Annotated in this window: 94 protein-coding genes and 12 pseudogenes (1 of these 106 cut by a window edge); 63 read left to right on the top strand and 43 right to left on the bottom strand. The window is 70.6% G+C overall.

The features are described 5' to 3' along the window. A protein-coding gene (locus ACIRQ9_RS29505; RefSeq protein WP_404179954.1) for a HipA family kinase crosses the window boundary here: on the top strand, positions 1-578 show its 3' portion. The gene continues 328 nt to the left of window position 1, outside the view; only the last 578 of its 906 coding nucleotides appear in the window; the start codon falls outside the window, past its left edge; the stop codon is at positions 576-578. Then, positions 575-850 (top strand): SelT/SelW/SelH family protein, encoded by a 276-nt coding sequence (locus ACIRQ9_RS29500; RefSeq protein ID WP_404179950.1) that lies wholly within the window; start codon positions 575-577, stop codon positions 848-850. Before ACIRQ9_RS29505 ends, ACIRQ9_RS29500 begins: the two co-directional genes overlap by 4 nt. A gap of 11 nt (positions 851-861) precedes the next feature. Here ACIRQ9_RS29500 and aceB read toward each other — a convergent pair whose 3' ends face one another. Then, positions 862-2,484, bottom strand: coding sequence for a malate synthase A (gene aceB, locus ACIRQ9_RS29495; RefSeq protein ID WP_404179947.1), 1,623 nt, complete (start codon positions 2,482-2,484; stop codon positions 862-864). Between the two features lie 184 nt (positions 2,485-2,668). Beyond that, positions 2,669-3,268: an NTP transferase domain-containing protein gene (locus ACIRQ9_RS29490; protein WP_404179944.1), complete on the bottom strand. Its 600-nt coding sequence runs from the start codon at positions 3,266-3,268 to the stop codon at positions 2,669-2,671. Between the two features lie 155 nt (positions 3,269-3,423). Between ACIRQ9_RS29490 and ACIRQ9_RS29485 the strand changes: the two genes are divergently transcribed. Next, on the top strand, positions 3,424-3,744 hold the full coding sequence (locus tag ACIRQ9_RS29485) for a DUF5955 family protein (RefSeq protein WP_404179941.1): 321 nt from the start codon (positions 3,424-3,426) through the stop codon (positions 3,742-3,744). Positions 3,745-3,917: 173 nt separating this feature from the next. Here the strand turns inward: ACIRQ9_RS29485 and ACIRQ9_RS29480 are convergent, their stop codons facing one another. Then, positions 3,918-4,709, bottom strand: coding sequence for an IclR family transcriptional regulator (locus ACIRQ9_RS29480; protein ID WP_404179938.1), 792 nt, complete (start codon positions 4,707-4,709; stop codon positions 3,918-3,920). Between the two features lie 284 nt (positions 4,710-4,993). Here ACIRQ9_RS29480 and allB point away from each other — a divergent pair, with 284 nt between their 5' ends. The 3 genes from allB (at position 4,994) to ACIRQ9_RS29465 (ending at position 8,376) form a co-directional block, all read left to right on the top strand. Further along, positions 4,994-6,334 carry an allantoinase AllB gene (gene allB / locus ACIRQ9_RS29475; RefSeq protein ID WP_404179936.1) on the top strand — a complete coding sequence of 447 codons (1,341 nt, stop codon included), beginning with the start codon at positions 4,994-4,996 and terminating at the stop codon, positions 6,332-6,334. A gap of 46 nt (positions 6,335-6,380) precedes the next feature. Further along, entirely contained in the window at positions 6,381-7,493 is a 1,113-nt protein-coding gene (alc, locus tag ACIRQ9_RS29470) for an allantoicase (RefSeq protein ID WP_404179933.1), read from the top strand. Positions 7,494-7,572: 79 nt separating this feature from the next. Next, the gene (locus ACIRQ9_RS29465) at positions 7,573-8,376 is read left to right on the top strand and encodes an AIM24 family protein (protein ID WP_404179930.1); all 804 of its coding nucleotides are present in this window, start codon (positions 7,573-7,575) and stop codon (positions 8,374-8,376) included. A gap of 320 nt (positions 8,377-8,696) precedes the next feature. Here ACIRQ9_RS29465 and ACIRQ9_RS29460 read toward each other — a convergent pair whose 3' ends face one another. Continuing rightward, complete coding sequence (locus tag ACIRQ9_RS29460) at positions 8,697-8,897, bottom strand: hypothetical protein (protein ID WP_404179927.1); 201 nt, start codon at positions 8,895-8,897, stop codon at positions 8,697-8,699. A 170-nt stretch (positions 8,898-9,067) separates the two neighbouring features. On the opposite strand from ACIRQ9_RS29460, the gene ACIRQ9_RS29455 reads away from it, so the two are divergent. From ACIRQ9_RS29455 to ACIRQ9_RS29445, 3 genes are all read left to right on the top strand, one after another. After that, a complete protein-coding gene (locus ACIRQ9_RS29455) occupies positions 9,068-10,327 on the top strand; it encodes a histidine kinase (protein ID WP_404179924.1) in 1,260 nt (419 codons plus the stop codon). 62 nt (positions 10,328-10,389) lie between these two features. Then, a complete protein-coding gene (locus ACIRQ9_RS29450) occupies positions 10,390-11,052 on the top strand; it encodes a response regulator (protein ID WP_404179921.1) in 663 nt (220 codons plus the stop codon). Between the two features lie 74 nt (positions 11,053-11,126). Beyond that, a complete protein-coding gene (locus tag ACIRQ9_RS29445; RefSeq protein ID WP_404179918.1) occupies positions 11,127-12,308 on the top strand; it encodes a cytochrome P450 in 1,182 nt (393 codons plus the stop codon). 40 nt (positions 12,309-12,348) lie between these two features. On the opposite strand, the gene ACIRQ9_RS29440 is transcribed toward ACIRQ9_RS29445, so the two are convergent. Further along, positions 12,349-12,474 carry a hypothetical protein gene (locus ACIRQ9_RS29440; protein ID WP_404179915.1) on the bottom strand — a complete coding sequence of 42 codons (126 nt, stop codon included), beginning with the start codon at positions 12,472-12,474 and terminating at the stop codon, positions 12,349-12,351. A gap of 222 nt (positions 12,475-12,696) precedes the next feature. Further along, a complete protein-coding gene (locus ACIRQ9_RS29435; protein WP_404179911.1) occupies positions 12,697-13,704 on the bottom strand; it encodes a Gfo/Idh/MocA family oxidoreductase in 1,008 nt (335 codons plus the stop codon). 130 nt (positions 13,705-13,834) lie between these two features. Here ACIRQ9_RS29435 and ACIRQ9_RS29430 point away from each other — a divergent pair, with 130 nt between their 5' ends. The 8 genes from ACIRQ9_RS29430 (at position 13,835) to ACIRQ9_RS29395 (ending at position 24,471) form a co-directional block, all read left to right on the top strand. After that, positions 13,835-14,572 (top strand): GntR family transcriptional regulator, encoded by a 738-nt coding sequence (locus tag ACIRQ9_RS29430; RefSeq protein ID WP_404180059.1) that lies wholly within the window; start codon positions 13,835-13,837, stop codon positions 14,570-14,572. A 200-nt stretch (positions 14,573-14,772) separates the two neighbouring features. After that, positions 14,773-15,777, top strand: coding sequence for a sugar ABC transporter substrate-binding protein (locus tag ACIRQ9_RS29425; RefSeq protein WP_404179908.1), 1,005 nt, complete (start codon positions 14,773-14,775; stop codon positions 15,775-15,777). After that, complete coding sequence (locus tag ACIRQ9_RS29420; RefSeq protein ID WP_404179905.1) at positions 15,774-16,814, top strand: ABC transporter permease; 1,041 nt, start codon at positions 15,774-15,776, stop codon at positions 16,812-16,814. Before ACIRQ9_RS29425 ends, ACIRQ9_RS29420 begins: the two co-directional genes overlap by 4 nt. Further along, entirely contained in the window at positions 16,811-17,599 is a 789-nt protein-coding gene (locus ACIRQ9_RS29415) for an ATP-binding cassette domain-containing protein (protein WP_404179902.1), read from the top strand. The genes ACIRQ9_RS29420 and ACIRQ9_RS29415 overlap by 4 nt, the downstream gene beginning before the upstream one ends. Before the next feature lie 91 nt (positions 17,600-17,690). Beyond that, on the top strand, positions 17,691-18,836 hold the full coding sequence (locus ACIRQ9_RS29410) for an ROK family glucokinase (protein ID WP_351315466.1): 1,146 nt from the start codon (positions 17,691-17,693) through the stop codon (positions 18,834-18,836). After that, positions 18,833-19,414, top strand: coding sequence for a sugar kinase (locus ACIRQ9_RS29405; protein WP_404179898.1), 582 nt, complete (start codon positions 18,833-18,835; stop codon positions 19,412-19,414). Before ACIRQ9_RS29410 ends, ACIRQ9_RS29405 begins: the two co-directional genes overlap by 4 nt. Before the next feature lie 96 nt (positions 19,415-19,510). Further along, a complete protein-coding gene (locus ACIRQ9_RS29400; RefSeq protein WP_404180056.1) occupies positions 19,511-22,318 on the top strand; it encodes an SNF2-related protein in 2,808 nt (935 codons plus the stop codon). Next, complete coding sequence (locus ACIRQ9_RS29395) at positions 22,315-24,471, top strand: SWIM zinc finger family protein (protein ID WP_404179895.1); 2,157 nt, start codon at positions 22,315-22,317, stop codon at positions 24,469-24,471. The genes ACIRQ9_RS29400 and ACIRQ9_RS29395 overlap by 4 nt, the downstream gene beginning before the upstream one ends. A 73-nt stretch (positions 24,472-24,544) precedes the next feature. On the opposite strand, the gene ACIRQ9_RS29390 is transcribed toward ACIRQ9_RS29395, so the two are convergent. From ACIRQ9_RS29390 to ACIRQ9_RS29340, 11 genes are all read right to left on the bottom strand, one after another. Continuing rightward, the gene (locus ACIRQ9_RS29390; RefSeq protein ID WP_404179892.1) at positions 24,545-25,720 is read right to left on the bottom strand and encodes a TfuA-like protein; all 1,176 of its coding nucleotides are present in this window, start codon (positions 25,718-25,720) and stop codon (positions 24,545-24,547) included. A gap of 3 nt (positions 25,721-25,723) precedes the next feature. Continuing rightward, a complete protein-coding gene (locus tag ACIRQ9_RS29385) occupies positions 25,724-26,974 on the bottom strand; it encodes a YcaO-like family protein (RefSeq protein WP_404179889.1) in 1,251 nt (416 codons plus the stop codon). A 78-nt stretch (positions 26,975-27,052) separates the two neighbouring features. Next, on the bottom strand, positions 27,053-28,246 hold the full coding sequence (locus tag ACIRQ9_RS29380; protein WP_404179886.1) for a cytochrome P450: 1,194 nt from the start codon (positions 28,244-28,246) through the stop codon (positions 27,053-27,055). A 60-nt stretch (positions 28,247-28,306) separates the two neighbouring features. Further along, positions 28,307-28,993 carry a phytanoyl-CoA dioxygenase family protein gene (locus ACIRQ9_RS29375; protein WP_404179883.1) on the bottom strand — a complete coding sequence of 229 codons (687 nt, stop codon included), beginning with the start codon at positions 28,991-28,993 and terminating at the stop codon, positions 28,307-28,309. Continuing rightward, a complete protein-coding gene (locus ACIRQ9_RS29370) occupies positions 28,990-29,673 on the bottom strand; it encodes a phytanoyl-CoA dioxygenase family protein (RefSeq protein WP_404179881.1) in 684 nt (227 codons plus the stop codon). The genes ACIRQ9_RS29375 and ACIRQ9_RS29370 overlap by 4 nt, the downstream gene beginning before the upstream one ends. After that, a complete protein-coding gene (locus ACIRQ9_RS29365) occupies positions 29,660-30,469 on the bottom strand; it encodes an aldo/keto reductase family protein (RefSeq protein WP_404179878.1) in 810 nt (269 codons plus the stop codon). The genes ACIRQ9_RS29370 and ACIRQ9_RS29365 overlap by 14 nt, the downstream gene beginning before the upstream one ends. 7 nt (positions 30,470-30,476) lie before the next feature. After that, a complete protein-coding gene (locus ACIRQ9_RS29360; protein WP_404179875.1) occupies positions 30,477-31,337 on the bottom strand; it encodes a radical SAM protein in 861 nt (286 codons plus the stop codon). Beyond that, positions 31,334-32,515 carry a radical SAM protein gene (locus ACIRQ9_RS29355; protein ID WP_404179872.1) on the bottom strand — a complete coding sequence of 394 codons (1,182 nt, stop codon included), beginning with the start codon at positions 32,513-32,515 and terminating at the stop codon, positions 31,334-31,336. The genes ACIRQ9_RS29360 and ACIRQ9_RS29355 overlap by 4 nt, the downstream gene beginning before the upstream one ends. Positions 32,516-32,741: 226 nt before the next feature. Then, entirely contained in the window at positions 32,742-33,092 is a 351-nt protein-coding gene (locus ACIRQ9_RS29350) for a hypothetical protein (RefSeq protein ID WP_404179869.1), read from the bottom strand. Between the two features lie 248 nt (positions 33,093-33,340). After that, a complete protein-coding gene (locus tag ACIRQ9_RS29345; protein WP_404179866.1) occupies positions 33,341-36,328 on the bottom strand; it encodes an AfsR/SARP family transcriptional regulator in 2,988 nt (995 codons plus the stop codon). 379 nt (positions 36,329-36,707) lie between these two features. Then, entirely contained in the window at positions 36,708-39,761 is a 3,054-nt protein-coding gene (locus ACIRQ9_RS29340) for a glycine--tRNA ligase (RefSeq protein WP_404180053.1), read from the bottom strand. 876 nt (positions 39,762-40,637) lie between these two features. On the opposite strand from ACIRQ9_RS29340, the gene ACIRQ9_RS29335 reads away from it, so the two are divergent. The 9 genes from ACIRQ9_RS29335 (at position 40,638) to ACIRQ9_RS29295 (ending at position 50,837) form a co-directional block, all read left to right on the top strand. Then, positions 40,638-42,926 (top strand): peptidase domain-containing ABC transporter, encoded by a 2,289-nt coding sequence (locus tag ACIRQ9_RS29335; protein ID WP_404179863.1) that lies wholly within the window; start codon positions 40,638-40,640, stop codon positions 42,924-42,926. Next, positions 42,914-44,248 (top strand): condensation domain-containing protein, encoded by a 1,335-nt coding sequence (locus ACIRQ9_RS29330; RefSeq protein ID WP_404179860.1) that lies wholly within the window; start codon positions 42,914-42,916, stop codon positions 44,246-44,248. Before ACIRQ9_RS29335 ends, ACIRQ9_RS29330 begins: the two co-directional genes overlap by 13 nt. A gap of 76 nt (positions 44,249-44,324) precedes the next feature. Next, positions 44,325-44,573 (top strand): acyl carrier protein, encoded by a 249-nt coding sequence (locus ACIRQ9_RS29325; protein WP_404179857.1) that lies wholly within the window; start codon positions 44,325-44,327, stop codon positions 44,571-44,573. Between the two features lie 6 nt (positions 44,574-44,579). After that, positions 44,580-45,992 carry a class I adenylate-forming enzyme family protein gene (locus ACIRQ9_RS29320; protein WP_404179854.1) on the top strand — a complete coding sequence of 471 codons (1,413 nt, stop codon included), beginning with the start codon at positions 44,580-44,582 and terminating at the stop codon, positions 45,990-45,992. Further along, on the top strand, positions 45,979-47,715 hold the full coding sequence (locus ACIRQ9_RS29315) for an AMP-binding protein (RefSeq protein ID WP_404179851.1): 1,737 nt from the start codon (positions 45,979-45,981) through the stop codon (positions 47,713-47,715). The genes ACIRQ9_RS29320 and ACIRQ9_RS29315 overlap by 14 nt, the downstream gene beginning before the upstream one ends. Then, the gene (locus tag ACIRQ9_RS29310; RefSeq protein ID WP_404179848.1) at positions 47,712-48,647 is read left to right on the top strand and encodes a JmjC domain-containing protein; all 936 of its coding nucleotides are present in this window, start codon (positions 47,712-47,714) and stop codon (positions 48,645-48,647) included. Before ACIRQ9_RS29315 ends, ACIRQ9_RS29310 begins: the two co-directional genes overlap by 4 nt. An 88-nt stretch (positions 48,648-48,735) precedes the next feature. Beyond that, positions 48,736-49,467, top strand: coding sequence for a LuxR C-terminal-related transcriptional regulator (locus tag ACIRQ9_RS29305; RefSeq protein WP_404179845.1), 732 nt, complete (start codon positions 48,736-48,738; stop codon positions 49,465-49,467). A 114-nt stretch (positions 49,468-49,581) separates the two neighbouring features. Beyond that, positions 49,582-50,439, top strand: coding sequence for a BTAD domain-containing putative transcriptional regulator (locus tag ACIRQ9_RS29300; RefSeq protein WP_404179843.1), 858 nt, complete (start codon positions 49,582-49,584; stop codon positions 50,437-50,439). A gap of 188 nt (positions 50,440-50,627) precedes the next feature. After that, positions 50,628-50,837, top strand: a complete 210-nt coding sequence (locus tag ACIRQ9_RS29295) for a hypothetical protein (RefSeq protein ID WP_404179840.1) — start codon at positions 50,628-50,630, stop codon at positions 50,835-50,837. A 750-nt stretch (positions 50,838-51,587) separates the two neighbouring features. Here the strand turns inward: ACIRQ9_RS29295 and ACIRQ9_RS29290 are convergent. From ACIRQ9_RS29290 to ACIRQ9_RS29270, 5 genes are all read right to left on the bottom strand, one after another. Next, positions 51,588-52,160, bottom strand: a complete 573-nt coding sequence (locus tag ACIRQ9_RS29290; RefSeq protein WP_404179837.1) for a YbhB/YbcL family Raf kinase inhibitor-like protein — start codon at positions 52,158-52,160, stop codon at positions 51,588-51,590. Further along, positions 52,157-52,726 (bottom strand): isochorismatase family cysteine hydrolase, encoded by a 570-nt coding sequence (locus ACIRQ9_RS29285; RefSeq protein WP_404179834.1) that lies wholly within the window; start codon positions 52,724-52,726, stop codon positions 52,157-52,159. Before ACIRQ9_RS29285 ends, ACIRQ9_RS29290 begins: the two co-directional genes overlap by 4 nt. A 164-nt stretch (positions 52,727-52,890) precedes the next feature. Further along, complete coding sequence (locus ACIRQ9_RS29280) at positions 52,891-53,331, bottom strand: MarR family winged helix-turn-helix transcriptional regulator (RefSeq protein ID WP_404179831.1); 441 nt, start codon at positions 53,329-53,331, stop codon at positions 52,891-52,893. Positions 53,332-53,821: 490 nt separating this feature from the next. Next, positions 53,822-54,787, bottom strand: a complete 966-nt coding sequence (locus ACIRQ9_RS29275; RefSeq protein ID WP_404179828.1) for a hypothetical protein — start codon at positions 54,785-54,787, stop codon at positions 53,822-53,824. A 208-nt stretch (positions 54,788-54,995) separates the two neighbouring features. Next, positions 54,996-55,883, bottom strand: coding sequence for a helix-turn-helix domain-containing protein (locus ACIRQ9_RS29270; protein ID WP_404179825.1), 888 nt, complete (start codon positions 55,881-55,883; stop codon positions 54,996-54,998). A gap of 140 nt (positions 55,884-56,023) precedes the next feature. Here ACIRQ9_RS29270 and ACIRQ9_RS29265 point away from each other — a divergent pair, with 140 nt between their 5' ends. Beyond that, positions 56,024-56,530 carry an SRPBCC family protein gene (locus ACIRQ9_RS29265; RefSeq protein WP_404179822.1) on the top strand — a complete coding sequence of 169 codons (507 nt, stop codon included), beginning with the start codon at positions 56,024-56,026 and terminating at the stop codon, positions 56,528-56,530. 193 nt (positions 56,531-56,723) lie between these two features. On the opposite strand, the gene ACIRQ9_RS29260 is transcribed toward ACIRQ9_RS29265, so the two are convergent. Beyond that, entirely contained in the window at positions 56,724-57,011 is a 288-nt protein-coding gene (locus ACIRQ9_RS29260) for a hypothetical protein (protein ID WP_404179819.1), read from the bottom strand. Between the two features lie 504 nt (positions 57,012-57,515). Between ACIRQ9_RS29260 and ACIRQ9_RS29255 the strand changes: the two genes are divergently transcribed. Further along, positions 57,516-57,998 carry a DUF5994 family protein gene (locus tag ACIRQ9_RS29255; RefSeq protein WP_404179816.1) on the top strand — a complete coding sequence of 161 codons (483 nt, stop codon included), beginning with the start codon at positions 57,516-57,518 and terminating at the stop codon, positions 57,996-57,998. Positions 57,999-58,028: 30 nt separating this feature from the next. Here the strand turns inward: ACIRQ9_RS29255 and ACIRQ9_RS29250 are convergent. Further along, positions 58,029-58,607 (bottom strand): annotated as a pseudogene (locus tag ACIRQ9_RS29250) (PP2C family protein-serine/threonine phosphatase); the annotation flags it as partial. Positions 58,608-58,817: 210 nt separating this feature from the next. Here ACIRQ9_RS29250 and ACIRQ9_RS29245 point away from each other — a divergent pair. The 10 genes and pseudogenes from ACIRQ9_RS29245 to ACIRQ9_RS29200 form a co-directional block, all read left to right on the top strand. After that, the gene (locus ACIRQ9_RS29245) at positions 58,818-59,060 is read left to right on the top strand and encodes a DUF5302 domain-containing protein (protein ID WP_381100774.1); all 243 of its coding nucleotides are present in this window, start codon (positions 58,818-58,820) and stop codon (positions 59,058-59,060) included. Between the two features lie 448 nt (positions 59,061-59,508). Further along, positions 59,509-60,684 carry a PP2C family protein-serine/threonine phosphatase gene (locus ACIRQ9_RS29240; RefSeq protein ID WP_404180050.1) on the top strand — a complete coding sequence of 392 codons (1,176 nt, stop codon included), beginning with the start codon at positions 59,509-59,511 and terminating at the stop codon, positions 60,682-60,684. Positions 60,685-61,724: 1,040 nt separating this feature from the next. After that, complete coding sequence (locus ACIRQ9_RS29235) at positions 61,725-61,928, top strand: cold-shock protein (RefSeq protein WP_023586116.1); 204 nt, start codon at positions 61,725-61,727, stop codon at positions 61,926-61,928. Positions 61,929-62,273: 345 nt separating this feature from the next. After that, positions 62,274-63,767 carry a DEAD/DEAH box helicase gene (locus ACIRQ9_RS29230; protein WP_404179813.1) on the top strand — a complete coding sequence of 498 codons (1,494 nt, stop codon included), beginning with the start codon at positions 62,274-62,276 and terminating at the stop codon, positions 63,765-63,767. A 46-nt stretch (positions 63,768-63,813) separates the two neighbouring features. Continuing rightward, positions 63,814-64,218 carry a CBS domain-containing protein gene (locus ACIRQ9_RS29225; protein ID WP_404179810.1) on the top strand — a complete coding sequence of 135 codons (405 nt, stop codon included), beginning with the start codon at positions 63,814-63,816 and terminating at the stop codon, positions 64,216-64,218. Between the two features lie 49 nt (positions 64,219-64,267). Further along, complete coding sequence (locus ACIRQ9_RS29220; RefSeq protein WP_404179807.1) at positions 64,268-64,576, top strand: SCO5918 family protein; 309 nt, start codon at positions 64,268-64,270, stop codon at positions 64,574-64,576. Between the two features lie 1,422 nt (positions 64,577-65,998). After that, positions 65,999-66,337 (top strand): MerR family transcriptional regulator, encoded by a 339-nt coding sequence (locus tag ACIRQ9_RS29215; RefSeq protein WP_404179804.1) that lies wholly within the window; start codon positions 65,999-66,001, stop codon positions 66,335-66,337. 243 nt (positions 66,338-66,580) lie between these two features. Beyond that, complete coding sequence (locus ACIRQ9_RS29210; protein ID WP_123545149.1) at positions 66,581-66,784, top strand: cold-shock protein; 204 nt, start codon at positions 66,581-66,583, stop codon at positions 66,782-66,784. Between the two features lie 700 nt (positions 66,785-67,484). Further along, positions 67,485-68,315 carry an enoyl-CoA hydratase/isomerase family protein gene (locus tag ACIRQ9_RS29205; RefSeq protein WP_404179800.1) on the top strand — a complete coding sequence of 277 codons (831 nt, stop codon included), beginning with the start codon at positions 67,485-67,487 and terminating at the stop codon, positions 68,313-68,315. Between the two features lie 628 nt (positions 68,316-68,943). Beyond that, positions 68,944-69,132 (top strand): annotated as a pseudogene (locus ACIRQ9_RS29200) (transposase family protein); the annotation flags it as partial. 40 nt (positions 69,133-69,172) lie between these two features. Here the strand turns inward: ACIRQ9_RS29200 and ACIRQ9_RS29195 are convergent. Further along, positions 69,173-69,796 carry a DJ-1/PfpI family protein gene (locus tag ACIRQ9_RS29195; protein ID WP_404179797.1) on the bottom strand — a complete coding sequence of 208 codons (624 nt, stop codon included), beginning with the start codon at positions 69,794-69,796 and terminating at the stop codon, positions 69,173-69,175. A gap of 88 nt (positions 69,797-69,884) precedes the next feature. Between ACIRQ9_RS29195 and ACIRQ9_RS29190 the strand changes: the two genes are divergently transcribed. Both ACIRQ9_RS29190 and ACIRQ9_RS29185 read left to right on the top strand, forming a co-directional pair. After that, entirely contained in the window at positions 69,885-71,222 is a 1,338-nt protein-coding gene (locus ACIRQ9_RS29190) for a PLP-dependent aminotransferase family protein (RefSeq protein ID WP_404179794.1), read from the top strand. Between the two features lie 317 nt (positions 71,223-71,539). Then, positions 71,540-72,825: pseudogene (locus tag ACIRQ9_RS29185) on the top strand (MFS transporter). A gap of 197 nt (positions 72,826-73,022) precedes the next feature. Here ACIRQ9_RS29185 and ACIRQ9_RS29180 read toward each other — a convergent pair. Next, complete coding sequence (locus ACIRQ9_RS29180) at positions 73,023-73,517, bottom strand: MarR family winged helix-turn-helix transcriptional regulator (protein WP_404179791.1); 495 nt, start codon at positions 73,515-73,517, stop codon at positions 73,023-73,025. Between the two features lie 140 nt (positions 73,518-73,657). On the opposite strand from ACIRQ9_RS29180, the gene ACIRQ9_RS29175 reads away from it, so the two are divergent. The 3 genes from ACIRQ9_RS29175 to ACIRQ9_RS29165 all read left to right on the top strand — a co-directional run bounded on the left by ACIRQ9_RS29175 (position 73,658) and on the right by ACIRQ9_RS29165 (position 76,402). Then, positions 73,658-74,221: an NADPH-dependent FMN reductase gene (locus ACIRQ9_RS29175; RefSeq protein WP_404179788.1), complete on the top strand. Its 564-nt coding sequence runs from the start codon at positions 73,658-73,660 to the stop codon at positions 74,219-74,221. Positions 74,222-74,667: 446 nt separating this feature from the next. Continuing rightward, complete coding sequence (locus ACIRQ9_RS29170; RefSeq protein WP_404179785.1) at positions 74,668-75,225, top strand: TetR/AcrR family transcriptional regulator; 558 nt, start codon at positions 74,668-74,670, stop codon at positions 75,223-75,225. Between the two features lie 85 nt (positions 75,226-75,310). Beyond that, complete coding sequence (locus ACIRQ9_RS29165; RefSeq protein ID WP_404179782.1) at positions 75,311-76,402, top strand: alkene reductase; 1,092 nt, start codon at positions 75,311-75,313, stop codon at positions 76,400-76,402. Positions 76,403-76,431: 29 nt separating this feature from the next. Here ACIRQ9_RS29165 and ACIRQ9_RS29160 read toward each other — a convergent pair. Next, positions 76,432-76,675: pseudogene (locus ACIRQ9_RS29160) on the bottom strand (IS1380 family transposase); the annotation flags it as partial. A 284-nt stretch (positions 76,676-76,959) separates the two neighbouring features. Next, positions 76,960-77,415, bottom strand: a complete 456-nt coding sequence (locus tag ACIRQ9_RS29155; RefSeq protein WP_404179779.1) for a nuclear transport factor 2 family protein — start codon at positions 77,413-77,415, stop codon at positions 76,960-76,962. Positions 77,416-77,787: 372 nt separating this feature from the next. Here ACIRQ9_RS29155 and mca point away from each other — a divergent pair. The 6 genes and pseudogenes from mca to ACIRQ9_RS29125 form a co-directional block, all read left to right on the top strand. Beyond that, positions 77,788-78,342 (top strand): annotated as a pseudogene (gene mca / locus ACIRQ9_RS29150) (mycothiol conjugate amidase Mca); the annotation flags it as partial. Between the two features lie 358 nt (positions 78,343-78,700). Further along, positions 78,701-79,114, top strand: coding sequence for a DoxX family protein (locus ACIRQ9_RS29145; protein WP_404179776.1), 414 nt, complete (start codon positions 78,701-78,703; stop codon positions 79,112-79,114). Positions 79,115-79,265: 151 nt separating this feature from the next. Beyond that, positions 79,266-79,568 (top strand): annotated as a pseudogene (locus ACIRQ9_RS29140) (GNAT family N-acetyltransferase); the annotation flags it as partial. A 45-nt stretch (positions 79,569-79,613) separates the two neighbouring features. Then, positions 79,614-80,022 (top strand): annotated as a pseudogene (locus tag ACIRQ9_RS29135) ((4Fe-4S)-binding protein). 374 nt (positions 80,023-80,396) lie between these two features. Then, positions 80,397-81,497: a Gfo/Idh/MocA family protein gene (locus tag ACIRQ9_RS29130; RefSeq protein ID WP_404179773.1), complete on the top strand. Its 1,101-nt coding sequence runs from the start codon at positions 80,397-80,399 to the stop codon at positions 81,495-81,497. A gap of 568 nt (positions 81,498-82,065) precedes the next feature. Next, positions 82,066-82,203 (top strand): annotated as a pseudogene (locus tag ACIRQ9_RS29125) (NAD-dependent dehydratase); the annotation flags it as partial. Between the two features lie 232 nt (positions 82,204-82,435). Here the strand turns inward: ACIRQ9_RS29125 and ACIRQ9_RS29120 are convergent. The 4 genes and pseudogenes from ACIRQ9_RS29120 to ACIRQ9_RS29105 form a co-directional block, all read right to left on the bottom strand. Further along, positions 82,436-82,800, bottom strand: a pseudogene (locus ACIRQ9_RS29120) (transposase); the annotation flags it as partial. A 653-nt stretch (positions 82,801-83,453) separates the two neighbouring features. After that, on the bottom strand, positions 83,454-84,257 hold the full coding sequence (locus ACIRQ9_RS29115; RefSeq protein WP_404179771.1) for a maleylpyruvate isomerase N-terminal domain-containing protein: 804 nt from the start codon (positions 84,255-84,257) through the stop codon (positions 83,454-83,456). A 67-nt stretch (positions 84,258-84,324) separates the two neighbouring features. Beyond that, positions 84,325-85,182: an NAD(P)-dependent oxidoreductase gene (locus tag ACIRQ9_RS29110; RefSeq protein ID WP_404179769.1), complete on the bottom strand. Its 858-nt coding sequence runs from the start codon at positions 85,180-85,182 to the stop codon at positions 84,325-84,327. A gap of 2 nt (positions 85,183-85,184) precedes the next feature. After that, positions 85,185-85,547 (bottom strand): annotated as a pseudogene (locus tag ACIRQ9_RS29105) (aldehyde dehydrogenase family protein); the annotation flags it as partial. A gap of 494 nt (positions 85,548-86,041) precedes the next feature. Here ACIRQ9_RS29105 and ACIRQ9_RS29100 point away from each other — a divergent pair. From ACIRQ9_RS29100 to ACIRQ9_RS29085, 4 genes are all read left to right on the top strand, one after another. Then, complete coding sequence (locus ACIRQ9_RS29100; protein WP_404179766.1) at positions 86,042-86,815, top strand: SDR family NAD(P)-dependent oxidoreductase; 774 nt, start codon at positions 86,042-86,044, stop codon at positions 86,813-86,815. A gap of 349 nt (positions 86,816-87,164) precedes the next feature. Beyond that, complete coding sequence (locus tag ACIRQ9_RS29095; protein ID WP_404179763.1) at positions 87,165-88,211, top strand: aldo/keto reductase; 1,047 nt, start codon at positions 87,165-87,167, stop codon at positions 88,209-88,211. Then, positions 88,208-89,911, top strand: a complete 1,704-nt coding sequence (locus ACIRQ9_RS29090; RefSeq protein WP_404179760.1) for an FAD-dependent oxidoreductase — start codon at positions 88,208-88,210, stop codon at positions 89,909-89,911. Before ACIRQ9_RS29095 ends, ACIRQ9_RS29090 begins: the two co-directional genes overlap by 4 nt. Before the next feature lie 128 nt (positions 89,912-90,039). Then, positions 90,040-90,333, top strand: coding sequence for a hypothetical protein (locus ACIRQ9_RS29085; RefSeq protein ID WP_404179757.1), 294 nt, complete (start codon positions 90,040-90,042; stop codon positions 90,331-90,333). A 29-nt stretch (positions 90,334-90,362) separates the two neighbouring features. Here the strand turns inward: ACIRQ9_RS29085 and fumC are convergent, their stop codons facing one another. The 3 genes from fumC to ACIRQ9_RS29070 all read right to left on the bottom strand — a co-directional run bounded on the left by fumC (position 90,363) and on the right by ACIRQ9_RS29070 (position 94,497). Further along, a complete protein-coding gene (gene fumC / locus ACIRQ9_RS29080; RefSeq protein ID WP_404179754.1) occupies positions 90,363-91,820 on the bottom strand; it encodes a class II fumarate hydratase in 1,458 nt (485 codons plus the stop codon). Next, positions 91,817-93,472 (bottom strand): NAD-dependent malic enzyme, encoded by a 1,656-nt coding sequence (locus ACIRQ9_RS29075; RefSeq protein WP_404179752.1) that lies wholly within the window; start codon positions 93,470-93,472, stop codon positions 91,817-91,819. Before ACIRQ9_RS29075 ends, fumC begins: the two co-directional genes overlap by 4 nt. Before the next feature lie 152 nt (positions 93,473-93,624). Beyond that, complete coding sequence (locus ACIRQ9_RS29070) at positions 93,625-94,497, bottom strand: SDR family oxidoreductase (protein WP_404179749.1); 873 nt, start codon at positions 94,495-94,497, stop codon at positions 93,625-93,627. 774 nt (positions 94,498-95,271) lie between these two features. On the opposite strand from ACIRQ9_RS29070, the gene pcaC reads away from it, so the two are divergent. The 8 genes from pcaC to ACIRQ9_RS29030 all read left to right on the top strand — a co-directional run bounded on the left by pcaC (position 95,272) and on the right by ACIRQ9_RS29030 (position 101,822). Continuing rightward, the gene (pcaC, locus tag ACIRQ9_RS29065; RefSeq protein WP_404179747.1) at positions 95,272-96,591 is read left to right on the top strand and encodes a 4-carboxymuconolactone decarboxylase; all 1,320 of its coding nucleotides are present in this window, start codon (positions 95,272-95,274) and stop codon (positions 96,589-96,591) included. Positions 96,592-96,619: 28 nt separating this feature from the next. Further along, positions 96,620-97,255, top strand: a complete 636-nt coding sequence (locus ACIRQ9_RS29060; RefSeq protein WP_404179744.1) for an MBL fold metallo-hydrolase — start codon at positions 96,620-96,622, stop codon at positions 97,253-97,255. A 36-nt stretch (positions 97,256-97,291) separates the two neighbouring features. Further along, positions 97,292-98,071: an exodeoxyribonuclease III gene (locus ACIRQ9_RS29055; protein WP_404179741.1), complete on the top strand. Its 780-nt coding sequence runs from the start codon at positions 97,292-97,294 to the stop codon at positions 98,069-98,071. A gap of 16 nt (positions 98,072-98,087) precedes the next feature. Next, positions 98,088-98,495, top strand: a complete 408-nt coding sequence (locus ACIRQ9_RS29050) for a DUF6278 family protein (protein WP_404179738.1) — start codon at positions 98,088-98,090, stop codon at positions 98,493-98,495. Positions 98,496-98,626: 131 nt separating this feature from the next. Continuing rightward, the gene (locus tag ACIRQ9_RS29045) at positions 98,627-99,370 is read left to right on the top strand and encodes an amino acid ABC transporter ATP-binding protein (protein ID WP_404179735.1); all 744 of its coding nucleotides are present in this window, start codon (positions 98,627-98,629) and stop codon (positions 99,368-99,370) included. 15 nt (positions 99,371-99,385) lie between these two features. Further along, on the top strand, positions 99,386-100,321 hold the full coding sequence (locus ACIRQ9_RS29040; RefSeq protein ID WP_404179732.1) for a glutamate ABC transporter substrate-binding protein: 936 nt from the start codon (positions 99,386-99,388) through the stop codon (positions 100,319-100,321). A gap of 11 nt (positions 100,322-100,332) precedes the next feature. Beyond that, complete coding sequence (locus ACIRQ9_RS29035) at positions 100,333-100,977, top strand: amino acid ABC transporter permease (RefSeq protein ID WP_404179729.1); 645 nt, start codon at positions 100,333-100,335, stop codon at positions 100,975-100,977. Next, complete coding sequence (locus tag ACIRQ9_RS29030) at positions 100,974-101,822, top strand: amino acid ABC transporter permease (protein ID WP_404179726.1); 849 nt, start codon at positions 100,974-100,976, stop codon at positions 101,820-101,822. The genes ACIRQ9_RS29035 and ACIRQ9_RS29030 overlap by 4 nt, the downstream gene beginning before the upstream one ends. A 43-nt stretch (positions 101,823-101,865) precedes the next feature. On the opposite strand, the gene ACIRQ9_RS29025 is transcribed toward ACIRQ9_RS29030, so the two are convergent. After that, positions 101,866-103,419, bottom strand: coding sequence for a CocE/NonD family hydrolase (locus ACIRQ9_RS29025; RefSeq protein WP_404179723.1), 1,554 nt, complete (start codon positions 103,417-103,419; stop codon positions 101,866-101,868). Positions 103,420-103,535: 116 nt separating this feature from the next. Then, positions 103,536-103,979, bottom strand: a pseudogene (locus ACIRQ9_RS29020) (hypothetical protein); the annotation flags it as partial. A 172-nt stretch (positions 103,980-104,151) separates the two neighbouring features. On the opposite strand from ACIRQ9_RS29020, the pseudogene ACIRQ9_RS29015 reads away from it, so the two are divergent. Then, positions 104,152-104,409 (top strand): annotated as a pseudogene (locus ACIRQ9_RS29015) (NAD(P)H-binding protein); the annotation flags it as partial. A 278-nt stretch (positions 104,410-104,687) separates the two neighbouring features. Here the strand turns inward: ACIRQ9_RS29015 and ACIRQ9_RS29010 are convergent. From ACIRQ9_RS29010 to ACIRQ9_RS28985, 6 genes are all read right to left on the bottom strand, one after another. Next, positions 104,688-105,392, bottom strand: coding sequence for a hypothetical protein (locus ACIRQ9_RS29010; protein ID WP_404179721.1), 705 nt, complete (start codon positions 105,390-105,392; stop codon positions 104,688-104,690). A 267-nt stretch (positions 105,393-105,659) separates the two neighbouring features. Next, complete coding sequence (locus ACIRQ9_RS29005) at positions 105,660-105,884, bottom strand: DoxX family protein (protein WP_404179718.1); 225 nt, start codon at positions 105,882-105,884, stop codon at positions 105,660-105,662. Next, entirely contained in the window at positions 105,881-107,914 is a 2,034-nt protein-coding gene (locus tag ACIRQ9_RS29000; protein ID WP_404179715.1) for an acetoacetate--CoA ligase, read from the bottom strand. Before ACIRQ9_RS29000 ends, ACIRQ9_RS29005 begins: the two co-directional genes overlap by 4 nt. Next, positions 107,911-109,551, bottom strand: a complete 1,641-nt coding sequence (locus tag ACIRQ9_RS28995; protein WP_404179712.1) for a bifunctional 3-(3-hydroxy-phenyl)propionate/3-hydroxycinnamic acid hydroxylase — start codon at positions 109,549-109,551, stop codon at positions 107,911-107,913. Before ACIRQ9_RS28995 ends, ACIRQ9_RS29000 begins: the two co-directional genes overlap by 4 nt. Next, entirely contained in the window at positions 109,548-110,522 is a 975-nt protein-coding gene (locus ACIRQ9_RS28990) for a fumarylacetoacetate hydrolase family protein (protein WP_404179709.1), read from the bottom strand. The genes ACIRQ9_RS28995 and ACIRQ9_RS28990 overlap by 4 nt, the downstream gene beginning before the upstream one ends. Beyond that, positions 110,519-111,664 (bottom strand): VOC family protein, encoded by a 1,146-nt coding sequence (locus ACIRQ9_RS28985; RefSeq protein WP_404179706.1) that lies wholly within the window; start codon positions 111,662-111,664, stop codon positions 110,519-110,521. Before ACIRQ9_RS28985 ends, ACIRQ9_RS28990 begins: the two co-directional genes overlap by 4 nt. Positions 111,665-111,800: 136 nt before the next feature. Between ACIRQ9_RS28985 and ACIRQ9_RS28980 the strand changes: the two genes are divergently transcribed. Next, complete coding sequence (locus ACIRQ9_RS28980) at positions 111,801-112,436, top strand: TetR/AcrR family transcriptional regulator (RefSeq protein ID WP_404179703.1); 636 nt, start codon at positions 111,801-111,803, stop codon at positions 112,434-112,436. Positions 112,437-112,747: the final 311 nt, after the last annotated feature.

Here is a 112,747-nt window from a genome sequence, read left to right as displayed (position 1 = left end):
AGATCGCCGAGGTCTTCCCGGTGGACCCGCTGGAGGCCGGCCGGATCGTCTGGCTGGACGCGCTCACCGTCAACGTCGACCGTACCGTGCACAGCTCCAACCTCATGGTCTGGCCGACGTTCGGCACCGCGCCCCCGCGCCTGTGGCTCATCGACCACGGCGCCGCCCTCGTCTTCCACCACCGCTGGGACGCCTCGGCCCCCGAGAAGGCCTACGACTTCCGGCACCACGCCCTCGGCCGGTTCGGTCCCGACACCGCGGCCGCCGACGCCGAACTCGCGCCCAGGGTGACCGAGAGGCTGCTCAGGGACATCCTCGCCGAGGTCCCGGACGCCTGGCTCACCGACTTCGGCACGCCCGACGAGATGCGCGAGGCCTACGTGGGCTATCTGCTGGCCCGGGTCCGGGCCTCCGCGCAGTGGCTGCCCACCGACTTCCCGGACCGCGACCAGCTCGCCGCCGAGGACGCCGACCGCGCGGCCAGAGCCCAGCGGGGACGCCCGGCCTGGCTGAAGCAGGTCCCCGACCTGCACGGCAAGCCGGCGGCCCGGCAGGACTGGTCGGTGCATCTCGGATGAGCGAGAGCCGTCGCGTCGAGATCGAGTACTGCACCCGGTGCCGCTGGCTGCCGCGCGCCGCCTGGCTCGCCCAGGAACTGCTGACCACCTTCGAGACCGACCTGACCGAGCTGTCCCTCAAGCCCGGCACGGGCGGTGTCTTCGTCGTCCGGGTGGACGGCGAGGTGGTGTGGGACCGCAAGGAGCAGGGCTTTCCCGAGCCCACGGCGGTGAAGCGGGCCGTACGCGACCGAGTGGCCCCGGGGAAGTCCCTGGGCCATTCGGACGGATGAGTCCCTGAGGGTCAGCCGCGCAGCTGCCGGTAGGCCGGCAGCGTCAGGAAGTCGGCGTAGTCGTCGTCGAGGGCGACGGTGAGCAGCAGGTCGTGCGCCTGCTGCCAGTGGCCGGCCGCGAAGGCCTCCTCGCCGATCTCCCCGCGGATGGCGTCGAGTTCCCCGGCGGCGATCGTGCGGGCCAGCTCCGGTGTGGCCTTCTCGCCGTTCTCGAACTCGACGCCCGCGTTGATCCACTGCCAGATCTGCGAGCGGGAGATCTCCGCGGTCGCCGCGTCCTCCATGAGGTTGAAGATGGCCACCGCGCCCAGGCCGCGCAGCCAGGCCTCGATGTAGCGGATGCCCACCTGGACGGCGTTGACGAGCCCGGGGTAGGTCGGCTTCGCGTCCAGCGAGTCGACGGCGATCAGGTCGGCGGCCTCGACACGGACGTCCTCGCGGAGCCGGTCCTTCTGGTTCGGCCGGTCGCCGAGGACCCGGTCGAAGGACTCCATGGCGATCGGCACCAGGTCGGGGTGGGCGACCCAGGAGCCGTCGAAACCGTCGCTCGCCTCGCGGTCCTTGTCGGCGCGGACCTTCTCGAAGGCCACCTTGTTGACCTCGGGGTCGCGCCGGGACGGGATGAAGGCCGCCATGCCGCCGATCGCGTGCGCCCCGCGCTTGTGGCAGGTGCGGACGAGGAGTTCGGTGTACGCCCGCATGAACGGGGCGGTCATCGTGACCGCGTTGCGGTCCGGGAGGACGAACCGGGGCCCGCCGTCACGGAAGTTCTTGACGATGGAGAACAGGTAGTCCCAGCGGCCCGCGTTCAGTCCCGAGGCGTGGTCGCGGAGTTCGTAGAGGATCTCCTCCATCTCGTAGGCGGCCGTGATGGTCTCGATCAGCACGGTGGCGCGGACGGTGCCCTGCGGGACGCCGACGTAGTCCTGGGCGAAGACGAACACGTCGTTCCACAGCCGGGCTTCGAGGTGCGACTCGGTCTTCGGCAGGTAGAAGTAGGGGCCCTTGCCGAGGTCGAGCAGCCGCTTCGCGTTGTGGAAGAAGTAGAGACCGAAGTCGACGAAGGCGCCGGGCACCTGCTCGCCGTCGACCTCGACGTGCCGCTCGTCCAGGTGCCAGCCGCGCGGCCGCATCACCACCGTGGCCAGCTCCTCGGCAGGGCGCAGGGCGTACGACTTGCCGGAGCCGGGGTCGGTGAAGTCGATGTTCCGGGTGTAGGCGTCGATCAGGTTCAGCTGACCGAGGACGACGTTCTCCCAGGTCGGCGCCGAGGCGTCCTCGAAGTCCGCGAGCCAGACCTTCGCGCCCGAGTTGAGGGCGTTGATGGTCATCTTGCGGTCGGTGGGGCCGGTGATCTCGACCCGCCGGTCGTTCAGGGCCGCGGGGGAGGGGGCCACCCGCCAGGAGTCGTCCGCGCGGATCGCGGCGGTCTCCGGGAGGAAGTCGAGGGTGGAGGTGCGGGCGATCTCGGCGCGGCGTTCGGCCCTGCGGGCGAGGAGTTCGGCGCGGCGCGGTGAGAACCGCCGGTGCAGCTCGGCGACGAAGGCGAGGGCCGCGTCGGTGAGCACCTCCTCCTGCCGGGGCAGGGGCGCGGCGTCGACGATGGCCAGCGGAGACGGCGCTGGTGCGGACATGAGCTGTCACTTCCTTCAGCGGTGGCACCGGGTGCCAGTCGTTCCGGGTAGAGCGAAGCGCACCCGATCAAGGGACGGGCGCTTCTGAGCAGTGGATACTAGTTTCCTCATTGTGGAAGTTCAATGGTCTGTTGATGTCGAGATTCTCCGGGTCGAGTCAAGGCGGCGCTCGGTGCCACCCCGTTCACGCAAGGTGGCGCAGATCCGCCTCGGTGTCGATGTCGTACGGCTCGGCCGCGTCCGCGCACTCCACGAGCGCGATCTCCGCCTCGTGGGCCTGGAGGTAGGCGCGGGCGCCCCGGTCCCCGGTCGCGCTCGCGGCGATCTCCGGCCAGTGCCGGACGCCGAACAGCACGGGGTGGCCGCGCACGCCGTCGTAGGCGGCCGCCACCAGCGAGTCCTCGTCCCGGAACCCGCCGAGTACCCGGGCCACCGCCTCGCTTCCGATCCCCGGCTGGTCCACCAGCGACACCAGCGCCGCCCGCACCCCCGCCCCGGCGAGCGAGGCAAGGCCCACCCGCAGCGAGGAACCCATCCCCCGGGCCCAGTCCGGGTTGTCCACGACCACGCAGCCGCTCAGCCGCGCCCGCTCCCGCACGTCGTCCGCGGCGGCCCCCAGCACCACGTGCACCGGCCCGCAGCCGCCCGCGCGCAGCACCTCGACCGCGTGTTCCACCAGGGGCCGCCCGTGGTGCGCCAGGAGCGCCTTGGGCCGCCCGCCGAGCCTCCTGCCCCCACCGGCGGCCAGCAGCAGCCCGGCGATCTGGTCATGCGTGTCCGTCATGCGTCCTGCATACCCGACGCCGGGGCGGGCGGCCGGTTCCGCAGGGCTGAATTTCGGTCCGTGCTGTAGCGCGCGGCGCTGAAGAAGGCGTTTACTGACCGGCGTCCGGGGGGCCCGGCCACCGTCAGGGGGCAACGGGCGGGAGGGGGAGCGCTGTGCTGCGGAGCTTGGGACAGAGACAGAGGCCAGTGACCGGCAGTGACGAGGATCCGAGGGTGGCGGGACTGCGGACGGCGGTCTCCCGGCTGCGCCGTGAACTGGCCGCGCACCCGGCCGAGTTCACGGACCGCGCGATAGCCGAGGACGAGCTGGCCGCCCTCGCCGCGATGGCCACGGGCGGCCTGCCGGAGATCCCGCGCCTGCGTCGGTCCCTCTTACTGATCGCGGGAGCCATCGGGTCGGTGAGCGCCCTGTCCCGCGGCCTGGCGGACGTGCGCCAGGCGGTGGACCTCTTCAGCGAGACACCGGGACGCTGAACGCCCGCGAGGGTATGCCGGGCGGCTGTGGTGTGACCTTCGCCGGCCCGCGGCGACCGCGCGCGGTGTGGTCGGCGTCGGCCTCCCGCGACCGGCCGCGGTGCGGCTCGCGCCGGTCCGTGGTGCGCGTCCGGCCCCCGGGTCCCGCGGCGGTCCCGCGGAGCCCGCGCGCCTCAGGCTCCTGAGTTGACCAGCGCCTGGGACAGTTCGACGGCCACCTGCTGCAGCACCGGCACGATCTTGCCGGTCGCGGCCTCGGTGAGCCGCCCGGCGGGTCCGGAGATCGAGATGGCGGCGGCCGTCGGCGAGTCGGGCACGGACACCGCGAGGCAGCGCACCCCCACCTCCTGCTCGCTGTCGTCGACCGCGTACCCGAGCTCGCGCACCTCCGCCAGGGCGGCCAGGAACCCCTCCGGCGTGGTGATGGTCCTCTCCGTGGCGGCCGGCATCCCGGTCCGCGCCAGCAGCGCCCGCACCTCCGCGTCCGGCACGCCCGCCAGCAGGGCCTTCCCCACGCCCGTGGAGTGCGGCAGCACCCGCCGGCCCACCTCGGTGAACATCCGCATCGAGTGCTTCGACGGCACCTGCGCCACGTACACGATCTCGTCGCCGTCGAGCAGCGCCATGTTCGCCGTCTCGCCGGTCTCCTCGACCAGCCGGGCGAGGTACGGCCGCGCCCAGGTGCCCAGCAGCCGGGACGCCGACTCGCCGAGCCGGATCAGCCGGGGCCCGAGCGCGTACCGCCGGTTGGGTTGCTGGCGTACGTAGCCGCAGGCGACCAGCGTGCGCATCAGCCGGTGGATCGTCGGCAGGGGCAGCCCGCTGCTCGCGGACAGTTCGCTCAGGCCCACCTCGCCGCCCGCGTCCGCCATCCGCTCCAGCAGATCGAAGGCACGCTCGAGGGACTGGACCCCGCCGCCGCCGGACTTGGCGGAGTCGGTGGTGCTGGCGCTGGACGTCGGCACGGCGCGTTCCTTTCGGGGCTGCCTTTCGGGCCGGGCAGAAGAGCTGAAGCCTACCCGGCAGCCGGTTGACGCCCTGCTTGTGCGTAGCTACGTTCTGCCTGATGGAATGATAATTCCACTTTGTGGAAAGGTCCAGGGGGCGCGCCCGCGGGGTTCCGGGAAGCGGTGTGCCCTTGACGCCGCCGGAGCGGGAGTGAAGACTTCTTCAACAGAACGTTGAATTCCGTGGCGTGGATGCGCATCCCGCCTTCCGGAAGCAGACGGCGGCAGAGAGAGGGGTCCGGGTGTCCGACGCTGAACTGGTACTGCGCTCGACGCGGGTCATCACCCCGGAGGGGACACGGGCCGCCGCGGTCACCGTGTCCGCCGGGACGATCACGGCCGTACTGCCGCACGACACGCCCGTACCGGCGGGTGCCCGCCTGGAGGACCTCGGCGACGACGTGCTGCTGCCCGGCCTGGTCGACACCCACGTGCACGTGAACGACCCGGGCCGTACCGAGTGGGAGGGCTTCTGGACCGCGACCCGCGCCGCGGCGGCCGGCGGCATCACCACCCTCGTCGACATGCCGCTCAACTCCCTCCCGCCGACCACGACGGTCGACAACCTCCGCGTCAAGCGGGAGGTCGCCGCCGACAAGGCCCACATGGACGTCGGCTTCTGGGGCGGCGCGCTGCCCGGCAACGTCAAGGACCTGCGCCCGCTGCACGAGGCCGGCGTCTTCGGCTTCAAGGCGTTCCTGTCCCCGTCCGGCGTCGACGAGTTCCCGCACCTCGACCAGGAGCAGCTGGCCCGGTCCCTGGCGGAGATCACCTCGTTCGGCGGCCTGCTGATCGTGCACGCCGAGGACCCGCGCCACCTCGCCGCCGCCCCGCAGCACGGCGGCCCCCGGTACGCCGACTTCCTCGCCTCACGGCCGCGGGACGCCGAGGACACCGCGATCGCGCAGCTCATCGCCCAGGCGAAACGCCTCGACGCGCGCGTGCACGTGCTGCACCTGTCCTCCTCGGACGCGCTGCCGCTGATCGCCGAGGCCAAGCGGGACGGCGTCCGCATCACCGTGGAGACGTGTCCGCACTACCTGACCCTGACCGCCGAGGAAGTCCCCGACGGGGCCAGTGAGTTCAAGTGCTGCCCGCCCATCCGGGAGTCGGCCAACCAGGACCTGCTCTGGCAGGCGCTGGCCGACGGCACCGTCGACTGCGTGGTCACCGACCACTCGCCCTCGACCGCCGACCTGAAGACCGCGGACTTCGCGACCGCGTGGGGCGGCATCTCCGGCCTCCAGCTCAGCCTGCCCGCCGTGTGGACCGAGGCCCGCAGGCGCGGCCACGACCTGGCGGACGTGGTCCGCTGGATGTCCGCCCGCACGGCGGCGCTCGTCGGCCTGGACCACCGCAAGGGCGCGATCGCCCCGGGCCTGGACGCCGACTTCGCCGTCCTCGCGCCCGACGAGACCTTCACCGTGGACCCGGCGGGGCTCCAGCACCGCAACCGGGTCACCGCGTACGCGGGCAAGTCCCTGTACGGCGTCGTGAGATCGACCTGGCTGCGCGGTGAACGCGTCGTCGCCGACGGCGAGTTCACCGCCCCGAAGGGACGCCTGCTGACCCGCACCCCCTGACCGAGCCCGCTCCCGCAGCGGCCGACACCCGAGAGGACGACCTTCTTTGACGGCGATCCCGACCTTCACCGGCGACGCGCACCCCTACTCCGGCGGCGACCCGTACGCCGACTACCGCACCGCGGACCTCCCCTTCACCCGGTACGCGAACCTCGCCGACCGGCAGCTCGGCGCCGGGGTCATCGCCGCCAACGACGAGTTCTTCGCCCAGCGGGAGAACCTGCTGGTGCCGGGACGGGCCGAGTTCGACCCCGAGCACTTCGGGCACAAGGGCAAGGTCATGGACGGCTGGGAGACGCGCCGCCGCCGCGGCGCCTCGGCCGGCCACCCCTGGCCGACGGCCGAGGACCACGACTGGGCGCTGGTCCGTCTCGGCGCCCCCGGTGTCGTCCGCGGCATCGTCGTCGACACGGCCCACTTCCGCGGCAACTACCCGCAGGCGGTGTCGGTCGAGGGCACGTCGGTGCCGGGCTCGCCGTCCCCGGAGGAACTCCTCGGCGACGACGTGAAGTGGACGACGCTGGTCCCGCGCACACCGGTCGGCGGCCACGCGGCGAACGGCTTCGCCGTCTCCGTCGAACAGCGCTTCACGCACCTGCGCGTCAACCAGCACCCCGACGGCGGCATCGCCCGCCTGCGCGTGTACGGCGAGGTCGTCCCGGACCCCGAGTGGCTCCGCGTGCTCGGCACCTTCGACGTGCTCGCGCTGGAGAACGGCGGCCGCGTCGAGGACGCCTCCGACCTCTTCTACTCGCCGGCCACCAACACCATCCAGCCGGGCCGCTCCCGCAAGATGGACGACGGCTGGGAGACCCGCCGCCGCCGCGACCAGGGCAACGACTGGATCCGCTACCGGGTGGCGGCCCAGTCCGAGATCCGGGCGGTCGAGATCGACACGGCGTACCTGAAGGGCAACAGCGCCGGCTGGGCGTCGGTGTCGGTGCGCGACGGCGAGGACGGCGAGTGGCGGGAGATCCTTCCGCGCACTCGCCTCCAGCCGGACACGAACCACCGCTTTGTCCTAACCTCCCCGGCGGTGGGCACGCACGCGCGCGTGGACATCTTCCCGGACGGCGGGATCTCCCGGCTGCGGCTGTTCGGCACGCCGACCGAGGCCGGCGCGGCGGCCCTGACCGCGCTCCACCGCGAGCTGTCCTGACCCCCCTGCCTCCGCCCGCCCCGCCGCCCGGCGGGGCGGGCGGAGGGAACCGCGGGGCCGTCGGCTACGTTCTTCTGCCGTGACCCTTCAGCAAGAGATCGTCGGCAACGCCATGCAGATGGCGGTCGTCAACCTGCACCCCGGCCAGACCGTCTACTGCGAGGCCGGGAAGTTCCTGTTCAAGACCACGAACGTGACCATGGAGACCCGGCTCAGCGGTCCCGGCGGCGGGCAGCAGCAGGGCGGCGGCGGCATGGGCGGCATGCTGCGCCAGGCCATGGGCACCGCCATGCAGGTCGGCCAGCGCATGCTCGCCGGCGAGTCGATGGCGTTCCAGTACTTCAGCGCGCAGGGCGGCGAGGGCACGGTCGGCTTCGCGGGCGTGCTGCCCGGCGAGATGCGCGCCCTGGAACTCAACGGCACGCGCGCGTGGTTCGCCGAGAAGGACGCCTTCGTGGCGGCCGAGTCCACCGTCGAGTTCGGCATCGCCTTCCAGGGCGGCCGCACCGGCATGAGCGGCGGCGAGGGCTTCATCCTGGAGAAGTTCACCGGCCAGGGCACCGTGATCATCGCCGGCGCGGGCAACTTCATCGATCTCAACCCCGCCGACTTCGGCGGCCGTATCGAGGTCGACACGGGCTGTGTCGTCGCCTTCGAGGAGGGCATCCAGTACGGCGTGCAGCGCGTCGGCGGCCTCAACCGCCAGGGCCTGATGAACGCCGTGTTCGGCGGCGAGGGCCTGTCCCTGGCCACCCTGGAGGGCAACGGCCGGGTGATCCTGCAGTCCCTGACCATCGAGAGCCTCGCCAACGCCCTGAAGAAGGCCCAGGGCGGCGACAAGCAGGGGCCGACGGGCGGACTGTTCTCGACGCACACGGGGTGACGTGACGCGAGGGTGTGAAGAGCGTTCCGTCAGGATGGGGAGCCGTCCGGGAGCGTCGGTTCGGCAGCGGTCTTCCGCCCCGTTTCCACGACCATGTCGACCCCGACCTGGGCGGCCCCGGACCGACCGTGAAACGGCGGCCGGCGTCAGCCGCGCCGAAGCCTGCGGAAACCTCGTCGGCGCCCTGCACCAGGAGAACCTGGGCCCCGAGCAGGAGGGCGGCCCCGGCCCGCGGCGCAACCAGGGCGTGGTGCGAAAGTGAGCACGGCTGCCTTGCACCCGGCCGGGGTGACCGGACGGCCGGAGGCCGGGTCCGTCGTTCAGCCGGACCTCCGGCTCTCCGCGACGGCGAACAGCGCGATCGCCAGCACGACCAGCGCGACGCTCGCGTAGACGCCGTAACCGTCGAGGAAGCCGAGCCGCCGCAGGAGTCCCCCGTGCCAGTGGGTGAACTCGTGCAGCAGGCCCAGCACCCCCTGGACCAGAGCGACGAAGCCGAGCAGTTCCAGCACCTGTTTCACGGCACGACTCTCGCCCCGCGGCCTCCCTCCACGCCATCGGCCGCGAGGTGAGCCGTGGCCGCCGGAAGTCCGCCGTCACGCGCGCGTGACGCGCCGAAAGTCGTCGCGTGCCCGACTTCGGTCGGTGATTTCGTGCGCGGGGAGGTGACGCGGACCGGTCGTGCGTAGATTTGTCGACCGTGAGCGGTGACATCTCGGTACACACGTTCGAGCGGCGGCGGTGGCTCTTCCCGTCCGCCGTGATCCACGAACTCGAACCCGACGCCGGTCCGGCCGGCCGGCGCCCCAGGCGCACGGCCCGGGACTGGCTCGTCGACTTCAGCAGCTTCGTGCTCGCCGTGCTGTTGGGCATGGCCGCCGCCAACACCATGCGGCAGGACCCGAACGTCTCGCACGGCCTCGCCGTCGCCGACCAGTTGATCGGCGGTCTGGCCTGCGCGGCGGTCTGGCTGCGCCGCCGCTGGCCGACGGGCCTGGCCATCGCCATGGTCCCGGTGGGCTTCCTCTCCGACACCGCGGGCGGCGCCGCCATGGTGGCGCTGTTCACGCTCGCCGTGCACCGCCCGTTCCGGTACGTCGCCTGGATCGCCGGTGCCGACCTCGCGCTGGTGCCGCTCTTCTACTGGCTGCGCCCCGACCCCGACCTGCCCTACCCGGCCGTCGTCGTCCTGGTCGTGCTCTTCACCCTGCTGACCATCAGCCTCGGCATGTTCGTGCGCTCCAAGCGGCAGCTGATGGTCAGCCTGCGCGACCGGGCCCGGCGCGCCGAGACCGAGGCCGGGCTGCGCGCGGAACGTGCCCAGCGGCTGGCCCGCGAGGCCATCGCCCGCGAGATGCACGACGTCCTCGCCCACCGGCTGACCCTGCTGAGCGTGCACGCCGGAGCCCTGGAGTTCCGGCCGGACGCGCCCCGGGAGGAGATCGCCCGGGCCGCCGGGGTGATCCGCGAGAGCGCCCACGAGGCCCTCCAGGACCTGCGCGAGATCATCGGAGTCCTGCGCGCCGCCGACGGTGACGAGGCCGGCGGCCGCCCGCAGCCCACGCTCGCCGCCCTCGACACCCTCGTCGGCGAGTCCCGGCAGGCCGGCATGAAGGTCACCCTCGACACCCACGTGGGCGACCCGTCGGCCGTCCCCGCCTCGGTGGGCCGCACCGCCTACCGCATCGCCCAGGAGGGCCTCACCAACGCCCGCAAGCACGCTCCCGGCACCGAGGTCACCGTGCGCGTCACCGGAGCCCCGGGAGACGGCCTGGACATCACCGTGCGCAACCCCGCCCCGGAGGCCGAGGTCCCGCACGTCCCGGGCTCCGGACAGGGACTGATCGGCCTGACCGAACGTGCGACGCTGGCCGGCGGCCGGCTGGCGCACCGGGCCACCGGCGACGGCGGCTTCGAGGTACGGGCCTGGCTGCCCTGGGGCGCCGCCTGACCGGCGACGCCCGCCGACCGGACGCTCACCTGCCGTCGTCCCCGCGTGATTACGTTGGAGCCATGACAACGATCAGAGTGCTGCTCGTCGACGACGACCCGCTGGTGCGGGCGGGTCTGTCCCTGATGATGGGCGGGGCCGGGGACATCGAGATCGTCGGGGAGTGCGCCGACGGCGGCGAGGCCGAGGCGCTCGTCGACCGCACCCGCCCGGACGTCGTCCTGATGGACATCCGCATGCCGTCCGTGGACGGGCTCACCGCCACCGAGCGGCTGCGCGCGCGTGCGGACGCCCCGCAGGTCGTCGTCCTGACCACCTTCCACGCCGACGAACAGGTGCTGCACGCGCTGCGCGCGGGCGCCGCCGGGTTCGTCCTCAAGGACACCCCGCCCGCCGAGATCGTGGAGGCCGTGCGCCGGGTCGCGGCCGGCGACCCCGTCCTGTCGCCCGCCGTCACCCGCCAGCTGATGCGGCACGCGGCGGGCACCCGGGCCGACACCCGGCAGGCACGCGCGCGTGACCGGCTCGCCGCCCTCAACGACCGCGAACGCGAGGTCGCCGTCGGGGTCGGCCGGGGCCTCGCCAACGCCGAGATCGCCACCGTCCTGTTCATGAGCGTGGCCACCGTCAAGACCCACGTCTCACGCATCCTCGCCAAGCTCGGCCTGAACAACCGCGTCCAGATCGCGCTGCTCGCCTACGACGCGGGACTGCTCGACGAATAGGGGCACCGGCGGGGCGGCCCGGTCGTTCTCCGGGTACGGGACGGCCTCGGGGACCTCCTGAAGGGGGAGTGGGCATGCAGGTGACCGACCTCGGCGTGTACGGCGACGCTCTGCGCAGCGACCCGCACACGGTGTACGCACGGCTGCGCGAGCGCGGCCCGGTGCACCGGGTGCGCTGGCCGCTGCCCGACGCCTACCACGAGACCTGGCTGGTCGTCGGGTACGACCAGGCCCGCGCCGCCCTGGCCGACGCGCGGCTGGTCAAGGACACCGGCAAGATCGGCTTCACGTTCCTCGACGAGGACCTGATCGGCAGGTATCTGCTGGTCACCGACCCGCCCCAGCACACCCGGCTGCGCGGGCTCATCACGCGCGCGTTCACCGCCCGCCGGGTGGCCGCCCTGGAGCCGCGGATCCGCGAGATCACCGACCGCCTGCTCGACGAGATGCTGCCGCGGGGCCGCGCCGATCTCATCGACGCCCTCGCCTACCCCCTGCCGATCACGGTGATCAGCGAACTGCTCGGCGTCCCCGAGCTGGACCGCGCCCGGTTCCGGAAGCTCTCCAACGAGGTGGTCGGCTCCGCCCGCCCGGGCAACGAGTACGACGCGTTCGTGGAACTCGGCGGATACCTGCGCGAGCTGATCGAGGACAAGCGGTGCGCGGGACCGGGCGACGACCTGCTCAGCGAGCTGATCCGCACCACCGCCGAGGACGGCGACCGGCTCTCCGCCGACGAACTGCGCGGCATGGCCTACGTGCTGCTGATCGCCGGCCACGAGACCACCGTCAACCTGATCGGCAACGGCGTGCTCGCCCTGCTCACCCACCCCGACCAGCTCGCCGACCTGCGTGCCGATCCGAGCCTGCTGGACGGCGCGGTCGAGGAGATCCTGCGCTGGGAGGGCCCGGTGGAGAATGCGACGTACCGGTACGCGGCCGAGCCCCTGGAGATCGCCGGCACCGCCATCGGCCAGGGCGACGCGGTGATGATCGGGCTCACCGCCGCCGACCGCGACGGCGCCCGCTACCCCGAGCCCGACCGCTTCGACATCCGCCGCGACAACCGCGGCCACCTCGCCTTCGGCCACGGCATCCACTTCTGCCTGGGCGCGCCGCTGGCCCGCCTGGAGAGCCGCACGGCCCTGCGCGCCCTCCTGGAGCGCGCCCCGGACCTGGCCCTGGACGGCCCGCACGGCGAGTGGCTGCCGGGCACGCTGATGAGAGGGGTGCGGACCCTGCCGGTGCGCTGGTAGCCGGCGCGCCCGCACCCGCCGGGGCCGCGGGCACGGCGCGTCAACCGGCCACCTGGCGAGGAGACACGCTCTGGTCGGTCGTTCCGCGGGCGACCACGCGATGGGTGTCCAGGGCGGTGACGGTGACGTCCGCCGTCGCGAGGGGCGAACCGGTCGGATCGAGCACCTCACGCAGAATGCCGCCCGCGCCGGGCGGAAGGGGCAGGGCGAAGTCGTCCGCCGCTCCACCGCCGTTCCTCGGGCGCCGTCGTCGCGGCAGCGCGAGTGCCGTCGAACATCGCTTTTCGCAGACGGCTCCCTGGCGCGGAACGGGCATGGTGTCCCCACGCGACGGGCCTGGGGACCCGGCGTGACCCGCTCTGGTTGCCCGGCCGGCCCGGGCGATCCCCTAGGCCGTGTCCGGGATCTCCGTGAGCGCCACCGGGCGCCGCTCGTGCCGGGAGATCTCGCAGGCCTCCGCGATTCGCAGCGCCTGGAGCGCCTCGCGCCCGTCGCAGGGGTTGGCGAGCCCGCCGCGCACCACGTCGACGAAGGCGCACAGCTCGGCCTCGTAGGCGGGCCCGAACCGTTCCAGGAAACCGGGCCACGGCTTGTCCGCGGGCGGCGGTCCGGTCGGCTCGGTGGAGGCCACCGGCGTCCGGTCGTCCAGGCCCACCACGACGGTGTCGCGCTCGCCGGACAGCTCCATCCGCACGTCGTACCCGGCGCCGTTCAGCCGGGTTGCGGTGGTGGTGGCGAGCGTGCCGTCGTCCAGCGTGAGCAGGGCCGCGCCGGTGTCCACGTCCCCGGCCTCGCGGAACATGCCCGGCCCGGCGTCCGAACCGGTCGCGTACACGTCGACGACCTCGCGCCCGGTCACCCAGCGCAGCACGTCGAAGTCGTGGATCAGCGTGTCTCGGAACAGCCCGCCGGACAGCGGCAGCCACTCCGGCGGGGGCGGCGACTGGTCGGAGGTCAGCGCCCGCACGGTGTGCAGCCGCCCGAGCCGGCCCGAGCGCACCGCCTCCCTGGCACCCGCGTACCCCTTGTCGAAGCGCCGCTGGAAGCCCATCTGCAACACCGTCCCGGCCCGCTCCACCTCCGCCAGGGCGTGCAGGGTGCCCGGCAGGTCGAGGGCGATGGGCTTCTCGCAGAAGACCGGGAGCCCGGACCGCGCGGCCCGCCCGATCAGGTCGGCGTGCGCCGAGGTCGCCGTGGTGATCACCACCGCGTCCACGCCCCACCGGAAGATCTCGTCCGCCCCGGGCGCCGCCGTCTCCCCGAGGCGGTGCGCCAGATCCTGCGCCCGCGCCGGGTCGGCGTCCGAGAGGATCAGCGACCCGACCTCGCGATGACGGCTGAGCGTGGTCGCATGAATGGTTCCGATGCGGCCCGTACCGATGACCCCGATGCGCATGGGAACAAGGTGGTGGTGCACCCGGTGCGCTGTCAATCCGTATGTCCGGACAATCGGACCACACAACTTCCCGTCAACCCGTCACGGGGATACGCTCGGGCCCGTGCCGAAACCAGATGTGGACCCGACCGTGCCGCTCGACCTGAGGGTGGACCGGAGCTCTCCGGTGCCCTTGTACTACCAGCTCGCGCAGCAGCTGGAGGCGGCCATCGAGCACGGCTCGCTCACTCCCGGCAGCCTGCTCGGCAACGAGATCGAGCTCGCGGCGCGGCTCGGTCTGTCCCGTCCGACCGTCCGCCAGGCCATTCAGTCGCTCGTCGACAAGGGCCTGCTGGTGCGTCGCCGCGGTGTCGGCACCCAGGTCGTGCACAGCCAGGTCAAGCGCCCGCTGGAGCTCAGCAGCCTCTACGACGACCTGGAGTCGGCCGGCCAGCGCCCCGCGACGAAGGTGCTGGTCAACACCATCGTCCCGGCCTCCGCCGAGGTCGCCGCCGCGCTCTCGGTCGCCGAGGGCACCGAGGTGTGCCGGGTGGAGCGGCTGCGGCTGGCGCACGGCGAGCCGATGGCCTACCTGACCAACTACCTGCCGTCCGGCCTGCTCGACCTGGACACCGGCCGGCTGGAGGCGACCGGCCTGTACCGGCTGATGCGGGCCGCCGGGATCACCCTGCACAGCGCCCGCCAGTCCATCGGCGCCCGCGGCGCCGCAGCCGCCGAGGCCGAGCGGCTCACCGAGCCCGAGGGCGCCCCGCTGCTGACCATGCGGCGCACCACGTACGACGACACCGGCCGTGCCGTCGAGTACGGCGACCACATCTACCGGCCGAGCCGCTACTCCTTCGAGTTCCAGCTGCTCGTACGGTCCTGACCGCGCCCCGTTCCTTGACGCCGCGTTAGTCGCAATGTCCGGACAAGGCGGACGCGGAGTGCGGCCCGCCGCCGTCCGGAGTGTCCCCATGTTCGATACTGAGGCTTTTGGGGCAGGTGAGGTCGCCGTCGGTGGTCACCCACGGTGAGCCTTGCCCGCCCCACTCGCACGTATGAGCACGGCAAGGAGGGCACGGCCTCGTGGCACGGTTTCGGACCTGGGTGGGCACCGCGGTGGCGGTGGCGCTCGGCGTCACCCTCGCGGGATGCAGCAGTACCGGCGGCAAGCGGGCGGAGGACGCCCGCAGCGCGGCGGCCGCCCAGGGACGGGCGGCGGTGAACACCCCCCGCTGGACCTTCGCGATGATCACGCACTCGGGGGACGGCGACACCTTCTGGGACATCGTGCAGAGCGGTGCGAAGCAGGCCGCGCGCAAGGACAACATCAACTTCCTCTACTCGCACGACGACGAGGCCCAGCAGCAGGCGCAGCTCGTGGACGCGGCGGTGGACAAGAAGGTCGACGGCATCATCGTCACCCTCGCCAAGCCCGACGCGCTCAGGGCGGCCGTGGCCCGGGCCGAGAAGGCCGGCATCCCGGTGATCACCGTGAACTCCGGCTCCGAGGAGTCCAAGGCCTTCGGCGCCCTCACGCACATCGGCCAGGACGAGACCGTCGCGGGCCAGGCGGTCGGCGACGAGCTGAACCGGCGCGGCCGGAAGCGGGTCCTGTGCGTCCTGCACGAGCAGGGCAACGTCGGCCACGAGCAGCGCTGCGCGGGCGTCGCGAAGACCTTCCACGGCGAGGTCGAGAACCTCTACGTCAACGGCACGAACATGCCCGACGTGCAGTCCTCGATCGAGGCCAAGCTCCAGGCGGACCGGTCCGTCGACGCCGTCGTCACGCTCGGGGCGCCGTACGCCGACACCGCCGTGCAGGCGAGGACGGACGCCGGCAGCCGCGCCGAGGTCGACACCTTCGACCTCAACGCCAAGGTCGCCGCCGAACTGAAGGACGGCACCCTCGGCTTCGCCGTGGACCAGCAGCCCTACCTCCAGGGCTACCAGGCGGTCGACCTGCTGTGGCTCTACAAGTACAACGGCGACGTCCTCGGCGGCGGCCGGCCGGTGCTCACCGGCCCGCAGATCGTCACCAAGGACCAGGCGGCCGAGCTGGCGCGGTACACCGAGCGGGGCACCCGATGAGCGCCGCCGTGGAACAGGCTCCTGACGAAAGGATTCTGCAGACCTCTCCGCTGCGCAGGCTCCTGTCCCGTCCGGAGCTGGGCTCGGTCGTCGGCGCCCTCGCCGTCCTCCTCTTCTTCGCCGTGGCGGCCGACGGCTTCCTGCGCGCGTCGAGCATCAGCACCGTCCTCTACGCCTCCTCGACGATCGGCATCATGGCCGTACCGGTCGCGCTGCTGATGATCGGCGGGGAGTTCGACCTCTCGGCGGGCGTCCTGGTGACGTCCTCCGCGCTGATCTCCTCGATGTTCAGCTACCAGATGACGGCGAACACCTGGGTCGGCGTGGGCGTCTCGCTGCTCGTGACCCTCGCCGTCGGCGCCTTCAACGGCTTCGTGCTCACCCGCACCAAGCTGCCCAGCTTCATCGTCACCCTGGGCACCTTCCTCATGCTCACCGGCATGAACCTCGGCTTCACCAAGCTGGTCGACGGCACGGTCTCCACCAAGACGATCGCCGACATGGAGGGCTTCCGGTCGGCCCGCGCGGTCTTCGCCTCGACCCTCACCGTGGGCGGCGTCGACTTCAAGATCACGATCATCTGGTGGCTCGCCCTGGTCGCGATCGCCTCCTGGATCCTGCTGCGCACCCGCGCCGGCAACTGGATCTTCGCGGTCGGCGGCAACCCGGACGCGGCCCGCGCGGTCGGCGTCCCGGTCGCCAGGACCAAGATCGGCCTGTACACGGGAGTGGCGTTCGGCGCCTGGATCTCCGGCCAGCACCTGCTCTTCTCCTTCGACGCCGTCCAGTCCGGCGAGGGCGTCGGCAACGAGCTGATCTACATCATCGCGGCCGTGATCGGCGGCTGCCTGATCACCGGCGGCTACGGCAGCGCGGTCGGCTCCGCGGTCGGGGCGCTCATCTTCGGCATGACCAGCAAGGGCATCGTCTTCGCCGAGTGGAACCCCGACTGGTTCAAGTTCTTCCTCGGAGCGATGCTGCTCCTCGCGACCCTGCTCAACACCTGGGTCCGCAAGCGCGCGGAGGCCACCGCATGACCCTCGTCCAGCTGACCGGAGTCAGCAAGCGCTACGGCAGCGTCCGCGCCCTGGAAGGGGTATCGCTGGAGGTCCACGCGGGCGAGATCACCTGCGTCCTCGGCGACAACGGCGCCGGCAAGTCCACCCTGATCAAGATCATCGCGGGTCTGCACCGGCACGACGGCGGCAGCCTGCGCATCGACGGCGAGGAGACCGTGCTCGGCTCCCCGCGCGAGGCCCTGGACCGCGGCATCGCCACCGTCTACCAGGACCTCGCGGTGGTGCCCCTGATGCCGGTGTGGCGCAACTTCTTCCTCGGCTCGGAGCCGCGCACGGGCGTGTTCAAGCGCCTGGACGTCGACTTCATGCGCCGCACCACCCGCGCCGAACTCCTGCGCATGGGCATCGACCTGCGCGACGTCGACCAGCCGATCGGCACCCTGTCGGGCGGCGAACGCCAGTGCGTGGCCATCGCGCGGGCCGTCCACTTCGGCGCCAAGGTCCTCGTCCTGGACGAGCCGACCGCGGCCCTCGGAGTGAAGCAGTCGGGCGTGGTCCTCAAGTACGTGGCGGCGGCACGCGACCAGGGCCTGGGTGTTGTGTTGATCACCCACAACCCGCACCACGCCTACCTGGTCGGGGACAGGTTCGTGCTGCTGAGGAGGGGCACGATGGCGGGCAGCCACGACCGCGACTCGGTCACCCTGGACGAGCTGACCCGGCAGATGGCGGGCGGCAGCGACCTGGAGGAACTGCGCCACGAACTCCGGCGGACCCCGGGCCCCGGGAACCCGGGCGACTAGCCGCCGCCCACCCGCACCCGGCACGGGCACGCACCCTTCCTTATGTCCCCCGAACGGCGTCACTCCTCCCCGTGCGGCAGAATCAAGCCCGATGAGCACCTACCGCGACCTCACCGCCCCCATAGGCTCCCGCCGAGCACCCGTCCTGCGCACGGTCGGGACGAGGGAACGCCGGTCCCACCTGACGGCACCCCGGGTCCCCACCGTCGGCATCGACATCGGCGGCACCAAGGTCATGGCGGGCGTGGTGGACGCCGACGGCAACATCCTGGAGAAGCTCCGCACGGAGACCCCGGACAAGTCCAAGAGCCCGAAGGTCGTCGAGGACACGATCGTCGAACTGGTCCTGGACCTGTCCGACCGGCACGACGTGCACGCCGTGGGCATCGGCGCGGCCGGCTGGGTCGACGCCGACCGCAACCGCGTGCTGTTCGCCCCGCACCTGTCCTGGCGCAACGAACCCCTGCGCGACCGCCTCTCCGGCCGGCTCTCGGTCCCCGTCCTCGTCGACAACGACGCCAACACCGCCGCCTGGGCGGAGTGGCGGTTCGGTGCCGGCCGCGGCGAGGACCACCTGGTCATGATCACGCTCGGCACCGGTATCGGCGGCGCGATCCTGGAGGACGGCCAGGTCAAGCGCGGCAAGTTCGGCGTCGCCGGCGAGTTCGGCCACATGCAGGTGGTGCCCGGCGGCCACCGCTGCGCGTGCGGCAACCGCGGCTGCTGGGAGCAGTACAGCTCCGGCAACGCGCTGGTCCGCGAGGCCAAGGAGCTGGCCCAGGCCGACTCCCCGGTGGCCTACGGGATCATCGAGCACGTCAAGGGCAACATCGGCGAGATCTCCGGCCCGATGATCACCGAGCTGGCCCGCGAGGGCGACGCGATGTGCGTCGAACTGCTCCAGGACATCGGCCAGTGGCTCGGTGTCGGCATCGCCAACCTCGCCGCCGCCCTCGACCCGTCCTGTTTCGTCATCGGCGGTGGCGTCAGCGCCGCCGACGACCTGCTGATCGGTCCCGCGCGGGACGCGTTCAAGCGCCAGCTCACCGGCCGCGGCTACCGGCCCGAGGCCAGGATCGCCCGCGCCCAGCTGGGCCCCGAGGCCGGCATGGTCGGCGCCGCCGATCTCGCGCGCCTGGTCGCCCGCCGGTTCCGGCGCGCCAAGCGGCGCCGGGTCGAGCGGCACGAGCGGTACGAGCGGTTCGCGGAGGCCCGCCGGACCCGGGACACCGCATGACCGCTGCACTGCCCCGCCAGGCCGCGCCCCCGGACGAACCGCGCCGCCCGCCGGAGACGCCGGGCCACAAGGCGCGCCGGCGGGCACTGACCCTGCTGATCATCGTGCTGCTGATCGGCGTACCGGCCGGCTACCTGGTGATCTCCGCCAACCAGAGCCGCAACAGCGGCAAGGACAAGGAGTCCAAGTACTCCGCGACCGGCCTCACCGAGGGCTGGCCGTCCAAGGTGCAGCGGCGGCTCTACCAGGTGCCGGTGCCGCACCCGGCCGACACGATCGCCTACTACGAGACGAACAACTGGAAGACCAGCCGTCTCTACGTCCAGTTCCGCACCAACAGCGCGGGCCTGGACAGCTTCCTCGAAGGCATGGGCGTCAACCGCGGCGACCTCAAGAAGGACGACGTCACCATCACCACCCGCGACCGGAAGATCTCGGGCTGGACGTTCTCCGGCCCCGGCACCTGGTCGGGCCTGACGCACAAGCAGAAGAACCCGGCACCCACCCAGGACGTCGTCGTGAACACGGCCGACCCGAACTACCCGATGGTCTACGTCGTCTCGCGCACCGTGCCGTAGCGACGGCGCCGGCCGGCCGCCGGAACCGATTGTCCGACCCCGCCCGTACAGTCGAAGACGTCTGATCCGACAGGTGGGCGGGAGGTGGCAGAACGTATGAACGGCACGGCGACCGGGACAACCGACGGCGTCCCTCCGCGCCTGGCCGCGGTCTACCTGCCCGCCGACCTCCCGCGCCAGGGCCGCGTCGCCTTCTGGGACCCGGACGGCGACCCGCTGCCCGCCGCCACCGAGGACCTGACGGTCGTACGACCCCACGGAGCCGGCGTCCGCCGCCGACAGGTGCCCGCGCTGACCCTGCCGCTCGCCGAGGCCCTCCCGCTGCTCGTCCGGGCCCGCCACGACCCGGCCGCCCATCCCGCCACCGCCTGCTGGGGCGCCGCCGCCCAGCACGCGCTGCGGCTCACCGCCCGGGGCCGCCTGCTGCCCGGCCTCACCCCGGCCGGCCACGACGCCTGGCGGGCCGGTCCCCTGGAACCCGCCGACATCGCCCACCTGCGCGCGGTGGCCGCCGCGCTGCCCGCCGAGGGCCACGCCGTCCCGCTGCCCGGCCCCGGCCCGCTCCTGCTGCCCCAGCCGGAAGCCCTGATCCGCTCCTTCCTGGACGCCGTCGCCGACACCCTGCCCCGGACCCCGGCCGCACCGCACACCTCCGGCAGGCCGTTCGCCGCCGCCGGGGCCCAGCGGCTGCCGGACGCGCGGGAGTGGGCCGCGGAGGTCGCCGCCGGCATGGACGCCGGCGTACGCGTCTCGCTCCGCCTGGACCTGTCGGCCCACGACCTCTTCGACGACGGCGAGCGGGCGCACCGCGCGGGCGCGGCGATCGTCCAGGTGCACAGCCTGGCCGACCCCACCCTGATGACCGACGCGGCGACGCTGTGGGCCGGGCGGTCCGACGCCGGCGCCTTCGGCCCGCGTGCCCGGGTGGACGCGGCCCTGGCCGTGCGCCGGGCCGCCCGGGTGTGGCCGCCGCTGGACCGGCTGGCCGAGCAGGACGTCCCCGACGTGCTCGCCCTCTCCGACGAGGAACTCGGCGACCTGCTCGGCGTGGCCGCGACCCGGCTGGCGGCGGCCGGGGTCGCCGTGCACTGGCCCCGGGACCTGGCCCACGACCTCACCGCCACCGCCGTGATCCGCTCCGCCCCCGGCTCGGCGACCGACGGCACCGGCTTCTTCGAGGGCGAGGACCTGCTCCGGTTCCGCTGGCAGCTGGCGCTCGGCGGCGACCCGCTCAGCGACGCCGAGATGGACGCGCTGGCCGAGGCCCACCGTCCGGTCGTACGGCTGCGGGACCGCTGGGTGCTCGTCGACCCGGCCCTCGTGCGCAAGGCCCGCAAGCGCGAACTGGGTCTGCTCGACCCGGTCGACGCGCTCTCCGCGGCGCTCACCGGCGAGGCCGAGGTGGACGGCGAGAGCGTCCCCGCGGTCCCCGTCGGCCTGCTCGCCGACCTGCGCGACCGCCTCACGGCAGGCCTCGGGCCCGCCGAGCCGCCCGCCGGGCTGCACGCCACCCTGCGCGACTACCAGCTGCGCGGCCTGGCCTGGCTCGATCTCATGACCTCCCTCGGCCTCGGCGGCTGTCTCGCCGACGACATGGGCCTCGGCAAGACGATCACCGTCATCGCCCTGCACCTCAAGCGGGCCCGCACCGAACCGACCCTCGTCGTCTGCCCCGCCTCGCTGCTCGGCAACTGGCAGCGGGAGATCTCCCGGTTCGCGCCCGGCGTCCCCGTCCGCCGCTTCCACGGCTCCGACCGCACCCTGGACGGCGTCGACGGCGGCTTCGTCCTGACCACCTACGGCACCATGCGCGCCGCCGCGGACAGCCTCGCCGGCCGGCCCTGGGGCATGGTCGTCGCCGACGAGGCACAGCACGTCAAGAACCCCTTCTCGGCGACCGCCAAGGCGCTGCGCACCATCCCCACCCGGGCGCGCGTGGCTCTCACCGGCACCCCTGTGGAGAACAACCTCTCCGAACTCTGGGCCCTCCTGGACTGGACCACCCCCGGACTCCTCGGTCCGCTGAAGACCTTCCGCGCCCGGCACGCGCGCGCGGTGGAGAACGGCGAGGACCAGGAGGCGGTGGCCCGGCTCGCCCGCCTGGTCCGCCCCTTCCTGCTGCGCCGCAAGAAGTCCGACCCCGGCATCGTGCCCGAGCTGCCGCCCAAGACCGAGACCGACCACCCCGTCCCCCTCACCCGCGAACAGGCCGCGCTGTACGAGGCGGTGGTCCGCGAGTCGATGCTCGCCATCGAGACGGCGCAGGGCATCGCGCGCCGCGGCCTGGTGCTCAAGCTGCTCGGCGCCCTGAAACAGATCTGCGACCACCCCGGGCTCTACCTCAAGGAGGAGCCGCGCGCCGACGGCCAGGCCGCCCGCTCCGGCAAGCTCGCCCTGCTCGACGAACTGCTCGACACCGTCCTGGCCGAGGACGGCTCGGTGCTGGTCTTCACCCAGTACGTCGGCATGGCCCGCATGATCACCGCGCACCTGCGGGACCGCGCCGTCCCGGTCGACCTGCTGCACGGCGGCACGCCGGTGCCGGAGCGGGAGCACATGGTCGACCGTTTCCAGAGCGGCGCCGTCCCGGTCCTGGTGCTGTCGCTGAAGGCCGCCGGCACCGGCCTCAACCTGACCCGCGCCGGCCACGTCGTGCACTTCGACCGCTGGTGGAACCCGGCGGTGGAGGAGCAGGCCACCGACCGCGCCTACCGCATCGGCCAGACCCAGCCCGTCCAGGTGCACCGCCTGGTCACCGAGGGCACCGTGGAGGACCGCATCGCGGAGATGCTGGAGGCCAAGCGCGCCCTGGCCGACGCGATCCTGGGCTCCGGCGAGTCGGCCCTGACCGAACTGACGGACCGCGAGCTGTCCGACCTGGTGTCGCTGCGGAGGACGGCATGAGCGAGGACGACCCGCGGCCGGGCGACGCGGCACGGCGGGCGCTGCGGGCGGCCCGGGGACACGACGCGCGCACCGGCGACGAGAAGGGCGTGCGCACCGGCGCCGAGAGGACGGCACCGGCCGAGCCCGGACCCGACGGCATGGCCGCCCCGGAGGCCGACGCCGCCGCGGGGGAGGGAGCGGGTTCTCCTGGCGCGGGCACGGTTGCTCCGGAGACCGGCGCCGTCGGCGGGCCGATGGCCAGGCCGGGGGACGCGGCGCGCCGCGCGCTGCGGACGGCCGCGGCGGCGAAGGACGCGGGGCAACGGGACGCCGGGGCAGCCCCCGGGACGGCGGCCAACGGGACGGCGGCCAACGGGACGGTGGCCAACGGGACGGCGGCCACAGAGACGGCGGCCCCGTCCGGCGCGGCCCCCGCCGCCGCCGGCGTCCGGCCGGGCGCCCGGCCCGGGGACGCCGCGCGTGAGGCGCTGCGCGCGGCCCGCGCGCAGGCACGGCGGGCCGAGACGGCGGTGCGGGAGACTGCGGAAGCGGCCCCGGACCGCGCGGTACGCCGGTCCGCGCCGCCGGCGAAGGACACGGCCCGCGGCCGTACCGCCCACGACTTGAAGCAGTTCCTGGGGACCGCGTTCAGGATGCCGAAGGACGAGCCGGAGCCGGAACCGAGGCCGGAGGCGGAGGCGGAACGGGCCCGCACCGACGCCCCGGCCGCCCAGCGGGCTCCCGCGCAACGCCCCGGCCAGGACGCACGACCCCCCGACCAGGACGTGCCGCAGCCCGGCCAGGACGAGCCGCATCCCGGCCAGGACGAGGCAGTCCACGGCACGGCGGCCCACGTCGAGACGGATTCCGCGGACCCGCGGCGCGCCGTACCGGCGACCTCCCCGCGCCTGCCCGGCACCATGGCCACCCCGCACCGCGACACCGAACTGCGCCGCACCTTCCCCGCTCTCCCCGCCCCGCCGTCCGCCGCCGAACTCGCCGGGACCTGGTGGGGCAACGCCTGGGTGCGGGCGCTGGAAGAAGGCGCGCTGGACCCGAGACGGCTGGCTCGCGGGCGCGGGTACGCCGAACGGGGACAGGTGGACGCCATCACCGTGACACCGGGACTGGTCCTCGCGTACGTGCAGGGGAGCCGGCCGCGGCCGTATCGCGTGCAGGTGCGGTTGCGTACCTTCGGCGCGGACGAGTGGGAGCGGTTCCTGGAAGCCGCCGCCGACCGGCCGGGGAACATCGCCGCACTGCTCGACAAGGAGCTGCCGCAGGCCCTCGCCGAGAGCGGGGTGTCCCTGCTGCCGGGCCCCGGCGAGCTCGAACCCCGTTGCAGCTGCCCGGACTTCGGGCACCCCTGCAAGCACGCGGCCGCCCTCTGCTACCAGACGGCACGGCTGCTGGACGCCGACCCGTTCGTCCTGCTTCTGCTGCGCGGCCGCGGGGAACGCGAGGTGCTCGACGCGCTGACCCGGCGCAACGCCGCCCGCGCCGCCCGCGAGCGGCAGCCGGTGCCGCTGCCCGGCGTCCGTGCCACCGAGGCCCTGAAGCCGCGCCGGCTGCCGCCGCTGCCGTCCCCGCTGCCGGTGCCGTCGCACCCCGAGCAGCCCCCGGTGTACCCGGGTGTGCCCGGCGGTCCCGACGCCTTCACCCTGGACCAGCTCGCCACGGACGCCGCCTCCCGGGCCCACGCGCTGCTGGCCACCGGGCACGACCCGGTCGGCGAACTGACGCTGTGGCAGGACGCGGTCCGTCTCGCCGCCGCCCGCCCCGGCTCCGGTCTGACCGCGTCCACCCGTGCCCTCTACGCCTCCCTCGCGGACGCCGTCGGCCGCACGCCGGGCGACCTGGCCCGTGCGGTCGCCGCCTGGCGCCAGGGCGGCCCGGAGGGGCTTTCCGTGCTGGAGGAGCCCTGGGATCCGCCGGCCGGCCGCTTCGACCGGGCCAGACCGCTGCTCCTGGCCGCCGACCTCCCGGCGTTCCGGCCCTGGCGCAACCACCTGACCCACCCCGGCGGCCAGGTCCAGCTCCGGCTGGGCCGCGACGGCCTGTGGTACGCCTACGAGTCGGAGCCGGGCCACGACGACTGGTGGCCCAGAGGCACTCCCGACCCGGATCCGGTGGGGGCACTGACCGGCCTCGGCGCGGCGGACGACCTCTAGGGCCGGTCTGACCATTCCCGTCGTCGCCCGGCAGACGGGAATGGTCAGACCGGCCCTAGCCGGCCTCCGGCCGTCAGGACCTGGCGAGGGCCAGGTCCCGGCAGGCTTCCTCGATCCAGCCGAAGGGGACCCCGCTGGGCAGGGCGTCGCCGCGTACGTCGGCCGTCAGCGCGTCCCAGTCCTCGTAGCCGTGGGCTTTCGCCACCGCGTCCCTGGCCTTCGGCTCCCGCGGAGGGGCCACCTCGGTGCGGCTCGTCTTGTGAGCCTTCAGCCGGTGGACCGCGTGCCACAGCATCACCTCCGTCTCGAACTGCCGGAAGTGACGGATCTTGTCCATCAGGTTCGCGGACAGGGACGGAAGGTCGAGGAAGAGGCGCGCCAGGGCCGGTTCGACGGCGGGGTTCCGGGACAGCTTCGACCCGCCTGCGGTGGTCAGGCCCGCGAAGTCGAGCTGTCCGGCCAGCAGGAACCGGATGTATTTCTGATACCGGCCGGTGCCGAAGACGAACGGAGGCAGGGACAGGTCGAGTTCTTCACGGCTGTGGCCGAGAAGCGGGTCGTGCGAGGTGTACCGCGGTCCCTGGCTGAACCGGCGCTCGTCCGCGTCGGCGGGTGTCCCGTCGGGCAGGGCCGAGAGACGGCGGACGGCCCGCAGCGCGTCCGTCCTCTTGATGTCGACGCGGGCCGCCGTCCCGGCTATCACGCCCCCCGGGTCGTCGATCCCTGCCTTCTTGAGCAGCAGCCGCCAGACCCGGTCGGGGTAGTACGACTCCTCGGCGACCCGGCGGAGTTCCGCGCCCTGGGACCGGGTGATCAGCCGGAGGCCGTACAGCTTGCGGACCGCCGCACGGATGTTGACCAGGGCGACGCTGACCGCCGCGTGGTCGTCGTCGGGATCCGTCGCCACCACCACGGGGTCGTCGGAGTCGAAGAGCCCGGCCCGGTACATCCGGTAGACGGCCCCGACACCGTGGACACCCGCGGGCCAGCACTCCGCGGCCCGTACGGCCCCCATGCTGGACGCCCCGACGACCTGAGCGCCGTCCCGGGCCACCTCGACGACCTCTCGCGGTGACACCGGCAGCACCTGCGAGAAGGAACCGTCGATGATGAGGATCCGGGAGCTTCCGCTCTCCCTGGCCCGGTAGACGTCGCCGCGCCGCGCGGGAGGAAGGACGTGCGCCTCGGGCAGCAGGGCCCGCGCCTCGCCCGGCGACAGGGACGGCCCGGTGAAGATGGTGGTTCGCATGGCTCAGATCACCGATTCCAGCAGGCGAAGGGTGGGGGTGCGCGCACTCTCCCCGTAGGGGGAGGCGAGGCCCGGAATCAGGACGCGGACCACCGGAACACCGAGATCCGCACGGGTGAGTTCGGTCACCAGGCACCGGTCGTGGCCCGCGTCCCGCAGCCGGCCCACGACCGTGGACAGGTTCTCCAGAATGCTGCCGCCGCCGTGTGCGGCCCGCGGGAACGGCAGGGAACCGGGGTTGCGGTACAGGGAGTCGATCCGCTTCATCTCGGCCGGCCTGCGCTGCGCCCGTCCCGTCTCGAACACCTCGCGCGCGCCCGTGGCGAAACTCGCGTGACCCTGGCACGCCTCGGTGAGCGCGCGCAGCAGCGCCCGTTCGGGCTGGAGGTCGGCCCCGTACCCGGGGAAGTAGGTCACCTTGCCCTCCTGTCCGAAGTAGCCGTCGTCGAAGAGGACGACCCGGATGACCGGCACGCCGATCACGTTGGTCAGATCCTGGATCCGCACGACCAGCCCCTGACCGGTCAGCGCGTCGACGAGTTCCCTCGCCGCCCCGGCCGGGACCGACTCCGGGGACAGGACCCGCTGAGGCCGGCGGGGAGAGAAGAGCGGGTCGTGGTGTGCGGAGTAGAACGCCTCCTCCGACACCGCGTCGCGTTCGACCAGTTCACAGACCGCGTGCAGGACCGCCTCCGAGTACGTGTTCCCGGAGGCGAGGCCGTTGGTCTCGATCCGGGCCGTCATGCCTTCGGCGGAGGGATTGAGGACGAGGTCGGCCGGCACCAGATGATGGCCGCCGCGCGCCAGGTCGTACGCTCCCGTCCAGGAGAAGACGGCGTCGGGCCGGTACGCCGTGTCCAGCGGCAGGTTGAAGTCCTCCGGGTCGACCGCGCCGGCGGGAGCGAGTTCCGCGTAGGAACCCCTGACGATCCTGTCCGCCGGAAGCTCCTCGGCCGAGACGCGCTCGATCGCCTCCATGACGGCGCTGAGCTTCGCCGCGATCGGTGTCGCCCCCTTGCCCGCGCTCACCATCAGGTCCTTGGCCAGCGGGGTCACGGCCGACCACACGGGGGAGCTGATGTAGTCCAGCGGGGTGGTGTCGTACACGCGGGTGACGGGGACGCGCGGCAGCAGCGGTTCCAGGAGGTCCCACGTCTCCTCGAAACTTCTGGCGTGTCCGGCCTCCGAACTCTCCGCGTCGGGCTGGAAGCTGTCCGGGCGCAGGGCCGTCAGGCTGTTCGGTTCGACCATCATCGTGATGCCTTCTCTGGAAGCGGGGACCGACGGGAGGGCGTTCCGCCGCGCATCGCCGCGGCTCTGCTGCGGTCCGCCTCAGGCGTTCCGCGCGACCACGAGGTCGTCGGCGAAACGCGCCCCGAAGTCGCCCTTCCAGACCGCGGTCAGCCGGGGCAGCTCCTCCAGCAGGCCGGTCGAGGCGAGTTGCAGCATCATCTCCCGCATGACCTGCCGCGTGAGCCCGGCCGCCAGACACGCGTGCCGGCCCCGCCCGAAGGCGACATGGCGGGCCCCGGTTCTGTCCGCGCGGAAGGTGCCCGGGTCGTCGAACCGCCTCGGGTCGCGGTTGGCCGCCACCAGCACGAGGACCACGCGCGACTCGGCCCGCACGGTGTGCCCGTGCAGGGGCAGATCCGCCAGCGCGCGCCGGGTGGCCAGGTGGAAGGGCGTCACCAGCCGCAGCGCCTCGTCCACGGCCCCGTCGACGTCCTCCTTGAGGTCGACGGCGGCGCCCTCCGGGCCGGTCAGCGCCTCCAGCAGGCGGGCGACGGCCGCCGCGGTGGGCTCCAGCGCGCCGCTCACCAACTGGGCGTAGATCGCCGTCGCGTCCAGGAGATCCAGCGTCCCGTCGGTCAGCGCGCGGCTCAGCGCCGAGGCGAGGACGCCCCGGGGCGTCGTGCAGCGCTGGGCGACGAGCGCGGTCAGTTCGTCCAGGGCCTCCTCCGCGAGCCGCCCGATGCCCGGGTCGTACGTCTCGATCGGCCCGACGGCCAGGATCCGGGTGGCGCAGTCCGCGAGCTGTGCCAGGCCGTCCGGGTCCTCGTCCAGCAGATCGCCCAGGCCGGCCGCCAGAGCGGGCCTGACGACATCGGAGAACAGCCTGTCGGGTGTCACCGCGGGACTCGTCGCCGCGACGGAATCCGTCATCGCCGTGACCATCCGCCGGACGGCGGCGGGCGTGAACAGCGGCAGGAGCAGACGCCGCATACCGGTGTGGCGCGGCGGATCGGAGAACACGGGCCAGCGGTCGATGAACTCCGTCACCCGCCAGTAGGTGGTCTCCTGCTCCTGCGTCAGCGAGGGCGGGCAATAGGTCTCCACCTGCGCGCCGAGCCGGGGGTCGGGCAGCAGGTCGTACACGTCGTCGTACCGCGTCACGTACCACGTGTTCGTGCTCTCGTCCCAGTGCACCCCGTGCGACTCGCGCAGTTCGTCGAACCACTTGACCGGTTCCGCGTCCCGGTCCGTCGGGATCTGCGGCACCGTGCTCTGCGCCGTTACGTTGTCCATCACAATCCAACCCGTTCGATTGACGCGCTTCACAAGGCCGACGGAGTGCCGGGGGAGGGGTTACAGGAGTGTCCGGTCGGCGAGCAGATAGCTCGTCAGCTCCTGACGCGCTTCGGCCGACTCCGGCACGGCCGCGTAGGTCGTGGTGATCTGCCGCCGCTTGTCGGCACCGCCGAACGACGCGTGGTAGGAGTGCGGATCGAAGGCGATGAGGTCACCGGGCGAGGAGTCGACGGTGAAGGCCGGCACCTCCTCGGGCCGCATGCCGAGGCGGCCCGCCGGGTTCTTCATGTCCGCGGCGAACGAGTCCCAGCTCCCGCCCCTGCGGTGGGTGCCCGGAATGATCCGCAGCGCTCCGGTGCCGCCGTCGAGCGGCTCCAGATACTGGACGATCTTGAGGAGCCGCAGGGCGCGGTGGTCGCCGTCCCGGTGCCAGTAGGTGGCGCCGTCGTAGCGGACCCCGTCGCCGCCGACGTAGACGACGTCCGTGCCGAGCAGCCGGCGGGCCACCCGAGGGCACCGCTCGTCGGCCAGGAGCACCTTCTGGAGCACCTCGCTGCGCTCGGCGATCCGGGCGACCCCCGCCCGTCCCTGCCGGCCGACCTGGGAGAAGTTCTCGAAGACGTCCTCGAAGGCGTCGGACACGGCCGGTACGACGTCGTCCTGCACGCCGCGCAGGTGGAGGAAGCCGAACGTCCTGAAGCGGGTGACCTCGGCGTCGGTCACCGACAGAGAGGCGAGTTTCATCCGATGGACACCGATCCGGAGACGTAGCGGTTGAGGAAGTAGCGGCGCGTGTCGCGCTGTTCGGTCTCGGTGACCGGCTCACCGACGCAGTTGAAGGCGAGCTGCCGCCGTACGTCGCCGTGCCAGGCCGCGTGCATGACGTTCGTGTCGAAGACGATGACGTCGCCCGGCCGGGACGCGACGACCACCGCCGGCACGTCGCCGCCGGCGAGAGCGAGGTCCTCCTCGTGCCTGATGACGTGCTGGGTCGGTTCACCGAGCCAGCCGTTGTCGGCGCGGTGCGAGCCGGGGAGGAAACGCAGGGCGCCCATGTCGTGCGCGGTCTCGTCCAGGTACAGCACGAAACGCAGGAACGGCGTGGTGTAGAAGCCGTCCGAGTGCCAGTACGAGTCACCGACGAGCGCGTTGGCGTCGCCGGTGATGACCTGGTGGTCGCGTTCGAAGTACGCCCCGCAGATCGCGCGCACCCACGCCGATCCGGAGATCCGCCCCAGCTCGGGCATCTCGTTGAGGGCGTCGAACCTGGTGACCCGCTCGGTCGGGGTACCGGCGGCCGGCAGATCGATCAGCCGGCCGAAAGCGGCCCGCAGGTCCTCCACGGTGTCCGCGGCGGCGCCGGGGAGGTGGGCGAATCCGAACACCCGCAGCTGCTGCGCGACCTCCGCCTCATCGAGCGACATGGGACCGCCCGGGTGCGGAGTGCCGAGCGGCGGACGTCGGCCAGGCCGGCCCGGCCGTGTAGTCGTCCAGCTGCTCCCTGGTCCGGGCCCCGACGACCACGGCTTCGGGGCGGTAGATCTCGTGGATCTCGGCGATCCTTGCGGCGATCGTCCGCGCCCTGCGCTCGGCCGGCACCTCCCGCAGCCGGGAGCCGCCCGAGAAGAGGCTGCGGATCACGAGACGGTAGTCGGCGAGGAGGTGCCGCACGTTCGTGTCCCGCGGATCCAGCTGGTCCGCCTCGCACATGACGACGCTGCCGGCGGGCAGCCGGCCGGCGATCTGCGGCAGGCTCACGTCCGGCAGCAGCACGCTGACGCCCACCAGATCGGCCTGCCCCGTCCGCGAGCAGTGCCCGGCGAACCCCGCGAGGTCGATGTCCGACACCCGCCTCGGCTCCGGGTTGTGCACGAAGGCGACCTCGACGTGGTCGCGCCCGAGCCGCTTCAGGCTTCCCTCCAGCGACTTGGCCATGCCGTCGAGGCTGTAGTCCAGGGTGGGCAGCGGTGTGGTGGTGTCGATGCCGACCTTCGTCCACACCGACGCGTCGGCGGGCAGGTGCGCGCCGAGGTCCTCCTCCGCTCTCCCGCGGGCGTACACGGGCGAGGTGTCGAACGTGGTGAAGCCCTGGGCGAGCGCGCCCTCGATGAACTCCCGGCCCTCGTCCGCGTCGCGACCCAGCACCATCAGGCCGTTGAAGGAGCCCGAGCAGCGCATGGTGCCGATCACCACGGACGGCTGATCCTGCATCGTGTTCATGGACGACTCACCCTTCGTGGGATTCCGAACGGCAGATCGCCATGCACGCCAGACCGGTGGTCGGTGGTTCGCAGAACGACTGCTCGAGCGCTTCGCTGATCTCCTGCCGTGTCGCGAAGACCGACACCTGCTGAGAACTGTCGTAGGGGCAGCGGCGCAGGAAGCCGTCCGCGGACAGGTACAGACGCGCGGACTGGCAGGACCGGACGACCGGGCCGCGCAGCCACTCGTGGTAATCCGACACCACCGTCCTCAGCTGCTCCGACATGCCGAAGAACGTGTCGATCAGCGCCAGATCACGCTTGAGGTGGGGGTTCTCGAAACGGAACGTCGGCGACGGCAGCAGCGGGCTGACCTCCACCGGGACCTCGGCCGCCTCGACCACCGAGACGATGTCCTTGAGGTCGTCCTCGTCCAGTTCGAAGGCGGTGACGTGCAGGCTCGCCCTGCGGTGCCCCAGCGCCTCGAAGACCTTCGGCGTCGAGGAGATGGTCCGGCCGGTACGGCCGATCTCGTCCGCCCTGCGGCTGTCGGCGGAGACGGTGACGTGACTGAGCATGCCGGCGACACCGGCGAGCGCATCGAGCCGCGGGCCGGTCCTGGCGGCGGTGACCACCGAGGTGCGGAAGCCGAACTGCATCGCCACGCGCACGAGTTGACGGAACTCCGGGTGGTCGGTCGGCTCGCCGCCCGACAGGCACAGCTCGTCAACGCCGAGTTCGTGGAGCCGCGACAGGGCCCGCGCGTAGGTCTCCAGGCTCAGGACGTCGCGTCCGACATCGGCGCGGAAGCAGAACCGGCAGTTGACTTCGCAGTTGTCGGCGGTCGAGACGAGCACTCCGTTGAGTGCTCCGAGGCTGTGGGTCACTGCAACCCCGTCTGGTCGGTGAGGGCGAGTTCGAGACCCACCTGGAAGAAGTCGCACATCTGCGGGTCGGGCTCGGGGTTGTTCCGCAGCGAGACGTCGTTGCGGGACGGACCACCGCAGACGGCGGCCGCGGGGCACTCGCCGCACTGCTTCGCCGGCAGGAGGTTCTTGGCGGCTCCCGCAAGGAGTTCCGGCTGCTCCCGAAGCTGACTGATCGGGAAGACGAACGAGTCGTCGCGCCAGTTCAGGTCGAGGATGGAGATGCGCCCGCGGGACAGCAGGGCCGCGTTCAGGCCGCCGTCCTGCTGGATGTGCTCGTACATCTTCGGCAGGCGGGTGTCCAGGGCCTGGTAGATGCGGTCGAGCGAGGAGAACAGCATGGCACCGCGGGACAGCGCGAGGAGCCGCGAGCGGAACACCGCGCGGCACAGCGCCTCGCCGTCGACGTGCCAGCGGCCGGAGATCGGAATGGGGGTGTTGACGTAGATGAAGTTGATGCCGAGGGACAGCACGTACTCGACGGTGTCCGGCAGGTTGCTCACGTTGATCGGCGTGGGGGTGAGGTTGCAGCCCACGTGCACCCCGGCATCGAGCAGCCGCTGGATGTTGCGGTGGATCCGCTGGTCGGCGGGTTTGCCGGACAGCAGGAACCGCTCGACCTTGTTGTCGTCGGGAGCCCCGTCGAAGGAGACGCCCACGCCGTACTTGTACTTCTTGAAGTGCTCGATCATGGGGTCCTTGATGAGGACGCCATTGGTGACGACGGTGAACTGCACCCGCCCCACGCCGTGCTTCTCGGCGAGTTCGAGGGCGTACTCGTCGCCGTACTGCATCAGGTCGAACCGCGTGGTCGGCTCGCCGCCGAACCACTGGATGGTGACCTCCTCCTGGCCCGCGTTCTGCTCGAAGAGGTACTCGAGCCCCTCACGGAGGTCGGGGATGGTGATGTCGTCGGCGCCCGTGTTGGTGTCCACGAAGCAGTACGTGCAGGTCATGTTGCAGCGGTCGGTCACCACGATGCGGTATCCGCTGATCCGCGGCGGCTTCCCGGTCATCCCCAGCCCGTTGATCCGGTCCAGGACGAGATCGCGCTGAGGCGCGGCCGGCGGCTCGGAGGTGAAGCCCAGCTGTTTCATCTCCGCCAGGATCTGGGGCTCGTCGTCGCGTATCCGCTTCATCTCATCGGCGGTGAGACTCGCGCTCCCCAGGGATACGGGGTCGAAGACAATTCCCTCCTCCCCCTGAGCGACGAGCAAATACTTGTTCCAGAGTCGATCGGCATCGTTCGTCACGGTGAACTCCTAAAGAAACGGAACCAGCCATGCGTCGGAACGAACCGCACAGCGAGAAGCCCGCTGCGGTGCCACCGTCGCTTGCCGATGACACCGCAGCAGGATGGATCGATCAGTCTTCTTGCGCGATGTTCGCGTCCTTCAGAACACCCTGGACGATCTCGGTGTAGTGCTTCTTGAGATGCTCGGTGTTCTCGGCCGTCGCACCGTCGGCGAGGACGATGATGCCGGGCAGCGACGGGTTGGGCGCCATCAGGACGATGCCGGGCGGGTCAAGGCTGATCGCCATGACGGCGTCCTCGACCGGCACCCACTCGATCCGCTCCTTGACGGCGTCCATGACGCTGGCCTGCTTGGCCTTGAAGTCCTCGCGCTCGCCGAACCACACGCCCGACTTGCCGCGCGATCCCACGGCGTCGGCGTAGATGAGGTGGTTGTCCTTCTGTTCGCGGGGTTTGGGCATTCAAACGCCTCCTAAGAAAGGGCCGAATTCGGTCCGCGCCCGCCCCGGAGCTGAATTACTGACCGCTCCGCGGCTTTTTCTGCGCATATTGCGACCGCTGGCGCTCACTCTCGCACGCCGGAGAATATACGTGGTCCATCCCTGGTATATTCGACGTGCGCCTCGCCATTTCGGCATTCCCGCTCCGCCGCGAAGCGGATTTCAAAGACGTGACGCCATGGGCCGTCAAGAACCCGCGACCGGCACCGTCACGACGCGTCCGCCGGCGTGGCGCCGCCCGGCAGCCGGTCCAGAATCAGGCTGACATCGTTGGCATCGGGCAGGCCGAGACCGGTGAAGAGTTCATGGGCCTTGGCGAGCCGGATGCGGGCGGTGTCGACGGCGCCGCGGTCGGCCTCGGCCCGGCCCAGGACCATCAGCGCGTAGGCGTGGTCCCGTACCGCTCCGATCTGCTCGCACAGGGCCACGGCCTCGGTGGCGTACCGCACCGCCTCGTCGTACCGCCCCGTCCTGCGGAGCGTCTCGGCGAGCCGGTACAGGGCGTGCGCCTCGCGCCCCCGGATCCCGGCCGACCGGCAGACCGCGAGGCACTCGGTGTAGCGGGCGACGGCGTCGCCGAACCGCTCGTGCTCGTGCAGCGCCAGCGCCAGCACGTACAACGCGTAGGCGACCCCCGGAAGATCGCCCAGGGAACGCAGGGTCACCAGCGTCGCCTCGCAGGCCGGGATCGCCTCGGCGGCCCGGCCGCTGCGCACCCGGGCGAGCGCCGCGTTGATGGTGGTCGCCGCCTCGCCGGACCGGTGGCCCAGGACACGGGCGAGCGCGATCGCCTCGTCGAAGCACTCCACCGCCTCGTCGTAGCGATGCAGGAACATGACCGCCACACCGAGGTTGTTGAGCGCCTGCCGGAGGATGACCGTGTCCTTCGTGCTCCGTGACGCCGTGACGGCCAGACGGGCGTGCTCCTCGGTGTCGGACGGGCGGGCGGCCTGCAGCGCGATGCTGCTGCACAGCAACTGCGCGCGGCCCAGCACCCGTTGGTCGCCCCGCAGTTCGGCCTCCCGCGTCAGTTCCAGGGCGGCGGACCGCAGCCCCTCGAACCGGACGTCCGCGCAGAAGGGACTGACCGCGATGAGCAGGTCCACAGCGGTCCGCAACTGGCCGTCGTAGGGCGCCGACCGCAGGACCACGGAGTGCAGCGCGGCCGCCGTCACCAGCACGATCTCGCCGGTGATCCAGGAACGCGCCGTGTGGACGTCGTCGAAGCGCAGTCCCTGGGACCGCAGCGGGCCCAGGGAGTTCGCGACCGGGTCGCCGGGCACGGCCTGCGCGAAGGCGTTGCACGCGGTGGCCAGCAGGTAGTCGAGCAGTCTGCCGAAGGCCTGCCGGGCCTCGTCCCGGTGTTCGGGCTCCGCGCACTGGGCGAAGGCGCGGAGCAGGTCGTGGTAGCGGTAGCGACCCGGTTCGGGGGACTCCAGCATGGCGGCGTCCACCAGGGCTTCGAGCAGTTCCTCCGCCGTCTCCTCGTCCGTCGCGAGCGCGGCCGCCGCCACCGGCAGCCCGAAGTCCAGGGACCCCGGGACCGCGAGCAGCCGGAAGGCGCGGGCCTGCTCGGGCGGCAGTTGCCGGTAGCCGAGTTCGAAGACCGAGTGGATCGACACGTCGCCCACGCGCAGTTCCTCGATGCGGCGCTGCTCGTTGGCGAGCCGGGCGGTCAGGGTCGCGATGGCCCACCGCGGCCTGGACGCCAGCCTGGTGGCCACGATCCGGATCGCCAGCGGCAGGAATCCGCACAGCCGGAGCAGTTCGAGCGCCTGCTCCCGCTCCGCGTCGAGCCGTTCCTGCCCGATGACCGTGCCGAGCAGCGCGAGGGCCTCGTCGGGTCTGAACGTGTCGATGCCGAGCTGCTGGGTGACCGGCAGGCCGAAGAGCCGGGACCTGCCGGTGATGATGACCCCGCAGCCGACCGATCCGGGCATCAGGTCCAGCACCTGGGACGCGTCACGCGCGTTGTCCAGGACGATCAGCACCCGCTGGCCGTCCAGCATCGAACGGAAGAGTTTGCAGCGGTCCTCGAGGGAGTCGGGGACGTCCTCGGCGGCGACGCCCAGCGACAGCAGGAACCCCGTCAGGACGCCGGCGGGCTCGGCGGGATTGTCGTCCGCCCCGCGCAGATCGGCGTAGAGCTGCCCGTCCGGGTAGGCGTGCCGTACGCCGTGGGCGGTGAACAGGGCCAGGGAGGTCTTCCCGATCCCGCCCATCCCGGCTATCGCCACGACGGTCGGCGCGCGCCGGCCGGGCGTGGTCAGCAGGGCGTGCATGTCGCTGACGGCGTCGGTGCGGCCGGCGAAGTCGGGCAGCAGCGGCGGAAGCTGCGCCGGAACGGGCAGCGGCTCCCGGTCCCGGGCGGGCGCGGGGAGCGGTTCGGGCGCCTTCGGTTCGTCGGGCACCGCGGGTTCCTCGACGGCCGCTATGGACAGGGCCGGATCGTTCTCCAGGACCTGCCGGTAGACGGCGGTCAGCTCGGGACCCGGATCGATGCCCTGTTCCTCCAGCAGCAGCTTCCTGACACCGCCGAACACCGCGAGCGCGTCGGCCTGCCGCCCCGCCCCGTAGAGCGCGCGCATCAGCAGGCCGTACGGACGCTCACGCAGCGGGTACATGGCCGTGAGGTCCGCGAGGTCGGGGATGACCTGGCGGTGGCGGCCCAGGGCCAGATCAAGGTCGAAACGTTCCTCCAGCAGGGCGATCCGTAATTCCTCCAGCCGGTCGCGCTGCCGCATGGCGAAGGGTCCCGGCACCCCGGCCAGCGTCTCTCCCTGCCACAGGTCGAGCGCGCGGACCAGCCTGTCGCTCGCCTCCTCCAGCCGCCCCGAGGCCCGCGCCTGCGCCGCCTCGCGCGTGAGCGTCTCGGCCTGTCCGACGTCGAGCGAGGCCGGGGGGACGACCAGACGGTAGCCGTCGCCGACCGAGACGAGGACGCTCGGCGCGGAGCGGTCCGGTTCCAGGAGTCTGCGCAACTGCCAGGCATAGGTGCGGATCGTGGTGGTGGCCTTGCTGGGGGGCGTGGGACCCCACAACGCGTCCACCAGCTGTGCCTTCGACGCGGTGTGTCCCGGTCGCAGGAGCAGGACCGCGAGCATGGCCCGCAGCTGTGGGGGACCGAGGTGCAGTTCGTGGTCGCCCCGGTACGCGCGGACCGCTCCGAGAACGGCGAAGAGCAGTTCTTCCGTCACCTCGCCCAAGCCCTCCTCGCCCGACCACTCCCAACGCCGTCGTCACCACCGTGGTCACGAAACTCACCGCGGGGACCGGTTCACGTGCGGATCGATCGCCTGTGCGCTGAGGTGGCCAGCCGACCGAGGCCGGCGAACAACCAGCCTACCAATCGCGTGGGTTCATCCACGAAAATGTGTATACAACGTGCCGTCACCGGGGCCGAGGGCCGGGAAGGGGCGGCTCCGGGGGAGGACGTGCGAACGGCCGGCACGGCGTGTTCGCCGTACCGGCCGAGGAGTTCCGGACGCCGCTCACGGAGGACCCGTGCCCGGACGCGGGAGCGGGGTGCCCGTACGGGCACCCCGCTCATGAACCGTCAGTGGCCCACCGGACCTCTCAGACCAGCGACTCCCAGTCGACGATGCCCTCGGCGAGGTCGCGGACCCCGGCGAGCAGCCCCAGCCTGTTGGCCCGGACCGCCGGGTCCTCGGACATCACCAGGACGTTGTCGAAGAAGACGTTCACCGCGTCGACCAGTTCGCCCGTCTCCGCGGCGAAGCGGACGAGCGAGGTCTCCCCTTCGAGGACGTGCCGGCACTTGACCAGGGCTGCGTGCAGGGCCTGCTCGGCGGGCTCGTGGAGCTGCGCCGGGTCGTACACGGCCTCCAGGCCGGCCGGCACGATGCGCCGCACCCGCTGGAACGCCGCGAGAACGGTGGCGAACCGGGCGTCGCCCTGCAGGCCCTCCAGCTCCTCCAGGGTCCGCGCGGCCAGCCGCGGCGAGTCGCCGCGCACCAGCACCGCGCGGACGTCGGTGGTGGAGTGCCCCAGCTCGATCAGCTGCTGCTCGAAGCGGCGCAGCACGAACTGGGCCGCGTCCTCCAGATGCCGCCGCTCGACCGGGACGGCCTGGTGCTCCGCCGCGACGGCCAGCGCCTGGCCGAGCCGGACCGCGGCCAGGTCGCTCCTGCTGAGGAGGATGTTGACCACGCCCAGCGCGGAGCGGCGCAGCCCGAACGCGTCCGAGCTGCCGGTGGGTTCGGCGCCGATCGCGAAGAGGCCGACCAGCAGGTCGAGCCGGTCCGCCAGCGCCAGCAGGGCTCCCGGCAGCGTCTGGGGCAGCGCGTCGCCGGCGGAACGGGGCAGCTCGTTCTCGTAGAGGGCCTGCGCCACCGCCTCGCTCTCGCCCGCGCGCACGGCGTATTCGCGCGCCATGATGCCGGCGAGGCTGGACAGTTCGGTGACCATCTGGGAGCCGAGGTCGAACTTGGTCAGGGCCGCGGCCCGTTCCAGGACGTCGTGGTCCGTGCCGGACAGGCCGACGATCTTGGCCAGCCGGAGGGCGATGGCCGAGATGCGGTCGGCGCGGTCCGCCATGGAGCCCAGACGCTCCTCGAACGTGAGGAGGTGCGTCTTCTGCCGCATCTCGCTCAGCGGGGTCTCCAGGTCCGCCTTCCAGAAGAAGGAGGCGTCCTCGTAACGGGCCCGCAGGACCGCCTCGTTGCCGTGGCGGACGACGTCGTGGTCGCACGTTCCGTTCGCCACCGCGACGAAGTGGGGCAGCATGCTGCCGCCGGCGTCCACCACGGGAAGGTAGCGCTGGTGCTTGCGCATGACGGTGACGAGGATGTCCGACGGCAGCGTCAGGTACTTCGGGTCGAAGTTCCCGAGGATCGGGGTGGGGGACTCGACCAGGTTGGTGATCTCGTCGATCAGCGCGCCGTACTGCTCCGTCTGGATGTGTCCGCCGACGGCCTCCGCGAGCCGTGCCGCGCCGTCCACCACCAGGCCCCGCCGCTCGGCGGCGTCCGCGAGGATTCCGTGCTCCTTCAGAAAGGGCAGGTACCCGTCGGCGGTCGGCACCTCCGCGGTGGGTGGCACCGCGTCACGGTGAACCTGCGTCGTACGTCCCGACGTCAGGCTGGACACCGTGAAAGGGACGACCCGCTCTCCCAGCAGGGCCATGATCCAGCGGATCGGACGGGTGAAGGAGAGCCGCGGGGCGTTCCACCGCATGTTCTTCTCGGAGCGCAGACCGGTCACGACCTCCGTGAGGAGGGCGGACAGGACCTCCTCGGCGGGGCGTCCGACGACCTGCCGGGTCAGCGCGACGTGCTCGTTGGCGCCGACGGTGACACGGCCGAGGTCCGCGGGCTCGGCGCCGTTGCTCCTGGCGAAGCCGACGGCCGCCTTGGTGGGGTTCCCCTCCGCGTCGAACGCCGCCGAGACCCGAGGCCCGCGCACGGTCTGCTCGTAGTCGCTCTCGCGGGGCTCCACGCCGAGGACGGTGGCCACCACGCGCCGCGGGCTGGCGTCGACCCTGATCTCGCCGTGCCCGAGCCGGGTGGCGCCCAGCTTCTCCGTCAGCGCGGCACGCACCGCCTGCGCGGTCCTGGTGACCTCGGCCGGCGGCATCTCCTCCACGCCGATCTCCACCACGAGGGTGGCCGGCCCCGGTTCGGCCGGTGCGGCCGCCGCGTCCGTGTCCTGTTCGGCCCCGGCGGGCTCGGCGGGCTCGGCGTCCGCGGTCCGCTCCGGGGCCTCCGCCACCGCGGCGGGGGCTGCGGCCGGGGCGGAGTCGGCGCCCGACACACGGCCGAGGGGGAAGCCGAGTTCCTCGCGGCGCGCGACCCACAGCTCGGCGACCTCGTGGGCCAGTCCGCGCATCCGGGCGAAGGAACGCGCCCGCTCGGTGGTGGAGATGGCGCCCCGCGCGTCGAGCACGTTGAACGCGTGCGAGCACTTGAGGACGAAGGAGTACGCGGGGACCGGAAGACGCGCGTCGAGCATGCGGCGCGCCTCACCCGCGTAGGCCTCGAAAAGGCTCCGCTGGGTCTCCAGGTCGGCCTCGTCGAGGTAGTAGCGGCTCATCTCGTACTCGGCCTGGCCGAAGGCCTCGCCGTAGGTGACACCCGGCGCGTACTGGAGGTCCTTGAAGTGATTGACGCCCTGAAGCGCCATCAGGATGCGCTCCATGCCGTAGGTGATCTCGACGGACACCGGGTCGAGGGTGATGCCGCCGGCCTGCTGGAAGTAGGTGAACTGGGTGATCTCCAGACCATCGAGCCATACTTCCCAGCCGAGCCCCCAGGCGCCCAGCGCCGGGGACGCCCAGTTGTCCTCGACGAAGCGAATGTCGTGGGCCGCCGTGTCGATGCCCAGTGCCTGCAGACTCCCGAGGAAAAGCTCCTGCGCGTTTCCGGGCTCGGGCTTGAGGATGACCTGGTACTGCGTGTGGGTCTGCAGCCGATTCGGGTTCTCGCCGTAACGGGAGTCGTCGGGCCTGACGCTCGGTTCCACGTATGCGACGCGCCACGGCTCCGGTCCCTGGACCCGCAGGAACGTAGCGGGGTTGAGCGTGCCCGCACCCACCTCGGTGTTCATGGGCTGAACGACCAAACACCCGTGTTCGGTCCAGTACTTGTTCAGCACCAGCAGTGCTTCTTGCATCGTCAACACCGAGATCATTCCTCCACGGGTACGGCACATGCTCAGGGCATCTCCCGGCTGAGGCTCAGGAGACCATGGCCTGCGGGAGTCTACCAATCAGGGTGTTTCCGCTCGGCATGGCCGGGGAGCCAACGGGGGCCGCGTCCGGGCCATTTGCGACGGGCCCCGCGGAGGGCCCGGCGAGCCCCGGAGCGGCCGGGACCGGCCGGCGGCCGTCACCGCGGGCCCGGGTGTCCTCGGCCGCTTCCCGCAGCCCGACGCGCGCGTGCCCGGCGGCCGAACAGGACGCGGAACTCGAAGATCTAGGGAATCCACTAGTTTTCCCGGGCCGCCGTTCTGCCCCGCGATTTTCATGCCACCATGAGTGTGGATGTTTATGCGGAACCATTCCCCCTTTGCATAGCGCGGGCGGAAACCGAGGGTTGACCGATCGGATGTCGCTCTCTATGGTTCAGTCGTTCGGTCATCCGGACGTGAAGTAAATGCATTACATCCCCTGTGCTTCCTTTCGTCAGGTGGTTCGGTGCCTGTAGTGGATTTCGTCCGGGCACCGCTTTTCGGTGATTTCTTGGTGTGGCTCGACACCGTTCTCTGGTTACAGAATCCGATCCACGGATGCGAAGAAGCCTCATTCGAAAGAGAGAAGTCATGGAAAACTTCGACGACATCGACATTTCCGACCTGTCGGAAGAGGAGCTGGACGACATCGTCGGCGGCCAGTTCGGGGTCTCCCTCACCTGCGTCATCTGACGATCTGAGGTCCGCGGTCCGTCCGCCGGAGGGGTCTCGCGCTTCTTCGGCGGACGGACCGACGGCTCACGTCCGGACGTCGCGTCGCGGGCGGACAGGCAGGCGACTCACAACGGGAAGGGACTCATGCCTGGCGATTCGCGTTTCAACGCCGAGGCGCTCGAACACCATCGCAGGAGCGATGGCCTCGGACCGGTCTTCGGGCAGGCTCCCGCCGTGACCCGGCCCAGGGGAGCGGCCGAGCGGATCGCCGCGGTCCGCGAGCGGTTCGGGCGGCGGCGCACCCGCGGAGCGCGGTTGCAGGTCTGCTTCCAGACCCAGGTCAGCGACTGCGGTCCCGCCGCCCTCGTGACCGTGCTGCGCCACCACGGCGTGGACGTGTCCCTCGACGAGATCCGCGCGCGTGCGGGTTCCGGACGCAACGGCGCCTCGGCCCGCACCCTCCTGGAGATCGCCCGCGAACACGGCGTCAAGGGCCGCGGTGTGCGTGCGCGGGCGGACGCGCTGGCCAAGCTGTCCCGCGGTTCCATCCTGTTCTGGAACTTCAACCACTTCGTGGTCCTGGAGGGCGCCGGCAAAGACCACGTGGATGTCATCGACCCCGTCCACGGGCGCCGCAGGCTCACCATGGCGACGGTCGCCGAGTCCTTCACGGGCGTGGCCCTGGAGTTCGAGCAGCCGCTCGAAACCGGCTCCGCCCGGCGCCGGCGCGGCAGTGAACTCCGCGGCCCCTGGCACCGCCTGCGGCAGTTTCTGCCACGCGGCCGGGAACTGGCGCTGATCCTCGCCTCCTCCGCCGGACTCATGGCCTTCGAACTCGCCCTGCCGCTCACCGCCGGATTCCTCGTCGAACGCGTCCTCGGCAACCGGTCGACCGGCGGAGCGTGGACGGCCTGCGGCATCCTGGCGGCTCTCGTCGTCTTCTTTTTCTCCCTGTCCGTGGCGCGGTCGTTTCTGGTCACCAGGCGCCAGGCCGTCATCGAGAAACGGCTCACCCTGGGCGTCGTCGGGCATATGGCGGACCTGCCCTACGACTTCTTCACCGTGCGCAACTCCGGCGATCTCGCCCTACGGGTCCGCACCAGCAACGTGCTCGTCCAGGTCCTGAGCCTCACCGCGGTCTCGGCCGTCTTCGACAGCCTGCTCATCGTCGTCTATCTGATCGCCATCGCCGTCGCGAACCCGCTCCTGTCGCTTCTCGTCACCGCGTTGGTTGTCGTGCAGACCGGCATCCTCGTGCTGACCTGGCGCCGGCAGACCGGACTGAGCCAGGAAGTCCTCGAACGCCAGACCAGGGCCCAGGAGGAACTGGTGGAGATGCTGGAGAGCATCACCACCCTCAAGGCCGCCGGCATGGACGGCCGGGCGGTGGAACGCTGGTCGCACACCCTGGTCCACGAGGTCAACAAGCGGCTGACCGCCCGCCGCAACCTCGCCCTGTTCGCGTCCCTCAGCCGCACCCTGCAGTTCGCCGCGCCGCTGATCGTGCTGGTCGCCGGGATCTGGCTGGTCCTGAGCCACCGCTACTCGCTCGGCGAGGCCATGGGCTTCATGACCCTGACGATCGCCCTGTTCATCCCGCTGGAGGGCCTCTTCGACGCCGGCTCCCAGCTGGCCGCGGTCCGGCCCACCCTCGCCAGACTCGACGACGTCCTGCGAGCGGCCCCCGAACCGCGGGGCGCCTTCGCCGAGACCGGCGTGGGCCGACCCGGCCGGATCAAGGCCGAAGGGGTCGGTTTCCGCTATCCGGGAGCCCCGCGGCCCACCCTCGACGACGTCAGTCTCGAACTGGAACCAGGGCAGTTCATGGCCATCATCGGCCGTTCGGGCTCCGGGAAGTCCACCCTCGGGATGCTGCTGGCCGGACTGTACACACCCACCGGCGGCACCCTGACCGTCGACGGCACCGACCTGGCCGAACTCGACCGGCCCACCTACCGGCGGCGCATCGGCTACGTCAACCAGAACGCGCACCTCTTCGGCGGCACCATCCGGGACAACATCCTCTTCGGCGGGGACGACATCAGCAGGGAGGATCTGATCTCGGCGGTCGGGCTGGCGCACATCCACGAGGAGATCGAAGCCATGCCCATGGGCTACAACACCCTCGTCGCCCCCGGCGGCCACGGCCTGTCGGGAGGACAGCGCCAGCGGATCGTGCTGGCCCGCGCGCTGGCGAAGAAGCCCGAACTGGTCATTTTGGACGAGGCGACCAGCGCCCTCGACCCGGCCCTGGAGGAGTCCATCATGCGGGGGCTGCTCGACGCGGGGATCACCGTCGTCGTCATCGCCCACCGCCTGACCGTGATGGACGAGGCGGACCAGGTCGTCGTCATGCGCGACGGGCGCGTCGTCGAGGCGGGTTCCCCCGCCGTCCTCAAGGAGAGCGGAACGGAGTACCTGTGCCTGGCCTGACGGACCCGCGGGTGCGCACCCGGTTCCCGCTGACCTACGAGCAGGAGTGGTTCCACACCAAGACCCTCTCCAGCGGCTGGTCCCACAAGAACACGCAGCTCGCGTTCGAGATCCTGGGCGACCTCGACACGGACGCCCTCGCCGCCGCCGTCCGCGCCTTCGTGGTCCGGCACGACGCCCTGCACCTCCAGATGGATCCGGAGCCCGGCCCGCACCCGCTGCAGTGGACCCGGGCCGTCGAGGCCGAGGAGGAGGTCGTCCGGCGGGTGAAGGTGAAGGCCGCCTCGCCCGCCCAGTTCTCCCGCTACGCCTCGGTCCTGCTCTCCCGCGACTGCGTCACCCCGTGGTCGTACGGCACCCAACGGCCGTACGTCATCAGGCTGCTGCGCTACGACGACCAGCACCACGCGCTGCTGGCGACCTTCCAGAACCTCGTCTTCGACGGCCGGGCCCACCACCTCTTCGGGCACGAGGTCTGGCGCGACTACCGGACCCTGCGCGAGGGCGGCACCCCGCCGGACACCGCGCCCTCGTTCGCCGACGCGGCGATCCGGCAGCGGGAGCGGACGAGCGAACGGCTGCGCGAGCAGGCGCGCGCGAACTGGCGGGAACGCCTGGCCTTCATGACCCGTGTCCCCTGGCCCCGGACCGGTCCAGCCGGTGCCGGCGCCGGCCCCGCGCAGGCGGGCATGGTGAGCGCGGAGTTGCCGGCCGCGACCGTCACGGCACTGCGCGGCCTGTGCGCCGAGTTCCGCTTCACCGTCCTGCAGTCGGCGGTCGGGCTGTTCGTCACCGCGCTGGCCGCCCGCACCGGCAACTCCGACGTGGGCCTGTGGACCTCGATGGACTCGCGGGCGTCCCGGGACACGGACGTGGTGGGCATGTTCGCCGGCTCCTGCCCGCTGACCCTGCGCGACATCGGCGCCGACGCCTTCTCCGCACGGACCCAGGTGCGCGACCAACTGCTCAACGGGCTGCGCCACCAGAGGCTCGACGCGGCCGACCTCACCGCGCTGAACCGGGAGGCGGAGGAGACCGGCGGCGCACCCGTCAGCCGCGACATCTACGTCAACCTGCGCCGGTTCGACGGGGACTTCACGGTCGGGGACGACATCGACGGCCTGCGGATCACGGCCGACGCCTACCCGCTGCACCGGATCACCTTCCACGACACCTTCGCCCTCCACCTGCGGTGCACCGAGTTCCGCGACCGCCTCTGCGTCGACCTGCACTACGACGGGCACCGGGCCGACCGCCGGCTGGCACGGGCGGTCCTGGACGACATGCTCGCCGGTCTGGCGGCCACCGTGCCCGCCGGATGACCGGACGGGAGCCGTGCGCGCCGCACGCCTCCCCGCCGTACCCGACGACGACCCACCCCCCAGCAGAGAAGGCACCATGTCCGACACGCCGATCGACGAGGTACTGACCGCCGCGAGCGAGGTGTTCGGCAGGCCGGTCGCGCCCGAGGACGACTTCTTCGCCCTCGGCGGCGACTCCATCACCGCCGTCGAACTGAGCCTGCGCCTGGAGGAGAGCCTGGGCGTCGAGGTCGACGTCGAACTGGTCGTCAGCCTTCCCGACCTCGCCGCGCTCGCCGACGCGCTCGCGCAGCCCTCTCCCGCCTCGCCGACAGCCAAGCACTGAGGAATCATGAAGCCCTATCTCTGGGACCCCTGGGCCACCGCGCGGACCCACCCGGACCGCGTGGCCGTGATCGCCGACGGCGAGCGGAGCACGTACGGCGAACTCACCGGCCGCGCGGACGCCCTGGCCCGCGGGCTGCGCGCGCACGGGATCCCGGACGGCGCCGTCGTGTCGACCGACATCCCCACCGGACCGGACTTCTTCGCCCTGGCCCTGGCCGCGCTGCGACACGGCTTCGGTCTCTTCCCCATCGACCGCGACCTGCTCGGCATCCCCATGGGGCCCTCCCTGCTCGCCTCGGTCTCCACCGCCGCGCACATCAGCGCGCGGCCCCGGGCCGACGGCCCCGACCTGCCCTGCCCGGTCGTGACCGACACGCAGCTGACGGCCCGGACGGACGGCCCCGCCGCGCCCGCCGCGCCGCCGGCCGCGGGGCGCCTCGTGTTCGCCACCTCCGGCACCACCGGACTGCCGCAGGCCGTGGCGCGGACCCGGCCGCGCCGGCTCTACCGCGGGGTCGCGGTCGTCGAACGCTACGGCGCCGGTGCCGGCCGCGGGCCGCACCTGATGGCCAACCCGACCTATCACCTGGGCACGCTCGGCCCCGCCCTGTACGCGCTGCAGGCGGGCAGCACGGTCGTCGTGCAGCGGACCTGGTCCTGCGACGCCTTCGCGGAACTGGCGGACCGGCACCGCGCGGACAGCGCCATGCTCAGCCCCGACCGCCTGACCGACGTCGTCGAGGCAGGCGCGGCACCGCGCCGGCCCTTCCAGGTCGTCTTCCACGGCGGCGCCGCCTGCCCGCCCGGCGTCAAGCGCGCGGCCGTCGACCTGTTCGGGCCGGTCCTGCACGAGTACTACGGCACGTCCCACGGCGTCATCACCGAGATCACCACGGCGGAGTGGCTGGCCAGGCCCGGATCCGTCGGACGGCCCCTGCCCGGGATCCGCGTCGAGATCACGCGGGAGGGCCGGCCGGTGCCCGCGGGCGAGACCGGGGACATCGACATCCGGCCGCGGGCCGCCGACCGGGACCCGTCCGACACCGGCGTGCTCAGGACCGGGGACGTGGGCCATCTCGACGCCGACGGGTACCTGTTCGTCCTCGGCCGGGCCGAGAGCCCGCGGGAGATCCGGATGGCGCGGCTGGAGCACGACATCCGGCTGCTGCCCGGCGTCACCGACGCCGCCGCTCTCGACGGCGCCGACGACCGGCCGGTGTGCTTCGTGGAACACGGTCAGGGCGGCGGCTTCCAGGACCCGGTGCCCGCCATCGAGGCCACCGCGGACGAACTGGACCTGCCCCGCCCGCGCGTCGTGCTCGCGGTCGCGGGCTCCCTGCCCCGTACGCCCAGCGGCAAGCTGAGGCGCGCCGACCTCGGCGTCCTGGCCCGGAGCGCTCCCCATGGCCCCCGGTAGCCGAGGACCGGCCGACGACCGCGTCACGGCCGCCGGGTGGCTTCGCCACCACGCCCGGCACCGGCCCGACGCCACCGCCCTGACCTGCTGGGACGACGGAGAGATCCGGCGCCGTACGACCTTTCGGGAACTGGCCCGGCTGGTGGACGCCGTCGCCCGCGCGCTGCGGGGCCCGGACACCGGGCCGGGACACCGGGTGGTCCTGGTGCTGCCGAACGACGAGACGTTCGCCGCCGTCCTGCTGGCCGTGATCGGCACCGGCCTCGTCGCGGTCCCCGCCCCGGGCCCGCGCACGATGCGCGCCGAGGCGTTCGGGCAGAGACTGCGGGCCGTCGTCCGGGACTGCCGCCCGGCCCTCGTGATCACCACCGAGGCGTGGCGGGACACCGTGCGCACCGCGCTGCGGGACCCCGCCCCGCGGATCCGCACCTGGGAGGAACTGCCCGCGCTCGCCGCCGCCGAGCCGGAACACGGCGCGCCCGACCTACGGGTGAGCCCGCGGACACCCGCCTTCCTCCAGTACACCTCCGGATCGACCGGCTCCCCGAAGGGCGTCGTCGTCGAACACCGCGCCCTGCGCGCGAGTTGCCGCCAGGCGGCCGTCCGCTACCGCGAGAGTCCGGCCGACGTCGCCGTGACCTGGGTGCCGCTCAGCCACGACATGGGCCTGATCACCGGCGTCCTCAGGCCGCTGTTCAGCGGATACGAGTCCGTGCTCCTGCCGACCGAGCGCTTCGCCCGCCGACCGGCCGAATGGCTCCTCGCCCTCACCGCCTGCCGCGGCACGCTCTCCAGCGCGCCCGACTTCGCGTACGACCTGTGCGCGCGCCGGACCACCGACGACGAGGCCGCCGGCCTGGACCTGCGCGCATGGCGGGTCGCGCGCAGCGCGGGCGAGGTGGTCCGTGCCGCCACCGCCGAGCGGTTCACCGCCCGGTTCGCGGCGGCGGGGTTCCGCGCCGAGGCCCTGTGTCCCTCGTACGGCATGGCGGAGGCGACCCTCACGGTCACCGCCAGCACCCCCGAACTCCCGCCGCTGCGCCTCGCCGTCGGCACCGAGGCCCTGCGTGCGGGGCGCGCGGTCCGCGCCGCGCGCGGCACCCCGTCCACCACCCTGCTCTCCTCGGGCGTCCCGCTGCCGGGGACCCGGGTACGCATCGGCGACGGCCGTCAGGACGGGCACCGCGTGGGAGAGATCCACATCCGGGGCCCGCAGCTCTTCCGCGGCTACTGGCGCCGGCCGGCCCGGCGCTCCCGCTGGCATCCCACCGGGGACCTCGGGTTCCTCGACGGCGGCCACCTGTTCGTCCTCGGCCGGACGGACGACGTGCTCGTGCACCGCGCCCGCACCTTCCACCCGGCGGACATCGCCGCGGCCTGTGCCGCCGTACCGGGCCTCAGACCGGGCCGGTGCGCCGCCTTCGCCGTCGGGGATGGGACGGCGGGCGACCTCCTGTGCCTGGTGTCGGAGGTGACCGGCGGCTCCGGCGCCCCCTCCCCGGCGCACCTGGCCGCCGAGGTGCGGCGCCGGCTCGCCGAGGTCCTCGACCTGTACGTCTCCGAGGTCGTCCTGCTGCCCGCCGGCGGCCTTCCCGTGACGACCAGCGGCAAGGTGCGGATCTCCGAGACGAAAGAGCGCTTCGAGCGGGGCGACCTGCCCGTTCTCCGCCCCCACACGCTCCGGCGCACGTCGTCAGGGCACAGAGAGGAACGCACGACATGACCCTTGCGCACGCCACGACGCTGTCCCGGTGGGTCGGCGACCCGGCCGCCTTCGCCGCCGACCACTGGCGCCGCCGCCCCGGCGTCTTCACCCCCGCCGGCCCCCTCGTCAGTCCCTTCACGCCGGCCGACGTGGACGACGCCCTCGCCAGCGGTTTCCTGCACGAGCCCTACGTGGAGATGACCGGCGAAGACGGCCCGCTGCCCGCCGGCGCCTACCTGTCGGCGCGTTCGGTCCGCGGCGTCTCCCACCCGGGCTTCGCCGACCAGCGGAAGATACGGGAGCTGATCGAGCGGGGCGCGACGCTGCTCATGCACCGCGTCGACCAGTGGCACGGCCCCACCCGCGATCTCCTGGCACGCCTGTCCGCCGAACTCCAGCGGCCGGTGGAGGCGTTCTGCTTCGTGACCCCGCCCGGTGCCCAGGGTGCCCCGCTGCACCGCGACGACGCCGACGTGCTCGTCCTCCAACTGGCCGGCAGCAAGGACTGGCGCGTCTACGAGGGACCGGCGAACGGTGAGTGGCGCGAGGGGAGCGTGACGGGGGAGAGGCCGGCGGAGGTGCTGCGCGCCACCGTGCACGCCGGGGACGTCCTGTACATCCCGCGTGCCTTCGCCCACGAGGCCGTCGGCAGCGGCGGCCTGTCCGTGCACCTGTCGCTGACGATCCGTGAGGTCCACAAGGGCGATCTGTTCCGCAGCCTCCAGAAGATCACGGCCGGTGGGATGACCGTCGAAGCGCGCCCGCTCGACGACGACGCGGTCCTCGCCGCCGCCACCGCCATGCTCGACCACGTGGGCAAGGCCCTGGCCGGTCTGACCCCCCAGGACCTGGTGGACCACGCCAGAAGGACCAGGCTCGCCGCCCTGCCCGATCCCGGCACACCGGTCTCGGTCGCCGATCTGGCCGCGCACTACGCCGACCCGCGGTGATCCGGCGCCTCCCGAGCGCGCGGGCCGTACCCGATCCCTTCCGCTCATCGATTCCGCATTGATCGTGCGCTGATCGCCGTGAGCCACGATGGCCCTGACCGGACAGGTGGGGCGCGTCCAGCGCCCCGCGCCCAGCGGCGCCTACGACAGGTCTGCCCTGCGTGCCGGCGTCGAGCCGGCCGGCAGGGTGCAGTCGAAAGCCACAGGAGCACGAATGGGTCATTCTGCGCTGACAACGGACAGAGAGGTCTTGGTTTTTCTCGACCGCAGGCATCAGATGCAGTACGGAAGTCCGGAATTCTTCCGGCAGTTCGGCGGATCGGGTGAGGAACTGTACGGAAAGCCGTTCCGCTCGCTCATAGAATCAGACCTCCGCGAGGCCCTCGACCGCGACCTGAACCAGCTGCTCCTCGGGGACCGGGACCAGTTCAGTCACCGCATAGCGTTGCGCCGGCGGTCCGCCACACCGCTCAGTGCCGTGCTCACGGCGACGGCCCTGTGGGGGAGTTCACCGAACCGGGCCGTGGCCATCCAGCTCTTCCACCCCACGGACCCCGCCGGGCCGAAGACCGTCAGCGAGCGTCTGGTCATCGGCGAGATGGCGGCGAAGATCCTCGAAGGAACCGCGGCGGGACTGACATCGGAATTCCTGGCGTCGCGTCTGTTCATCAGCCCCAAGACCGTCGACTACCACATCTCGCGCATGCTCCGGCAGTTCGGCATGCCGAATCGGGTGGCGCTGATCGCGCTGGCCTATTCGACGGGAATTCTGCAAACAAATTCGTGGCCGCCCCGGGTCGCCGATGAGTTCATCAAATAGGAATCCGGATGAGTTTATGTTCTGCCCCTCGTCTGACACGCGGCCCGTCACCAGGAGGCGTCGCCATTTCCCCGGACCGTCCTTGTCTCTCGTAAGGGGGTAGGAGTGGAGCTCATGCGCAGAGCGTGGCAGGGCGGCGGAACGTCCCGCCCGGACGCCGCCCAGGACGCGGGCCCCGAGACCGGTCCCGCCCAGCTGAACGTCCTGGGGCCGCTGGAGATCCTCGTGTCCGGCGTCACCGTGTCCCCGGGAGGGGCGAAGCCGCAGATCCTCTTCGCCTACCTCTGTCTCCACGCCAACCGGCACGTCTCGGTCGACGACATCATCGAGGCCGTCTGGGGCGAGGCGCCGCCGTCGAGCGCCAAGAAGAACATCCAGCTGTACGTGAGCCGCCTGCGCCGGCAGTTCGCCTACGTGACCGGCGTCCGTCTGATCACGACCAGCGACGGCTACCAGCTCACCGCCGAACCGGACCAGGTCGACCTGGAGCGGTGCCGGCGTCTGTGGCAGCGCGGTCAGGAGAGCCTGCGCAACGGTGCGCCCAAGGAGGCCGGCAGGCTGCTGCGGGAGGCGGTCCGGCTGTGGCGGGGCAAGCCTCTGAGCGGCCTCACCCACACGCTGGTCATGCAGGCCGAGGCCGCCAGGCTGGAACAGTTCCGGCTCGGACTGCTGATGAAGTACTTCCAGGCCCAGCTCGCGGACGGCCAGCACTTCGAGATCATCCCGGAACTCCTCGCCACGGTCGCCGACCACCCGCACCAGGAACGGCTGCGCGCGGATCTCATGCTGGCCCTGTGGCGGTCCGGCCAGCGCCACGCCGCGCTGGCCGCCTATCGCGAGGCGTACCAGCTGCTCGCCGACGACCTCGGAATCTTCCCCGGACGGCAGCTGCACGCGCTGCACCAGGCGATCCTCGCCGACGACGCGGAGATCGTGGGCGGCCTGACGGCGGACCGGAGCGCCGCCCCGTGAGGTCGTCCACGGCGCGCCCGGACGGTGCTCCCCACACGACGGCGATCGTCGCGCGTCCGGGCACGGCAACCCCTCATTCACTTCCCCACCTGCACATTGATCACCTGTTGATCACGGTCTGCCAGCATGGCCAATCGCTGCGTGCACGGTGGCGCGCGGCCCAGAACACACCAGAACGGATACACATAGTGAAGCGATACGAATCCGGCGTCCCGCTGCAGTCTCTCCTGGTCGCCGCCCTGGCGCTGTCGTTCGTCCTGGCCGCCGTCATCGGTGGTCTCCCCGTCGGCGCAGTGGTGCACCACCCGTCGTCCGGCACGGTGCGGCACCACGACCGCGCCGACGACCCGATGGGCTGGAACGGCACGGGGTCGAGCGTGGGCCCGGCCACCTCGTGACCGGCCGGGGCGGGGCGGTCCACCGGGGCGACCACCGGGAATGACCGCCGGCCGGGGGCGGCCCGGCGCGGCAGGGGCGGGGCGCGGACCTGGCCCACGGGTGTGCGGCGACCACCGCATCCTCACAACCGTGGAGCCACGTTCACGGCCGCCGCGTCCACCGGACCGGACCCGGAACGACCACCGGCCGGAACCGGACCCCTCCGCAGGCCGTGCGCCGCCTCCGGCGTGACCCGCTTCCGCACCGCCGATCCGCCGTTCCACCCCCGACCCCCTGCTCACCCGGGCTCGCGGCGACCCGCCGCATCCGCTCCGCGGCTCCGCGGCCCGGGTGGGACAACAGGCCCCGGGCCGGAACCGGCCATGTGTGATCTCGGCAGAGATGAGAGAGGCGGGCGGGTGAGCGAGACACCATCGAACACCCCGCACTACCGCTTTGACGGCCCGGAAGACGCTCCTGTCCTGATCCTGGGCCCCTCGCTGGGTACCACCTGGCACAGGTCGTACACAGGACGGGGCAGGAGGACCGACTCGGGGCGCTCGGCCTGGTCCTCGACTCCACCCTGCTCTGGACACCCCGCTACCTCGACGCCGCCGTCGACCACCTGCGGGCCTTGCCACCCGAGGAACGGGAGCATGACGTCCTGGACGAGGACGATGAGGGCAGCCGCGAGGCATGATCCGAGATCACGTGGATGCCTGGATCTCTAGCCCCGGGCACGCTGCATGGGTGCGGGCCCGGGGCAGGGGTCAGCGCTCGAAGGTGCCGGTCAGTCGGGAGCGGGCGAGGACGGGTGCGGTGATGGCGGGCAGGAGGGCGCGGGGCCGTGCCCGGTTCGGTTGCGCTGTGTCGGGGGTGCCTTCCATGCGGGTGGCGAGGGCGAACAGCTGGAAGACGTAGTGGTGCGGCCCGTGGCCTTTGATGGGTCCGGGGCCGTGGTATCCGCGACCGATGCTGGAGCGCAACAACTGCACTCCGGCGGCCGGCTGCCGTGCGTCGAGGGCACCGGGCTCCAGGTGCCGGGCTGCCGGGTCGATCAGGGCGACGCAGTGCACAGCGGGCTTGGCCATGGGGACGTCGATGTCCTCCATGACCAGGAGGAGTTGAGCGGTGCCAGGCGGCGGCGGGGTCCAGGCCAGGTGGGGGGACAGGTTGTCGCCACCGATGTTCTTGAGGCAGTGCTCCAGCGGAAAGGGGTCTCCGTCGCCGAAGTGCCGACTGGTGAGGGTCAGCGACTCGGCACTTTGCAGATTGGGCAGATTCCACGCCGCGTGGGTCTCGCCTGCTCTGCGGTTGTTCAGGATGCGGCCCAGCAGAGTCATCGCGTCGCCTCGATCATGTCGATGATTTCAGTGACGGTGGCGGTCTCGCCGAGTTTCGGGAAGACGCGTCCGGTGCTGTGGCGGTGGGCGTCGGCATCGGGGTCGCTCATGGCGTCGGTGGCCAGGACGACGTGGTAGCCGTAGTCGGAGGCCGAGCGCGCGGTCGACTCCACGCCTGAGCTGGTCGCGATTCCGGCAAGCACGATCTGGGTGACGCCCAAGTCCCGCAGGAGGGTGTCGAGCCCGGTGTCCTGGAATGCGCTGCGCCGCCGTTTGGTGATCAGGTGATCGGTCGGCCGGACGTCGAGCTCGTCGATGAGGTCGGCCCAGCCGGATGGCAGCGCGGCGCTGCTGCCGGACCGCCGCTGGCCTTCGGTGCGTCCCGGCGCGCGTCCGGTGACGTTGACCAGGACCACGGCCAGGCCGTGCCGACGGAACTCGGTCGTCAGGTGCGTCGCCTGCTTGACGGCGACAGCTGTCTGGCTGTCGGTGTGGGCCGCGACTATGCCCTTTTGCAGGTCGATCACGATGAGCGCGGGCGTGGGATCGATTGTTGTCAGCGCCATGGGTGTCTCTCCTGTGGATATCGGCTAGTTGCCGGGGTCAGGGGCGAAAATGGTCTTTCTCCCCGTGTGTTGTTTCTGTCCCGTCGTCGGTCACCGGCCGGGCGGCGCGGGGCGTGCGTCCTGGGAGGAGCCGTCATCGGTGTGCTTCCCTGGTTCCGTCGGGGTCAGATGTGCTGGGCCAGCCGCTCAAGGAGTGACGCGGCCGATGCGAGTTGTTCCAGCTCAGCAGGGGTGAACGCACCGCTGGTCAGGGACCGGGCGATGAGTTCGGCCCGTGCGTTGCGCTTGTCCTGCAGCGCATCTCGACCGGCGTCGGTCACGGACAGCACCATGCGCCTGCCGTCGTTCGGATCCGGGCGGCGTTCGACCAGGCCACGGGCCCGTAGCGCGCTGAGCGTCGCCCCCATGGCTTGCGCCGTGATCTGCACCTGGCGGGCGAGCGCCGAGGAGGTGGTGGGGCCTGAGCGATCCAGGTGCGACAGCGCGGTCCGCTCGGGCATGGTGAGTCCGCCGTCGACGGGTACTTGGCGCACCCGTCGTATCAGCGCGCTGAGACCGGCCAGCAGGACCGAGGCGACTTCGTCGGGGTCCAGGTCGTCGTTCATATACTAAGGCTACCTTATCAATCTGCCTTAGTATCTGGCTCCCGCTTCACCGTCCCGGGAGAAGCGGGGCGGCCACTGCGGGCTTGCCCGTCCCGCTGGTTCGGTTCGCAGAACTCGTTATCGCTCAAAGGTGGGCTCGGGGTACTTCTGAGAATCGTTTGTGACGGCCCCGGGGGCGTGACAGCCCCTCAAGAAGCTCCCCCGACCACCGCGGGCGACGTCGAGCGCCCCCTGCCCGCGCTGCCGGGCCGAACCCGGCTCACCGTGCCGCTCGCGCTCCGGCGCGGTCGCCGGCACCCACCACACCGGCCGCTTCACCAAGGGTCAACGCTGGCGACCCCCAGGCAGAACGAGGCCGGCTGGGCCGGTACGCCGCGCTCGTGGGTCCCATCCCGCAAGGGGCTGTACTGCGGTGCCCCCCCCCGCAGCCCTGCGCAGGCCGTCCGCACCCCCGAGGAGCCGAACGCTGACCAGGACTGGTACTGCTGCCCTACCTGGCCAGGCGGGCGAGCACCAGGTTGGGGTCCTTGGCGGTGTTCCAGGCGGCGCTCAGCACGAATACGGTGTCGCCGCGCAGGGCGATGGACGTGGGGTTCTGCAGACCGTCCGCCGAGCTCAGCACAGTGGAGTGGCTGCCGTCGCCCTGGACGATTGCGACCTCGTTCGCCCCGTCCAGGGCTGCGAGGAGCTGGTCGCCGCGGCCGGTGAAGGCGAAGTCGTCGATTCCCGGCATACCGTCGGCCCGGGTCTGGGCCTGGCCGGCACGTCCGTCCCTCAGGACGGGGATGCGCAGGACGGTGCCCTGGTCGAGATTGGTGGCCCAGACCGCGCCGTTGTGGACCTTCAGTCCGTTGGCGCCGAGGAAGCCGTTGGAGGCGAGTTCGGGGGCGGTGGACCAGGCGGTCGCGGTGCCGCCGGTGGTGGGTACCTTCCAGATGGTGCCGAGCACGGAGTCGGCGACGTAGAGGGTGTCGGTGCGCGCGTCCAGTGCCAGTCCGTTGGGCAGGCCGTTTGCCGGCAGCGCGGCGATCCGCTCCGGTCGGCCGCCGGGGCGCATCCGCCACACGCCGGTGAGGTCGGCGGTGCCGGTGGCGTACAGGAAGTACAGGGTTCCATCATGGGCTCGGGTGATGCCGACGGTCAGCGGGAAGCCCAGAGCAGGGGTGTGGACGCCGCCGTCGGCGGGCTCGGGCAGGGTGGCCAGGATCCGGACGGTGCCCTGGGGGGAGACCTCGGCGATCTGGCGGGCCTTGGCGAAGGTGACGTACGCGCGGCCGCCCGGTGCCAGGGCGACGTTCTCCGGTGTCTGGCCCTGGGCCAGGTCGAAGTGCGCGGCGATCCGCGCATCGCTCAGCGGCGCGGAGGCGGCGGAGGCGGGAGCGGGGCTGAGCACTGGCGCAGTGGCGGCGACCAGAGCGCCGACCGCCGCAGCGGATATGGAGAGCTTCTTGGACATGGCTTCTTTCTCGTTTTCGGGTTGCTTTCGGGCATGCGGCAGCGACACGCCGACGCATGAGCTGGGGCAGGTGGGTTGTGCCTGCGGGGTGGTGTCCCGCGGGAGCCTTGAGGTGAGGCGGGTCAAGGCCCGGGACCGGACGGGCGTCGGCTTGTCGACGCGACGCCCGGTGATGGCGCGGGTGTCAGCTCCTGTCGCTGCTGGGCCGTTACTGCACCGCGTCGGAGGACAGGCCGGTCCGCACGGTGGCCTCGCCGGTGGCCTGGGCGAGCAGGGCGAGAGCGGCCCGGGAAGACGAGCCCGCCTCGGTGGTGGCGACCACGACGGCGGGGCCCTGTCCGCTGCTCATGGTCTGCTGGATGACGGTCAGCGGCCCGACCAGCGGATGGTGCATCTCGTAGTCGGCGACGGCGCAGGCTTTGACTCGGTGGTCGGCCCACATCAAGGCGAACTCGGCACTTTTCGCGGACAGTTCGCCCAGGAGCGCGTGCAGTGCCGCGTCCTCCGGGTACTGGGCCGCCACCAGGCGCAGATTGCCGACCACGGCCCTGGCCTTGCTCGGCCAGTCCACGTACAGGTCACGGACATGGCCGTCGAGGAAGACCAGCCGGGCCATGTTGGGACGCTGCGTCGGCCGTCCAGGGGCATCGAAGTCCAGATGCCCGGCGAACAGCGCATGGCCCAGACGATTCCACGTCAGCACGTCGCTACGCCGGCCGACCACGATCGCGGGAACGTCGCCCAGCACGCCGAGGAACTGACATGTCGCCTCCGGTACCCGTTCCGGCGCCGGCCGTCGGCCCCGGGTGCGTTGCCTGTCGACTCGGGCGAGGTCGTGCAGGTACCGCCGCTCGGACTCGTCCAGCCGAAGAGCCCCGGCGATCGCGTCCAGGACCTCGGGCGAGGCGCGGAGCGACTGTCCCTGCTCCAGCCGCGTGTAGTAGGAGGTGCTCACCCCCGACAGCAGCGCCAGCTCCTCGCGTCGAAGCCCCGGCACCCGCCGGCGTTCCCCGTAGGTGGGCACCCCGATGTCCTCCGGGCGCAGCTGGGAGCGCCGCGTCTGCAGGAAGCCTCCGAGCTGTGTCTTTCCGTCCATGGCTCCGAGTATGGGCCGCCTCGCGAGACCGAGCCTGACCCGGCTGTGGATAGGCAACGGCAGGTCTGGTTTCGCGGCCCGTGCCCCCGATGAAGTGGGAGGCACCGGATCCGGCACCCCGCCCTCACCAGGAGACCGCCATGACCACGACCACCACCGGAAACGACCCCGTCGAGGCCCTGGACGCGGCCGACTTCGCCTTCACCCGGCGCGCTTGGGTCGACGCCGCGCCCGCCCGCGTCTACGAATTCGTCAGCGATGTGTCCGCGATCAGCCGCTGGAGCCCCGACGCCGACGACGTCGCTTTCGACCCGGACTCGGGCCCCTGGACCGGCGCATGGTTCAGCGGCCGCAACCGCAGGGACGCCCGGGTATGGACCAGCCGCTCCCAGATCGTGCGAGCCGACCCCGGAACAGCTTTCGGCTTCGTCGTCGGCGGTGCGGAGAACGGCATCGTGCACTGGGAATGGACTCTCACCCCGCAGGGCCGAGGAACCGTCGTCCAGCAGTCCTGGCGACTGCTCCGCCTCGATCGGGTGCTGGGCACCACCCGCGCCGACCTGGATGCGCTCCGTCGTCACATGACGGTCAGCGTCGAGACCACCCTCACCGCTCTCGCCGAGTGGCTCGCCGAAGAACGCCGGTGATGACACGGCGTTCCGACCCCCGCGGACGGGGTACTTGCCGTCGGGTGTGACGCCGTGCACTTCCGCCCCCAGCCCTGTGACCTCCCTCGCCGGGACCTGTGCCGCTGCCACCGTCGCCAGCGAGGGGCACGACGGCGAACGTGCCGAAACTCCCGTCCGCGAGGAAGGCCACATCCTCCGCGAAGAGCCGGTGTCAGTCACCCTGAGCGGGTGGAGCCGACTCGTCTTCTTCCTCCTCCATCAAGCGGATGCCCTCATGGGTCAGCGACGCGGTGGCGGGCGTCTTGTGCGATGTCCACTCGACGGTGATCAGGCCCGCGTCGGCCAGGTAGGCGCAGGCTGCGGAGAGGTCCGCGTCGGGAAGACGGACCTCGTCACGGAGTGTCTCTCCGCTGACATCAGGACGATTGCGTTCGACAGCCCCATACAGGGATCGGAGAATTGCTTTGCGGTAGGTCTTGCGTTCACGCAATGTCGTCATGGCTGTCGCTCTCGGGCTCGTGGCCGACGGTGCAGGCGCTGATGGTGGGCGGAGGCTTCGTAAGCCGCCGAAGTCCTCTCACTCACACCTCGTCTGCGTTGTGCGGCCTGGCTGATTCGCTGGATGCCGGCCAGCACTATGCGGGAGGTGAGGCGCGACGCCCACCTCGACGACGCCACGAGCGGCCTCCGGAGTCGCCGCGACGAGGCGGACCCAGGCGTTGCCCCCGGAGGGCAACGGTTCGGCATCCATGCGTACCTCCTGCGGGCGATGGCGATGACGACATATGCGGCCACCGCTCGGAACATCCGGCATCCGGCTGCCCGCCGCCCTTCCGCCTGCGCCCTTTTCTGAAGCGTATGCCGCGACCGTGCTCCCTGCCGTCGAAGCAGGCACCGGGGTCGAGTTCCCAGGAGATCCCGGGGGCCCGGGGGCCCGGGGAGTAGCGTGGGAGGGCGAGGCGAGTCGCGTGTTCGCACCCGCTCCCGAAGACGGGTGGTCCTCATGACCGGCTCCGATTCAGCCCCTGATTCCCGGCATCTGCCGAGCGGTGTTCACCAGGCCGTACGGCCCGGGTGCGCGCTCCTGCGGCTGGAGACTGTGGAGTCGCGGGAAGGTGTCCTGGACGGTGCGTGGTGGCCGCGGTCGCGCGACATCGGTGCCGAGCTGCCCGAGCTGCTGAGCGCCCTCACCAGGCACCTCGGCCCCGTCACCCGCGTCGGGCTGGACACCGCGGCCTGGGGAGGGCTCCCGACGCGGATTGTCGTCGACGACCGGGTGGTGCACATCGACTCCTTCCCCGTGGGTGACGACACGGTCCTGATCACCCGGGGCGACCAGGACCTCTTCTCGCTGCTGGTGATCCCGCCGAACGCGACACCCGAGGCCGCCCGCGCTGCGATGGCCCAGGCCGTGAGGGCGGACAACATCAGCCAGGCGGAACAGATCCTCATCGATACCGGGAGCGGGCAGGAGCCGTCGGACTGATGCTCCGCACCTCGACCGAGGCCGGTGAGGTCAGCCGCGCCACTCCACCATGAGCAGCGTCGCGTCATCCGTGGTGTGTCCGCCCCGCGCCCGCTTGAGCGTGTGGGACAGGGAGCGCGTCACCGCCCGGACCCTTCGGCCGGTCCTCTCCGGATGGTTCACACAGTCGATCAGTCGGTCCTCCCCGCCGGACTTGTGCTCCTCGACCACTCCATCGGTGAAGTAGAGGACGCGGTCCCCGCGCTCCAGCCCCGGTTCGCTGATCCGTGGCTCCGAACCGCCCAGGCCGACCGGGAGGGTCGTCGGAGCGACCAGGCGCTGCGCGACGCGGTGGTCGCGGACGAGTATCGGCGGCGGGTGTCCGGCACACTGCACCCGTCCCGTCGTCGTGTCCAGCTGCATCATCTGCGCGGTGACGAACTGCTCGGGACCGAACTGCTCCGCCACGGCGCGGTCCATGACGTCGTAGATCTCCGACAGTCCGATGCCGAGGCGGCGGGCGTGGCGGTAGGCGCCGATGACCACGGTGGCCATCGTGGCCGCGTCCGGTCCGTGGCCCATCGCATCGATCATGACCACGTGGAGGACCTCGCCGTCGAGGGCGTAGTCGCCGTTGCCCTGGCGGCGAATCTCCTGGCCACGGGATCGGCGACCCTCGGCCCGGCCCGAAGCCGTCATGCGCGCCTCACCTGCGAAGTCAACGCCTTTGACCGTGAGAGGGATACCCGCCGAAACGGAGCAGAATGATGGTGCCGGCGCCTCGCACTGCGCCCAGCATGACAAGCTGTGCTTGTCCATCCCCGAACCCAGGAGATCACCATGACCGCAGAGCCCGTGTCTACGGAAGGTTCGGAGCCGGCTGTCCCCGAGACGTCCCCTCTGGAGCCGGACAGCGACGGCAACTACGACCTCAAGCGCAAGTTCCGCGAAGCCCTGGCGCGCAAGCGCGGCGCGCAGGCGGACGCCGCTGATATTGCCGCCAAGTCCGATCCGTCGAAGGTGCGTTCGGCGCATGGCCCGGCTGCGAGCCAGCGGTCGTTCAGGCGCAAGAGCGGCGGCTGAGTCGATGAGTCCCGCGATCTACTGACGTTCAATGCGTGATTTCGAAGCCGTTCGTGTGGGCGTCGACGTAGGACAGCCGGTGCGGTGCGGCGGGCCACTCGGGTGTCCGTCAAGGTCGATCATGGAAGCCGCCCGCCCCATCGTCGTTCTCGAAGACCGGCTCGAAGAAACCCAGCGCATCAACGAGCAAATGCGCACCCGGGGCGGGCCGCAGCCGAAGACCTCAGCCTGACTCGAGCACGCCGGCCGTCGGTCGAATCCTGACCGTCAGCGCACGAGGCCCTCGCCTGATCGCGGCGGTGCAGTCGAAGCATGGCCCGTGATCGGCCGCGGTTGACGCTCGGCGTGGCAGCTTCCACCCTGTTAAGGGGGTGAAAGGACCACGGTCGTGAGTGGTGGGCGCAGTGGTTATCCCGAGCTGCTGACGGCTGCGGAGACGGCGGCGCCGGTGGAGGCCGTCGACGTGTTCGCAGAGGAGCTGCTGAGGCGCTTCGGCGCCAAGAAGGTCTCATTCCTCATCGTCGATCTGACGGGGAGGGCAGTGGCCCGGCTCTCCACGGCCGGGGCGGTGGAGGACGGCCGGGAGGCGGAGCGGATCCCTCTCTTCGGCAGCGTCTACGAGGTCGTGATCCGAACCCAGCGGCCCTATCAAAAGGCGACAGACCAGGGGCAGCGGGTGATCGTGCCGGTCACCAACCGCGGAGACGCCATCGGGCTGCTGGAACTGTTCCTGCCGGCCACCCCCGCCCCGGACGTCCTGGAAGCGGTCGGGGAAGCCGCCCACGTGCTGGCGTACGTCGTGATCGCCAACGGGCGCTTCACCGATCTGTACACCTGGGGCAAACGCTCCCGGCCACCCACCCTGGCAGCGGAGATCCAGTATCAGCTGCTGCCGCCGTCGCTCTCGTGCGAGGCCGCCCAGTTCGCTCTGTGCGGGAGTCTGGAGCCCTCCGCAGCCCTCAGCGGCGACACCTTCGACTACGCTCTGGACCGCGACACCCTGCACATTTCGGTGACCGATCCCATGGGCCACGACATCGACGCCGCCCTGGCCGCCACGGTCCTGGTGGGCGCCCTGCGCCGCGCCCGCCGCGCAGGAGCCGGTCTCGCGGAGCAGGCCCACCTGGCCGACCAGGCCCTGGCCGACCACAACCGCGGCCACGCCACCGGGCAGCTGCTGCGCATCAACCTCCACACCGGGCGGGCCCAGCTCGTCAACGCCGGCCACCCCTGGCCCCTGCGCATGCGCGACGGGATCACGGAGACGATCACCTGCGAGGTGGACCATCCCTTCGGGCTGTCCGTGCGCCTACCCCACCCCTACCGCGTTCAGGACATCGATCTGCGCTCCGGTGACCGTCTGCTCATGCTGACCGACGGTATGCTCGAACATCACGGAGACAAGGTCGACCTTGCCGACCTGGTGGAGAGAACCCGGGATCTGCACCCGCGGGAGACCGCGCTGATGTTGACCTCCGCAGTCCTCGACGCGGCAGGCGGCTGCCTCGAGGACGACGCCACCGTGATGTGCCTGGACTGGCACGGCACCCAGCACACCCAGCGACAGGTCAGCTCCGGCGCGGACACCCGGCAGGCCTCAGCCGCCCGTAGGAAGCATCCGTGACCGTGGGCGCTCTCGGGGAGGCCGCATGGTGGCCACGGACCCGAATGACGTGAGGGCCGGTCCAGCCCGCCCCATTCCTGCCGGAGGGCCCGTGCCCGCGATGACGGGCTCAGCCTGGCCGAAGCAGTGATGATCAGGGCATGGGCCGGGGCCGTTGTGCATGACGGCCTCCCTTGCCGGTGCCACGAGCATGGGCCCGGCGGGGGCAGGGCGGAGGCACAGTCGGCCCTTCCTCCTCGGGCCGCCTCAGGCTTCGACAGAGCGTTGACGGGCTTGGTCACTCCGGCCTCGCCAGGTGGCGGCGTACGCCGTGGTCGACCTGGACGTGCTGAGCGAGAAGGTGGCGGGACAGGACCGCTCCGAAGGTGCCGGTGCCCTCCCCGCCGGCCCGGCGCGCCGTACCGTACGAAGCGAACCGGCCCGACCGCACGGTCCGCTGCCACGCTCCTGATCACTAGGGGCGACAACCCTGAGCGGCTGAGCACTGAGGCGTCCTTCGCCGCCCTGTGCGGGTCAGTCCCGTCGAGTACTCCTCGGGCCGGCAGAACTCGCGTCGCCTGGACCATGGCGGCGACCGGCAGGCGAAGGCCGCTCTGCCGTGGTCGGCAGTGGGCGCGGAAAGCCTCGGTTCATGGTCGGACCAGCCTGCCACCCCGGCCACGGCTCGCGGCTTCGTCTCCTGGGCGGCAGCGGCTTTTCCCGGCCGTCGCGCAGCGTGCCGGCCGGCAACCCTGCTGAGACGTTGAACTCCGAGTGAATCAATATCTGTTCCCGAGGGATCAGATATTGGGGGGCCCGGCAGCGGGAGTTTTTGCCGCGAAGAGCAGAGTGGAATTATCCACCGCACACGGGCCGTTCCGGCGTGCTACTGTCTATCTCAGTTGCAGTTGTGGTTCCCAAAACTTCAAGTGCCCTCACCTGGCTTCTGCCGGGCGGGAGCACTTTTGTATTTCCGGTCATCTCCGGGCGGGGTAATCATCGCGGCGACACGGCGTCCGCGCGGTGCGGACGCCGATGCACTGCCCCAAAGGAGATATGACATGGCCGCTGGTACCGTGAAGTGGTTCAACGCGGAAAAGGGCTTCGGCTTCATCGAGCAGGACGGCGGCGGCGCCGACGTGTTCGCCCACTACTCGAACATTGCCGCCCAGGGCTTCCGTGAGCTGCTCGAGGGTCAGAAGGTCACCTTCGACATCGCGCAGGGCCAGAAGGGCCCGACGGCCGAGAACATCGTTCCGGCCTGACGCTCACGCGCAATCCGTAGCTGGGGCCCGCATCCCTCGGGGTGCGGGCCCCAGCTGCATGCGTTTCCCGCAGCGGCTTTCACCCGCGGGACGCCCCGGAGGAATCCGCAGCACCATCACAAGCGGTTCCTCCCTCAGGAAGCGGACGCATCCTGAAGCGCTGCACCGCAGCCGACGCCCGGATCGCGAAGTCCCCATCGCGTCACCCATTTCAGCGCCTGCGCCCGCGGATATCTCCGTCGGCCAGATCTGCTTTCTTTTGTCACCGGTCCATACTGGTAATTCTCCGTGCCATTCATCGCGGCGGGAATTCCTTGATATGTGCCACATCGAGGAAGGTTCCGCATGAACCGCACGTACACGAACGACCGCCCCGCCCGCACCCGTGACCGCCGTGCCGACGCCGGAAAGAGCGGCAGCGGCTACGGCTCGCAGGCACCGCGCCGTACCGGCGGGCCCGTCCGCTCCGGCGGTTACGGCCGTCGGCCCGCCGCAGCGCAAGGTGAGTTCGCGCTTCCCAGGACGATCACCCCCGCGCTGCCCGCCGTTGAGGGCTTCGCCGATCTCGACATGCCCGAGCAGCTGCTGGCCGAACTCGGCAGGCAGGGTGTGACCGCACCGTTCCCGATCCAGGGAGCGACGCTGCCGAACTCCCTGGCGGGCCGTGACGTCCTGGGCCGCGGCCGCACCGGTTCCGGCAAGACCCTCGCCTTCGGCCTCGCCCTGCTCGCCCGCACCGCCGGACAGCGGGCCGAGCCCCGCCAGCCGCTGGGGCTGATCCTCGTACCCACGCGTGAGCTGGCCCAGCAGGTGACCGACGCGCTCACCCCGTACGCCCGCTCCGTGCGGCTGCGGCTGGCCACGGTGGTGGGCGGCATGTCGATCGGCCGGCAGGCCGGCGCGCTGCGCGCCGGAGCCGAGGTCGTCGTCGCGACACCGGGCCGGCTCAAGGACCTCATCGACCGCGGCGAATGCCGGCTGAACCACGTGGGCGTCACCGTGCTGGACGAGGCCGACCAGATGGCCGACATGGGCTTCATGCCCCAGGTCACCGCGCTGCTCGACCAGGTGCGCCCGGAGGGGCAGCGCATGCTGTTCTCCGCCACCCTGGACCGCAACGTCGACCTTCTGGTCCGCCGCTACCTGACGGACCCAGTGGTTCACTCCGTCGACCCGTCGGCCGGTGCCGTCACGACGATGGAGCACCACATCCTGCACGTCCACGGCGCCGACAAGCACGCCGCCACGACCGAGATCGCCGCCCGCGACGGCCGCGTGATCATGTTCCTGGACACCAAGCACGCCGTCGACCGGCTGACCCAGGACCTGCTCAACAGCGGAGTACGGGCCGCAGCGCTGCACGGCGGCAAGTCGCAGCCGCAGCGCACCCGCACGCTCGCACAGTTCAAGACCGGGCACGTCACCGTGCTGGTCGCGACCAATGTCGCGGCGCGCGGCATCCACGTCGACAACCTCGACCTGGTCGTCAACGTCGACCCGCCGACCGACCACAAGGACTACCTCCACCGCGGAGGCCGCACCGCCCGCGCCGGCGAGTCCGGCAGCGTCGTCACCCTGGTCACACCGAACCAGCGCCGCGGCATGGTCCGCCTCATGGCGGACGCCGGAATCCAGCCGCAGACCACCCAGATCCGCTCGGGCGACGAGGCCCTGAGCCGCATCACCGGCGCCCAGGCACCCTCCGGCATCCCGGTCGTCATCACCGCACCGGTGGTCGAACGCCCCAAGCGCAGCGCCACCTCCCGAGGCCGCCGTCGCCCCGCCTCGGCGACCAGGCGCACCCCCGCGCGCCAGTCCGGCTTCGGCGCGGTGGCCTAGGACTCTAGTGATCAGGAAGCCGGCCCATCTCTGCAGGAGGCACCCTTTGACGCTGGTTCAGACACAGCCCCGCCCGGCGGACGCCGACCCCGCGCACAGGACGGCGGTCGAGGTCATGGACGCGGCCGGACCGCAGGTCTGCGACGACATGAGCGTGGAGGTGGCGCTGGCCGTCATGGCCGCCGCCCGCACGGTCCGGCTGGTCGTCTGCGACCAGGACGGCGAGTGCACCGGTCTGGTCACCCATGCCGAACTCGCCGCCGTCCGTGACAGCTCCGCCTACACGGACCGTGTCCGCCTGAGCGACATCCTCGGCCACCACGGTACGTTCGCCTCACCCGTGACCACGATGGCCGAAGCCGAGCAGGCGATGCGCACCCGTCGTCTCGGTGCCCTGCCGGTGGTCGACGCGCAAGGCAGCGCTCTGGGCGTCCTCGCCCTCTCCCGCTGAAGCGCCCACCCCCGGTCGGACCGTTCTCCCCTTCTCCCTGTGAGGCCACATGCGCTGCGTCATCGCCCGCTTCCCCTTCGAGCTCACCAAGAACGGCGTGCTGGAATCGATGAAGGGCGTCAAGCCCGAACCGGTCACCGGCGAATCGGTGATCATCGGCCGCCGCCACTACCCCGTCAAGCAGGTCGGCCAGGTCATCACCCGCCAGGACCGCCGTGACTTCAGCGCCGCCGAAGTCCTGCGGGCCATGGCTCAGCTCGGCTTCACCTGCCGCGCCGTTCCCAAGGCAGCGCCCCTGGGCATTCTCAGCCCGGTGCAGCACGCCTCCGCGATGCTCGGCACCCCCGTGACGGTCTGACCGGGTAAACAGGCACGAGCCGACATCCGACCAGCAGTGTGGGCCCGACCGGTACGCCGGCCGGGCCCCCACCGCGTGCAGCGGGTTCCCGTCGCCGTCGCTCAGTGGCCCAAACAGCTGAAGTCGCCCACGGTCCAGGCGCTGACGTCCTCGACGGACGACTGCGGCGCTGGCCATCACCGTGATCACATCACGGTCACCACGGTCTCTGGACAGTCCATGACCCTGCCCGTGGCTACCCAGCCCCTGTGCCCTTCACCCGCCAACCCCGCGGAGCCACAGTGCTTGCCCGAAGGGTACGGAGGTCCACAGTCGACGCATGACAGGCACCTGCTGCCGTGAGCCCGTGTCTCCGCAGCCCGCGGTCTGCTCGAGTCAGAGGCCGTGCCGGTTCGCCACGAGCTGCTCGATCGTCCCGGGACCGTCGAGGGCGGCGCAGGGACTCCTGCCGCCCTCGTCAATGGCCGACCTGCGGGGCGTCACGCCTGGAAACGCCCGTCCCGACCAGTGGAGTTCTCCACGAGACGCCGTGTTGGCCGGTGCCCGCCGACGGTAGCCGCGGCGCGGTCGGCGACGTCCCGCTCGGCCCGACGTGCTGCGCGGCGGGGGATTCCTGCGCGCCGGACTGAGCCCTGAAGCTGCTTGAACCGTCCATGGACCGGTCGAGGCGGACTGGCCAAGACGGACTACCTCATCGTCGAGTGCGCGGAAATCTATGCCAGCAAGAGTAGACATTCGTCGGCGGTGTGGTTATGGTTTCTCTCGTAGTCGAGATCAAGAGAGGCCCGGCAGAGATGAACTGCCAGGCAGCAGTACGCAGTTGCAGATCGCAGGACGGTGCGGTGGTGGAGTTCCGAAGCCAGAGCGGTTGCAGGACGGTGACGGGACTGACGACCGGACCGGGTGGCCCGCAGTGATCAGGGGCCGCCATGAGCAGCACCGCAGTGGCAGTACCAGCAAGTGAAGGTTCGCAGTACCCAGCAGTGAAGTCAGTGAGCAGTACCTCGGTGAAGGCGTCGGCTGCGGACGCGCGCACCGGGAAGTTCGGCAGTGGGGTTCCAAGCCAGAGCAGACGCAGGACGGGCGACGGGGCTGGCTGCCGAAGAGTGGCGCTGTTCGAGGCCACTAGCAGTTCACAGTTCCCGAAAGTAAGTAGTTGATCAAGAGGGAAGAACGGAGGAGCCGAGCGCCATCAGGATCGCCCGGGCGGAAGTCTCGGCCCGGGTACCGCAGGACATCGATAGTGAGGTGGTCTCCGGTCAAGCAACCGCGATCCCCGCGCCCCCGACAGCATCTCGGTCGGGTGTGCGGAAACAGAAGGCCGGTGCAGTATCAGGGCCGGCAGATGGTGTAGTAGTTCCTTCGGGGCCCTGGTGCCAGTACGGCGCCAGGGCCCCTCCACGCGTTCCGCAGAGAGGTGCAATGACAGCAGACGACACGTTCGGCCGTCTCGATGACGACGACTACCCCGCCTACACCATGGGCCGAGCCGCCGAACTGCTCGGCACCACACAGGGCTTCCTCCGGGCCATCGGCGAACACCGCCTCATCACGCCGCTGCGCTCCGCGGGCGGACACCGCCGCTACTCCCGCTACCAGCTGCGCATCGCCGCCCGCGCTCGGGAACTCGTCGACCACGGGACCCCCATCGAGGCCGCTTGCCGGATCGTCATCCTCGAGGACCAGCTCGAAGAAGCCCAGCGCATCAACGCCGACTACCGACGCGCCGCGGAGTCGGCGAACCCGACCGCCGCAGCGTGAGACGAGCCTGCCCGTGCACGTCGGCGGGCACCGCACGCATGGTCTGCCGTGCGGCGTGATCGTTCCTCTGGTGACGCGGCGTGTGGGCGTGTAGCGTTCTGTGTCAGCTGTCGTGGTTCGGAATTTCCCCCTGCCCGCGCCTTAGGTGTGGGCGTTTTGCTGTGCTGTGCCGCAGGAACCAGGGCGATCACCTCCGCCTGCCACAGGGAGTGGGGGGCGTTCATCGACTGGAAGGCATGAGACATGGCTACGGGAACTGTGAAGTGGTTCAACGCGGAGAAGGGCTTCGGCTTCATCGCCCAGGACGGCGGCGGCCCGGATGTCTTCGCGCACTACTCCGCGATCAACTCCACCGGCTTTCGTGAGCTCCAGGAGGGCCAGGCCGTGACGTTCGACGTCACCCAGGGCCAGAAGGGTCCGCAGGCCGAGAACATCAACCCGGCCTGACCTCGCAGATCTGCCCGAGGGACAGCGCACGACCGCGTCAGGTGGCCGCCGCCCGTGCAGGCCCTGCCTGCTGTCCCGCCGGGCCGGTGCAGGACCAGGGGGCCGCGCAGCAATGGCTGCGCAGCCCCCTGATCTGTGGAGGTCCGGGGCCGCTGCCACTTCGGCTTGAACCTTCCTGACCTCAGTCGCCGCAAGCGTCGTCGGGCACGGAAGCCGCTTGTCTGGCGCGGCTACCGTGCAACTCGTGAGGTGTTCCACGACGAGGGCGGGGTGTTCCACCGCGCCGGGACCGAGGGCCGGGTGTCCGGACCGGATCCGAACCGCACCAGCTATGGCTCCTACGCCTCGTTCAGCGACCCGGACGGCAAGGGCTGGGTGCTCGAGGAGGTCACGGTCCGCCTGCTGGCCGGTGACGAGAAATCTCCCGACCCTGAGGGAGGCTCGTATGAGCAGCTTCGGCCTCGGCGCGACACCCATGAGCCCGGCGAGCTGTCCAGCCCGGCTCGGAGTGGGACTTTCCAGGATGCAGGATGCAGGATGCAGGACGTCGGCGAAGGGCCATGCCGGCGGGACGAGGACGGCTCTGCCCGCGCGAACAGGACTGTGAAATCTGAGACGGCGTCCCTCTCTGTCCAGGAGTCAGTTTCCGGCAGAACTTGCAGTCCCTTTCCCGGCTCCCTTCGCACTCAATGGAGTGATCATGCGATTCACCTACTCCTCGATCCAGACCCGACAAGAGGCCGGCGTCCTGTTTGCCACCCTCGACGCCGGCCCTCTCAATCTCCTCGGTGTCGAACTTGTCCGCGACCTGGTATCGCTCGTCGACGTGCTGTACACCGACCCCGGTGATGTGCGAGTCGTCGTCGAGAGCGCGTCGCCCGAGTTCTTCTCGGCGCATGTGGATCTCACGGCGGTACCGCAGTACACCGCAGAGGCCGCGAAGGCCGGCGGCCCCGGAGATGCCTCGCTCGGCATGTTCCTCCATAAGCTGGCGCACGTCCCGGTGATCACCATCGCCAAGGTGCGCGGCAGGGCCCGCGGCGGCGGAAACGAACTCGTCCTGGCGTGCGACATGATCTTCGCCGCGCGCGAGAACGCGATCTTCGGACAGTTCGAGTCCGGTACCGGCGCCCTGCCCGGCGCCGGCGGCGTCCAGCATCTGGCCCGGCGGCTCGGCAGGGCACGCGCCATCGAAGTCATCACCGGCGCCGACGACTTCGACGCCGAACTCGCCGAACGCTACGGCTGGATCAACCGAGCCATGCCCGACGCCGAACTGGACGGCTTCGTCGAGCGCCTGGCCAAGCGCATCGCAGGCTTTCCGCCCGAGGGGGTCAAGGCCGCCAAGCGCGCCATCAACAGCCTCACGCTGCCGGACCAGGCGAACGTCCGCTCCGACTCAACCATGTTCCTCGGCCTGGTCGGCCTGCCCGAAACCCGTGAGCGACTGGACTACCTGGCGAGCAGGGGCCTCCACACGCCCGGTGAGCTCGAACGCGACCTCGGCAAGGCTGTGGCGGAGTTTCGCTGAGCCGGCCCGGCAAGGCCGTCCTGAGTGCGACGCCTCGGGACCGACTGGCGGATCGGGGCTAAGGTGACGGGGTGGAGATGTTGCATTTGCGCTATTTCGTTGCGGTTGGCGAGGAGTAGAGCTTCTCGGCGGCCCGTCGGTGCACATGGCCACTTCGCCGCTGAGCCAGCGAATCAGAGACCTCGGGCGGGAACTCGACCACCGGCTGTTCGACGCCGCAGCCACCATGTCACGCTCACACCGGCCGGAGAGGCTCTCTCGCCGATCCCGCGGGACGTACTGGAGCAGGTCTACTCCCTTCCCTGGCGCCTGCGCGATGCGGCCGGGCCGGGACGCAGCACGCTGTTCGTCGGCATTCCTGCCGGCGTGCACCCAGGCCGAGGGATCTCCTCAACACGCTCGCCGAGCGCGTCAGCGAGAAGTGCGAACTCCTGCGCTAGCCCGGCACCTCCCGCTCTGATCGCCGGCGCGCGCGAGGGCAGACTCGCCTTCGCGCTGACCCGGCTCCTGATCAGCGACCCGGACTGGACCTGCTGCCCGTCATATCGGAACGGCTGGAAGCGGTGATGCCGGCCGACCAGTTCGCCGAGGGCGCTCGAATGACCACCAGCATTCTTGAGGGGTCACCATGCTCATCGTCACCCGCGGGGACGTGCGCCGCTGCAAGCTTCCACCGCACCAGCGTGCCCTGGTCGCCCTGGTGTACCTGCGCAAGCACGACACCCTCGCCCAGGTCGCGGCGGTCTCGGGATTTGGGTCGGGAGCCCACGTCTACACCACAACGGTGATCCGCGAACGACCAGCCAGGCTGCCGGGGGCATGACCTCCCGCCCGGTCACTGCTTGCGTCTGGTCGTTTCAGACGAGCGCCGGTGTGGGAGCGGGCAAGTAGGGGGTGATGTTGCGCCACGCGCGCTCGATGTATTCCTCCTTCTCGCCGACCGGGGCGACATAGTGGAGTGCGCTTTTGGCGGCGTCGTTGCCCTCCAGGCGGGCGATGATCCAGGTGGCGAGGTAGTGCGAGGCGAGGCAGCCGCCGGCGGTGGCGAGGTTGTCCTTGGCGTAGAAGGGCTGGTTGAGCACCTCGACGCCGGCGGCGACGACCCAGGGCTTGGTGGTCAGGTCGGTGCAGGCGGGGATGTCGTCGAGCAGGCCGAGCCTGGCCAGCACGAGAGCGCCGGAGCACTGCGCGGCGATGAGTTGGCGCGAGGGGTCCAGGCCGCGCAGGATGTTCATGATCGCCGGGTCTTCGACGACCTCGCGGGTGGCAATGCCGCTGCCGACGACGACGGCGTCAGCGGCGCACGCCTCCTCAAGAGTGGACATCTGCTCGATGACCACCCCGTTCCTTGACGTCACCTTGGGGCCGGGGGTGGCGATGGTGACGCGCCAGCCGTCGGTCTTGACGCGGTTGAGCACGCCGAGCGCGATCAGGGAGTCGAGCTCGTTGTAGCCCTCGAAGGTGAGGATGGCGATGTGCATTGCGGCCGTCCTTTCGGATGCGTGGGGCTTGACGGTAAGGACCCGCGAACAGGACAGTCAAAGAATTGTCATGGATACAATCCGGCGCATGGCAGCCTCGCGGTACAAAACCCTGGTCGACGCGCTCGCGTCCGACATCCGGACGGGCCGGCTCGTTGCAGGCGAGCGGCTGCCGACACACCGCGAGCTCGCCGCCCGCGAGGGTGTCGCCGTGGTGACCGCGACTCGGGTGTACGCCGAGCTGGAAGCGATGGGCCTGGTGAGCCGGGAACAGGGCCGCGGCACGTTCGTGCGAGACATCGCGGTTCCCGCCGGTCAAGGCATCGATCTGCACGTCGTCGCCACGGACGTGGTCGATCTCAACTTCAACTATCCGTCGCTGCCCGGCCAAGCCGATCTCCTACGGCAGACTCTGCGAGAGGTGGCTACCTCCGGCGAAATCGACTCGCTGCTGCGCTACCAACCCCATAGGGGACGTCCCCAGGACAGAGCCTCGATCGCAGGGCACCTGAGGCGTCGAGGGATCACTCCTGACGCGGACCGGATCCTCATCGTCAACGGTGCGCAGCACGGCCTGGCCATCACCGTCATGGCCGCGCTCAACGCAGGCGACGTCGTCGCGGTCGACGCCCTCACCTACCCGGGTTTCAAGGTGCTCGCGCATGCCTTCCATCTCGACCTGGAGCCCATACCCACAACCACCGACGGGCCGGATCTCGATGCCCTCGAGAAGCTGTGCGCGACCCGCCCAGTGCGCGCGATCTACACCATGCCAACCATGCACAACCCTCTGGGGTGGGTCATGTCGGCAACCGACCGCACCCGTCTGATCGGGATCGCTCGGCAGCACGGTCCGCTCATCATCGAAGACGCCGCATACGCCTACCTGGTCGAGGACCCTCCGCCGCCTTTGGCCGCAAGTGCACCGGACATCACCGTCTACGTCTCGACACTGTCCAAGAGCGTCGCCACCGGCCTCCGGGTCGGCTTCGTCGTCGCCCCCCCGTCCAGGGTGCCGTCGCTCGAACGCGCGATTCGGGCGACCACCTGGAACACCCCGACCCTCACCACAGCGATCGCCTGCCGCTGGCTCGCGGACGGCACGGTGGACCACTTGGAAGCGCAGAAACGCGACGACGCCAAGGCCCGCCAAGCACTCGCCGGACGAGAACTGGCCGGCCTCTCCCTCATCGGCCACCCCTCGTCCTACTTCACCTGGCTGACCCTGCCCGATGACGCGCGCGCCGATCGCCTGACCGCCACCCTCGCGCGGCAGCACATATCGGTCAGCACAGCGGAGCCCTTCACCACCACGAAGCACACGCCCCAGGCGCTCCGCCTCGCTCTCGGCTCGACCGATATGGACAGTCTCCAGTCGACGCTGCGCACAGTGCGACGAGTCGCCCTCGAGGACGCCTACGCCTGAACCCACTCGTCGGGCCGACTCCCGCGGCCCGGCCGGGGGACGGCAAGCCGTCGGCGCTGGTGTGCGGCCGGTCGGCCTGGGATCTGAGTGCCGGTGTCGGAAAGGCCGCCCTGCGCGGCTGAACGTTCATGAATCGGCCTCTAGGGTGTGACGTGAAGGTTCAAGTGAGGGATCGGCCTGTCGCCGGGCGGTGAGCGTCGACCGCTTCGTGCACGTCACATGCGACGAGGTCGGCCGCCGACGTGGGTGAGCCGTGTCTCCCGCACGCTCTCAGTCACCTTCAGCCGGCTTCTTCTTTCCCGAAGTGGGTAACCTTCATGTCCCGAACAGCCTTCAAGGCTCCTGGTGACGCGCACGCCAACCGCTGGAAAGCGCTCGTCTTCATCGCGCTCGCCCAGATGTGGTCGCACCCGACACCACCATCGTGAACATCGCCCTGCCTTCCGCCCAGCAGGACCTGGGCATCTCCGACGGCGACCGGCAGTGGGTCGTCATGGCCTACGCTCTGGCCTTCGGCGGTCTGCTCCTGATCGGCGGCCGGGTATCAGAGTTGTGGGGCCGTAAGAAAGCTTTCGTCATGGGCCGGGTCGGCTTAGCCGCCGCCTCCGCGCTCGGTGGCGCCGCAACCACCGGCGCGGCGATGTTCGGCGCCCGCGCCCTCCAGGGCGCCTTCGGTGCCGTGCTCGCCCCCGCCGCGCTCTCCCTCCTTTCCGTGATGTTCGCGGACGGCAAGGAGCGTGCCGAGGTGTTCGGCATCCTCGGTGCGATCGCCGGTGGCGGCAGCGCCGTCGGATTCATTCTCGGCGGCGTGCTCACCGAGTACATGGACTGGCGCTGGACGTTCTTCGTCAACATCCCGTCCGCGGTCGCTGCGGCGGCAGGTGCCTCCTTCGTTGTCCGTGAGCCCGGGGGCAGCCGTAATCGCTCCCCGCTCGACATCCCCCGGCGTCGTCCTGTCCCCCCTGGGCCTGGCCTCGCTGGTCTACGGCTTCACCCGGGCCGAGTCCGACGGCTGGAGCGACACCACGACCACTGCTCCTCGCCTTCGTGATCACCGAAGCCAAGCTCAAGGCCCCGCTGCTGCCCTTGCGTGTGGTCATGGACCGCAACCGCGGCGGCGTCTACTTGTGCCTCGGCATCGCGGTCACCGCGACGTTCGGCAGCTTCCTGTTCCCGGCTGGAGGTCGGCTCGTGATACGCCTCGACCGTCCTGCCGGCGCTGGTGCTGCTCGGTCTCGGCATGGGTACTGCGTTGCCGCCCGCCATGTCCCTGCCCACCCTGGGCATCGAACCCAGGGACGCCGGTGTGGCCTGCGCGATGATCAACACCTCGCAGCAGGTGGGCGGCGCGATCGGCACCGCCCTGCTGAGCACGATCGCCGCCGCCGCGACGACTTCGTACGTCAAGGACCACATCGCCGATGCTGCGACGAAGCCGCAGCTGGTCCAGCTGCAGGGTGTGGTGCACGGCTACGCCAACGCCCTCTGGTTCGGCGTCGGCGTGCTGTTGACCGCCACGCTCATTGCCCTGACCCTGGTCAACCGCCGCCCGGCAGGGGAGGACGCCGAGGTCGAGGTGGCGGTCTCGGTGGTTGCCCATTGAGACGCCGGTCACCCCCGGAGGAAGGACGCGAGGAGAGCAGGGCCCGGCGCGGCGCGCCGCAGTACCCTCGACGCCCTGGTCGGTGAGCACCGCGCGCCGGCCGCGCTTGTCGGAGGTGCAGTCCTCGACTGGCCGGACGTCCCCACGCGTGGTGTCCCGCTGCGGCAGCCGAGAGGCGGGGCGGTGTCCTTGCGGGGTTACTTCCGCTGCTCCCAGTGGTCGATGCGCTCGCTGATCTTCTCGGCGGCGGTGCGCAGGTTGTCCAGCTCGGCGGGGTCGAGCACGTCGAAGACGAGGTCGCGTACCCGGGCCACGTGCGCCGGGGCGGCCTCGACGAGATGGGCGTGGCCGGCCTCGGTCAGGATCGCGAGAGTGTAGCGGCCGTTGGTCGGGTCAGGTTCGCGGCGGACGAAATCCCGGCGTTCCAGCCTGCTGATCATGTGGGAGAGGCGGGACTGCTCGGAGTTGGCCAGGACGGCCAAATCGCTCATCCGCATCCGGTGTTCGGGCTGGTCGGACAGTCCGGCAAGGACGTAGTACTCGATGTAACTGAGGTCTGCGTCCTGCTGCAGCTGTGCTCCTAGGGCGGCGGGCAGTCTGTGCAGCATCATGGCGAACTGCTGCCAAGTCTCCCGCTCTGCCGGGGTCAGCCAGCGGGGCTGATCGTTCGACGGCCGAGGCTTTTCAGGCATCCCCGGAGTCTATCCGGCATGAACGTTCACGAGACACGGCGCAGACTTGAATCTTCATGAGTCAGGCGCCTAGGCTGTGGAATGAAATTTCAAGTGAAGGGTCGGCTTTGTACTGGTCGACCCGTCAAGGAGAAGACCACATGACTGACCTGAAGATCGCCGTCATCCTCGGCAGTACCCGGCCCGGTCGCAATGGCAAGGCCGTCGCGGACTGGGTGGTAGACCGTGCCGGCGCCCGCGCCGGCGTCGAGTACGAGCTGGTCGACCTGGCCGACTACCCGCTGCCCCACCTGGACGAGGCCATCCCGCCGGCCATGGGCCAGTACCAGGGTGTTCGAACCCGGGCATGGGCGGCCAAGATCGCCGAGTTCGACGGGTACATCTTCGTGACCCCTGAGTACAACCACTCCACATCCGGCGTACTCAAGAACGCGATCGACTACCTGTACGGCGAGTGGAACAACAAGGCCGCCGCCTTCGTCTCCTACGGTTCTCTCGGCGGCGCCCGCGCCATCGAACACCTGCGAGGCGTGGCCAGCGAACTGCAGCTGGCCCACGTGCGTCAGCAGCTGTCCTTCTCGCTGCTCACCGACTTCGAGAACTTCTCCGTCTTCAAGCCGGTGGAGCAGCACGAGGCCGCCGCGACCACTCTGTTCGACCAGCTGGAATCCTGGGCCCGTGCCCTCAACGCGGTCCGGGTCTGACGCCCCGGGTCGCGGGAAGGCGGGCGGAGAGGACTGCCATCGCCGTAGTCGAGTGCGAACGCCGCGCCGGCGGCCTGTTCGGTCGGCTCCACGGCTGAGCCCGTAACGGGGCCCTGGGTGACCAGGGTTCCGTTACGGGTGTGATCCAACACAGAGGCTGAATGTCGCCGGGTCGTCGAACCGCCCGGTCTGCACCTCATCGTCGGCGTCATCCGCGTCACCCCTTGAGGAGCAGGGCCTCATGGCCCGCGCTTCCCGCGCCCACCGGTTTCCCGCCCCGGACCGCGCGGACAAGGCCCGACAACGGCTACGACCACGACGTGACGGGTCCTCGGTTACTTCGAACGCGGCGGCATCGGGTCGGATGCGCCCACCGAGGCATCGTGTCCTCCGCCCGCTCGGCCGGCAGGAAACAGATCTGTTTCCGTGTATGTTACATTCGCATCATGGCTAGTGAAAACACCAGGGACCGCTTGGTGGAGCACGCCACCGGCCTGTTCCACCGGGAGGGGTACCACGCCGTGGGCGTGGACCGCGTTGCCGCCGATCTCGGAATCTCGAAGAAGACGCTCTACAAGCAGTTCCGGTCCAAGGGCGACCTTCTGACGGAGGTCCTTGAGCGGTGCCACGACATGGCCGTGCGGGACTTCCCCGGCGAAGCCGATGACGCCACACCACGTGAGCGGCTGCTGGGGATCTTCGACGCGCAACGCGTCCACGGCGAGGCTCCCGGGTTCTCCGGCTGCTTCTTCGTGAACATCGGCACCGAGTTCCGCGACCCGTCGCACCCCGCGGTGCGGCAGGCGCGCTCCCACAAGGACGAACTGCACGGCTATGTGCGCCGCCAGGCCGCATGCGCCGGGGCGTCCGAGCCGGAGGTACTCGCGGAGCAGCTCGTCGTGCTGCACACCGGGGCGGCCGACTACACCCTGCTCACCGGCCACTACCCGGACTCCGTGCGCGCGGCGGTCGAGGCCCTGCTGACCGCCCACGGCATCGACTAGCAGGCCCGCCCGTCCGGCGTCGGGCGGCGGGACACATTCCCAAGAACACCGATTACAGCTGGCCGATGCCGGTTGGAGGATACCCATGCCCAATTTGACCCATCGGCTCGCCCTGCCCGCCTTCACCACCCGCAACCGCGTGTTCATGGCGCCCCTGACCCGCATGCGCGCCGCCCAGCCCGGTGACGTCCCCACCGACCTCATGCGCGAGTACTACACCCAGCGCGCCGGCGCGGGCCTGATCGTCACCGAAGGCACCCAGATCAGCCCCGAAGGCAAGGGCTATCACGCCACCCCGGGCATCTACTCCGAGGAGCAGGTCGCCGGGTGGCGCCGCATCACCGACGCCGTCCACGAAGCGGGCGGCAGGATCGCCCTCCAGTTGTGGCACGTCGGCCGCATCACCCACCCCGCCGTCCACGGCGGCGAGCCGGGCGTCTCCGCCAGCGCCCTGCCGTTCGAGGGCACCACAAGGATCCAGGGCCCCGACGGCAAACTCATCTCCGTCGACGCGCCCACCCCGCGCGCCCTGGCCACCGACGAACTGCCCCGCGTCGCCGACGACTACCACCGTGCGACCCTCAACGCCCGCGCCGCCGGCTTCGACATGGTCGAGATCCACGGCGCCAATGGCTACCTCCTCCAGCAGTTCATGTCCACCAGCAGCAACCACCGCGAGGACCAGTACGGCGGCAGCCTCGACAATCGCGCCCGTTTCCCCCTGGAGGTCGTCGACGCCGTAGTGGACGCATGGGATCCGGCCCACGTCGGCATGCGTATCTCCCCCATGATCAAGGCTCGCGGCCTGGACGACAGCGACGGCCTGGAGATGGGCCTGCACATCGCCGGTGAACTCAACCGGCGCGAACTGGGCTACCTCCACCTGGCCGAGCCCGACTGGGACGGTGGCCCGGCACTCGACGACGACTTCCGCATCAAGCTCCGCGAGGCGTACGACGGTGTCATCATCGCCGCCGGCAACTACACCCCCGACAAGAGCGCCCGCATCCTGCGCGCGGGCTGGGCCGACGCCATCGCATTCGGACGCCTCTTCATCGCCAACCCCGACCTGCCGCGCCGCCTCGCCGTCGGCTCCCCGTTCAACGAACTCCGGCCCGAGGTCATCTCCGGCGGCGACGCCACCGGATACACCGACTACCCCTCCCTGATCGGCTGACCGGCCGTCGCAGGGCCCGTAACCGAACAGTCCTCGGCCCGAGCGCGCCGGCGGTGTCGCAGCTCCAGTACGGCGATCGGCCCGTCGGTGCTGTTGGTCGCGAACGGGTGAGCCGCAGCCCGTCGGCGTCGGTGACGTGCAACTGGGCTCCCGGGTGACGACGTTCCTTGCGACGGTCAGCCGCATCCCCTTGGCCCGGCTCTTCAGGCAGTCACCGGTGAGTTCGGCGACCCAGGCTCCGTCCCGGATCCCACCGTCCGATTCGATCGCTGGCGTCTGGGCGGGGGCGGGGACCTTGAGTACAGCCTGGTGAATCTGTTCGGTGATGATCATCCCGATCCGAGTACGACATTCGTGACCGCCCCACCATGCAACGGCCGGGCCTCAGTGCGAGGCCGAGGTGCTGGCGCTCGTCGCCGTGGGCTGTCCACCAACGCCATCAGCCAGGAGCTGAACGTCGGGGAGGCCACGTGAAAAGCCATCTGCTGCACGTGTTCGTCACGCTCGACGTCAACGACCGAACAGCCGCCGTGACCCTCGCGCAGGTCCGTGGCCGGCTATCGCTCCCCTGGCGGCCCCCAGTTCGGGATCGACCCGACGTTGAACGTCCGGGTCACCGTCCGTCGCGCAATGCGCCAGGCGCCGTCGTGGCGGCGGTACTCATCGAGGTAGGTGGCTCCGCCGGTGACCCAGGTGGTGTCCTGGAGCTGGATGTGGACGATGACGTCGCTGCGGCCGGTAGCGGCCTGCACGTCGACGTCGAGATTGACCGTTCCGTGCGACATGGCCGGGAACATCTGCCACTGCCGCTCGACGGTTTCGCAGATCGCCTCGATACCGGTGAGTACCATATCGGGGCTTAGCTCCCACACAGCGTCCGGCGTCCACACGCCACGCCAAAGCTCGAGATCGCGCAGGTCGCCCGCGACGCAGTACTGGTGCGCCGCGCGGCGCAGGGCAACCTCGGTCTCGACCCGTTCCAGCCGGGCGATCACCTCAGAAATATCACTCATGAAAATTCATGATACGACATCACGCTTGAATCTTCATGAGTTGCCGCATGAGGGTGTGGCATGAATATTCCAGTGAAGGTTGGACCCCGCGTCAGTCGGCGAGCGTCGGCTGCTTCGTGCACCGTCATCTGCTGCGTTCGTGGACGGGCAGCGGCCTCCAGCCGGCGCCGGGCGCCGGGCGCGGTCATGTGACGTGAGCTCAAATGCCATGCGGCGGGCTTGAGTCGATTGCCGCGGCGACGGTGGAGCGATACGCGCACGACACCACCGCCGCAAAAGGCAGGGTAGGCCGCTCCGTGTGCCTCCGTTCGGCGCGGAGGTCCCCCGGGAAGGTCTGGTCCTCGCAGCGAGGCGATGCGGAAGGAGTGTGCGTTGACAGAGCAGTTGCGGCTGATGGCGGTCCACACACACCCGGACGACGAGTCCAGCAAGGGTGCTGCCAGCATGGCCAAGTATGCCGCTCAGGGCGTGGAGGTCCTGGTGGCCACATCTACCGGGGGGAGAGCGCGGCTCCGTTCTCAACCCGAAGCTGCAGGGCAACCCGGAGGTCGAGGCCAACCTCCAGCAGATGCGGCTCAAGGAGATGGACGCCGCCCGCGAGATCCTCGGCATCAAGCAGACTTGGCTGGGGTTCGTCGACTCCGGTCTGCCGGAGGGCGACCCGCTGCCTTCGCTGCCCGAGGGCTGTTTCGCGCTGGTCCCGGTGGAGAAGTCGGCGGAGCCGCTGGTCCGGCTGATCCGGGAGTTCCGGCCGCACGTGATCACCACGTACGACGAGACCGGCGGTTACCCGCACCCTGACCGCATCATGACCACACGATCACGATGGCCGCGTTCGAAGCGGCCGGGGACCCCGACGCCTACCCGGAGTCCGGTGAGCCCTGGCAGCCGCTGAAGGTGTACTACGACCACGGCATGTCGCTCCCTGAGGACGACCTGTTCGCCGGTGTCACCGCCGACATCAGCGTCCGACCCTGCCCTTGCCGAAGACTCCATCCGCTCAGGCGGGAGGCGGCGTCTCGACTCCGCGGAGCTTCGCGGCCGACCTCGCGCCAGGATGCCTGCGTTGACGCTGATCAGCACGGCAGTCTGGCCGTTCGTCGACCGGAACGTCGGCCGCGGTCCGCAGATGGTGCACCCGGTTCGCCTCGGCCTCGCAGCACGAGTCGACTCTCGCTTGAAGATTCATGTGTCGCGCCTTAGGGTGTGACATGAAAGTTCAAGTGTGTGGTCGGCTTCGCACCGGACGGTGAGTGCCGGCCGCTTCGTGCGTTAAGGAGAAGACATGTCTCGTACTGTGCAGAGTGTGCCGAGGGTGGGCGGGAAGGCCCGGAATGTCGCCCTGTGGGTCCTTCAGATCATTCTGGCCAGCGTGTTCGTCATGGCGGGCGCTTCGAAGCTGGCCGGCGCGCAGGACATGGTCAAAATCTTCCAGGACGTCGGTGCCGGGCAATGGCTTCGGTACGTCACCGGCTCCTTGGAGCTGGCCGGGGCCGTCCTGCTGCTCGTTCCCCGATTGAGTGCCCTGGGTGGTCTGATACTCACTGGAGTCATGACGGGCGCATTCCTGACCTGCTTGTTCGTGATCGACGAAAGTCCGGTACCGGCAGCGGTGCTGCTCGTTCTGGCGGCAGTCGTCCTATGGAACCGCCGTGAGCTCGCGCTCGGCGTCGTCCGCCAAGGCGGGCCGTCCGCTTGATCGGTCCGGGCCCGGCCGGAGGGCCCGGCCTCCGTTGGTCATGAAGTCGCCCGGTGCCCTCCGCCGCGTGGAGCGGCAATGCCGGAGCGCTTTCGCGCACGTTGCCGGACTGTCGCGGAGCTGAACGGGAGCAGGTCCAAGGGGAGGACGTGTGACGGTCGAAGTGAACAACGTGCCCGGAGCGAACCGCTATGAGGCCCGCGTCGATGGAGAGGCCAGGGTCGCGGGCGTCGCGGAGTGCATCCGTACGGCAAAAGTCGTTGCGTTCGTGCACCCCGAGGTAGCGCCGGAGTGCGGGCGGGGGGGCGGGTCCGCCCTGGTCCGCTCCGCCCTCAACGAGACACGCGCCTCGGGGCTCCTCGTCCTGGCTAGCTGCCCGTTCTTCGCGGGCTCGATCGCTCGCCACCCCGAGCACCAGGACCGGCTGTACCAGTCGCGCAGCAAGGTCAGTGACGGAACGAACGGCCGGGCAGCCAAACACAGGGTGAAGGAGTCCCGAATGGGCGGCAGATCCGAGAAGAAAGCGTACGAGGGGCAATCGATCACGGTCACGTTCGAGGCCAGGCGGTGCCTGCACGCCGCCGAATGCGTCCGTGGCCTGCCGGAGGTCTTCGACATGGCGAAGCCCGGTGGATCCAGCCGGACGGTGCCGCGGCCGACCGCCTGGCCGAGGTGGTGCGGCGCTGCCCCTCGGGCGCGTGGCAGTACGAACTCGCGAGCGGCGGGACTGAGCCCCGGACCGGCCCGCGCGGATCGTCCGCGGCTCCATCGGGCGGCTGACCGTGCGCGGTGAGTTGAGCGTGGAAACCGCAGCAGGCCCGCGCGCCGAGACCAGGGCGATCCTGTGCGCCTGCGGGCAGAGCGGCCATCAGCCGTACTGCGATCACCCGGGGCCCTGCGGTGAGTGATGTCGGGGTGACCGCCCTGCGGAAGCAACGGCCCGGTCCGCGTCGCCGCCGACGGCGGGAACGGATCGGCGGGCACCCTGTGCCAGCCGGATCAGGGCCTGTCTGAAGGACGTCTGCGTGCTGCCGCGCTGCATGCTCCCGCTCCTCCAACGGCCCCATCATCGATGGCTTTCGGCGCCCCCGCCGAAGAGACGACAGCCGCCGGGCCGGGGTTCTGCCGCGGGGGCCAGGGTGGGGGCACCGGCTCGCTTTGAGCGCCCACGCTTGAAGCTTCATACGTCGTGACATAGGATGTGAAATGAAATTTCAAGTAAGCTGCGCGGCCCTGTACCACTCATCAAACAGTCTCTCGTGTGCTGCCGAGGAGTCCCACCATGTCATCCTCCCAACAGGCCCCCATCGGCGTGGGCATCGTCGGTCTTTCCGCCAGGCGCGGTTGGGCTGCCCAGGCCCACCTGCCCGCGCTGCAACGGCTGGACGGCTTTGAGCTGCGCGCACTTTCTGCGAGCAGCGCCGATTCCGCGCGGCAGGCCGCGGAGAAGTATGGAGTCGCGCGGTCCTTCGGGACGGCCGGCGAACTGGCGGCGGCCGACGAGGTCGACCTGGTAGTGGTCACCGTGAAGGTGCCGGACCACCGGGAGATCATCCAATCCGCCCTGGCTGCGGGGAAGATGGTGCTCTCCGAGTGGCCGTTGGGCAACGGACTGGCCGAGGCCGAGGAGCTGGCGACCACCGCTGCCGAGCGCGGGCTGCACACTTTCACCGGACTGCAGGCCCGGTCCGCCCCGGCAGTGCGCTACCTGCGCGATCTGGTCGCCGACGGCTACGTGGGCGAGGTGCTCTCGACGAGCCTGGTGGCCTCGGGCGGAGGCTGGGGAGCGGTCTTCCCTGAAAACGGTGCCTACCTGCTGGATCGCGCCAACGGCGCAACGATGCTGACCATCCCGTTCGGGCACACCATGAGCGGCCTGACCATGGTGCTCGGCGATGTCGAGAAGGTCACCGCTGTCACCGCCACCCGCCACCGAGAAGTCAAGGACCCGCACTCCGGCCGGGTCTACCGGCCCGACGTCGCCGACCAGTTGGTGTTCGGCGGCGTGCTCTCCTCCGGCGCCGTGGCCTCTGTCCACTACCGCGGCGGCATCTCCCGCGGCACCAACTTCCACTGGGAGATCAACGGAACGGACGGCGACCTGGTCGTCACCGGCGACATCGGACACCTTCAGTTGGGCGAGTTCACCATCGAAGGGGCGCACGGATCCGACGCCGAGCTCAGCCGGCTCACCGTACCCGAGCGGTACTTCGACCCCGAACTCCGGGAGCTGCGCGGCACCCCCGCGTACAACGTCGGCGCCGCCTACGCGCAGATCCGGCGTGACCTGGCGCACGGCGGATCCGAGGTGCCCGACTTCGCCCACGGAGCCCGGCACCACCGACTGCTCGACCGGATCGAGCGCGCGGCGGAGCACGCCTGACTCCTCAGCAAGGCGGCTTCGCCACGCGGCGGGCATCCGGGGCGCTTCCGGCATGGCCCATGCGTGGACAGACACCACCCCGTGGGCAAGCCAGAAGAGCCCTGAGCTGCTGGAACGCTCAAGACCCAAGGAGACTCCGAAAGCCGCGGGCGCGGGCGATGTCCATCGCTGGGCCTGGCACCGGCTTGACTGCTGCCGCTGCAACCGGCTTCAGTCACGGCCGCGGCGTCGCCGCACAGACTGCGGTCGGTTTCCAGGACCGTACAAGAGTCGCACTGTCTGCGGATACATCTGAGTCCGAAGAAGCGGCATGTGCCGGCCGAGGGCGAAGCCGGAGGTAAACGGATCTGCCGCGGTACCGCCCGCCAACTCGGATTTCGGACGGGGCACCCACGGCTGCGTCCTCTGACAGGGCATCACCTGGATGGTCGCTGCGGTGAAGGTCTCCCGCCTCCACACGACTCACAGCGCCTCACGGCGCAACTCGTAGACGAGCCAGGCCCCGCGCTTCGCCGCGACGCTCTTACCCGCGGCCAGGTCTCCTTCCTCCACGCCTCGAACACGTCGTCGACAGGACGTCACGCGCGACGACATGGCGGCTGTGCTCGTCGGCCTGCTCGACACGCCGGGTACGGCGCGACGGACGCTGGAGCTGATCGGCGGGAGCACACCGGTGAACGAGGCGGTTGCGCAAGCCACGGGGTGAGCCTGGCCGCAGACCTTGAGTGCAAACAACAGCGGGGCGGTTCAGGAACAGTTGCGTGGCGGTCGGCTGTGCCAAAGATCCGACAACGGTCGCGTCACTCTGTCCCAGAATCTCCCCAGGCGAAGACGCCCGTATTCGCGTTGAGTAGGCAGGACCTTCGTCAACTGGTGACTGGACGGTAGGGAGGGGCGGGCACTGCTCGATGCGCGCCATCGAAATACCTGGGCACCGGGTTGTTGAGTATCCGGTAGCAGATCAGGGCGGCGGCGATGCCGGCGAATGCCAGGAAGTGTTCCGCTTTCCGCTCGCAGCGACTGTCCTGTCGTCGGCATCCCGACAACCAAGCCACCGTATGTTCCACGATCCAGCGATGACGGCCCAGTCGACGAGAGTGCTCGACGCTTCGGCGGGCTATGCGGGGCGTGACGTTGTAGGAGCGCAGCCACCGCCGCACCCGGTCGAAGTCGTATCCCTTGGCCGCGTGGAGTTCGGCGAGCTCGCGTCGTCGCGGTCCCGCCTGGCGCGGACAGGCGGCGGGATACCGCGCACGAGAGGTTCGAACCCTGGGCTGTCGTGGATGTTCGCGGCGGAGATGCCTGTGGCTGGTGCCGACGCTGAGGCGGAGTGGGATGAGGCGCCCACGGAGAGCGGCAACGGTGTCACCGACCGCGGGGGTCGGCTACGTCGCCTGCTGTTGCCCTTGGGGGCGATCGCGCTCGTCCTGGTGGTTCTAACGGGAGGGATTGTCTGGCTGTTCCGGGATGAACTGTTCCGCCCGTTCGGCGATGCCCGCGCCTGCCGGGGCAGCGATGTCCAGTTGCCAGGCGTGATCGAGGCGGGAATATACCGATCCCCGTCGACACGTCTCACGTCCACTACTTCACGCGGGACGGCAGCGAGGTCTCCTTCCTGAGCCGCCGGATACCGGATTTCCTGCACTCGCAGGCCTCGTCCAGGACGGCGGGCCCCTGTTCGGCGAGGAGTACGGCAGTCCCTTCGGACTCGCCGACGGCGACACCGAGCTGCTGGACGGCCTGTGCGGCCCGCCGCTGCGTGGTCCCGTCTGGAGCTACCAGTCCACGGGCGACTCCACTGCCCCTGTCGACGTGCTGGTCGAGCGTTCCCGCACCCGCGACGACTCCTTCCGAACCCCGGCCCGCGCCGTTGTCACCTACGGCATCCGCTGACGCACGCGCGGGCCGGCCTCCCGCGCGGCGCCGGAGAGCCGCAGCCGCGCTCCTCGATCGGCGTCACACGATGTTGAGGCAGTTAAGGAACGGTACGGCGGTGGCTGCCTCGCCCGTGATCCGGCAGTGGTCCCGCCACGCGGTCCGGGTCGTGCTCCACGCGATGAAGTCGGTCGCCGTGGAGTGGACCCGGGCGGCGGCACCGTCCGCGATGCCCGGCTCCACCGTCAGCGGACCGTTCGGTTCAGCGGGCGGCAGGACGGTGGCGGTTGTGGCGCCCGGCCCGGTGAGCTCCAGCACGAGGGGCCGGCTGACGGTAGCGGCGAGTTCGGGCCCCTGCATCTGCGGGATGCCGGCGAGCATGAACTCGATCGCCGGCACCACCAACTCGTCGTCGGGTGGAGGGACCCGGAAGGGCAGCGGACCGCCGGGTTCGAGCATGTCGTAGCGAAGATGGCACAGGACGTTGAACGCCATGGTGTTCGCCAGCAGATGCCGGGGGTAGTTCCCCAGGCCGGCCACCAGGACCGGTTCGTCCGCCCGCGGCCCGTGCTGTGCCGCTTCGAGGATCTCCAACTGCTGAGGGGTGAAACGACGCCACTCCTCGATCACTTCGGCGTGGCTGCGGCCGCGGCGTTCGTCGACCCTCATGTCGTGGTACCGCTCGCGGTTCTTGGGCCAGGACGGATCCGGGAAGGGCGGGTCGACGGCCTCGTGGGCGAGGGCGCCCAGGTGGGCGAGGACATCGATGACGCGCCAGCCGGCACAGGCCGACGCGGACTCCCAGCCGCGGTCGTCCACCAGCGGCACGACCTCCGACAGTTGCTCGCTGCTACGGCGCGCAGAAGCGACGCCCTCACGGCTCATCAGCTTCCTCCTTCCACGAGAACTCGTCGCGGCGGGTCACGGTGCGAACCCGGGTGTCACATCGGCGTCAAGCAGCGGACGCCCTACGGGACATCCGGTACGTCGCCGCCACGTCCGCTCTGCCGAGACCGTTCTTCACCGCCAACTGGAGGCGGTCTCGGACGACTTCCACAATCCCGAGGTCCAGCCCCGCGTCCCGCGCCGCGTCGGCGATCAGCCCGGCGTCCTTGGCTGCCGCCTCCAGGGGGAAGGAAGGGACGTCGAGGTCGTCGCTGATCATCTTCGGGCCCTTGGACTGCACGTAGGTGCTATTCAGTCCACTGCCGTTGATGACGTTGATCAATTGGCGCGGGTCGACACCCAGGCCGTCGGCCAGTGCCAGGGCCTCGGCGATGCCCTCGACGGTCGTCAGCACCCAGGAGTTGTACGCGAGTTTGAGACTGCTGGGCTGACCGATCGCGTCGAGCCAGACGGTCCGTGTGCCGACGGCGTCCAGCACCGGCTGGACGCGCTCGCCCGCGCACATGTCGGACGCGGCGGCCAGGATCGTCAGGGTGCCGGCGACCGCCGGTTCCTTCGTCCCCAGCAGCGGCGCCTCCACGTAGGCCACGCCCATGGCGGCGGCCTGGTCTCCCAGGCGCAGGCTGCCGGCCGGCGAGACGGTGCAGCACTGAAGCCACACGGCGTCCCGGTCGATGCCCTCGCGAGCCTGGTCGACCGTCTCGGCCACGGTCCGTTCATTGGCCAGCACCGTCAGCACGACCTTCGCTCCCCGGCATGCCTCGGCAGGGGTGTCGCAGACCGTCGCGCCGACCTCGGTGAGCGCCTCCGCGGGCTCACGGCTGCGGTTCCACACTCGTAGCTCGAGACCCGCGGCGGCGATGTTCCTGGCCATCGCGTCGCCCATGGTGCCGATCCCCAGCACTGGTATGTCACGTACGTCTGCTCGGCGCCCACGCTCTTGGCGTCACCCTGCTGGCCTCGCAGAAAACCCGGCCCCTCAGAGGAGTAGAAACGCAGCCCCCGCACGCACTTGGCCACCTCTTCCTGCGCCGCCTTGAGGGTCTTGCCCATCTCCGTCGTGATCAGGCGGCTGACGGCGTCTGCGTCCTTCTCCAGTACGTCCGCCGCCCGACGGAGCCACCCGGCGCGCTGCTCCCCACTCGTCAGCCGGTACTCGGCCGCGGCCGCGGCGGCACGGCCAAGCTTGTACTCCACTTGCTCCGGGGAGAGTTCGTCAAAGCTCTTGAGGGCCTCACCCGACACGGAGTTCGTCGTCGCGATAGCCATACGTCGAGGCTACGACCGCAGACAATACCCCGCAAAAGGCGGGGAAAACGGATGTGCGCGTCGTCGGAAAGTCCACGTTACAAGGGAGCTTGGGCCCGATTCACCGTATCTGCGGCACTGCCCGACCGGCACGATGTCCGGGGTCAGATATTCACCGCAGACCAAGCGGCCTCGTGGCATGGCGGCCTGTCTTGCAGGGCAAGTGCGAGTCCGCAACGGCTCGAAGATCGCCACAGGATGTGCGGCCCTGGGCAGCGTCAGCCGCGTAGTCGCCGGAGCGGTCCGACTGACGCCACGTACATCGCCCGGTAACCGAAAGTCGCCTGGCAACTGGGTCCACGAATTGGAGCGTGGCGTGGAGCGTGGCACGGCAATTCCGATCCGCCTGAACGCCGCTCCCGCAGCGCGCGGGATTGGATGCCCGGTAGCGGATGCGCGTGTTTCCCGTCCGGACGAGACTGGAAGTCGATGGATGGGTCAGGGGTGAGCAGGAGATGAACATCGATCTCAGCGGACGCACCGCCTTGGTCACCGGGTCCACTGCGGGCATAGGGGAGGCGGCCGCTGGGGCGCTGGCCGCGGCGGGTGCCGAGATCGTGGTCAACGGCCGTACCGTCGAGAGCGTCGCCGAGACCGCCAAGCGGCTGGGCGGGACCGGTGTCACGGCGGACGTCGGCACCTCGGCGGGGGCCACGGCCGTGATCGATCAGCTTGACGACGTCGACATCCTGGTCAACAACACCGGCACGTTCGCCGTGCAGCCGGTGTTCGACATCCCGGACGAGGAATGGCTGCGCTTCTTCCAGATCAACGTGCTGTCCGGGGTCCGCCTGGCACGCCATTACGCCCCTCGGATGGTAGGGCGCGGGTGGGGCCGAGTGATCTTCGTCAGCAGCGAGGCCGGCGTTCAGACGCCTACGAACATGGTCCACTACGGGATGACCAAGACGGCACAACTGGCCGTCTCCCGGGGCATGGCCCAGGAGGTGGCGGGCAGCGGTGTGACCGTCAACTGCGTGCTGCCGGGACCTACGCTGAGCGCGGGGGTGCTCAGCATGTGGGAGGACCTCTATCCCGGTCTCGACGCCGTCGAACAGGAACGCAGGTTCGTCGCCGACGGGAGAGCCGCGAACTCCCTGCTGGGACGCCTTATCCGCCCGGAGGAGGTGGCCGCCCTCATCACCTATCTCGCCTCGGACCAGGCGGCGGCGACCACGGGCGCGGCACTGAGCGTCGACGGGGGCCTGGTTCCCACCGTGTATCCCTGAGGCGACCCTCCGTCCCAGAGCAACGGGCGGCCGCACACTCGACACAGCTTCGACGGGTGGCGTCGGACAACCGGTTCGCGGACCCTGCCCCCGGCGGCAAGCGGAGCGAAGCCGACGAAACCACGGAACGGGTGGAAAGGATCGGTTCCATGGGCTCGGTTCGGGCCATAGGTGTCACCGGCACCCGGGTGGTGCCGGCCCGTGCACTCTCCACGACCTGTGCGTTCCGAGACGCGGGTCGACCGGTCTCATCCCACTCACGGATGGGAATGATCATGGACCTGGACGGGATCCTGCCCGACCGTATCGGGAACGGAACGGCCGTGGAATGCACGGAAGGAGAACGACCATGGAATACCGTCAGCTGGGGGATTCGGGCCTGCTGGTCTCGACCGTCGCCCTGGGGACGATGACCTTCGGCGGACAGGATGTCTTCGGCCAGGTCGGCGACACCGACGTGCAGGGCGCCCGCCGGCAGGTCGACATGTGCCTCGACGCCGGGGTCAATCTGATCGACACCGCGAACATGTACTCCTCGGGAGCGGCCGAGGAGATCCTCGGGAAGGCCCTGAACGGTCGGCGGGACCAGGTCGTCCTGTCGTCGAAGGTCCGTCTTCCCATGGGGGACGGCCCCAATGACGAGGGTCTGTCGCGCCGGCACATCCTGGACCAGATCGAGGCCAGTCTGCGCCGCCTGGACACCGACTACCTGGACATCTACCACGTACACCAGTGGGACGGCCTGACTCCCCTGGAGGAGACCATGCAGACGCTCGACGGCCTGGTCACCGCGGGGAAGGTCCGGTATCTGGGGGTCTCGAACTTCTCGGGCTGGCAGTTGATGAAGGCGCTGTGTGTCGCCGACGCACACGGATACCAGCGGTTCGTCAGCAACCAGATCTACTATTCGCTCGAGTCCAGGGACGCCGAATACGAACTCGTTCCGCTCTCCGTCGACCAAGGGCTGGGGATCCTGGTGTGGAGCCCCCTCGCGGGCGGCCTGTTGAGCGGCAAGTACCGGCGCGACCGCCGGCCCGAGAACGGCAGGCACCTCACCGAATGGTCCGAGCCCCCCGTCCGCGACGAGAACAAGCTCTACGACACCATAGACGTCCTCGTCGAGGTCGCCTCCGATCACGAGGCCTCCCCGGCCCAGGTGGCGCTGGCGTATCTGCTGACCAAGCCCGCGGTCGCCGCCGTCATCGTCGGCGCCCGCAAGGACGAGCAACTGGCGGACAACCTCGGCGCGGCCGAGCTGAGCCTGACCCAGGAGGACGTGGACCGCCTCGACAGAGTGAGCGCACCCGCCCTCATCTATCCGCACTGGCACCAGGCCAACCTCGTGTCCTCCCGGTTCGGCGCGGCCGACCTGGCCCTGCACGGGCCGGCCCGGTGACCGACGACCGGGACCTCGCCCGTGATGCGGAGCCATGGTCCCCCGAGGAGGGGGAGGACTACGCCTATCCACGGCTCTCCGCGGCACAGGCCGACCGCGTGGGCGCATACGGATCGCTGGAGACCCTGTCCGGGGGACAGGTTCTCTACGCCAACGGAGACCGTGGCTTCGACTGCTACGTGGTACTGGACGGGCACATCGACCTGTACGACGAATCCGGCGAGGACCCGACGCGCTACCGCCGCATCGTGGCGTACGGGCGCCACCAGTTCACGGGTGAGCTGACCCTTCTCAACGGACAGAAGTCGCTGGTGCGAGCGGTCGCGCGCGACGGCACACGCGTGGTCCGGCTCACGCCTTTGCAACTCAGGATCCTGCTCGCCGAGGAACCCGAGATCGCCCGCACGGTACTGAAGGCCTTCATCCTGCGGCGGCGCACCTACATCGAGCAGGGATTCGGGAACCTCGCCGTGGCCGGTGATCCGGGCGAGGGCCGGATGCTGGGCCTCATCACCTTCCTGCGCCGCAACGGCCATCCCTTCACCCTCATCGACACCAGGCGGCCGGAGGGACGGGCGGAACTCGTCGCCCGCGGACTGGACACGTCCGTCGCGCTGCCTGTCGTGCTCTACGGGCAGGGCGAGTACGCGGAGACCCCCGACACCCGACGGCTGGCCGACCTGCTGGGGATCGTCGGCGCGCTGGACTCCGGCGAGGTCTTCGACGTTGCGGTGGTGGGCGCGGGCCCCGCCGGACTGGCCACGGCCGTCTACGCGGCCTCCGAGGGACTGCGGACCATCGTGATCGAGGCCGACGCGCCGGGGGGCCAGGCCGGGACATCCTCCATGATCGAGAATTATCTCGGCTTCCCGCTCGGTCTCAGCGGCCAGAGCCTCGCGTCCCGAGCCGAGGTACAGGCGCGGAAGTTCGGCGCCCGCATCGCGCTGCCCTGCACCGTGGAACGGCTGGAGTGCGACACCCGCCCGTTCACCCTTCGTCTCGAGGGCGGCGGCACGGTCCGCTCCCGCACGGTCGTGGTCGCCACGGGCGCCAAATACCGCAGGCTCGACCTGCCAGGACTCGACCGGTTCGAGCAGAACGGCGTGCACTACGCGGCCACGAGCCTGGAAGCGGCACTCTGCGCGGGCGCCGACGTCGTCGTGGTCGGTGGCGCGAACTCCGCCGGCCAGGCCGCCGTCTTCCTCTCACAGCAGGCCCGGCACGTGTACATGCTGGTACGCGGCGACGAACTGTCCGCGACCATGTCGCAGTACCTCCGCGAACGCATCGAGGCCACCGACCGCATCACGGTCCACACGCACACCGAAGTGGCCGAACTGGAGGGAGCGCGCTGTCTCGAGCGGGTGCACTGGGTGGACCGGAGCACCGGCGAACGCACGGTCCGGCCCGCGACCGGTGTCTTCCTGATGCTCGGCGCCGTTCCCAACACGAGGTGGCTGCACGACTGCTTCGCCCTGGACGTCCACGGCTTCGTGCGCGTCGGTGCCGGAGCGGCCCAGGCGGGCGGCAGGCAGGACACACCGGGCTGGGCCGCGCTCCAGACGAGCGTCGCCGGGGTCTTCGCCGTGGGCGATGTGCGTGCCGGTTCGGTCAAACGCGTCGCGTCCGCCGTCGGCGAAGGCGCGATGGTCATGTCCGCCGTACACGAGGCACTGGCGAAAGACGAACGGCGGCTGTGACAGTACAGCCGACCTGGACCGTCGGCACAGGGAAGCGCGTGCGGCTTGGCACAGGCTGTACCAGTGCTTTGCGGCACGACCAGGCCGCAGGTCACGCCCGTGCAATACCCTCCCTGCGGAGGGGTGCCATGTCTGCGTGGATCATGTTCGGCTCCGGCTGCTTTGTCGCAGTCCTGGGGGTGTTGACCCTGACCGGCAGCCGGGGAATCGCCGAGTACGCGCGGTCGCCCAGGGCTGGTTGGGGCCGGATAGCGATGGGCGGCGGTTTCGTCCTGGACGGCGGAGCCAGGCTCCTCGGTCTCTCTTCCGAAGCGGGGATGCTTGTTTCCACCGTTGCTCTCGGGGTCGTCGTGCTCGGCGCGGTGCTTCAGATCCGGGCCGGAACGCTCGCCAAGGCTCGTCGTGCCGGCGACGTGGACTGAGCAGTGCCCCTGCTCCCTGCCGGAGCGGGTCAGGCTCCGGTGGCGCCGTGGCCGACCATGGAATGAGGGTCGACGACGGAGTCGAACGTCTTCTCGTCGACGTGGCCGCTCGCCAGCGCTGCCTCCTTGAGGGTCTGGCCGTGGGCGAGCGCGTCCTCGGCGATGTGTGCCGCGTTCTGGTAGCCGATGACGGGGCTCAGCGCCGTGACCAGCATCAGGCTCTCGTCCACGTACTGTTCGATCTTCTTCCGGTTGAGTCGCGTGCCGCTGACGGAGAAGGTGCGGAACTTCTCCATGCCGTCGGCGAGGATGCGTGCGGAATGGAGGAAGTTGTTGATGATCACCGGGCGCATGGCGTTCAGTTCGAAGTTGCCCTGGCTGCCGGCGAAGGCGACGGCCGTGTCGTGGCCGAGGACCTGGATGGCGATCATGACGATGGCTTCGCACTGGGTCGGATTGACCTTGCCCGGCATGATCGAGGAACCGGGTTCGTTCTGCGGGAGTTCGAGTTCCGCGAAGCCGGTACGCGGGCCCGAGGCCAGCCACCGCATGTCGTTGGCGATTTTCATCAGGGCGACAGCCAGTCCGCGCAGGGCGCCGTGCGCACGCACCATCGGGTCCAGGGAACCCTGTGCCATGAATTTGTTCCCGGCCGTGACGAAGGACTTGCCGGTCAGCTCGGCGATCTTGGCGGCGACGTCGCGGCTGAAGCCTTCGGGTGCGTTGAGCCCGGTGCCGACTGCTGTGCCGCCCAGCGCGAGTTCGAGCAGCCCGGCGCGGCTGTGCCCGATCTCCTCGATGCAGGCGCGCAGTTGCGCCGCGTAGCCGGACCACTCCTGGCCGACGGTGAGGGGTACGGCGTCCTCGAGGTGCGTGCGGCCGATCTTGACGACGTCGGCCCATTCCGTGGCTTTCGCCTCGATGGCTGCGGCGAGTTCACGGGCCTGGGGCAGCAGGTGTTCGTCGATCTCCTTGACGGCGGCGAGGTGCATCGCGGTCGGGAAGCTGTCGTTGCTGGACTGCCCCATGTTGACGTCGTCGTTCGGGGCGACCGGCTGCTGGGTGCCGAGCGTGCCGCCGAGCAGCTGTGACGCGCGGTTGGAGATGACCTCGTTGACGTTCATGTTGCTCTGGGTGCCCGACCCCGTCTGCCAGACGTACAGCGGAAAGTGGTCGTCGAGCTTGCCCGCGATGGTCTCCTCCGCCGCTCGTACGATGGCCTGCTCCTTCCATTCGGGCAGCCGTCCGGCGGCGGCGTTCACGAGCGCTGCCGCCTTCTTCACGTAGCCGTAGGCGTGGTAGACCTCCTTCGGCATCCGGTCGTCGCCGATGGAGAAGTGGAGGAGCGAGCGCTGCGTCTGCGCCCCCCAGTACCGGTCCGCCGGCACGTCGACCGTGCCCATGCTGTCGAATTCCTGCCGGCTTCCATCGGCCCGGATCCCGATCGGCAGGTCCTTCATCTCCGGGGTCGCCTGGTGGTCGCTCATTGGCCGTCCTCCAGGTCGTCCGGGTCGTAGACCGGGTCCCACATGGCGTCCTGGACCGCCTGGATGAGGTTGTCGTGCGACTTTGTCGCGACACCGTCCGCTGCCGCGGCTTTCGCGACAGCCACCGCGACCGTCGCGGACGAGGCCCTCAGGTTCGCGACCGGCGGCAGCAGCGATGCTCCGGGCGCCGACACATCGACCTGGCCCGCCACTGCCTCGGCGGCGGCGAGCAGCATGTTGTCCGTGACACGGCTGGCGCCCGACACGATCGTGCCGAGACCGAGCCCCGGGTAGAGGAGGGCGTTGTTCGCCTGCCCTATCTCGTAGGAGACCCCGTTGTACTGCACCGGCTCGACCGGGATCCCGACCGCCATCAGCACCCTGCCGTCGGTCCAGGGCACCGCGTCCGACGGCATGACCTCGATGCGGCTCGTCGGATTCGACAAGGGCAGCAGGATCGGGCGCTCGACACCCTCCGCGAGCGACTTCACGACATCCTCGGTGAACGCGCCGTGGACCGTGGAGGTGCCGATGAGAATGGTGGGCTTGACGTGCCGGATCGTGGAGAGGAGATCGATCTCACCGTCGCCCCATCCGCTGACCTCGGACTTCGGCCGCGCGTAGACCTGCTGGTAGTCGGGGAGGTCCGGCATGTCATCGGTCACCAGACCGTGGACGTCGATCAGCCAGATGTTCTTCTTCGCCTGCTCGGGGGTCGCACCGTCCCTGAGCATCGCCGCGTGGATCTGGTCGGCCATGCCCGTGCCGGCGGTGCCCGCCCCGAACACGACGAGCCGCTGCTCCGGCCAGCGTCCTCCGGTGACTTTCAGGGCGGAGAACACCGAGGCCATGACGATGGCGCCGGTGCCCTGCATGTCGTCGTTGAAGATCCGGTACTTGTCGGCGTTCTCCACCAGGATCCGCCGGGCGTGCGACGGCCCGAAGTCCTCGAAATGCAGGAGCGCGTTCGGGAACAGTTCCGACGCCGTCTGCAGGTACCGGGCGATGAAGTCGTCGTAACGACGGCCGTCCACGCGAGCATGCCGGTTGCCCAGATAGGACGGATTGTTGAGCAGCTGCTCGTTGTCCGTCCCGACGTCGAGGTTCACTGCGATGACGCGGTCGGGGTCGATGCCCGCGGCGGCCGTGTACACGGCCAGTTTCCCGATGGAGATGTCGGTCCCGTTGACGCCCCAGTCCCCGATGCCCAAAATCTCCTGGGCATCGGAGACGACGATCAGATCGACGTCGTCCGCACCGAGGCCCAGCGATTCGAACGAAGCCTTGATGTCGTCCGGACGATCGATCGACAGGTACACCGCGCGCGAGTCGCGGTAGTCGACCGACCACTTCTCGATCGCCTCACCGACCGTGGGGTCGTAGACGACCGGGAGCAGCTCCTCCAGGTGTTCGGACAGCAGCTTGTAGTACAACACCTCGTTGCGGTCGTGGACCTCGTTGAGGTAGATGTACTTGTGCAGGTCGGACGGCTGCTGCAGCAGCTGTGCGTAGGCCCGGCGGGCCTGCTGCTCCAGGGTCTCGACCGCTGCCGGCAGCCGCCCCGTGATCCCCAGCCTCGCCCGTTCCTCCAGCGTGTACGCGGTACCGCGATTGTGATAGCGATCCTGCAGCACGGTCGGCTTGACACGCATGTCGGTATACCTCCACCTGTTGCGGGTGCCACACGCTCACGAGCGAACGCGTGCGCCCACGACGGGAGCCGTCCCGGACTCTGTCGGCTCCCGTCGAGCCCTTGCTGTGCGTCCACGGCCCGGCCGTGCCGCTGCCTTCAGCCCTCCGGTCCTCAGACGGTCACGGGAGTCTCGGGCTGCATCTCGTAGGAGTGCTGGATGGCCGGATGCCGGGTCCCCAGGCCATCCGTGACCTTCCGCTCCCACGGCACCGCCTGGAGCTGCTTGGTCTCCTCGAGCATCGATTTCGGCTCGAGGTTGCGGAAGCTGTCGACCTCGCCGGCGGCAACGGCCGTCAGCGTGGCGAACACCGCTTCCGGGTCGAACTGGGGGCGGGGGAAGGCGAGCTTGGAGTAGTCGAACAGTCGCTGGGACGGGTCGTCCTCCCAGCTCTCCCAGGTCTGGAACATGCGGTCGTTGAAGCCCGTGAGGAAGGGACCCGGGTTGACCGTGGCGATTTCGATGTTGTGCTCCTGCAACTCGTAGGCCATGGTCTCGGCGATGGCCTCGATCGCGTGCTTCGAGGCGGAGTAGATGCCCGTGAAGGGATTGACGTTCAGGCCCTCCCGCGAAGACACCCAGACCACGCGCCCGGCCCCTCGCTTGACCATCTGCTTGACGATTCCCTGGGTCAGGAGCAGCGGACCCGTGACGTTCACCTCGAACTGGTGCCGGATGTTCTCCTCGGGAATGTCGACCGTGGAGCCGCCCTCACCGACACCGGCGTTGTTCACCAGGATCTCCACACCCCAGTCGAGGGCCTTGCGGCGGTCACCGTCGTTCGTGACGTCGAGCTTCACGACCTGAAGCTGGACTCCGCGTTCCGCCGCCTGCCACTTCAGCGTCTGCACCTGGGCATAGATCTCCACCCCGGCTATCACGTCGAAGCCCTTCTCGGCCAGGCGCATGGCGGCCTCGAACCCGAAACCGGTGCCCGCTCCCGTAATGAGGACCTTCTTCAGGTCCTTCGATGCTGCATTCGCCATGTGGAGTCGTTCCCTTCACGTCCTCGACACTCCACGGCGCTGAATGGACCGACGCGCTCCACAAGAGGTGCCCCACCGCACGCTCCTCGCGTGGCTTGGAGCAAAGACGCGCCCAGATCAGCCGACCACGGTCAGCCTCGTAGTCGTGCATTCGCAACGCCACCACGATTCCCGGATCGTGCCACAACGATCCCCACGCCGTGCGTTATGTCCATTTTGGGTCCGCGTGGGGCTCCTGGCAACTCAGTGGATCGCCCCTGGCTCGCACGGACCTGAGGCGCCAACGATGCGACAGACCCTGACTCTTGACCTCGGAAGGCCTCCCACCAAGGGGTCTGCCGCACGGTCGGGTGACATGTGAACTGGTTTGCCCTGTGGGGCGGGTGGGAGGGATGTCGCTGTGCCCAAGCCTTGTCCCGATGAGTTCCGCCAGGACGTCGTGCGGGTCGCGAGGAACCGCGGTCCGGGTGTGACAGTGGAGCAGGTGGCCACCGGCTTCGGGGTCCATCCGATGACGTGGTGGAAGTGGAATGCGCCAGGGGGACATCGATGACGGGACCAGGCCTGGAGTGACCAGCCTTGACCGCGCGGAGCTGCGGGAGGCTCGGCGGCGGATCAAGCTGCTGGAGCAGGAGAACGGGGTCCTGCGCCGGGCAGCGGATAACCTATGCCTGGGCTCTCGTCGGCAGGTCTGGCGGTGCCGGAGCGTGGCAAGGTCCGCGAGGTTTCATCCCGGCGATGTGACATCTCGTGACAGATGAGAGGGTCAGGCGGGTGAGTGAGACACCGATGAACACCCTGCAATACCGCTTTGACGGTCCGGAAGACGCCCCGCTCCTGATCCTCGGTCCCTCACTGGGTACCACCTGGCACATGTGGGACCGGCAGGTCCCGGAGCTGACCCAGCAGTGGCGGGTCTTCCGTTACGACCTGCCCGGACACGGCGGCTCCCCGGCCCACCCGGCCGGTTCCGTGGCCGAGCTGACCGCCCGGTTGCTGGCCACGCTCGACTCGTTCGGCGTGCAGCGCTTCGGCTACGCGGGCTGCGCGCTCGGCGGCGCCGTCGGCATCGAACTGGCCCTGCGGCACCCCGAGCGGATCGCCTCGCTCGCGCTGGTCGCCGCCTCGCCCCGGTTCGGGACGGCGGACGAGTTCCGCCAGCGCGGTGTGATCGTGCGGACCAACGGCCTCGACCCGATCGCCCGGACGTCACCGGAGCGCTGGTTCACCGGCGGGTTCGCCGCCGCCCAGCCCGCCATCACCGAGTGGGCCGTCCAGATGGTGCGCACCACCGACCCCGGCTGCTACATCGCCGCCTGCGAGGCCCTGGCGGGCTTCGACGTACGGCACGAACTCGGCCGGATCGGCGTGCCCACGCTCGTCCTGGTCGGCTCGGACGACCAGGTCACCGGACCCGCCGAGGCCCGCACCCTGGTCGCAGGGATTCCCGACGCCCGCCTCGCCGTGGTGCCCGGCGCCTCCCACCTGGTCCCGGTCGAGCAGCCCGTCGCCGTCACCGACCTGCTGGTGCGGCACTTCTCCACCGCCTGGCAGCCCGCCTACGACTCGACCACCGGCCAGATCGCCATCCCGGCCGCCCCGCCGAAGCCGGTCCTGCCGCTCGTGCCGCAGGCCGTGCCCCAGGTCGCGCCGCAGGTCACGCCTCGCGCCGAGATCGCCCCGGCCGCGGTCGCGCCCAAGCCGTCCGGACGGCCCGATCCCTACGACGCGGGACTGAAGGTCCGCCGCGAGGTGCTCGGCGACGCGCACGTGGACCGCGCGCTGGCCCAGGCCGACGAGTTCTCCGGCGACTTCCAGGAGTTGGTCACCCGCTACGCGTGGGGCGAGATCTGGGACCGGCCGGGACTGGACCGGCGCTCGCGCAGCTGCGTGACCCTCACCGCGCTGGTCGCCGGCGGCCACCTGGAGGAGCTGGGCTTCCACGTCCGGGCGGCCCTGCGCAACGGCCTCACCCCGGCCGAGATCAAGGAGGTCCTGCTCCAGGCGGCGGTGTACTGCGGAGTGCCGGCGGCGAACAGCGCCTTCCGTGTCGCCCAGCGGATCATCCGTGAGGAGACCACTCCCGAGGACTGACGGACGGCGCGGGGGCAGGATGGTGACCATGAAGCTCACGAAGATGTCCCACGCGTGCGTGCGCCTGGAGAAGGACGGGCGCACGCTCGTCCTCGACCCCGGCGGGTTCAGCGAGCAGGACGCCGCCGTCGGCGCGGACGCGATCCTGATCACCCACGAGCACGCCGACCACTTCGACGAAGGCCGGCTGCGGGCCGCGCTGGACGCCGACCCGGCCGTCGGGATCTGGACCCTGAGGTCGGTCGCCGACCAGCTCGCGGCGGCCTTCCCGGGCCGGGTGCACACCGTCGGCCACGGCGACGCCTTCACCGTCGCCGGGTTCGACGTCCAGGTGCACGGCGAGCTGCACGCGGTGATCCACCCCGACATCCCGCGCATCACCAACGTCGGCTTCCTCGTCGACGGCGGCAAGGTCTTCCACCCCGGCGACGCCCTCACGGTCCCCGGCCTGCCGGTCGAGACGCTGATGCTCCCGGTGATGGCGCCCTGGAACAAGATCTCCGAGGTCATCGACTACGTCCGCGAGGTGAAGCCGCGGCGCGCCTACGACATCCACGACGCCCTGCTCACCGACCTGGCCCGCCCGATCTACGACCACCAGATCGGCGCCCTGGGCGGCGCGGACCACCAGCGGCTGGCCCCGGGGACCTCGGCGGACGTCTGAGACCCGTTGTCACAGGGGCCCGGTAGGTTGTCGGGCATGCGCATCGCGACCTGGAACGTGAACTCGATCACCGCCCGCCTGCCGAGGCTCCTCGCCTGGCTGGAGAGCAGCGGCACCGACGTGCTCTGCCTCCAGGAGGCCAAGGTCGCCGAGGCGCAGTTCCCCGCGGAACAGCTGCGCGAGCTGGGCTACGAGGCGGCGGTGCACGCCACCGGCCGGTGGAACGGCGTGGCGGTGCTGTCCAGGGTCGGCCTGGAGGACGTCGTCAAGGGCCTGCCCGGCGATCCGGGCTACGACGGGAGCGTGGAGCCCCGCGCGATCTCGGCGACCTGCGGCCCGGTCCGCGTCTGGTCGGTGTACGTGCCCAACGGCCGCGAGGTGGACCACCCGCACTACGCCTACAAGCTCCGCTGGTTCGAGGCCCTCAAGGCCGCCGTGGCCGGGGACGCGGGCGGCAGCCGCCCCTTCGCGGTCCTCGGCGACTACAACGTGGCGCCGACGGACGAGGACGTCTTCGACCCGGCCGCCTTCGAGGGACTGACCCACGTCACCGCGGCCGAGCGCGCCGCCCTGACCGCCCTGCGGGAGACCGGCCTGTCCGACGTGGTCCCGCGCCCGCTGAAGTACGACCGCCCATACACCTACTGGGACTACCGCCAGCTCGCCTTCCCGAAGAACCGCGGCATGCGCATCGACCTGGTGTACGGCAACGAACCCTTCGCCAAGGCCGTGTCGGACGCCTACGTGGACCGTGAGGAGCGCAAGGGAAAGGGTGCCTCCGATCACGCTCCGGTGGTGGTGGACCTGGACGTGTAGGTGCCAACCTGACTCCATGAACATCCCTTTTCTGGGCAACAGGCACGCCAAGGCCGGCGGTGTCCCCCCGACCGCCGATCCCGACCTGCTCGCCGAGTGCGAGCTGCTGCGCGCCCAGGCGGCCGAGGAGGGTGTCGTGCTCGACGACACCCCGGCCTCGCTGGAGGCCCTCGACCAGTTGATCCCGCGCTGGCGGGACGACGAGGAGACCCTGACCTGGCTCGGGACCGACGCCGGCCTGTATCTGGGCACCGTGCTGATCCGGACCGTGCCCGGCGCCCGGTGGGAGATCCGCGCGGACGGTGAGCCGGTCGTGCGGCTGACGTCCGGGCGGGAGATCGAGGTCGTGGAGTCCGGCCACGACTGGGCCGCGAGCGGGGTCCCCGAGCTGTCCCAGCTCTACGCGGAGGTCGCCGAGGCCTGACCGGCGGCGGCCGCCATAAAGACGGTGTAAATACGGCTAATACCCGACAAGTGCGTGTCGTGCCGCACGTCCTCGCCCGGCTGGATAGTTTGCGGCGACCACGACACGGCTGAGAGTGGGTAGGGCTGCGTATGGCCGCCGATCCTTTGATCGAGCTGCGTGACGTCAACAAGTACTACGGGAAGCTCCACGTCCTGCGGGACGTCGACCTCACCGTCGGCAAGGGCGAGGTGGTCGCCGTCATCGGACCCTCGGGGTCGGGAAAGTCGACGTTGTGCCGCACGATCAACCGCCTGGAGACCATCCAGTCCGGCCGGATCACGCTCGACGGAAGGCCCCTCCCCGAGGAGGGCAAAGCCCTCGCCCGGCTCCGCGCCGAGGTCGGCATGGTCTTCCAGTCCTTCAACCTCTTCGCCCACAAGACGGTCCTGCAGAACGTCTCCCTCGCCCAGGTCAAGGTCCGCCGGCGCGGCAGGGAGCAGGCCGACCGGCGCTCGCTGGAGCTCCTGGACCGCGTGGGCCTGTCGGCGCACGCCGCGAAGTTCCCCGCCCAGCTCTCCGGCGGCCAGCAGCAGCGCGTGGCCATCGCCCGCGCCCTCGCCATGGAGCCCAGGGCCCTGCTCTTCGACGAGCCCACCTCGGCCCTCGACCCCGAGATGATCAACGAAGTCCTCGACGTGATGCGGCAGCTCGCCCGGGACGGCATGACCATGGTCGTCGTCACCCACGAGATGGGCTTCGCCCGCTCCGCCGCGCACCGCGTGGTGTTCATGGCCGACGGCCGGATCGTCGAGGACCGCGCCCCGGAGGAGTTCTTCACCGCCCCGCGCAGCCGGCGCGCCAGGGACTTCCTGGCCACGATCCTCAAGCACTGAGCGGGGAGCGCGACCATGTTCCACAGCACCCGTCCGCCCGCCGTCCCCGCCCTGCTGGGCGTCCTGTCTGCCGCGCTGCTCGCCGCCGCCGCGACCGCGGGCTGCGGCAAGGAGGGCAGCCCGCCCCGGAAGGGCCCGGCGGCCGGGACGCTCCCGCACTACCAGGTGGCGCGGAACGTGCGGCTGCCCGCGTCCCGGACCTGGACCAGGGCGACACGGCGCGGCTACTTCGTCGTGGGCGCCAAGGAGGACCAGCCCTACCTCGGCGAGCGGGACCCGGCCACCGGCGCCTACTCGGGCTTCGACATCGAGATCGCCAGGATGATGTCCGCCTCCCTCGGGCTCGCGCCGGCGACCGTCCGCTTCCGCACCATCGCCTCCGCCAACCGCGAGACCGCCCTGCGCAACGGCCAGATCGACTACTACGTCGGCACCTACACCATCAACGCCAACCGCCGGAACCTGGTCGGCTTCGCCGGGCCCTACTACCTGGCGGGCCAGTCCCTGCTGGTGCGCCACGACGAGAACGACATCCACGGCCCGCGGGACCTCGCGGGCAGGCGCGTCTGCTCGGCCGCCGGGTCGACGCCGTACCAGCGGATCAAGGCCGACTACCCGAAGGCCGTCCTCGTCGCCTACGACACCTACTCGGTGTGCGTGGACAACCTGCTCACCTACCAGGTCGCCGCCGTCACCACCGACGACGCGATCCTCATCGGCTACGCGGCGAAGGCCCCCGGCGAACTCAAGGTCGTCGGCAGGCCCTTCTCCCGTGAGCCGTACGGCATCGGCGTCCCGCGCGACGACCCCGCGCTGCGCTTCGCGATGGACGACGCGCTGGCGGCCCGTGAGAAGAACGGCGACTGGAAGAAGGCGTACGACGCGACGCTCGGCCTGTCCGGCGTGCCCGCCCCGAAACCGCCCCCGATCGACCGCTATCCCGCGAGCTGAGCGAGGCCGGCATGAACGTCCTGACGGACAACTTCCGCACGTACGCCGAGGGTTTCCTCGGCACCCTCCGGCTGACCGTCTACGCCTCGGCGCTGGCCCTCGTCCTGGGCTTCCTGACGGCGTCCTTCCGGGTCGCGCCCGTCGGCTCGCTGCGGTTCCTCGGCACGGCCTGGGTCACCGTGCTCCGCAACACCCCGCTCACCCTGCTGTTCTTCGCGGTGCTGCTCGGCCTGCCCCGGTTCGGACTCGTGCTGCCCTTCGAGGTGTTCGCGGTCCTCGCGCTCGGCTGCTACACCTCGGCGTTCGTCTGCGAGGCGCTGCGCGCCGGCATCAACACCGTGCCGAAGGGGCAGGGCGAGGCCGCCCGCAGCCTCGGCATGACCTTCGGGCAGACCCTCGGCCTGGTGATCCTGCCGCAGGCGTTCCGTTCGGTCATCCAGCCGGTGGGCTCCACCCTCATCGCGCTCGCCAAGAACTCCGCGATCGCGGGAGCGTTCAGCGTCACCGAACTCCTCGGCACCTACCGGACGCTGAGCGAACTCGGCTACGACATCGTCTGGACGTTCGTCTGGATCGCCGCCGGCTACCTCCTCGTCACCCTGGCCATCAGCGCGCTGTTCGGCCTGCTGGAGCGGAAGTGGGGGATCGCCCGATGACCGAGGCGAGTGCGCTCTACGACGTCCCGGGACCCCGCACCCGGCGACGGCACGCGCTGTACGGCGCCCTGTCGGTCCTCGCCGTGCTCGGCCTGGCCCTCTGGATCCTGTATCTGCTCGTCGACACCGCCCAGTTCACGCGGACCAAGTGGATGCCCTTCGCCTACGAGGGAATCCAGGAACTCCTGCTGCGGGGCCTCGGCAACACGCTCAAGGCGTTCGCGGCCGCCGCCGCCCTCTCCCTGGCGCTCGGCGGACTGCTGGCCACCGGCCGGCTCTCCGAGCACCGCACGGTGCGCCTGGCGGCCACCGCCGTCGTGGAGTTCTTCCGTGCCATGCCCGTCCTGGTCATGATCTTCTTCATCTTCGTGGCGCTCAAGGTCCATCCGCTGCCCGCCCTGGTCGCCGGACTCACCCTCTACAACGGCTCGGTGCTCGCCGAGGTGTTCCGCTCCGGGGTGAACGGCGTCGAACGCGGCCAGCGGGAGGCCGCGTTCGCGCTCGGCATGCGCAAGACCCAGGTCATGTCGTACGTCCTGGCGCCGCAGGCCGTGCGGGCCATGCTGCCCGCCGTCATCAGTCAGCTCGTGGTGGCCCTCAAGGACACCTCGCTGGGTTACCTCATCACCTACGAGGAGTTCCTCCATGCCGGGAAACTGATCGCGTCCAACCTCGACTACGATTTGCCCTTCATCCCCGTGGTGATGGTGATCTCGCCGATCTACATCGGGATGTGCATGTTGCTCTCGTGGTTCGCCGGCCGGGCGGCCGGAAGGGAGCAGCGCGGTCCCAGGACCGAGGCCGCCGTGGCGGCCCCGGCCGAACCGGGGACGCTGCTGCCGTAGGGGGCGGCAGCCAGGGCCAGGCCCGGCCGGCGGCAGCCGGAGATCACTGCTCGCGCAGCGGGACGGACACGTACGACGGGTCGTCCACCGGCGAGGAGAAGGTCAGCTGCGCGCCGGACGGGTTGTGCTCGATGTAGAGCGGGTCCACCGTGTCGACCACCAGCGCGAGCCGGTGCCCGGCCGGCACGTCGTAGGCCGTGGAGAACAGGTCAAGATCTACGTCGAACGCCTGGCCGGGGGTGCGGTCGTACCAGGTGTACGGCGCGTGGGTGACCAGTCTGCCGAGGCCGAGCGGGCCCACGTCGTACAGGTAGGCGACGAGGGTGCCGCTCTCCTTGGTCGGGGTGAGGGTGGTGTGCAGCCGTGCCGTGCCGCGCACCCGCCGGGCGCTGCCGTACCGTTCGGACTGCCAGACGGCGGCCCAGCGGCGGGGCAGCAGCGGGATCGACGCGACCGGGGGCAGCCGGGCGATCTGGTCGAGCAGGCCGGACAGGAGCACCACCCCGCCGTCCGCGCCCGAGTCGACGTTCGCGTGGATCGTGGCCGACCCGGCGAGGGCCATCTCGGTGCGGGTGGCGCCCACCGACTTCCAGTCCGGGTAGCCCTCGTAGCCGCCGTCGGTGCGCGAGGCGAGCTGGACCGGCTGCTCGCGGTCGACGCCGTTGTCCGCGCCCTTGAGATAGTGGTCGAACCAGCGCTCGGTGTCGGTCCACACGTCGTTGGGCAGCCCGAGCAGGCCGCTCAGCTCGGCGGTGGCGTGGTCGCCGGGACGCAGTTCCAGGCGCTTGGGGCCGGTCAGCTTCCCGTAGAAGTCGGCGTACTGGTTGGCCGGGAAGATGGAGTCGCTCCAGGCGTTGGCCATGAAGACGGCCGGGCGGTTCGCGTTGAGCTGGTCGAGGTAGCTCGCGACGGAACGTTTCCGCCCCCAGGCGATCATGTCCTGTTCCCGCTCCAGGTTCGAGGCGTAGAAGTCCTGGAAGATCTGCCGGACTTCGGGGCTCTCGCGCCCGGTCAGGGTCGCCGAGCCGTCCAGCAGGGCCGTCGCCTCGACGTGCTGGGTACGGCCGGAGTAGATCGAGTCGATCAGGTCGGCCCAGCCGCTGAGCGCGCCGACCGCCTTGATGCGCTTGTCGTGCGCGGCGGCCAGCAGGCTGATCCCGGCTCCGTAGGAGACTCCCGCGATGCCGATGTGCGCGGGATCCGCCGCGGTGTTGGCGAGGGCCCAGTCGATGACCTTGGACGCGTCCGCCACGTCCGGCGGACCGGCCACTTCTATCCGCCCGCCGGACTGCCAGAACCCGCGCACGTTGTAACTGAGCACGATGTAGCCGGAGTCGGCGAGCTTTTGGGCCTGGGCCAGGTACTCGACCTGGGGCAGCGACCAGCTCGTGGGCAGCACGATGAGCGGGTGGCGCCGTGCCGCGCCGGCGTCCGCGGGCGTGACGACGTTCGCCTTGAGCACCGTGCCGCCGTCGCCGGTGATGTCGACGAAGCGGACGGCAGCGGCGGCCTGGGCGGTGGGCGCCAGGCCGATGAGGGTGCCGGCGATCAGGGCCGCCGAGACGGCCCCCGCGGCGGTGGTGCGACCGTGTCCCATGGGTCACTCCTCACTCGTGTCAGTGCAAAGTGACCCGACGGTAGCCGCGACGCCTTACCGCAAGTAACCCGTCGGTAAGTTACGTGCCAGTAACGATTGTTGAATCGTGCGGGCGATCAGGGGGCGCGGTGCGAGGCGGGGGAGGGCGCGGTCGCGGCGGGCGGCAGCGGAGCCTGCGCGGCCCGGGTGACGTCCTCGACGAGTTCCACCACGTCGGGCCCGTACGCCTGCGAGTTGACGACCTTGAGGAGCAGCACGAACGTGCTGTTGCCGTGCTTGCGGGCGAGCCGCTGGTGATTGCGGGCGAGGTAGCGGGTGGCCGCCTGGTTGGTGATCGCGCGCTGCCCGCAGAACAGGAACACCGGCCGGGCGTCCGGGCGCTGGCCGGCGGTGAGACGCGCGAGCATCACGTACTCGGTGACGCCCGGGTCGAGGCGGTAGCGTTCGCCGCCGATCTGGAAGGCGCCGCGGTCCGGGCCCGGCTCCGGGTCGACGTTGACGCGCACACCGGGCAGCATCGCCGACATGTGGGCCACCATGCGCCGGTTCGGACGCGGTCCAGGAGTCCCCCTGTTCTATAAGGAGTCGTTCCCACGGGCGCGGGGGTTGCTCGGCAGCGACGGACAGGCTCGTCGACGGGGTGATGTCGTCCCCGCGCCCGCGGGGTTGCTCGCTGACCGCCGAGGAGGCGATCGCCCCGGGCGTGTCGTCCCCGTGCCCGCGGGGGTTGCTCTGGCACACCGCACGGGCCGGTGCACCGCTTGTCGTCGTCAGAGGTTGCTCGCCGCGCGTGGTGAGCACGTCGCCGGGATCATCCGCAGGCCGGAGCAAGCGAGCGATCTGCGGGCGGTCGGCGCCGAGCCCGTCGTGTGCGACCTCGAATCGGCGACGGTCGGTGAGGTCGTGGGGCATCTGGAAGGCGCGAGCGCGGTCGTCTTCGCGGCCGGAGCTGGGGCGGGCAGCAGGTTCGCCCGTAAGGACACGGTCGACCTGCTACCCGTCGGACCGGGACGTGCGGACCAACAAGACCGAACCTCATGATGTTCGATCGTCAGGCTGCCCTCGGGCGCGGGCCCCTGGCGCTTCACGTGCTACCGACCGGTTGTCGCTCGGTACAGCCTCATCGTTGCCTGGCCCCTCGGCGCAGCGGAAGAAGGCGTTGGTTACCGCGCTGCCACGTCCGTAAGACGCGCCCTCAGGCTGGGCGGACCCGATCAGCCGTGATCTCCGTCTCGCGGCGGGAGCTTGCTCGGCTGACGGGTGCTGCATCAGCTGCTCGTGCCGCCGTCGCCATCGCCGTCGGCATCGGATTCGGAAGAATGCCGCTGTCTCCCGCCGCCCGAAGCGGAGTCGCCTCCTTGTTCTTCCAACAGCTCACGGAGTGCGGCATCCGCCCTTTTCTGGTCCTCCTTCGTCAGCTCGACCGGCGCGTTGTTGTAGACGGTGTAGCGGTCCGGATCGGTGATGTTGGCGGCCCGCAGGGTGAACGTCAGCAGGCGGCGCCACCCCTTGCGGTGGCCGACCCTTGCCTGGAGCTGGACCTTGAAGTCACGGGCTTCCGGCAGGAACCCGGAGAAGGGTGCCTCGAACTCGACGAAGAGTTGCTGCGCCTCTCTTCCGGGCACGACGAAGCCGGCCGGCAGTTTCGCATCCTCGTCCGGCCCTGGCTGGAGGCGGGAGGGCGAGGACACCCACAGCAGCGGCAGGTGGGAAGCGGGCTCGTCAGGGAAGGTCAGGATGAGGTCCTGCACGACTATCGGCTTGGGACCGGTGTTGTGAAGGACGAGCGGGAGCCGCAGGCGGGCGGTGGACGAGTGGATGATCGCTGCGAAGGCATGAGGCTCCCACGTCTTCAGACGCCCCTGTCTGGCGTTGAGCCACCAGAACGACGCGACGGTGAAGAGCAATGCGCAGACCGACACCACACCGGCGCCTGTGAGCGATGAGGACGCGGCCTGATCGGTCGCGGTCATCAGCGGAGCCACAGATTCAGTCTGCCAGCGCCGGCGTGGGCTCGCTAAGTGGACCCGAGACCTCCGCGACCTGCGCGCAGCAGCCGACGAGCAGGACGGTCCTGCGTGTCACAGGGCTCGCCGCACCGCTCGGCCCACGTCACGCGCCGCCACTGGCAAGCGGCACGAGATACCAGGCGACCAGTGCGGCGCACACCCTCGCGGGGAGGAGTTCGGGCAGTTGGTCTCCCTTGCGCACGTGCGTGGTCACAGGACCGGCGAGCAGCATCAGCAGGCCGAGGCCGGCCAGCTCTCCGAACAGCGGCAGGACCGGGCCGAGGCCGCGCCGATGGCGCCCGCCAGCTCCAGCGCACCGATCAACCGGTAGGAGGCGGTGGTGAAGCCGGCGTGGGCGGCCAGCTCGGGCATCGGACCGAGCGCCATGATCTTGGCTACGCCCAGCAGGGCGAAGATCAGCACGATCAGACAGGCGAGGACGGCGGAAAGGCTCATGAAGCGTCCTTGACGGTGTGCGGGTGGCGAGCCCGGCGGCGTTCGGCTCCCAGGTCGGCGAAGTAGGCGACGAGGTCCGGGTTGTCGACCGCCGAGGGATTGAGGACCTGCTCGGCAGGCGCGCCCTGGAGGAGGCGCTTGACCGGGACCTCGAGTTTCTTGCCGGTCCTGGTGTGCGGGATGGCCGGCACGGCGAGGATCTCGTCGGGGACGTGGCGGGGCGAGGCGCCGGTGCGGACGGCTTCGCGGATCTTCTCACGCAGGGCGTCGTCCAGGGTGACACCGGGCGCGGGGACGACGAACAGGGGCATCCAGTAGCCGCCGTCGGGTTCCTCCGCACCGATGACGAGCGCCTCGTTGATCTCGGGAAGACGTTCGACGATGTCGTGGACGTCGGCACTGCCCAGGCGCACGCCGTTGCGGTTGAGGGTGGCGTCGGAGCGACCGTGGACGATCACCGAGCCGTGGGAGGTGAGGGTGATCCAGTCGCCGTGCCGCCACACGCCCGGGTAGGCGGTGAAGTATGCGTCACGGTAGCGGCTGCCGTCGGGGTCGTTCCAGAAGTACAGCGGCATGGAGGGCATCGGGCGGGTGACGACCAGTTCGCCGACCTGGTCGACGACCGGCCGTCCCGCCTCGTCATACGCCGCGAGCGCCACACCGAGGTTGGGGGCGGACACCTCGCCCGCCCAGACAGGGGTCGTGGGGGCGCTGCCGGCGAAGGCGGAGACGACGTCGGTGCCGCCGCTGGTGGAGGCGAGCTGGATACCGGCGCCCGCGTGGTCGCGGACCCAGGGATAGGCGGAGGCGGGCAGGGCGGAGCCGGTGCTGCCGATGGCGCGGATGGCCGACAGGTCGTGCACGCCGGGTTCGATGCCCAGCTTGGCCATGGCCAGCAGGTACTGGGGGCTGGTGCCGAAGACGGTGACTTTGTGGCGGGCCGCCAGCTCCCACAGGATGCCCGGGCGCGCCACCGGGGCGGGGCTGCCGTCGTAGGTGCAGGTGGTGGCGCCGGTCAGCAAGGTGGAGACGACCAGGTTCCACATCATCCAGTGGGTGGTGGTGTACCACAGCAGGCGGTCACCGACGCCCAGGTCGCAGTGCAGGGCGAGGATCTTGAGATGTTCGAGCAGGACGCCGCCATGGCCGTGGACGATGCCCTTGGGCAGGCCGGTGGTGCCGGAGGAGAAGACGATCCACAGCGGATGGTCGAACGGCACCGGCGTGATGGTGAGGTGTTCGGGGCGGGTGGCGGCGTCTTCCCAGAGAACCGTGAGGCTGGTGTGCCGGCCCTCGGGCCAGGTGAGGCCCAGGTGGTCCACAAGCACCGTGGCCTTGAGTGTGGGAAGGGCGTCGGCCAGTTCGAGGGAGGCGGCGCGGCGGTCGTGCCGGGTGCCGTTGAAGCGGTAGCCGTCCGCCGTGATGAGCACCGTGGGTTCGAGCTGGGCGAAGCGGTCGGCTGCGGCCTTGGGGGCGTAGTCCTGGCCGCACACCGACCACACCGCTCCCAGGCTGGCCGTGGCGAGGAAGGCGATGACGGCGTGGGGGGTGTTGGGCAGGTAGCCGACCACCCGGTCGCCCTGGCCGACGCCCAGGTCGCGCAGGGTGGCGGAGACGGAGGCGACTTGGGTGCGCAGCTGCCGTCCCGTGATCTCGTAGCCGGCCCCGGTCTCGTCCAGTGCGGTGATCGCGGGTGCGTCCGGGTGCAGGTTGCGCAGCGCGTGGTGGGCGTAGTTGAGGGTGGCGCCGGCGAACCAGCGGGCGCCGGGCATGGTCTCCTCGGCCAGCACCTGCTCGTACGGGGTGGTCGCGTCGATGTCGAAGTACTCCCATACCGCCGCCCAGAACCCTTCCAGGTCGGTGACGGACCAGCGGTGCAGGGCCTGGTAGTCGGTGGGATCCTCGATGCCTTCGGCATGCTTGCGCCGGGTGGCCCAGCGGGCGAAGTCCGCTATGCGGCTGCCGGCGGCCGTCTTCGGGTCGGGCGGCAGGAACGGTTCCGGATGCGGCGTGGGATGCGGGGTGGTCACGGTGCGGTGCTCCTCGGCAGGGAGACGGGGCGGGCATCGGTGGTACGGCGGGCCGTGTGGAGCAGGGAGGCCCAGGACGTGGGGTCCGGGAAGCGGCCGGTCCCGGCGGGGACGGTGTCCATCACGACGCGGTCGGGGCGCAGCAGGACGGCGTCGGCCCGGCCGCGTGCCAGCCAGGCAGCGAGGGTGCCCTCGTCGCCGAGGTCGTCGACGTGGATCGTCGGGGCGTCCAGTGCCGTGGCCACTGCCGTCATCTGCGCCGTGGCCGGTACGGCGGTCAGGACGACGAAGGCGTCCCGGACGACGTCATCGAGGCGTACTCGCCTGCCGTCGTGCCGTATCCAGGGCTGCGGGCAGAAGGTGCCGGCCAGCACGCGGCCGGCCAGCCTGGGCCGGCGCCGTACCAGTGGGCCGACGGCCAGAGCGGGGCTGAGGTCACGGCTCACCGCCTCGGTCACGCCGGGTATGCGACACACCGTGCCCACGACGGCCCGGCGAAACGCCGCACCGCGGTCCTGTCCTCCGGTCATGGCCCAGCCGACGGCGACCGCCAGGCGGATCACATGGCAGGCGTGCGGCTTGCGCTCGCGTTCGTAGGTGTCCAGCAGTTCCTCGGGAGCGCCCTGTCGGAGGACCCGGGCGAGTTTCCAGGTGAGGTTGTTGGCGTCGCGCAGGCCGGAGCACAGACCCTGCCCGACGAAGGGCGGGGTCAGGTGGGCGGCGTCGCCCAGCAGGAAGACCCGCCCCCTGCGCCACCGGTCGGCGAGACGAGCCTGGAAGGTGTACTGCGCCTGCCGTATCACCTCGAAGTCGTCGCTCTGCGAGGCCGGCAGATCCACCCAAGGGGCGATCAGCTCGCGCAGGCGCTCCCATCCGTCCGGGCCCTCCAGGTTCTGGTCGTCGGCCAGCCGGAACTCCCAGCGGTAGCGGTCGTCGCTGATGCGCATGAAGGTGGCCGGTCTGGTGGGGGAGCAGATCTGCTCGGCGCCTTCCCAGGTCCGCACCGGGCGGCTGGTGCGCACGTCGATGACCCGCCAGCTCTCCTGGAAGTGCAGGTCCTCCCAGGCGGCACCGATGGCGTCACGGGTAAGGCTGCCCGCACCGTCGCAGCCGAGGACGGCATCGGCCCACAGGTGCTCCTCCTCGTCGCCGCCTTCGCGCCGGAAGGTGACCCGGACGGGGCCCGTCGGATCGTCGGGTGCGTCGGTGTTCGGCGTGTCGGACTGGGTGACGGACACGACCTCCACCCCGCTCCACAGCTCGCACTCCGGGCTGCGCGCAAGGGCGCCCCGCAGCAGGCGTTCCAGCTCGGGCTGGTCGAACATGCTCAGCTGCGGGAAGCCGTGGAGTCCCTGCATGGACCGAGGGAACTCGCTGATCACGCGGCGCCGCGCGTCCAGCAGTCGTAGCCCGGGCGCAGGCCGGGCGATGGCGGCGAACTCCTCGTGGACGCCGACGCTCTGCAGGATCCGGCGGACCTCGTCGTCCATGACGACAGCGCGCGGCAGTGGGTAGATGTCCCGGTGGCGTTCCAGGAGCAAAGTGCGCACTCCGTGCCGGGCGAGCAGGAGCGCGGCCGTGACGCCCACGGGTCCGGCGCCGATGATCACTACCGGTCTTCGGGCTGTGGCGCTCACGTCGCGTCCGCCACAGCGGTCCGCTGTTCGCCCAGGTCGATGTGCCCGTCGGGGGTGGCGATCATGGCCGTGACGAGGTCGCCGTCGCGCAGATACAGGGGATTCCTGGCCTGGCCGTTGAAGAACGCCTTCCACTTCAGCGCGGGCGGCAGCAGCCCACTGATCTTCGCGACCGGCTTGGGCGGCGCCTTCAGGGCGGTTCCGCCGGGTGTGCCGGTCAGCAGCAGGTCGCCCGGGGCGAGGGCCTGGAAGCGGGCGAGCAGGGTGAGCGCCTGCGCGGGCCGCACGATCATGTCGGCCAGGGTGCGGTCCTGACGCGTCACACCGTTCACCGACAGCCGCAGCCGCAGGTCGATCAAGCGGGCGAAGTCCTCGGGCTCCAGCAGGGCCAGGTACGGCCCGGTCGGGGTGAAGGTCGGGTAGGACTTGCTCTCGTAGAACTGCGTCTTGGTCAGCTGGACGTCGCGGGCGCTGACGTCGTTGGTGAGGACGAGCCCGGCGACGTACGACGGCAGGTCCCGCTCCTCCACGACGGTGCCCACGGGCAGCGGCGCGCCCATGACGAGGCCGAGTTCCACCTCGTAGTCGAGGAAGTTCACGTGCGTGGGGCGGACGATCGTGTCGTGCGGGCCGCTGACCGATCCGGACGCCTTACGGAAGAAGGTGGGCGGAATGTCGCCGGTGAAGCCCGAATCCTTGGCGTGGCTGCGGTAGTTGACCATCTGAGCCACCACGCGGCAGGGCGTGGTGACCGGGGGCAGCGCCACCAGGTCGGCGACGGGTGTGCCGCTTTCGCCGGAGGCGGCGGCTTCCCGCACGGCGTCACGGTCGGCGAGCAGTTCGGCGGTGGTGACCGCCTTGGTCTCGATGCGGACGGCGCGCTTGTCCCGGACGACCCACCAGCCTCCCCCACTCTCGGCTTCGCTCGAGCGGGAGGTGCCCCCAGGGGTGTGCAGAACGTTGGTGCTCATGAGCTCATCGCTTTCATCAGGCCCAGCAGGCGTGCGGGGTCGAGTTCGTTGTCGTCGCGCAGGGCCGTCATGACCTCGCGGAGCTTGGCGGGCGAGGGGTTGGTGCCCAGGAAGTCGCGGGTGACGGGCGGGCCCCACTGGGCCAGGCCGCTCGCCGACATCGGAGCCCATCCGGGTTCGAGGTCGCAGGAGAACAGGTCGCCGTCGGCGAAGTGCTCCAGCATGAAGCGGTCGGGGTCGCGCCAGTAGTCGAAGAGCTGGCTGCCCTGGATGTGCCGGCCGATGCCCCAGCTGCGCCGGTAGCCGCGCTCGGCCAGGTACTCCCCACCGGCGGCGATCGCGTCGAGGTCGGTGACCTGGTAGGCGGAGTGGACGTAGCCGGCGCCGGGCCCGAGGTGCAGGGCGAGGGTGTGGTGGTCCACGGGCGTGCTGCCCTGGTCGCAGCGGATGAACGCCATGGTCGGCCCGCGCTCGCGCTGCCCGTCCAGGAACAGGAAGTCGGACACGATCATCCCGAGGGTGTCCAGGTACCAGTCCAGCGTGCGGGCGAACGTCCGTGTCTCCAGCACCACATGGCCCAGGCGCTGGATGCGGGACGGCTCGCGGGGCGGGCGCTGGGTGGCGTTCGTACGGCGGGGTCCGGTGCCCGTGTTGAGGGTGAGTGGCGGCTGCTCGGGCAGTGCGGGCAGCGGTTCGGCGCAGTGCACCACCCGGACCGGGAGGCCCGAGGGATCGAACAGGGCGACCGACCGTCCGCCGCCGGGTACGTCGATGTCCCGGACGGTGTGTCCGACGGCTGCGGCCAGCCGGCCCACATCGGTCCGCTCGGCCGCGCGAAACGCCGGCCCGAGGAAGCGGGAGGCGTTCCCGCGCCGGATGACCATGCAGGGAGAGCCTGCGAACGTGCCGCGCAGCCACAGCTCGTGCCGGGTGCGAGCGGCGGTCGCGAAGCCGAAGTCACGGGCGAACACCTCGGCCCGGTCCAGGTCGGGTTTCTCGAACTCCAACCAGGCCAGGTCCGCCACCTTGATCACGGGGTTTCGGGATCGTCCGGGATGTTCGCCGCGTAGGGCGCCCTGCTCACTGTGGAGGTCTTGGTGGGGCGTCAGAGGACCGCCCTTGTCGACGGGGAGATGGGACATGGTGTCCTCCAAGCAACACTGCTGTAATGAGGAAATCATCAACTCTGCTGATTCACTCCGTCAATGGGTGCGGCCAAATATTGAGGACCTCATCAGTAATGGCAGTGTCATCGTGTCGGTGGTTACACTGGGCGGTATGTCGACGTCAGCCCTGCCCAAGAACCGCTTCGAGCGGCGCCGCGCCGAGACCCGTCAGGCGCTCGTCCGCGCGGCCCGGCAGATCCTCGCGGAGACCGGGGACACCAGCGTCAGCATCCAGGCCATCGCCGAGCGCGCCGATGTCGGCTTCGGCTCCTTCTACAACCACTTCGAGTCGAAGACGGAGCTGTTCGACGCCGCGGTGGCGGACGCCCTGGAGGAGTTCGGGCAGGTCATCGACGCGCGCGTGGAAGGCATCGACGACCCGGCCGAGCTGGTCGCGGCCGGTTTCCGGCTCACCGCCCGGATGGCCGACTCCCACCCGGAACTGCTACGGATCCTGCGTGACCGCGGTCTGGCCCACATCCACTCGGACAGCGGCCTCTCCCCGCGCGCCCTGCGCGACCTGGAGATCGGCGTCGCATCGGGCCGCTTCACCTTCGACAACGCGACCACCGCCCTGTCCGCCCTGGGCGGCATCCTGCTGTCCCTGATGGCTCTCAGGCTGGACCGCCCGGACCTGGACGGCGACGAGGCCGCCTCCGACCTGGCCGAGATGGTCCTGCGCATGCTCGGCCTCGCTGCGGACGACGCCCATGAGGTCACCCGGCGCCCGCTGCCCGATCTCGCCTGATGACGTCCTCCACCCGGAACGGCCCTCTGCGGTGCTCCGCCGGCGGCGACGTCGAGACTCGCGTCGGGGTCGTCCCGTAGTTCCTGCCGGGCGGTCGCGAGGATGCGTCTGCGGTTGGAGTGGGCATCCCCGCGTTGCGGAGTACGGCCCAGGGTGTCGGTCGTCGGCATGCTTCTGTCTCTCCGCGGTTGCCGGACAGTGGTGGGGGCCGGGGGGGCCCCACCCACCCGCGCCCCCACCACCCAGGCCACGGGGGGGTGTTTTTCTTGTGGAGGGGCGGAGGGGGGGAGGATTAGGGGGGTAGGGTGGCC

The sequence above is a fragment of the Streptomyces sp. NPDC101237 genome (genome assembly GCF_044767465.1).
GTDB lineage: Bacteria > Actinomycetota > Actinomycetes > Streptomycetales > Streptomycetaceae > Streptomyces > Streptomyces gramineus.
This window is presented reverse-complemented; position numbering and strand designations above follow the sequence as displayed.

Bases quoted from the DNA above. Each gene is read 5' to 3' on its own strand.
- ACIRQ9_RS29500 (WP_404179950.1), top strand. From the start codon at position 575: ATGAGCGAGAGCCGTCGCGTCGAGATCGAGTACTGCACCCGGTGCCGC.
- aceB (WP_404179947.1), bottom strand. From the start codon at position 2,484: ATGTCCGCACCAGCGCCGTCTCCGCTGGCCATCGTCGACGCCGCGCCC.
- ACIRQ9_RS29490 (WP_404179944.1), bottom strand. From the start codon at position 3,268: ATGACGGACACGCATGACCAGATCGCCGGGCTGCTGCTGGCCGCCGGT.
- ACIRQ9_RS29450 (WP_404179921.1), top strand. From the start codon at position 10,390: ATGACAACGATCAGAGTGCTGCTCGTCGACGACGACCCGCTGGTGCGG.
- ACIRQ9_RS29445 (WP_404179918.1), top strand. From the start codon at position 11,127: ATGCAGGTGACCGACCTCGGCGTGTACGGCGACGCTCTGCGCAGCGAC.
- ACIRQ9_RS29435 (WP_404179911.1), bottom strand. From the start codon at position 13,704: ATGCGCATCGGGGTCATCGGTACGGGCCGCATCGGAACCATTCATGCG.
- ACIRQ9_RS29420 (WP_404179905.1), top strand. From the start codon at position 15,774: ATGAGCGCCGCCGTGGAACAGGCTCCTGACGAAAGGATTCTGCAGACC.
- ACIRQ9_RS29415 (WP_404179902.1), top strand. From the start codon at position 16,811: ATGACCCTCGTCCAGCTGACCGGAGTCAGCAAGCGCTACGGCAGCGTC.
- ACIRQ9_RS29410 (WP_351315466.1), top strand. From the start codon at position 17,691: ATGAGCACCTACCGCGACCTCACCGCCCCCATAGGCTCCCGCCGAGCA.
- ACIRQ9_RS29405 (WP_404179898.1), top strand. From the start codon at position 18,833: ATGACCGCTGCACTGCCCCGCCAGGCCGCGCCCCCGGACGAACCGCGC.
- ACIRQ9_RS29400 (WP_404180056.1), top strand. From the start codon at position 19,511: ATGAACGGCACGGCGACCGGGACAACCGACGGCGTCCCTCCGCGCCTG.
- ACIRQ9_RS29395 (WP_404179895.1), top strand. From the start codon at position 22,315: ATGAGCGAGGACGACCCGCGGCCGGGCGACGCGGCACGGCGGGCGCTG.
- ACIRQ9_RS29390 (WP_404179892.1), bottom strand. From the start codon at position 25,720: ATGCGAACCACCATCTTCACCGGGCCGTCCCTGTCGCCGGGCGAGGCG.
- ACIRQ9_RS29385 (WP_404179889.1), bottom strand. From the start codon at position 26,974: ATGATGGTCGAACCGAACAGCCTGACGGCCCTGCGCCCGGACAGCTTC.
- ACIRQ9_RS29380 (WP_404179886.1), bottom strand. From the start codon at position 28,246: ATGGACAACGTAACGGCGCAGAGCACGGTGCCGCAGATCCCGACGGAC.
- ACIRQ9_RS29375 (WP_404179883.1), bottom strand. From the start codon at position 28,993: ATGAAACTCGCCTCTCTGTCGGTGACCGACGCCGAGGTCACCCGCTTC.
- ACIRQ9_RS29370 (WP_404179881.1), bottom strand. From the start codon at position 29,673: ATGTCGCTCGATGAGGCGGAGGTCGCGCAGCAGCTGCGGGTGTTCGGA.
- ACIRQ9_RS29365 (WP_404179878.1), bottom strand. From the start codon at position 30,469: ATGAACACGATGCAGGATCAGCCGTCCGTGGTGATCGGCACCATGCGC.
- ACIRQ9_RS29355 (WP_404179872.1), bottom strand. From the start codon at position 32,515: ATGAAGCGGATACGCGACGACGAGCCCCAGATCCTGGCGGAGATGAAA.
- ACIRQ9_RS29350 (WP_404179869.1), bottom strand. From the start codon at position 33,092: ATGCCCAAACCCCGCGAACAGAAGGACAACCACCTCATCTACGCCGAC.
- ACIRQ9_RS29340 (WP_404180053.1), bottom strand. From the start codon at position 39,761: ATGCAAGAAGCACTGCTGGTGCTGAACAAGTACTGGACCGAACACGGG.
- ACIRQ9_RS29335 (WP_404179863.1), top strand. From the start codon at position 40,638: ATGCCTGGCGATTCGCGTTTCAACGCCGAGGCGCTCGAACACCATCGC.
- ACIRQ9_RS29325 (WP_404179857.1), top strand. From the start codon at position 44,325: ATGTCCGACACGCCGATCGACGAGGTACTGACCGCCGCGAGCGAGGTG.
- ACIRQ9_RS29320 (WP_404179854.1), top strand. From the start codon at position 44,580: ATGAAGCCCTATCTCTGGGACCCCTGGGCCACCGCGCGGACCCACCCG.
- ACIRQ9_RS29315 (WP_404179851.1), top strand. From the start codon at position 45,979: ATGGCCCCCGGTAGCCGAGGACCGGCCGACGACCGCGTCACGGCCGCC.
- ACIRQ9_RS29310 (WP_404179848.1), top strand. From the start codon at position 47,712: ATGACCCTTGCGCACGCCACGACGCTGTCCCGGTGGGTCGGCGACCCG.
- ACIRQ9_RS29305 (WP_404179845.1), top strand. From the start codon at position 48,736: ATGGCCCTGACCGGACAGGTGGGGCGCGTCCAGCGCCCCGCGCCCAGC.
- ACIRQ9_RS29300 (WP_404179843.1), top strand. From the start codon at position 49,582: ATGCGCAGAGCGTGGCAGGGCGGCGGAACGTCCCGCCCGGACGCCGCC.
- ACIRQ9_RS29290 (WP_404179837.1), bottom strand. From the start codon at position 52,160: ATGACTCTGCTGGGCCGCATCCTGAACAACCGCAGAGCAGGCGAGACC.
- ACIRQ9_RS29285 (WP_404179834.1), bottom strand. From the start codon at position 52,726: ATGGCGCTGACAACAATCGATCCCACGCCCGCGCTCATCGTGATCGAC.
- ACIRQ9_RS29280 (WP_404179831.1), bottom strand. From the start codon at position 53,331: ATGAACGACGACCTGGACCCCGACGAAGTCGCCTCGGTCCTGCTGGCC.
- ACIRQ9_RS29275 (WP_404179828.1), bottom strand. From the start codon at position 54,787: ATGTCCAAGAAGCTCTCCATATCCGCTGCGGCGGTCGGCGCTCTGGTC.
- ACIRQ9_RS29270 (WP_404179825.1), bottom strand. From the start codon at position 55,883: ATGGACGGAAAGACACAGCTCGGAGGCTTCCTGCAGACGCGGCGCTCC.
- ACIRQ9_RS29265 (WP_404179822.1), top strand. From the start codon at position 56,024: ATGACCACGACCACCACCGGAAACGACCCCGTCGAGGCCCTGGACGCG.
- ACIRQ9_RS29260 (WP_404179819.1), bottom strand. From the start codon at position 57,011: ATGACGACATTGCGTGAACGCAAGACCTACCGCAAAGCAATTCTCCGA.
- ACIRQ9_RS29255 (WP_404179816.1), top strand. From the start codon at position 57,516: ATGACCGGCTCCGATTCAGCCCCTGATTCCCGGCATCTGCCGAGCGGT.
- ACIRQ9_RS29245 (WP_381100774.1), top strand. From the start codon at position 58,818: ATGACCGCAGAGCCCGTGTCTACGGAAGGTTCGGAGCCGGCTGTCCCC.
- ACIRQ9_RS29235 (WP_023586116.1), top strand. From the start codon at position 61,725: ATGGCCGCTGGTACCGTGAAGTGGTTCAACGCGGAAAAGGGCTTCGGC.
- ACIRQ9_RS29230 (WP_404179813.1), top strand. From the start codon at position 62,274: ATGAACCGCACGTACACGAACGACCGCCCCGCCCGCACCCGTGACCGC.
- ACIRQ9_RS29220 (WP_404179807.1), top strand. From the start codon at position 64,268: ATGCGCTGCGTCATCGCCCGCTTCCCCTTCGAGCTCACCAAGAACGGC.
- ACIRQ9_RS29215 (WP_404179804.1), top strand. From the start codon at position 65,999: ATGACAGCAGACGACACGTTCGGCCGTCTCGATGACGACGACTACCCC.
- ACIRQ9_RS29210 (WP_123545149.1), top strand. From the start codon at position 66,581: ATGGCTACGGGAACTGTGAAGTGGTTCAACGCGGAGAAGGGCTTCGGC.
- ACIRQ9_RS29205 (WP_404179800.1), top strand. From the start codon at position 67,485: ATGCGATTCACCTACTCCTCGATCCAGACCCGACAAGAGGCCGGCGTC.
- ACIRQ9_RS29195 (WP_404179797.1), bottom strand. From the start codon at position 69,796: ATGCACATCGCCATCCTCACCTTCGAGGGCTACAACGAGCTCGACTCC.
- ACIRQ9_RS29190 (WP_404179794.1), top strand. From the start codon at position 69,885: ATGGCAGCCTCGCGGTACAAAACCCTGGTCGACGCGCTCGCGTCCGAC.
- ACIRQ9_RS29180 (WP_404179791.1), bottom strand. From the start codon at position 73,517: ATGCCTGAAAAGCCTCGGCCGTCGAACGATCAGCCCCGCTGGCTGACC.
- ACIRQ9_RS29175 (WP_404179788.1), top strand. From the start codon at position 73,658: ATGACTGACCTGAAGATCGCCGTCATCCTCGGCAGTACCCGGCCCGGT.
- ACIRQ9_RS29170 (WP_404179785.1), top strand. From the start codon at position 74,668: ATGGCTAGTGAAAACACCAGGGACCGCTTGGTGGAGCACGCCACCGGC.
- ACIRQ9_RS29165 (WP_404179782.1), top strand. From the start codon at position 75,311: ATGCCCAATTTGACCCATCGGCTCGCCCTGCCCGCCTTCACCACCCGC.
- ACIRQ9_RS29155 (WP_404179779.1), bottom strand. From the start codon at position 77,415: ATGAGTGATATTTCTGAGGTGATCGCCCGGCTGGAACGGGTCGAGACC.
- ACIRQ9_RS29145 (WP_404179776.1), top strand. From the start codon at position 78,701: ATGTCTCGTACTGTGCAGAGTGTGCCGAGGGTGGGCGGGAAGGCCCGG.
- ACIRQ9_RS29130 (WP_404179773.1), top strand. From the start codon at position 80,397: ATGTCATCCTCCCAACAGGCCCCCATCGGCGTGGGCATCGTCGGTCTT.
- ACIRQ9_RS29115 (WP_404179771.1), bottom strand. From the start codon at position 84,257: ATGAGCCGTGAGGGCGTCGCTTCTGCGCGCCGTAGCAGCGAGCAACTG.
- ACIRQ9_RS29100 (WP_404179766.1), top strand. From the start codon at position 86,042: ATGAACATCGATCTCAGCGGACGCACCGCCTTGGTCACCGGGTCCACT.
- ACIRQ9_RS29095 (WP_404179763.1), top strand. From the start codon at position 87,165: ATGGAATACCGTCAGCTGGGGGATTCGGGCCTGCTGGTCTCGACCGTC.
- ACIRQ9_RS29085 (WP_404179757.1), top strand. From the start codon at position 90,040: ATGTCTGCGTGGATCATGTTCGGCTCCGGCTGCTTTGTCGCAGTCCTG.
- fumC (WP_404179754.1), bottom strand. From the start codon at position 91,820: ATGAGCGACCACCAGGCGACCCCGGAGATGAAGGACCTGCCGATCGGG.
- ACIRQ9_RS29075 (WP_404179752.1), bottom strand. From the start codon at position 93,472: ATGCGTGTCAAGCCGACCGTGCTGCAGGATCGCTATCACAATCGCGGT.
- ACIRQ9_RS29070 (WP_404179749.1), bottom strand. From the start codon at position 94,497: ATGGCGAATGCAGCATCGAAGGACCTGAAGAAGGTCCTCATTACGGGA.
- ACIRQ9_RS29060 (WP_404179744.1), top strand. From the start codon at position 96,620: ATGAAGCTCACGAAGATGTCCCACGCGTGCGTGCGCCTGGAGAAGGAC.
- ACIRQ9_RS29055 (WP_404179741.1), top strand. From the start codon at position 97,292: ATGCGCATCGCGACCTGGAACGTGAACTCGATCACCGCCCGCCTGCCG.
- ACIRQ9_RS29050 (WP_404179738.1), top strand. From the start codon at position 98,088: ATGAACATCCCTTTTCTGGGCAACAGGCACGCCAAGGCCGGCGGTGTC.
- ACIRQ9_RS29045 (WP_404179735.1), top strand. From the start codon at position 98,627: ATGGCCGCCGATCCTTTGATCGAGCTGCGTGACGTCAACAAGTACTAC.
- ACIRQ9_RS29040 (WP_404179732.1), top strand. From the start codon at position 99,386: ATGTTCCACAGCACCCGTCCGCCCGCCGTCCCCGCCCTGCTGGGCGTC.
- ACIRQ9_RS29035 (WP_404179729.1), top strand. From the start codon at position 100,333: ATGAACGTCCTGACGGACAACTTCCGCACGTACGCCGAGGGTTTCCTC.
- ACIRQ9_RS29030 (WP_404179726.1), top strand. From the start codon at position 100,974: ATGACCGAGGCGAGTGCGCTCTACGACGTCCCGGGACCCCGCACCCGG.
- ACIRQ9_RS29025 (WP_404179723.1), bottom strand. From the start codon at position 103,419: ATGGGACACGGTCGCACCACCGCCGCGGGGGCCGTCTCGGCGGCCCTG.
- ACIRQ9_RS29010 (WP_404179721.1), bottom strand. From the start codon at position 105,392: ATGACCGCGACCGATCAGGCCGCGTCCTCATCGCTCACAGGCGCCGGT.
- ACIRQ9_RS29005 (WP_404179718.1), bottom strand. From the start codon at position 105,884: ATGAGCCTTTCCGCCGTCCTCGCCTGTCTGATCGTGCTGATCTTCGCC.
- ACIRQ9_RS28990 (WP_404179709.1), bottom strand. From the start codon at position 110,522: ATGAGCACCAACGTTCTGCACACCCCTGGGGGCACCTCCCGCTCGAGC.
- ACIRQ9_RS28985 (WP_404179706.1), bottom strand. From the start codon at position 111,664: ATGTCCCATCTCCCCGTCGACAAGGGCGGTCCTCTGACGCCCCACCAA.
- ACIRQ9_RS28980 (WP_404179703.1), top strand. From the start codon at position 111,801: ATGTCGACGTCAGCCCTGCCCAAGAACCGCTTCGAGCGGCGCCGCGCC.